Origin of the sequence: Promicromonospora sp. NPDC050880, assembly GCF_044456525.1 — a bacterium.
Classification (GTDB): Bacteria; Actinomycetota; Actinomycetes; order Actinomycetales; family Cellulomonadaceae; genus Promicromonospora.
On sequence record NZ_JBITFV010000003.1, the window covers coordinates 395,699 to 508,344 of the forward strand.

General features: G+C 72.5%; 107 protein-coding genes and 1 other RNA gene (2 of these 108 running past the window's edge). 63 read left to right on the top strand and 45 right to left on the bottom strand.

The window, feature by feature from the left end:
• Positions 1-696, top strand: partial view of a hypothetical protein gene (locus ACIBBF_RS08480; protein ID WP_397412438.1) — the end only. 1,356 nt of this gene lie to the left of the window's left edge; the window shows 696 of its 2,052 coding nt (coding positions 1,357-2,052); the start codon falls outside the window, past its left edge; its stop codon occupies positions 694-696.
• Positions 697-834: 138 nt separating this feature from the next.
• Here ACIBBF_RS08480 and ACIBBF_RS08485 read toward each other — a convergent pair whose 3' ends face one another.
• Positions 835-1,542, bottom strand: a complete 708-nt coding sequence (locus ACIBBF_RS08485; RefSeq protein ID WP_397412694.1) for a DUF305 domain-containing protein — start codon at positions 1,540-1,542, stop codon at positions 835-837.
• Positions 1,543-1,794: 252 nt separating this feature from the next.
• On the opposite strand from ACIBBF_RS08485, the gene ACIBBF_RS08490 reads away from it, so the two are divergent.
• Both ACIBBF_RS08490 and ACIBBF_RS08495 read left to right on the top strand, forming a co-directional pair.
• The gene (locus ACIBBF_RS08490) at positions 1,795-3,207 is read left to right on the top strand and encodes an LVIVD repeat-containing protein (RefSeq protein WP_397412440.1); all 1,413 of its coding nucleotides are present in this window, start codon (positions 1,795-1,797) and stop codon (positions 3,205-3,207) included.
• A gap of 139 nt (positions 3,208-3,346) precedes the next feature.
• Positions 3,347-4,123 carry a DUF305 domain-containing protein gene (locus ACIBBF_RS08495; protein WP_397412442.1) on the top strand — a complete coding sequence of 259 codons (777 nt, stop codon included), beginning with the start codon at positions 3,347-3,349 and terminating at the stop codon, positions 4,121-4,123.
• Between the two features lie 11 nt (positions 4,124-4,134).
• Here the strand turns inward: ACIBBF_RS08495 and ACIBBF_RS08500 are convergent, their stop codons facing one another.
• Positions 4,135-4,953 (bottom strand): type II CAAX prenyl endopeptidase Rce1 family protein, encoded by an 819-nt coding sequence (locus tag ACIBBF_RS08500; RefSeq protein WP_397412444.1) that lies wholly within the window; start codon positions 4,951-4,953, stop codon positions 4,135-4,137.
• 190 nt (positions 4,954-5,143) lie between these two features.
• Here ACIBBF_RS08500 and ACIBBF_RS08505 point away from each other — a divergent pair, with 190 nt between their 5' ends.
• Both ACIBBF_RS08505 and ACIBBF_RS08510 read left to right on the top strand, forming a co-directional pair.
• Positions 5,144-7,405, top strand: a complete 2,262-nt coding sequence (locus tag ACIBBF_RS08505; protein WP_397412446.1) for a carbon starvation CstA family protein — start codon at positions 5,144-5,146, stop codon at positions 7,403-7,405.
• On the top strand, positions 7,402-7,638 hold the full coding sequence (locus ACIBBF_RS08510) for a YbdD/YjiX family protein (protein WP_397412448.1): 237 nt from the start codon (positions 7,402-7,404) through the stop codon (positions 7,636-7,638). Before ACIBBF_RS08505 ends, ACIBBF_RS08510 begins: the two co-directional genes overlap by 4 nt.
• A 134-nt stretch (positions 7,639-7,772) precedes the next feature.
• Here the strand turns inward: ACIBBF_RS08510 and ACIBBF_RS08515 are convergent, their stop codons facing one another.
• Complete coding sequence (locus ACIBBF_RS08515; RefSeq protein WP_397412450.1) at positions 7,773-8,588, bottom strand: hydrolase; 816 nt, start codon at positions 8,586-8,588, stop codon at positions 7,773-7,775.
• Between the two features lie 143 nt (positions 8,589-8,731).
• Here ACIBBF_RS08515 and ACIBBF_RS08520 point away from each other — a divergent pair, with 143 nt between their 5' ends.
• On the top strand, positions 8,732-10,252 hold the full coding sequence (locus ACIBBF_RS08520) for a sensor histidine kinase (protein ID WP_397412452.1): 1,521 nt from the start codon (positions 8,732-8,734) through the stop codon (positions 10,250-10,252).
• Positions 10,249-10,995, top strand: a complete 747-nt coding sequence (locus ACIBBF_RS08525; RefSeq protein WP_397412454.1) for a response regulator — start codon at positions 10,249-10,251, stop codon at positions 10,993-10,995. The genes ACIBBF_RS08520 and ACIBBF_RS08525 overlap by 4 nt, the downstream gene beginning before the upstream one ends.
• A gap of 291 nt (positions 10,996-11,286) precedes the next feature.
• Here ACIBBF_RS08525 and ACIBBF_RS08530 read toward each other — a convergent pair whose 3' ends face one another.
• Positions 11,287-12,039 carry a hypothetical protein gene (locus ACIBBF_RS08530; RefSeq protein WP_397412456.1) on the bottom strand — a complete coding sequence of 251 codons (753 nt, stop codon included), beginning with the start codon at positions 12,037-12,039 and terminating at the stop codon, positions 11,287-11,289.
• 345 nt (positions 12,040-12,384) lie between these two features.
• Between ACIBBF_RS08530 and ACIBBF_RS08535 the strand changes: the two genes are divergently transcribed.
• The 8 genes from ACIBBF_RS08535 to ACIBBF_RS08570 are packed head-to-tail and all read left to right on the top strand — an operon-like array spanning position 12,385 to position 23,204.
• Entirely contained in the window at positions 12,385-13,284 is a 900-nt protein-coding gene (locus ACIBBF_RS08535) for an ABC transporter ATP-binding protein (RefSeq protein WP_397412458.1), read from the top strand.
• A complete protein-coding gene (locus tag ACIBBF_RS08540) occupies positions 13,281-14,522 on the top strand; it encodes an ABC transporter permease (protein ID WP_397412460.1) in 1,242 nt (413 codons plus the stop codon). The genes ACIBBF_RS08535 and ACIBBF_RS08540 overlap by 4 nt, the downstream gene beginning before the upstream one ends.
• Positions 14,519-16,300 carry a PQQ-binding-like beta-propeller repeat protein gene (locus tag ACIBBF_RS08545; protein ID WP_397412462.1) on the top strand — a complete coding sequence of 594 codons (1,782 nt, stop codon included), beginning with the start codon at positions 14,519-14,521 and terminating at the stop codon, positions 16,298-16,300. The genes ACIBBF_RS08540 and ACIBBF_RS08545 overlap by 4 nt, the downstream gene beginning before the upstream one ends.
• Positions 16,301-16,330: 30 nt before the next feature.
• A complete protein-coding gene (locus ACIBBF_RS08550) occupies positions 16,331-17,968 on the top strand; it encodes a hypothetical protein (RefSeq protein ID WP_397412464.1) in 1,638 nt (545 codons plus the stop codon).
• A gap of 51 nt (positions 17,969-18,019) precedes the next feature.
• Entirely contained in the window at positions 18,020-19,750 is a 1,731-nt protein-coding gene (locus ACIBBF_RS08555; RefSeq protein WP_397412465.1) for a PQQ-binding-like beta-propeller repeat protein, read from the top strand.
• A 32-nt stretch (positions 19,751-19,782) separates the two neighbouring features.
• Positions 19,783-21,450, top strand: coding sequence for a PQQ-binding-like beta-propeller repeat protein (locus tag ACIBBF_RS08560; protein ID WP_397412467.1), 1,668 nt, complete (start codon positions 19,783-19,785; stop codon positions 21,448-21,450).
• A gap of 47 nt (positions 21,451-21,497) precedes the next feature.
• On the top strand, positions 21,498-22,283 hold the full coding sequence (locus ACIBBF_RS08565; RefSeq protein ID WP_397412468.1) for a deoxyribonuclease IV: 786 nt from the start codon (positions 21,498-21,500) through the stop codon (positions 22,281-22,283).
• 57 nt (positions 22,284-22,340) lie between these two features.
• Positions 22,341-23,204 carry an NAD-dependent epimerase/dehydratase family protein gene (locus ACIBBF_RS08570; RefSeq protein ID WP_397412470.1) on the top strand — a complete coding sequence of 288 codons (864 nt, stop codon included), beginning with the start codon at positions 22,341-22,343 and terminating at the stop codon, positions 23,202-23,204.
• Between the two features lie 7 nt (positions 23,205-23,211).
• Here the strand turns inward: ACIBBF_RS08570 and ACIBBF_RS08575 are convergent, their stop codons facing one another.
• Positions 23,212-23,796, bottom strand: a complete 585-nt coding sequence (locus ACIBBF_RS08575) for a TetR/AcrR family transcriptional regulator (RefSeq protein WP_397412472.1) — start codon at positions 23,794-23,796, stop codon at positions 23,212-23,214.
• 120 nt (positions 23,797-23,916) lie between these two features.
• Here ACIBBF_RS08575 and ACIBBF_RS08580 point away from each other — a divergent pair, with 120 nt between their 5' ends.
• Together ACIBBF_RS08580 and ACIBBF_RS08585 are read left to right on the top strand one after the other, a co-directional pair.
• Complete coding sequence (locus tag ACIBBF_RS08580) at positions 23,917-24,474, top strand: hypothetical protein (protein WP_397412474.1); 558 nt, start codon at positions 23,917-23,919, stop codon at positions 24,472-24,474.
• Position 24,475: 1 nt separating this feature from the next.
• Entirely contained in the window at positions 24,476-25,918 is a 1,443-nt protein-coding gene (locus ACIBBF_RS08585) for a dihydrolipoyl dehydrogenase family protein (RefSeq protein WP_397412476.1), read from the top strand.
• A 21-nt stretch (positions 25,919-25,939) separates the two neighbouring features.
• On the opposite strand, the gene ACIBBF_RS08590 is transcribed toward ACIBBF_RS08585, so the two are convergent.
• Complete coding sequence (locus tag ACIBBF_RS08590) at positions 25,940-26,851, bottom strand: DNA/RNA non-specific endonuclease (protein WP_397412478.1); 912 nt, start codon at positions 26,849-26,851, stop codon at positions 25,940-25,942.
• Positions 26,852-26,907: 56 nt separating this feature from the next.
• On the opposite strand from ACIBBF_RS08590, the gene ACIBBF_RS08595 reads away from it, so the two are divergent.
• The 3 genes from ACIBBF_RS08595 to ACIBBF_RS08605 all read left to right on the top strand — a co-directional run bounded on the left by ACIBBF_RS08595 (position 26,908) and on the right by ACIBBF_RS08605 (position 30,455).
• The gene (locus tag ACIBBF_RS08595) at positions 26,908-29,634 is read left to right on the top strand and encodes a phosphoenolpyruvate carboxylase (protein ID WP_397412480.1); all 2,727 of its coding nucleotides are present in this window, start codon (positions 26,908-26,910) and stop codon (positions 29,632-29,634) included.
• A 12-nt stretch (positions 29,635-29,646) separates the two neighbouring features.
• Positions 29,647-29,841 (top strand): hypothetical protein, encoded by a 195-nt coding sequence (locus tag ACIBBF_RS08600; protein WP_397412482.1) that lies wholly within the window; start codon positions 29,647-29,649, stop codon positions 29,839-29,841.
• 320 nt (positions 29,842-30,161) lie between these two features.
• Entirely contained in the window at positions 30,162-30,455 is a 294-nt protein-coding gene (locus tag ACIBBF_RS08605) for a hypothetical protein (RefSeq protein WP_397412484.1), read from the top strand.
• A gap of 871 nt (positions 30,456-31,326) precedes the next feature.
• Here the strand turns inward: ACIBBF_RS08605 and ACIBBF_RS08610 are convergent.
• Positions 31,327-32,154: a YaaA family protein gene (locus tag ACIBBF_RS08610; protein WP_397412486.1), complete on the bottom strand. Its 828-nt coding sequence runs from the start codon at positions 32,152-32,154 to the stop codon at positions 31,327-31,329.
• 23 nt (positions 32,155-32,177) lie between these two features.
• On the opposite strand from ACIBBF_RS08610, the gene ACIBBF_RS08615 reads away from it, so the two are divergent.
• Both ACIBBF_RS08615 and rnpB read left to right on the top strand, forming a co-directional pair.
• Entirely contained in the window at positions 32,178-32,561 is a 384-nt protein-coding gene (locus tag ACIBBF_RS08615) for a tautomerase family protein (RefSeq protein ID WP_397412488.1), read from the top strand.
• A gap of 110 nt (positions 32,562-32,671) precedes the next feature.
• An RNA gene (gene rnpB / locus ACIBBF_RS08620) (RNase P RNA component class A) lies at positions 32,672-33,068 on the top strand.
• 99 nt (positions 33,069-33,167) lie between these two features.
• Here rnpB and ACIBBF_RS08625 read toward each other — a convergent pair.
• Positions 33,168-35,273: a cytochrome P450 gene (locus ACIBBF_RS08625; protein ID WP_397412490.1), complete on the bottom strand. Its 2,106-nt coding sequence runs from the start codon at positions 35,271-35,273 to the stop codon at positions 33,168-33,170.
• Positions 35,274-35,531: 258 nt separating this feature from the next.
• Here ACIBBF_RS08625 and ACIBBF_RS08630 point away from each other — a divergent pair, with 258 nt between their 5' ends.
• Entirely contained in the window at positions 35,532-35,660 is a 129-nt protein-coding gene (locus ACIBBF_RS08630; RefSeq protein WP_397412492.1) for a hypothetical protein, read from the top strand.
• 194 nt (positions 35,661-35,854) lie between these two features.
• Here ACIBBF_RS08630 and ACIBBF_RS08635 read toward each other — a convergent pair whose 3' ends face one another.
• The 3 genes from ACIBBF_RS08635 to ACIBBF_RS08645 form a co-directional block, all read right to left on the bottom strand.
• Positions 35,855-37,087: a cytochrome P450 gene (locus tag ACIBBF_RS08635; protein WP_397412494.1), complete on the bottom strand. Its 1,233-nt coding sequence runs from the start codon at positions 37,085-37,087 to the stop codon at positions 35,855-35,857.
• A 432-nt stretch (positions 37,088-37,519) separates the two neighbouring features.
• Complete coding sequence (locus ACIBBF_RS08640; protein ID WP_397412496.1) at positions 37,520-38,482, bottom strand: phosphotransferase family protein; 963 nt, start codon at positions 38,480-38,482, stop codon at positions 37,520-37,522.
• A gap of 183 nt (positions 38,483-38,665) precedes the next feature.
• Complete coding sequence (locus tag ACIBBF_RS08645) at positions 38,666-39,562, bottom strand: MerR family transcriptional regulator (RefSeq protein ID WP_397412497.1); 897 nt, start codon at positions 39,560-39,562, stop codon at positions 38,666-38,668.
• A gap of 162 nt (positions 39,563-39,724) precedes the next feature.
• Here ACIBBF_RS08645 and ACIBBF_RS08650 point away from each other — a divergent pair, with 162 nt between their 5' ends.
• Both ACIBBF_RS08650 and ACIBBF_RS08655 read left to right on the top strand, forming a co-directional pair.
• Entirely contained in the window at positions 39,725-40,312 is a 588-nt protein-coding gene (locus tag ACIBBF_RS08650) for an HD family hydrolase (RefSeq protein ID WP_397412499.1), read from the top strand.
• Between the two features lie 41 nt (positions 40,313-40,353).
• Positions 40,354-40,977 (top strand): maleylpyruvate isomerase family mycothiol-dependent enzyme, encoded by a 624-nt coding sequence (locus tag ACIBBF_RS08655; RefSeq protein WP_397412501.1) that lies wholly within the window; start codon positions 40,354-40,356, stop codon positions 40,975-40,977.
• Between the two features lie 2 nt (positions 40,978-40,979).
• Here the strand turns inward: ACIBBF_RS08655 and ACIBBF_RS08660 are convergent, their stop codons facing one another.
• Positions 40,980-41,381 carry a winged helix-turn-helix transcriptional regulator gene (locus tag ACIBBF_RS08660; protein ID WP_397412503.1) on the bottom strand — a complete coding sequence of 134 codons (402 nt, stop codon included), beginning with the start codon at positions 41,379-41,381 and terminating at the stop codon, positions 40,980-40,982.
• A gap of 27 nt (positions 41,382-41,408) precedes the next feature.
• Here ACIBBF_RS08660 and ACIBBF_RS08665 point away from each other — a divergent pair, with 27 nt between their 5' ends.
• Positions 41,409-41,990 (top strand): hypothetical protein, encoded by a 582-nt coding sequence (locus tag ACIBBF_RS08665; RefSeq protein WP_397412505.1) that lies wholly within the window; start codon positions 41,409-41,411, stop codon positions 41,988-41,990.
• 56 nt (positions 41,991-42,046) lie between these two features.
• On the opposite strand, the gene ACIBBF_RS08670 is transcribed toward ACIBBF_RS08665, so the two are convergent.
• The gene (locus tag ACIBBF_RS08670; protein ID WP_397412507.1) at positions 42,047-42,862 is read right to left on the bottom strand and encodes an NAD(P)H-binding protein; all 816 of its coding nucleotides are present in this window, start codon (positions 42,860-42,862) and stop codon (positions 42,047-42,049) included.
• 85 nt (positions 42,863-42,947) lie between these two features.
• On the opposite strand from ACIBBF_RS08670, the gene ACIBBF_RS08675 reads away from it, so the two are divergent.
• A complete protein-coding gene (locus ACIBBF_RS08675) occupies positions 42,948-43,364 on the top strand; it encodes a winged helix-turn-helix transcriptional regulator (protein ID WP_397412509.1) in 417 nt (138 codons plus the stop codon).
• 13 nt (positions 43,365-43,377) lie between these two features.
• On the opposite strand, the gene ACIBBF_RS08680 is transcribed toward ACIBBF_RS08675, so the two are convergent.
• Entirely contained in the window at positions 43,378-43,968 is a 591-nt protein-coding gene (locus ACIBBF_RS08680; protein ID WP_397412511.1) for a DUF1990 family protein, read from the bottom strand.
• Positions 43,969-44,205: 237 nt separating this feature from the next.
• On the opposite strand from ACIBBF_RS08680, the gene ACIBBF_RS08685 reads away from it, so the two are divergent.
• The 4 genes from ACIBBF_RS08685 to ACIBBF_RS08700 all read left to right on the top strand — a co-directional run bounded on the left by ACIBBF_RS08685 (position 44,206) and on the right by ACIBBF_RS08700 (position 46,689).
• A complete protein-coding gene (locus ACIBBF_RS08685; protein ID WP_397412513.1) occupies positions 44,206-44,610 on the top strand; it encodes a pilus assembly protein CpaE in 405 nt (134 codons plus the stop codon).
• A gap of 52 nt (positions 44,611-44,662) precedes the next feature.
• Positions 44,663-45,118, top strand: coding sequence for a hypothetical protein (locus tag ACIBBF_RS08690; RefSeq protein WP_397412515.1), 456 nt, complete (start codon positions 44,663-44,665; stop codon positions 45,116-45,118).
• Positions 45,115-45,969 (top strand): PHP domain-containing protein, encoded by an 855-nt coding sequence (locus ACIBBF_RS08695; RefSeq protein ID WP_397412516.1) that lies wholly within the window; start codon positions 45,115-45,117, stop codon positions 45,967-45,969. Before ACIBBF_RS08690 ends, ACIBBF_RS08695 begins: the two co-directional genes overlap by 4 nt.
• Positions 45,970-46,050: 81 nt before the next feature.
• On the top strand, positions 46,051-46,689 hold the full coding sequence (locus tag ACIBBF_RS08700) for an Atu4866 domain-containing protein (RefSeq protein WP_397412517.1): 639 nt from the start codon (positions 46,051-46,053) through the stop codon (positions 46,687-46,689).
• A 41-nt stretch (positions 46,690-46,730) separates the two neighbouring features.
• On the opposite strand, the gene ACIBBF_RS08705 is transcribed toward ACIBBF_RS08700, so the two are convergent.
• Both ACIBBF_RS08705 and ACIBBF_RS08710 read right to left on the bottom strand, forming a co-directional pair.
• A complete protein-coding gene (locus ACIBBF_RS08705; RefSeq protein WP_397412518.1) occupies positions 46,731-47,165 on the bottom strand; it encodes a dihydrofolate reductase family protein in 435 nt (144 codons plus the stop codon).
• Positions 47,166-47,391: 226 nt separating this feature from the next.
• On the bottom strand, positions 47,392-48,159 hold the full coding sequence (locus ACIBBF_RS08710) for a C40 family peptidase (RefSeq protein WP_397412520.1): 768 nt from the start codon (positions 48,157-48,159) through the stop codon (positions 47,392-47,394).
• Between the two features lie 186 nt (positions 48,160-48,345).
• On the opposite strand from ACIBBF_RS08710, the gene ACIBBF_RS08715 reads away from it, so the two are divergent.
• Positions 48,346-49,008 (top strand): histidine phosphatase family protein, encoded by a 663-nt coding sequence (locus tag ACIBBF_RS08715; RefSeq protein ID WP_397412522.1) that lies wholly within the window; start codon positions 48,346-48,348, stop codon positions 49,006-49,008.
• Positions 49,009-49,019: 11 nt separating this feature from the next.
• Here ACIBBF_RS08715 and ACIBBF_RS08720 read toward each other — a convergent pair whose 3' ends face one another.
• The 3 genes from ACIBBF_RS08720 to ACIBBF_RS08730 all read right to left on the bottom strand — a co-directional run bounded on the left by ACIBBF_RS08720 (position 49,020) and on the right by ACIBBF_RS08730 (position 52,689).
• Positions 49,020-49,748: a GPP34 family phosphoprotein gene (locus tag ACIBBF_RS08720; RefSeq protein ID WP_397412524.1), complete on the bottom strand. Its 729-nt coding sequence runs from the start codon at positions 49,746-49,748 to the stop codon at positions 49,020-49,022.
• Positions 49,745-50,506, bottom strand: coding sequence for a MerR family transcriptional regulator (locus ACIBBF_RS08725; RefSeq protein WP_397412526.1), 762 nt, complete (start codon positions 50,504-50,506; stop codon positions 49,745-49,747). Before ACIBBF_RS08725 ends, ACIBBF_RS08720 begins: the two co-directional genes overlap by 4 nt.
• A gap of 107 nt (positions 50,507-50,613) precedes the next feature.
• A complete protein-coding gene (locus tag ACIBBF_RS08730; protein WP_397412528.1) occupies positions 50,614-52,689 on the bottom strand; it encodes a HelD family protein in 2,076 nt (691 codons plus the stop codon).
• A gap of 185 nt (positions 52,690-52,874) precedes the next feature.
• Here ACIBBF_RS08730 and ACIBBF_RS08735 point away from each other — a divergent pair, with 185 nt between their 5' ends.
• Both ACIBBF_RS08735 and ACIBBF_RS08740 read left to right on the top strand, forming a co-directional pair.
• Positions 52,875-53,231, top strand: a complete 357-nt coding sequence (locus tag ACIBBF_RS08735) for a DUF3467 domain-containing protein (protein WP_397412530.1) — start codon at positions 52,875-52,877, stop codon at positions 53,229-53,231.
• Positions 53,232-53,550: 319 nt separating this feature from the next.
• Positions 53,551-53,865: an STAS domain-containing protein gene (locus ACIBBF_RS08740; protein ID WP_397412532.1), complete on the top strand. Its 315-nt coding sequence runs from the start codon at positions 53,551-53,553 to the stop codon at positions 53,863-53,865.
• Between the two features lie 45 nt (positions 53,866-53,910).
• Here the strand turns inward: ACIBBF_RS08740 and ppgK are convergent, their stop codons facing one another.
• Complete coding sequence (ppgK, locus tag ACIBBF_RS08745; protein WP_397412534.1) at positions 53,911-54,657, bottom strand: polyphosphate--glucose phosphotransferase; 747 nt, start codon at positions 54,655-54,657, stop codon at positions 53,911-53,913.
• Positions 54,658-54,671: 14 nt separating this feature from the next.
• Here ppgK and ACIBBF_RS08750 point away from each other — a divergent pair, with 14 nt between their 5' ends.
• A complete protein-coding gene (locus ACIBBF_RS08750; RefSeq protein WP_397412536.1) occupies positions 54,672-54,857 on the top strand; it encodes an SPOR domain-containing protein in 186 nt (61 codons plus the stop codon).
• Here ACIBBF_RS08750 and panB read toward each other — a convergent pair whose 3' ends face one another.
• Positions 54,858-55,688: a 3-methyl-2-oxobutanoate hydroxymethyltransferase gene (panB, locus tag ACIBBF_RS08755; protein WP_397412538.1), complete on the bottom strand. Its 831-nt coding sequence runs from the start codon at positions 55,686-55,688 to the stop codon at positions 54,858-54,860. It lies immediately after the preceding gene.
• Positions 55,689-55,792: 104 nt separating this feature from the next.
• On the opposite strand from panB, the gene ACIBBF_RS08760 reads away from it, so the two are divergent.
• From ACIBBF_RS08760 to ACIBBF_RS08775, 4 genes are all read left to right on the top strand, one after another.
• Complete coding sequence (locus tag ACIBBF_RS08760) at positions 55,793-57,127, top strand: glutamine synthetase family protein (RefSeq protein ID WP_397412540.1); 1,335 nt, start codon at positions 55,793-55,795, stop codon at positions 57,125-57,127.
• 41 nt (positions 57,128-57,168) lie between these two features.
• Positions 57,169-60,417 (top strand): bifunctional [glutamine synthetase] adenylyltransferase/[glutamine synthetase]-adenylyl-L-tyrosine phosphorylase, encoded by a 3,249-nt coding sequence (locus ACIBBF_RS08765; protein WP_397412542.1) that lies wholly within the window; start codon positions 57,169-57,171, stop codon positions 60,415-60,417.
• 211 nt (positions 60,418-60,628) lie between these two features.
• Positions 60,629-61,330: an SRPBCC family protein gene (locus ACIBBF_RS08770; protein WP_397412544.1), complete on the top strand. Its 702-nt coding sequence runs from the start codon at positions 60,629-60,631 to the stop codon at positions 61,328-61,330.
• Positions 61,331-61,381: 51 nt separating this feature from the next.
• Positions 61,382-61,984, top strand: coding sequence for a thymidine kinase (locus ACIBBF_RS08775; protein WP_397412546.1), 603 nt, complete (start codon positions 61,382-61,384; stop codon positions 61,982-61,984).
• A 78-nt stretch (positions 61,985-62,062) separates the two neighbouring features.
• On the opposite strand, the gene ACIBBF_RS08780 is transcribed toward ACIBBF_RS08775, so the two are convergent.
• On the bottom strand, positions 62,063-62,617 hold the full coding sequence (locus ACIBBF_RS08780) for an AAA family ATPase (protein WP_397412548.1): 555 nt from the start codon (positions 62,615-62,617) through the stop codon (positions 62,063-62,065).
• Between the two features lie 231 nt (positions 62,618-62,848).
• Between ACIBBF_RS08780 and ACIBBF_RS08785 the strand changes: the two genes are divergently transcribed.
• Entirely contained in the window at positions 62,849-64,789 is a 1,941-nt protein-coding gene (locus tag ACIBBF_RS08785) for a GTP-binding protein (RefSeq protein WP_397412550.1), read from the top strand.
• Between the two features lie 209 nt (positions 64,790-64,998).
• Here ACIBBF_RS08785 and ACIBBF_RS08790 read toward each other — a convergent pair whose 3' ends face one another.
• The 6 genes from ACIBBF_RS08790 to ACIBBF_RS08815 form a co-directional block, all read right to left on the bottom strand.
• Positions 64,999-65,349, bottom strand: coding sequence for a hypothetical protein (locus tag ACIBBF_RS08790; protein WP_397412552.1), 351 nt, complete (start codon positions 65,347-65,349; stop codon positions 64,999-65,001).
• A gap of 315 nt (positions 65,350-65,664) precedes the next feature.
• A complete protein-coding gene (glnA, locus tag ACIBBF_RS08795) occupies positions 65,665-67,089 on the bottom strand; it encodes a type I glutamate--ammonia ligase (RefSeq protein WP_397412554.1) in 1,425 nt (474 codons plus the stop codon).
• A gap of 345 nt (positions 67,090-67,434) precedes the next feature.
• A complete protein-coding gene (locus tag ACIBBF_RS08800) occupies positions 67,435-68,172 on the bottom strand; it encodes a DUF4191 domain-containing protein (RefSeq protein WP_397412556.1) in 738 nt (245 codons plus the stop codon).
• 53 nt (positions 68,173-68,225) lie between these two features.
• On the bottom strand, positions 68,226-69,227 hold the full coding sequence (lipA, locus tag ACIBBF_RS08805) for a lipoyl synthase (RefSeq protein ID WP_397412557.1): 1,002 nt from the start codon (positions 69,225-69,227) through the stop codon (positions 68,226-68,228).
• A 91-nt stretch (positions 69,228-69,318) separates the two neighbouring features.
• On the bottom strand, positions 69,319-70,029 hold the full coding sequence (gene lipB / locus ACIBBF_RS08810; protein WP_397412559.1) for a lipoyl(octanoyl) transferase LipB: 711 nt from the start codon (positions 70,027-70,029) through the stop codon (positions 69,319-69,321).
• Positions 70,030-70,185: 156 nt separating this feature from the next.
• Complete coding sequence (locus ACIBBF_RS08815; RefSeq protein WP_397412561.1) at positions 70,186-70,902, bottom strand: HNH endonuclease family protein; 717 nt, start codon at positions 70,900-70,902, stop codon at positions 70,186-70,188.
• A gap of 165 nt (positions 70,903-71,067) precedes the next feature.
• On the opposite strand from ACIBBF_RS08815, the gene ACIBBF_RS08820 reads away from it, so the two are divergent.
• Together ACIBBF_RS08820 and ACIBBF_RS08825 are read left to right on the top strand one after the other, a co-directional pair.
• Positions 71,068-72,168 (top strand): Gfo/Idh/MocA family oxidoreductase, encoded by a 1,101-nt coding sequence (locus ACIBBF_RS08820; protein ID WP_397412563.1) that lies wholly within the window; start codon positions 71,068-71,070, stop codon positions 72,166-72,168.
• 148 nt (positions 72,169-72,316) lie between these two features.
• The gene (locus ACIBBF_RS08825) at positions 72,317-73,774 is read left to right on the top strand and encodes a hypothetical protein (protein ID WP_397412565.1); all 1,458 of its coding nucleotides are present in this window, start codon (positions 72,317-72,319) and stop codon (positions 73,772-73,774) included.
• On the opposite strand, the gene ACIBBF_RS08830 is transcribed toward ACIBBF_RS08825, so the two are convergent.
• The 3 genes from ACIBBF_RS08830 to lpdA all read right to left on the bottom strand — a co-directional run bounded on the left by ACIBBF_RS08830 (position 73,758) and on the right by lpdA (position 78,110).
• Entirely contained in the window at positions 73,758-74,693 is a 936-nt protein-coding gene (locus ACIBBF_RS08830; RefSeq protein WP_397412567.1) for a TIGR01777 family oxidoreductase, read from the bottom strand. The two genes, ACIBBF_RS08825 and ACIBBF_RS08830, sit on opposite strands and share 17 nt — an antisense overlap.
• A 127-nt stretch (positions 74,694-74,820) precedes the next feature.
• Positions 74,821-76,638: a 2-oxoglutarate dehydrogenase, E2 component, dihydrolipoamide succinyltransferase gene (gene sucB, locus ACIBBF_RS08835; protein WP_397412569.1), complete on the bottom strand. Its 1,818-nt coding sequence runs from the start codon at positions 76,636-76,638 to the stop codon at positions 74,821-74,823.
• Between the two features lie 29 nt (positions 76,639-76,667).
• Entirely contained in the window at positions 76,668-78,110 is a 1,443-nt protein-coding gene (lpdA, locus tag ACIBBF_RS08840; protein ID WP_397412571.1) for a dihydrolipoyl dehydrogenase, read from the bottom strand.
• Between the two features lie 232 nt (positions 78,111-78,342).
• Here lpdA and ACIBBF_RS08845 point away from each other — a divergent pair, with 232 nt between their 5' ends.
• The gene (locus ACIBBF_RS08845) at positions 78,343-78,696 is read left to right on the top strand and encodes an oxidoreductase (RefSeq protein ID WP_397412573.1); all 354 of its coding nucleotides are present in this window, start codon (positions 78,343-78,345) and stop codon (positions 78,694-78,696) included.
• Here the strand turns inward: ACIBBF_RS08845 and ACIBBF_RS08850 are convergent, their stop codons facing one another.
• Positions 78,697-80,241, bottom strand: a complete 1,545-nt coding sequence (locus ACIBBF_RS08850) for a leucyl aminopeptidase (RefSeq protein ID WP_397412575.1) — start codon at positions 80,239-80,241, stop codon at positions 78,697-78,699.
• Between the two features lie 132 nt (positions 80,242-80,373).
• Here ACIBBF_RS08850 and ACIBBF_RS08855 point away from each other — a divergent pair, with 132 nt between their 5' ends.
• Genes ACIBBF_RS08855 through ACIBBF_RS08875 form a run of 5 tightly spaced genes read left to right on the top strand, consistent with a single transcriptional unit; the run spans position 80,374 to position 83,355 of the window.
• Positions 80,374-80,733: a hypothetical protein gene (locus tag ACIBBF_RS08855; protein ID WP_397412577.1), complete on the top strand. Its 360-nt coding sequence runs from the start codon at positions 80,374-80,376 to the stop codon at positions 80,731-80,733.
• Positions 80,709-81,185, top strand: a complete 477-nt coding sequence (locus tag ACIBBF_RS08860; protein WP_397412579.1) for a hypothetical protein — start codon at positions 80,709-80,711, stop codon at positions 81,183-81,185. Before ACIBBF_RS08855 ends, ACIBBF_RS08860 begins: the two co-directional genes overlap by 25 nt.
• Positions 81,182-82,273, top strand: a complete 1,092-nt coding sequence (locus ACIBBF_RS08865) for a quinone-dependent dihydroorotate dehydrogenase (protein ID WP_397412581.1) — start codon at positions 81,182-81,184, stop codon at positions 82,271-82,273. Before ACIBBF_RS08860 ends, ACIBBF_RS08865 begins: the two co-directional genes overlap by 4 nt.
• Positions 82,270-82,479: a hypothetical protein gene (locus tag ACIBBF_RS08870; RefSeq protein ID WP_397412583.1), complete on the top strand. Its 210-nt coding sequence runs from the start codon at positions 82,270-82,272 to the stop codon at positions 82,477-82,479. The genes ACIBBF_RS08865 and ACIBBF_RS08870 overlap by 4 nt, the downstream gene beginning before the upstream one ends.
• Before the next feature lie 60 nt (positions 82,480-82,539).
• Positions 82,540-83,355 carry a putative hydro-lyase gene (locus ACIBBF_RS08875; protein ID WP_397412584.1) on the top strand — a complete coding sequence of 272 codons (816 nt, stop codon included), beginning with the start codon at positions 82,540-82,542 and terminating at the stop codon, positions 83,353-83,355.
• 44 nt (positions 83,356-83,399) lie between these two features.
• Here the strand turns inward: ACIBBF_RS08875 and ACIBBF_RS08880 are convergent, their stop codons facing one another.
• Positions 83,400-84,887 (bottom strand): PLP-dependent aminotransferase family protein, encoded by a 1,488-nt coding sequence (locus tag ACIBBF_RS08880; RefSeq protein WP_397412586.1) that lies wholly within the window; start codon positions 84,885-84,887, stop codon positions 83,400-83,402.
• 61 nt (positions 84,888-84,948) lie between these two features.
• Between ACIBBF_RS08880 and ACIBBF_RS08885 the strand changes: the two genes are divergently transcribed.
• Together ACIBBF_RS08885 and ACIBBF_RS08890 are read left to right on the top strand one after the other, a co-directional pair.
• Positions 84,949-85,632, top strand: a complete 684-nt coding sequence (locus ACIBBF_RS08885; protein WP_397412588.1) for a YitT family protein — start codon at positions 84,949-84,951, stop codon at positions 85,630-85,632.
• Positions 85,633-85,730: 98 nt separating this feature from the next.
• Complete coding sequence (locus ACIBBF_RS08890; RefSeq protein WP_397412590.1) at positions 85,731-86,744, top strand: aldo/keto reductase family protein; 1,014 nt, start codon at positions 85,731-85,733, stop codon at positions 86,742-86,744.
• Between the two features lie 80 nt (positions 86,745-86,824).
• Here ACIBBF_RS08890 and ACIBBF_RS08895 read toward each other — a convergent pair whose 3' ends face one another.
• Entirely contained in the window at positions 86,825-87,442 is a 618-nt protein-coding gene (locus ACIBBF_RS08895) for a DUF3043 domain-containing protein (RefSeq protein WP_397412592.1), read from the bottom strand.
• Positions 87,443-87,498: 56 nt separating this feature from the next.
• Between ACIBBF_RS08895 and ACIBBF_RS08900 the strand changes: the two genes are divergently transcribed.
• Positions 87,499-88,878, top strand: a complete 1,380-nt coding sequence (locus ACIBBF_RS08900) for a dipeptidase (protein WP_397412594.1) — start codon at positions 87,499-87,501, stop codon at positions 88,876-88,878.
• 52 nt (positions 88,879-88,930) lie between these two features.
• On the opposite strand, the gene ACIBBF_RS08905 is transcribed toward ACIBBF_RS08900, so the two are convergent.
• The 3 genes from ACIBBF_RS08905 to nadA all read right to left on the bottom strand — a co-directional run bounded on the left by ACIBBF_RS08905 (position 88,931) and on the right by nadA (position 91,372).
• Complete coding sequence (locus ACIBBF_RS08905) at positions 88,931-89,473, bottom strand: acyl-CoA thioesterase (RefSeq protein ID WP_397412596.1); 543 nt, start codon at positions 89,471-89,473, stop codon at positions 88,931-88,933.
• 76 nt (positions 89,474-89,549) lie between these two features.
• Positions 89,550-90,134 (bottom strand): DJ-1/PfpI family protein, encoded by a 585-nt coding sequence (locus ACIBBF_RS08910; protein WP_397412598.1) that lies wholly within the window; start codon positions 90,132-90,134, stop codon positions 89,550-89,552.
• 23 nt (positions 90,135-90,157) lie between these two features.
• Positions 90,158-91,372: a quinolinate synthase NadA gene (gene nadA / locus ACIBBF_RS08915; RefSeq protein ID WP_397412696.1), complete on the bottom strand. Its 1,215-nt coding sequence runs from the start codon at positions 91,370-91,372 to the stop codon at positions 90,158-90,160.
• A gap of 40 nt (positions 91,373-91,412) precedes the next feature.
• Between nadA and ACIBBF_RS08920 the strand changes: the two genes are divergently transcribed.
• Both ACIBBF_RS08920 and erpA read left to right on the top strand, forming a co-directional pair.
• The gene (locus tag ACIBBF_RS08920) at positions 91,413-91,985 is read left to right on the top strand and encodes a hypothetical protein (RefSeq protein WP_397412600.1); all 573 of its coding nucleotides are present in this window, start codon (positions 91,413-91,415) and stop codon (positions 91,983-91,985) included.
• A 171-nt stretch (positions 91,986-92,156) separates the two neighbouring features.
• Positions 92,157-92,510, top strand: coding sequence for an iron-sulfur cluster insertion protein ErpA (erpA, locus tag ACIBBF_RS08925; protein ID WP_119143950.1), 354 nt, complete (start codon positions 92,157-92,159; stop codon positions 92,508-92,510).
• 322 nt (positions 92,511-92,832) lie between these two features.
• On the opposite strand, the gene ACIBBF_RS08930 is transcribed toward erpA, so the two are convergent.
• Together ACIBBF_RS08930 and ACIBBF_RS08935 are read right to left on the bottom strand one after the other, a co-directional pair.
• Positions 92,833-93,135, bottom strand: a complete 303-nt coding sequence (locus ACIBBF_RS08930; RefSeq protein ID WP_397412602.1) for a sulfurtransferase TusA family protein — start codon at positions 93,133-93,135, stop codon at positions 92,833-92,835.
• 38 nt (positions 93,136-93,173) lie between these two features.
• A complete protein-coding gene (locus tag ACIBBF_RS08935; RefSeq protein ID WP_397412604.1) occupies positions 93,174-94,364 on the bottom strand; it encodes a cysteine desulfurase family protein in 1,191 nt (396 codons plus the stop codon).
• 363 nt (positions 94,365-94,727) lie between these two features.
• Between ACIBBF_RS08935 and coxB the strand changes: the two genes are divergently transcribed.
• From coxB to ACIBBF_RS08950, 3 genes are read left to right on the top strand one after another with little or no spacing between them, the layout of a single operon-like run.
• The gene (gene coxB, locus ACIBBF_RS08940) at positions 94,728-95,651 is read left to right on the top strand and encodes a cytochrome c oxidase subunit II (RefSeq protein WP_397412606.1); all 924 of its coding nucleotides are present in this window, start codon (positions 94,728-94,730) and stop codon (positions 95,649-95,651) included.
• Positions 95,651-97,465 carry a cytochrome c oxidase subunit I gene (ctaD, locus tag ACIBBF_RS08945; RefSeq protein ID WP_397412608.1) on the top strand — a complete coding sequence of 605 codons (1,815 nt, stop codon included), beginning with the start codon at positions 95,651-95,653 and terminating at the stop codon, positions 97,463-97,465. The genes coxB and ctaD overlap by 1 nt, the downstream gene beginning before the upstream one ends.
• Positions 97,462-97,863, top strand: coding sequence for a cytochrome c oxidase subunit 4 (locus ACIBBF_RS08950; RefSeq protein WP_397412610.1), 402 nt, complete (start codon positions 97,462-97,464; stop codon positions 97,861-97,863). Before ctaD ends, ACIBBF_RS08950 begins: the two co-directional genes overlap by 4 nt.
• Positions 97,864-97,957: 94 nt before the next feature.
• Here the strand turns inward: ACIBBF_RS08950 and trpD are convergent, their stop codons facing one another.
• Together trpD and ACIBBF_RS08960 are read right to left on the bottom strand one after the other, a co-directional pair.
• Positions 97,958-99,007 carry an anthranilate phosphoribosyltransferase gene (gene trpD / locus ACIBBF_RS08955; protein WP_397412612.1) on the bottom strand — a complete coding sequence of 350 codons (1,050 nt, stop codon included), beginning with the start codon at positions 99,005-99,007 and terminating at the stop codon, positions 97,958-97,960.
• Positions 99,004-99,447 carry a hypothetical protein gene (locus ACIBBF_RS08960; protein ID WP_397412614.1) on the bottom strand — a complete coding sequence of 148 codons (444 nt, stop codon included), beginning with the start codon at positions 99,445-99,447 and terminating at the stop codon, positions 99,004-99,006. The genes trpD and ACIBBF_RS08960 overlap by 4 nt, the downstream gene beginning before the upstream one ends.
• Before the next feature lie 178 nt (positions 99,448-99,625).
• On the opposite strand from ACIBBF_RS08960, the gene ACIBBF_RS08965 reads away from it, so the two are divergent.
• From ACIBBF_RS08965 to ACIBBF_RS08990, 6 genes are all read left to right on the top strand, one after another.
• Positions 99,626-100,279, top strand: a complete 654-nt coding sequence (locus ACIBBF_RS08965) for a heme-copper oxidase subunit III (protein WP_397412616.1) — start codon at positions 99,626-99,628, stop codon at positions 100,277-100,279.
• A 106-nt stretch (positions 100,280-100,385) separates the two neighbouring features.
• A complete protein-coding gene (locus ACIBBF_RS08970; RefSeq protein WP_397412618.1) occupies positions 100,386-101,165 on the top strand; it encodes a c-type cytochrome in 780 nt (259 codons plus the stop codon).
• Entirely contained in the window at positions 101,162-102,232 is a 1,071-nt protein-coding gene (locus ACIBBF_RS08975) for a Rieske 2Fe-2S domain-containing protein (RefSeq protein ID WP_397412620.1), read from the top strand. Before ACIBBF_RS08970 ends, ACIBBF_RS08975 begins: the two co-directional genes overlap by 4 nt.
• A complete protein-coding gene (locus tag ACIBBF_RS08980) occupies positions 102,229-103,941 on the top strand; it encodes a cytochrome bc complex cytochrome b subunit (RefSeq protein WP_397412622.1) in 1,713 nt (570 codons plus the stop codon). Before ACIBBF_RS08975 ends, ACIBBF_RS08980 begins: the two co-directional genes overlap by 4 nt.
• A 165-nt stretch (positions 103,942-104,106) precedes the next feature.
• A complete protein-coding gene (locus ACIBBF_RS08985) occupies positions 104,107-104,736 on the top strand; it encodes a superoxide dismutase (protein WP_397412624.1) in 630 nt (209 codons plus the stop codon).
• Positions 104,737-104,911: 175 nt separating this feature from the next.
• Positions 104,912-106,594, top strand: a complete 1,683-nt coding sequence (locus ACIBBF_RS08990; RefSeq protein ID WP_397412625.1) for a cytochrome bc complex cytochrome b subunit — start codon at positions 104,912-104,914, stop codon at positions 106,592-106,594.
• 33 nt (positions 106,595-106,627) lie between these two features.
• Here the strand turns inward: ACIBBF_RS08990 and ACIBBF_RS08995 are convergent, their stop codons facing one another.
• Both ACIBBF_RS08995 and ACIBBF_RS09000 read right to left on the bottom strand, forming a co-directional pair.
• Entirely contained in the window at positions 106,628-106,909 is a 282-nt protein-coding gene (locus ACIBBF_RS08995; protein ID WP_397412627.1) for an Lrp/AsnC family transcriptional regulator, read from the bottom strand.
• The gene (locus tag ACIBBF_RS09000) at positions 106,903-108,753 is read right to left on the bottom strand and encodes a DEDD exonuclease domain-containing protein (protein WP_397412698.1); all 1,851 of its coding nucleotides are present in this window, start codon (positions 108,751-108,753) and stop codon (positions 106,903-106,905) included. Before ACIBBF_RS09000 ends, ACIBBF_RS08995 begins: the two co-directional genes overlap by 7 nt.
• Positions 108,754-108,872: 119 nt before the next feature.
• On the opposite strand from ACIBBF_RS09000, the gene ACIBBF_RS09005 reads away from it, so the two are divergent.
• Positions 108,873-111,386, top strand: a complete 2,514-nt coding sequence (locus ACIBBF_RS09005; protein ID WP_397412628.1) for a hypothetical protein — start codon at positions 108,873-108,875, stop codon at positions 111,384-111,386.
• A 51-nt stretch (positions 111,387-111,437) separates the two neighbouring features.
• Here the strand turns inward: ACIBBF_RS09005 and ACIBBF_RS09010 are convergent, their stop codons facing one another.
• Positions 111,438-112,394: a phosphoribosylaminoimidazolesuccinocarboxamide synthase gene (locus ACIBBF_RS09010; RefSeq protein WP_397412630.1), complete on the bottom strand. Its 957-nt coding sequence runs from the start codon at positions 112,392-112,394 to the stop codon at positions 111,438-111,440.
• Positions 112,330-112,646, bottom strand: partial view of an alpha-amylase family glycosyl hydrolase gene (locus ACIBBF_RS09015; protein ID WP_397412632.1) — the 3' end only. Its footprint extends 1,297 nt past the window's final position; the window shows 317 of its 1,614 coding nt (coding positions 1,298-1,614); its start codon lies beyond the right edge, outside the window; it ends in the stop codon at positions 112,330-112,332. Before ACIBBF_RS09015 ends, ACIBBF_RS09010 begins: the two co-directional genes overlap by 65 nt.

Below are 112,646 nucleotides of genomic sequence, written 5' to 3' on the forward strand. Positions count from 1 at the left end.
GGCCATCTGGCACCCGGCATCGAGCGGTACGTGGCCGGCGTCGGCAGCGCGTACCAGGGCAGCACCAAGCTCGTTGCAGGCTCGGCGCGGACCGCATCGGGCAGTGCGGAGCTGGCGGCCGGGACCGGTCTCCTGAAGGGCCGCCTGCCTGCGCTGCTCGCCGGCGCCACGAAGGTCGCCGACGGCAACACCAGCCTCGCCGGCAAGACGCCTGGTCTCGTGTCCGGTGTGCAGCAGCTCCACGCCGGATCAGGGCAGCTTGTCGACGGCTCCGGCCGTCTCGTCGACGGCATCATCGAGGTCCGCGACCGCGTCGTCCCCAAGGTCGAGAAGTCCCAGCGCCTGGCCGACGGTTCGGTGACCCTGCGCGACGGGCTGGGGGACGCCCGCAAGGGCACCCGCACGCTGGTCGACGGAGCCAGCGCGCTCGACGAGGGCACCCAGACGCTGGCCACGGGCGCCACGGACCTGGCCGACGGCACCCAGCGGCTCGCGGACGGCTCCGCGCAGCTCGCCTCCGGCACCACCACGGTGGCTGACGGGACGATGCAGCTCTCGGCCGGCACCGGGAAGCTCCGCACCGACGTGGACGCCGCCCCGGCGGGGGCCATCGGCATCGGCGTGATCCTCGCGGCGGCGCTCGGTGTGCTGGCGGCCGTCGCGGGCCTGATCCTGCTGGGCCGCCGTCGGGCCTGACCGGGCGCCGACGGCGGGCCGTCTCGGGGGCTGATCCGACCGGGTGCCTGCCCGGACGCGCGCAGGGCACCGAGTCAGCCGGTTGGTTCTACTAACCGGCTGACTCGGCTTCGCCGCTCAGCCTCGTCGGGTGCCGCCTCACAGCTCGGCGAGCATCTGGTCCAGCCGGTCGATCTCCGCCATCTGGTCGGCGGCGATGTTGTTGGCCAGCTCCAGCACCCGCTCCTCGCTGCCCGAGGCCGCGACCTCCTTGCACATGGCGAGGGCGCCCTCGTGGTGCTTGATCATGCCTTCGAGGTACAGGCGGTCGAACTCCTCGCCCGACGCCCCCTCAAGAGCTGCCATCTCGGCCTCGGTCAGCATCCCGGGCATGGCGGCGTCGTGCCCGTGCTCCGGGGCGCGCGGGCCGGAGCCGTCCCCAGGCTCGGCGGTCACGGGCACGGGATAGTCGTTCTCCTCCAGCCAGCCGGCCATGAGGTCGATCTCGCTGCCCTGCACCACGTCGATGCGGCTCGCGAAGGTCTTCAGCTGCTCCGACTCGGCGCGCTCCGGCGCCAGCACGGACATGTCGATCGCCTGGCCGTGGTGCCAGATCATGTCGGTCAGGAACTGGGCGTCGGCCTTCGAGAAGGGTGCCTGGGCGGGTGCCCCCTCGTAGTCCTCGGGCGCGACGGTCTTCGCGGGCTCTCCCGGCTTGCCCGGCTGCACCACCACGGAGCTCGGGGTCGAGACCGCCTCCGGTTCCTCGTCCGGGCCGCAGGCGGACAGCACGAGGGCGGGCGCGAGCACCGCCAGGCCGATCGCGACCGAGCGGGCGCGCGATCGTCGTCCGGCACCTGTCAGCATCTCCACGGTGGTCCTCTCGTGCGGCAAGCCTGTGTCATCGGCCGGTCATCGACACCCCTGCGCGGGGTCTCGGACCATGCTTGCGCCGGAATCTACCAAGCCGCCATGACCCCGGATACCACTCGGCTCGTGCCCCTTCCGCACCACTCGGTGACGGTTTGTCACCACCATGTTAAAGATCACGAAACTCCTGGTCCTGGGAGGTCCCTGTGAGGAACACTGCCCTCAACCGACCTAGGAGGTGTGACGCCCGTGCGTCGTCCAACCTTTACCCGACCTCGTGCGCGGGGCGCCGCAGGTGTCGCCCTGACCGCGATCTTCGCCGCCGCGGCGGTGGCGCTCGCGGGGCCCGTCGCCTCGGCCTCCGTCGCGGAGCCGGACGTCCCGCCGGGCGAGACCGCGTCCTACAACATGACCCACCTCAGCAACCAGCCCAAGAACGGCGCGCTGCAGGGGACCGGTTCGGACATCGCCTTCCAGGGCAAGTACGCGTACGCCGGCAACTACGACGGCTTCACGGTCTACGACCTGACGGACAAGGAGAACCCGGAGCAGGTCGTCCAGGTCTACTGCCCGGGCTCGCAGAACGACGTCTCGGTCTACAAGAACATCCTGGTGCTCTCCACCGACTCGTCGCGCAGCGACGACTCGTGCGGCTCGACGTCGCTCCCCGCGACCGAGAAGAGCGCGTGGGAGGGCATCAAGATCTGGGACATCTCCAACCCGCTGTCCCCGCGCTACGTGAAGTCGATCGAGACCGAGTGCGGCTCGCACACCCACTCGCTGGCCCCCTCCAAGGACGGCCGCAACCTGTACGCCTACGTCTCGTCGTACTCGCCGAACGCGACGTTCCCGGACTGCCAGCCGCCGCACGACTTCGTCTCGATCGTGAAGATCCCGGTGCAGAAGCCGACGGCGGCCAAGCTGGTCTCCACGCCGGTCCTCTTCCCGGACGGTGGCTACGAGGGTGACCCGAGCCGCAGCGCCTCCACGACCAGCGGCTGCCACGACATCACCACCTACGCCAAGTACGACCTGGCCGCAGGTGCGTGCATGGGTGACGGCATCCTCATGGACATCTCGAACCGTGAGCGTCCGCGCGTGATCAGCCAGGTGCGCGACACGGAGAACTTCGCGTTCTGGCACTCGGCCACGTTCAACAACGACGCCACCAAGGTGGTCTTCACCGACGAGCTCGGCGGCGGCGGTCTCGCGACCTGCACCGGTGAGTTCGCGCCGGAGCTGGGCGCCAACGGCATCTACGACATCGAGCGTGGGCGTCACGGCAAGAAGACACTCGAGTTCGCCTCGTACTACAAGATCCCGCGCATCAACACGGCCGACGAGAACTGCGTGGCGCACAACGGCTCGCTGATCCCGGTCAAGGGCAAGGACCTCATGGTCCAGTCCTGGTACCAGGGCGGCGTCTCGGTGTTCGACTTCACGGACTCCTCCAACCCGCGTGAGGTCGCCTGGTTCGACCGCGGCGAGGGCGTGAGCAGCGGCGGTACCTGGTCGACGTACTACTACAACGGGTACGCCTACTCGAACGACCTCGGCATCGGGTTCGACACGTTCGACATCGACGACTCGATCGACGGTCCGGCCGAGCGGGTGCGGCTGAACAGCCTCAACCCGCAGATGCAGGAGTCGTTCGGCCGCTGACGCCCCGCGCGTCGTCGAACGACGAAGGACCGAGGCCCACCGGCGATCCGCCGGTGGGCCTCGGCGTCTGGGCCGAGCCGCACGGGTGAGGGATTTCCGTGATAGCGCTGCCAGGCCTTTCTGTGGGAACCTCCCGGACATGACACGCCAGGACTCGACGACCGAGGACACCACCCCGCCGTCGGGCACCGGAGCCGACGAGGGCGGGACGGCGTCGTCCCGCTACGACCTGGGGCGACGCCTCCGGATCATGGGGGCCGTGCTCGCGGGCGGCCTGGCCGTGGTGCTGGCGCTGCTCCTGTGGCTCGGCGTGCTGGTGCCGGCGAAGCAGGAGGCCGCCGGGTACTCGGAGGCCGACTCCCGGTACGCCGCACTCTCGATCGAGCACAACGCGCAGGCCGTCCAGCTCGCGGCGCTCGCGCCGGGGCGGTCGGACGACGAGGAGGTGCTCGCCCTGGCCGTCGAGGTCGGCGAGGCGTCGGCGGGGCGGGTGCGCGAGCTCGCCGACTGGTTGGAGGCGCGCGACATCCCCGTGCCCGCCGCGGGACGCGAGGCGCTCGCGCTGGCGGACGCCGGCCTGACCACCGAGCTGCCCGACGACGGCAGCGGCCCCCGGGCGGGCAGCACCGCGCACTCGCACGAGGGCGGCAACCACGGCATGCTCACGGACGCGCAGGTCAACGGCATCGCCGCGCTGCAGTCGACCGACTTCGACATCGCCCTGCTCGCCGCGCTGGTCGAGCACCACTACGGCGGGCTCCAGCCGGCCGACGAGGAGATCGAGGGCGGCGAGGACGCCGAGGCCAAGGCCCTGGCGCAGGCCGAGGCCGACGCGATCCGCGTCGAGGTGGAGGACGTGCGCGACCTGCTGGCCGACGTCGGCGGGCCGGGGTCGACGAACGACCAGACGAGCTGACGGGCGGTGCCTCAGGGCGCCGTCACGAAGATGTCGAACAGCTCCGGGTGGTGCCCGTGCACCAGCACGCCGAACACCACGGCGTCGAACAGCAGGTGCACCGTCACCACGTAGGTCAGCGACTTGAACTTCGCGAAGATCCAGCCCTGGACCAGTGCGAACGGGATCGTCAGCAGCGGCCCCCACTCGCGATAGCCGAGCTCCCACAGGAACGACACGAAGATCATCGACTGCAGCACGTTGGCCTGCCACGTCGGGAAGTGCTTGCAGTACAGGGCGAACACCACGCAGATGAAGAACAGCTCGTCCCAGATGCCCACGGCGTTGACACCCACGAACAGCCGCCAGATGTCCTGCGTCCCGTCCAGGTCGGGCCAGTTGAGGTACGCGCCCGAGCCCAGGAAGTAGAAGGGCAGCACCAGGTAGCCCACCGCCACCACGACCACGAGGTAGGTCCACTGGCCGCGGCCCCAGCGGCGCCCGGTCGCGACCGGGAACTGGATCGTGTCCTGCCGGAGCACGAACCGCGACAGCGCCCACGGCACCAGCACCGCTCCACCGAGCGCCAGCGTGAACCGCAGCATGCCGGCGTCGGACAGGTCGGCCTCCAACGAGATCAGCGAGATGATCCCCATGCCGACGCCGATCAGCGCGAGGTCGCGGCCGAGCGCCCGGTCGGCCCAGAGGCCGAGCGCGATGCCCAGCACCAGCGGCAGGTACGCCACGGGGCGGATGTGGACGGCGAACAACAGGATGGCCGACGCCGACACCAGGAAGGCGGCGGTGAGCCGCGCCGGGCCGGTCAGCGAGGCGGGCAGGGTGAGGGTCACGGGGACGAGGCTCCCACACCCCGCGGGCCGGACGTACAGGTCACACCAGGGTTCTGTGCATCCGACACCCGGTTTCAGGGACGTCGGGGCTGGTCCTTGGTGTTCTTCGCCGTCTAGGGTCGGTGCACGGTAACGATTCATCAAGGATCCGGCCCCCTGACGGGCCGGCCACCCCGGCAAGGAGGCCGTCGTGCGCTCACCCGAGCACGTTGAGCTGGTCCGGAACGATCCGGACCTCCCCCCGGTCGCGGTCATCGACCGCAGACCCATGACCACCGGCAAGAAGCTGGTCTTCGCCGCGATCGGGCTGCTCGCGGCGATCGCGTGGGCGCTCGTCGCGTTCGCGCGCGGCGAGTCGGTCAACGGCGCGTACTTCGTGGTCGCCGCCGTCGGCACCTACGTCATCGCCTACCGTTTCTACGCCCGGCTCATCGAGTACAAGGTGGTGCGGCCGCGCGACGACCGGGCCACCCCCGCCGAGGAGCACGAGAATGGCCGCGACTTCGCGCCCACCGACCGGCGCGTGCTGTTCGGCCACCACTTCGCGGCCATCGCGGGCGCGGGCCCGCTGGTCGGCCCGGTGCTGGCGGCCCAGATGGGCTACCTGCCCGGCACCCTGTGGATCATCATCGGCGCCGTGCTGGCCGGCTGCGTCCAGGACTATCTCGTGCTGTGGCTGTCCACGCGCCGCCGCGGCCGCTCGCTCGGTCAGATGATCCGCGACGAGATGGGCTCGGTCGGCGGTGCCGCCGGCCTGATCGGCGTCTTCGTCATCATGATCATCATCCTGGCGGTCCTCGCCCTCGTGGTGGTGAACGCCCTGGCCGAGTCGCCGTGGGGCGTGTTCTCCGTGGGCATGACCATCCCGATCGCCCTGTTCATGGGTGTGTACCTGCGGTACATCCGGCCCGGCCGGGTGTCCGAGGTCTCCGTCATCGGCGTGGTGCTGCTGGTGCTCGCCATCGTCGCGGGCGGCTGGGTGGCCGACACCCCCTGGGGCGCCGAGACGTTCACGCTGGAGCCGGTCACGGTCGCCTGGCTGATCGTGGGCTACGGGTTCCTCGCGTCCGTGCTGCCCGTGTGGCTGCTGCTCGCCCCGCGCGACTACCTGTCCACGTTCATGAAGGTAGGCACCATCGTCCTGCTCGCCGTGGGCGTGATCGTGGCGCAGCCCGCCGTGCAGGCGCCCGCGATCTCCAGCTTCGCGATCGAGGGCAACGGACCTGCGTTCGCCGGGTCGCTCTTCCCGTTCCTGTTCATCACCATCGCCTGCGGTGCGCTGTCCGGCTTCCACGCGCTCATCTCGTCCGGCACCAGCCCCAAGCTGGTGCAGAAGGAGAGCCAGCTCCGGCTCATCGGCTACGGCGGCATGCTCACCGAGTCGTTCGTGGCGATCATGGCGCTGGTCACGGCCATCTCCATCGACCAGCACCTGTACTTCACGATGAACGCCCCCGCCACGCTCACCGGCGGTGAGCCGGGTACCGCCGCCGACTACGTCAACGGCCTCGGCCTGGCCGGCCCGCCGGTCACGGGCGAGGAGATCCAGGCCGCCGCCGACGGCGTGGGCGAGGAGTCGATCATCTCCCGCACCGGCGGTGCCCCCACGCTCGCGTTCGGCATGTCCCAGATCCTGGGCTCGTTCCTCGGCGGCTCCGCGATGACGGCGTTCTGGTACCACTTCGCGATCATGTTCGAGGCGCTGTTCATCCTCACCACGGTGGACGCCGGTACCCGCGTGGCCCGCTTCATGCTCTCCGACACGCTGGGCAACCTCGGCGGCCCGCTCACGAAGTTCCGCGACCCGTCCTGGCGGGTGGGCGCGTGGATCTGCTCGATCGTGGTCTGCGGCCTGTGGGGCGCGATCCTGCTCATGGGCGTGACCGACCCGCTGGGCGGCATCAACACGCTGTTCCCGCTGTTCGGCATCGCCAACCAGCTCCTCGCCGCCATGGCGCTCGCCCTGGTCACCGTGGTGGTGGTCAAGAAGGGCTACCTCAAGTGGGCGTGGATCCCGGCGGTGCCGCTGGTGTGGGACCTCGCGGTGACCATGACGGCGTCGTTCCAGAAGATCTTCTCGCCCGAGCCGAGCCTGGGGTACTGGGCCCAGCACAACGCGTTCCGCGAGGCGCGGGCCGCGGGCGAGACGTCGTTCGGCACCGCCGCCGACACGACGGCGATGGACGCCGTCATCCGCAACACGTTCCTGCAGGGCACCCTGTCGATCGTGTTCGCGCTGCTCGTGCTGATCGTGGCCGTGGTCGCGCTGTGGGTGTGCGTCACAGCGATCCGGGCGGGCGGCCTGCCGACCACCGAGGAGCCGGACACGCCCTCGTCGACGTTCGCGCCGTCGGGCCTCGTGTCCACCGACGCAGAACGGGAGGTGGCCGCGCAGTGGGCCACCTACTACGACGAGAACCCGGACAAGCTCCGGACCGGGACGCACGCGTGAGTACGCACCCGGCCACCGGCCCGACGGCGGACGGCGGCGTGCTCGCCGTCGTCCGCCGGGGCTGGCGCGCGCTGGCCTGGTACGTCACCGGCGTGCTGGGCGAGAGCGACTACCAGCGGTACGTGACGCACCTGCGCCGTGTGCACCCGGACGCCGCGGTGCCGACGGTCCGGGAGTACTGGCGGGAGCGCTACGCGGCCCAGGACGCGAACCCGGGCGCCCGCTGCTGCTGAGCCGGGCCGACAGCCCGGCGGTCCCGCCGGGGGCGCGTGATCGGTAGAAGGTCAGGTGATCGGCAGCCCGGGCTACCGATCACCTGACCTTCTACCGATCACCCGGACCGGCACCGCCGGCACCCGAGCGCCCGTCACGTCAGGTGGTCGTACGTCCCGCTCGTCCACGCCGCATGCCGGTCCGCCGAGCGCAGCACCACCTCGCGGGCGTCGACCGGGATCACGCCCCGGAAGTTGTTGTAGAGCCGGTCGAACGCGAACCGGCTGACGTGGTGCGCCACCCGCTGCACCACCGGCCCCGACAGCGGGATCCGGTTGGGATAGCTACGCATGAACGACACCGACGTGCGGTCCGGGTTGGCGAAGATCGTGTCCCCGCTCAGCAGCACACCCCGGCCCCCGGCACCGGGAGCCCAGTGCGCCACGGCGGACCCCGGGAAGTGCCCACCCGGCTGACTCAGCGTGACCCCGGGCAGGATCTCCCGGTCCCCCTTCCACAGCTCCACGGCCTCGTCGGTGCGGGCGAGCCAGCTCGCGTCCGCCTCGCTGACCAGCACAGGGACACCGCCCAGGCGCCGGCTCCACTCGACCTGCACCCCGTACATGTGCGGGTGGCTGGCCACGATGTACGCCAGCCCGCCCAGGTCCCGCACCGCGGCCACGGCCTCGTCGTCCAGGTAGCCGGGCACGTCGAACATCAGGTTCCCGCCCGCGGTGCGCACGACCTTCGCCGTCGGGCCGATGCCCACGTCCGGCACCGTCGTCAGACCGAACAGATCCGGCTCCAGCTCCTCCACGGCGATGCTCTGCCCCTGGGCCGCGAGCTCCTCCAGGGTGGTCCAGTGCTGGCCGTCGGCGGGCACCCACTGACGCTCGTCGGCGCAGACGGCGCACACCTCGGGACGGGACTCGTGCTCCACGCCGCAGGTGCGGCAGATCCAGAACGTCATCGGACGGCTCCCCTTCGTCGGGCTGATGGTCGCCACGATGCGGCACCCGGGCGGTGGTGTCCAGCATGTTCGGCGTCGGCCCGTGGCCACTTCTCCGCCTCCAGGCGGAAGCGCCGGCGCTCGCGGGTTCCTAGGCTGGGGCCATGTCCGACGCACCACCGCAGCCCGAGGACGGGCGGTCCGCCGCGCCGCCCGTCGCACCGCGCCCCGACGACGGCGTGGCCGCCCGCGTGCTCGACTGGTTCGGCGTCGACTCCGACTGGGAGCGGCTGCCCGCGGGCCGCGACGCCTACCGGCGGGACCTGCTGCTGGGCGCAGGCTTCGCCGTGCTGGCGGCCGTCTCGGTCGAGCTGGGCCGCAGCATGGGCCTCTTCGACGAGGTGCGGGAGCCGCTGTGGCTGATCTTCCTGCTGGGCGTGGTCAGCATGGTGCCGCTGGCGTGGCGCCGGCGCTATCCGCTGGTGTCGCTCGTGGTCGTGTACGCCTTGTGGTTGGGCATCGGGCTGACGATTCCCCAGATCACGGTGCTCATGCCCATGCAGATCATGTACTTCGTGGCCCTGTTCACCGCGCTCGCGTGGGCGCGCGACCGCCGGGCGATGCTCGTGGTGGTCAGCGCCTGCGTGCTCGCGATGTTCACGTGGCTCATCTGGATGTTCGCCGTGCAGCAGGGCGTCGAGACCATCGTGCAGGACTATCCGACGCGCGCCGACTGGCCGGGCGCGATCGAGCCGTACCTCGCCAACGCTGTCTACCAGATCGTCGTGAACATCGCGTTCTTCGGCGGTGCGGTGGTGGCCGGGCAGATGCAGTGGAACGCGGCCCGGCGGCGCGAGCAGCTCGCCGACCAGGCGGTCACCATCGAGAAGCAGGCGGACGCCCTCACGGACCAGGCCGTCGTGGCCGAGCGGGTGCGCATCGCGCGCGAGCTGCACGACGTCGTGGCGCACCACGTGTCCGTGATCGGGATCCAGGCGGCGGCCGCGCGCCGCGTCCTGGGCCGCGACCCCGAGCTGGCCGCCGAGGCCCTCGTCACCATCGAGCGGGAGTCGCGCGAGGGCGTCGCACAGATGCGCACCCTGGTGGGCACGCTGCGCGCGGTGCCCGACGGCGACACGCACGGCGCCTCGCGGGCCCCCGAACCGGGCCTTGCCGACCTCCCGGCCCTGACGGCAGCAGACCACGACGGCCTCGACACCACGTTCCGCCAGGTCGAGGAGCCGCCGGGTGTCACGGCCGCGGTGCCCGACCCGATGGGGCTGAGCCTGTACCGCACCGCGCAGGAGGCGATGGCGAACGTGCGCAAGCACTCGACGGCGCGGTCCGCGACGGTGACGCTCCGGGTGGTCCGCGACGGCGCCGACGCGTCCGACCAGCGGTTCGCGCACGGTTTCGCCGAGGTGGAGGTGCTCGACGACGGCCGGCCCCGCCGCGGGACGTCGGGGTCGGGGCTCGGGCTGCTCGGGATCCGGGAGCGGGCGGCGACCCACCAGGGCGTGGTGGAGATCGGGCCGCGCGCGACCGGAGGGTTCCGGGTGCGGATGCGGCTGCCGCTGCCGGCGCCCGACACAGCGGGCATGACGGGTGAGGCGGGTGCGGCCGATCAGGAGGGCGCGGTCGGGGGGCCCGGTCTCGCCGGGACCAGGTCGGAGGTGGCGCGATGACGCGCGTGCTGCTGGTCGACGACCAGGCGCTGGTGCGCTCGGGCTTCTCCCTCATCCTCTCGGTGGAGGACGACGTCGAGGTGGTCGGCCAGGCCGGTGACGGCGCCGCCGCGATCGAGCTGGCCCGGGAGCTGCGGCCCGACGTCGTGCTCATGGACGTGCAGATGCCCGTCATGGACGGCATCGAGGCCACCCGCCGGATCGTCGCGGAGGACCTGGCGAAGGTGCTGGTGCTCACGACGTTCGACCACGACGAGTACGTGTTCGACGGGCTCGCCGCAGGGGCCTCGGGGTTCCTGCTGAAGAACTCGGACGCGGAGCACCTCGTGGACGCCGTGCGGACGGTGGCCGCCGGGCACGCGCTCCTCGCCCCGCAGATCACACGGCGCGTGATCGAGCAGATGGTGGCCGGGGAACGTCAGCCGGCGGACGGTTCGGCGGTGCCGGGCGGGAGCCCAGGCGGAGGCCCGGTCGGGACGGCCTACGCCGGAGGACCGGCCCGGCCTGCGGGGAACCGGGGCGCGAGCCCGGCCGCGGTCCCCGCGGGCCTCGCGCTCCTCACCCCGCGCGAGCGGGAGGTGCTGGAGCTCGTGGGCACCGGCCTGTCGAACGGCGAGATCGCGTCGACCCTGTACCTCGGTGAGGCGACGGTGAAGACGCACGTCTCGAACGTGCTGGCCAAGCTGCACCTGCGCGACCGGGTCCAGGCGGTGGTGCTGGCGCACCGGGCGGGCCTGGTGTGAGCGGTCAGCGGATCGCGTAGAACGGATGCCGCCGACCGCCGACATCGGTGCGGATGTCAGCGGTCGACGACACGTGTCCCCGATGCCTGTGCCGATGTGGTCGACGACGGAGCGGCGATCGGTGGCGCGGAAGGTCACGGCGGTATTTCCCGGCCCGGTGAACAGATCACGTCGATCTGACCGATTTGCCTATCTACGCGTGAGCCCTCGACAAAGGGAGGAATGCGCGCTGAAGCGAGAGGCGAGAAACGCCCCTCGCTTCAATTCCGGAGAACCGGACTATTTAGCGCATTACGCCGAAGGGCTCGCCGAGGGTTCCGGCGTGGTGCCCGGCGTGCTCCCGTCCGTGGGCGGGTCCGACGGCTCCGGCGACGGCTCGGTCGACGGCTCCGGGGTGGGCTCCTCGGACGGCTGGGTCGGCTCCGGCGTCGGCTCCTCGGACGGCGGCGTCGTCGGCTCCTCCGACGGCGGGTCCGTGGGCTCCGGCTCTGGCGTCGGGGTCGGCGTCGGCTCCGGAGTGGGCGTCGGGGTCGGCTCCGGCGTCGGCTCGGGAGTCGGCGTCGGGCTCGGCGTGGGCGACGTCGACGGCGGAGGCGTCTGCGTGGGCGGCGGCGTCGTCGGGTGGACGGGCCGCGGCGTGACGGTGGTCGGCGGCGTCGGCCCGGCGGGGGTCGGCGCGGAGCCGTTGCCGAAGTCGATGCCCGGCAGCGGGGCGTGGGTGAACGAGCTGCCCGGGGTGGCGGGCCGGTCGGCCATGTGCCGCGGCACGTACTCCTGGGCGGGCGGGGTGTAGGTGAAGGGGCTCGGCTGCGCGTCCGGCCTGGAGCGCACGTCGACCGTGCCCTTCTCCCCGGGCTGGGCGGCAGGGTCGCGCTTCACCATCATCGGCGGCATGCCCTGCAGCACGTCGGGCAGCGCGGCCGGCGCGGCCGTCGTGTCCCGGTCCTGCGACTGCCCGGACGGCTGCACGGCCACGGCACCAACGATCCCCGCCGTCAGCACCATGGCCGCGGCTGTTCCTGTGACGATCAGACGGTTGCGCACGCTTAGCTCCCCCTGCGGGTTCAATGACTGCGAGACGTCCTCCGGAGAGCGGTGCTCATTCGTCCGTGGACGGGATGTCGAACCATTCAGCGCCGCGCACACTTCTCGCGACGTTCCGCTGGGGACAATACGTGGCAGAACGGCATCGGCAACCGGGGCCTGTAATACCAGGTCAATGCAGGTGCAAGAACTCCGCGCGGCAGAATCGGCGCTGCGAAATGTCGTTCTTCAGGCTTTTCTCCAGCGACTTCGGCCACGCCGCCGGCGGCGGCCCGCCCCGAGGCGGAGACGGGTCCGCCTCGCGGCGGATCCCCTGCCCGCACCAGGCCACCTAGCGTGGCCGCCATGAGCGATCTGGAGGTGCGGGACCTGACCCGCGTGTTCGCCTCGGGCGGCACACCCCGGCGCGCCGTGGACGGCGTCAGCTTCACGGCGGCGTCGGGCCTGCTCACGGGCTTCGTCGGGGGCAACGGCGCGGGCAAGACGACGACCATGCGGATGATCATGGGAGTCCTGGCGATCACCTCGGGCGAGGTGTTGTTCGACGGCGACCCGGTCACCCGGGCGGACCGCCGCCGGTTCGGTTACATGCCCGAGGAGCGGGGCCTCTACCCGAAGCAGCCCGTGCTGGACCAGCTCGTCTACCTCGCACGGCTGCGCGGCATCGCACCCGGGGCCGCCCGGCGGGAGGTGCTGGAGCACCTCGACCGGCTGGGGCTCGCGGACCGCGCCAAGGAGCACGTCGAGAAGCTCTCCCTCGGCAACCAGCAGCGCGTCCAGATCGTCGCGGCGATCATGGGCGAGCCGCAGGCGCTGGTCCTGGACGAGCCGTTCAGCGGTCTCGACCCCGCAGCCGTCGACGCGATGGCCGACCTCTTGCGCGAGCACACCCGCCGCGGTGTGCCCGTCCTGTTCAGCTCGCACCAGCTCGACCTCGTGGAGCGCCTGTGCGAGCGCCTGGTCATCCTCGGCGGGGGCCGGGTGCTCGCGAACGGCACCCCTGACGCGCTGCGCTCCCAGGGCGTGACGCGGCACCGTCTGGTGCTGTCCGGCGACGCGGGCTTCGTCCGGGAGGTGCCGGGAGTGCGCGCCGTCGACGTGGACGGCTCGACCGCGCTCCTCGAGGTGGACGACGACGCCGCCGCGACCCGGCTCCTGGCCGCCGCCCTGGACCGCGGTGCCGTCCAGGAGTTCTCCCCCGTCCGGCCGACGCTGGCCCAGATCTACCGTGAGGTGACCGCATGAGCCGGAGGGACGACGGCGTGCGCAACGCCTGGATGGTCGTGGCCACGCGCGAGATCGTCGTGCGAGCGCTCAACAAGGGCTTCCTGATCGGTCTCCTCGTGACGATCGCGCTGATCGGCGGGCTCATCGGCTTCTCCGCCTACATGGAGAACCGCGCCGAGTCGTTCGACGTCGCGGTCGTGGCCGGGGACGATGACGCCGCCGCTGCCCTCCAGGCCGCGGCCGAGGGGCGTGGCACGACGGACGAGCCGGACCAGGAACCGGACGACACGGTCGGGCTGACCGTGGTGCGCGTGGCCGACGCGGACGCGGCCGAGGCAGCCCTGCAGGACGAGACCGCGGACGCGTGGCTCAGTTCCGGCACGCCCGGCAGCCCCGGCTGGACCCTGTCCGGCTGGCGCGAGCCCGACGGCACCCTCGCCCGGCTCATCGGGACCGCGGTACGCGACCAGGTGCTGACCGACCGGGCCGCCGACGCCGGGACCACCGTGGACGCGCTGACGGCGGGCAGCGAGGTCGAGACCGAGCGCCTCGACGGCAACCCCGTGGACCCCCAGGTCGCCCTCGTGGCCGGGTTCCTGCTCGCGTTCCTGTTCTTCATGGGCGCCGTGGGCTCCGGCTCGATGATCGCGGGCAGCGTGATCGAGGAGAAGCAGTCCCGGCTGGTCGAGATCATCGCGACCGCCGTGCCGCTGCGGCAGCTCCTGGCGGGCAAGATCGTCGGCAGCTCGGTGATCGCGCTCGGGCAGAACCTGGTGCTCGCCGCCGTCGGGCTCGTCGGGGCCTCGTTCACGGACCTGTCGGCGATCCTCCCGTCGATGACCGCCACCATGCTGTGGTTCGTCGTGTTCTTCACCGTCGGGTTCGTCGCGGTGGCGGCCCTCTACGCGGTCGCCGGCTCGCTCGCGTCGCGCACCGAGGACCTCCAGTACACGACCAGCCCCCTGATGATGCTGCTCATGGGCGTGTACGTGGTCACGTTCTCGGCCGACGGCGTGCTGGAGCGCGTGCTGTCCTACATACCGCCCGCGTCGATCGTGTCGATGCCGGTGCGCGTCCTCGACGGCGACGCGCTCTGGTGGGAGCCGCTGGTCTCCCTCGCCATCCTCGTCGTGGCCACGCTCGGCGCGGTGCTGCTCAGCGAGCGTGCCTACCGCGGGGCGCTGATGCAGACCGGCGGCCGGGTCTCCTGGAGGTCGGCCATCGCCGCGGAGCGGGGCACTACCCTCGGGACGTGACCGAACGCACCCAGCACGACGACGCCGCGCCCGGGAGCCCCGACCCGAAGAAGGTGCACACCTTCGACCTGATCGACGAGGTGCCCGGGGTGTCCGCGGGCGCGGCCGGCCCGGACGACGCCGGCGACGAGCCCGTCGCCGAGCCGGACCCGGAGGAGGCCGCGCCGCGCGAGCCGGGCCGGGTGGCCCGGGCGGTCACGGCCGCCCGTGGTGCGGTGGGCCGGACGGCGCGGCGTGGTGCCGCTGCGGTCCGGCGGCGCGTGCCCGCGACCCGGCGCGGCCGCGTGCTGCTGGTGGGCGGCGTGGCGGCCGCCGTCGTGCTGGCGGTCGTGGCGGGGGCGCTGCTGGACGCGCAGCTGCGCCACCGCGACCTGATCGCCGCGCCGGGTGGCGTGCGGAGCCTGGCGGAGCGGCCGGCCGAGCAGTGGTCGATCGACCTCGACAACCCGATCGCCTCGACGCTGGTCGAGATGCCGGGTGTGCTCGCGGTGATCGCCGACGGGACGGTCCAGGGGGTCGACCCGGAGTCCGGTGCGGTGCGGTGGACGGTCGACGTCGGCGAGGGGGCTCGGTGCGGTCCGACGCCGTGGCTCGGCATCGGCGGCCCGGCGACGACGATGCCGGCCGACCCGCTGGTCTGCGTCACGACGTCGGAGGGCGGGCAGGCCGAGCAGGGCGTCACCGTCGTCGACGCGGACGGCGCCGTCACCACGCGGGAGCTGGACCCGGGCACCATCGTGCTGCCCGGTTCCGACGGTGCGCTGATCCGCCTGCAGCTCGCGGGTGACGGGCACGGTCCGGAGCCCGTGGTGGTCGACAAGGTGGGCACACCGCACCTCCCGAAGGGTTTCACCGCGCCGGACCTGACGGTCCGGGTCGAGGACGCCGTCACGGGGACGGAGCGCTGGAGCGCGACCGTCGCGTCCGGCAGGCCCGACCCCAACTACTGCCTCACCTACCACCAGGAGGTCGACGACGACTCCCCGACCCCCGTGCTCGACGTCGAGGGCGTGCTGAACGCGAACCTGCAGCAGGGCATCCTGGAGATCGAGGGCTGCGGTGTCTCGGCGGCCTTCCTGCTCGACGGCACGCGTCTCGACGACCCGGACGACGCCACCGACCTGACCGACGCGACCGCGGCCGGGCAGTTCACGGCCCTGCCCGGCGGCGGCTGGGTGGGGCCCGACCCGGCCGCCGGTCGGGTGGACGAGACCGGCCGGCCGAGCCAGGTGGTGCACCTGCCGGACGGTCGCACCGTCCCGCTCGACGGCCGGGTGCTCGTCCCGTGGTCCACCGACGGCCGCGACCCGGGGCTGCTGCTCGTCCGCGCCGGCGTGCACACCGAGGCGGTGTCCACCGACGAGCGCGACGCCGGGAGCAGGCTCTGGACGTCGTCGCCCCGGCTCCGGGCCACGGACCTGCTCGCGAGCGTCGGGGGTACCGCCGTGGTCGTGGACGAGCTCGGGCCGGTGCGCGCCGTCGACCTGGGCACGGGAGCGGTGCGCTGGACGCTCGACCCGGAGGTGCTGGGTTTCGAGGAGGGCGTGTGGGACGCGGCGTCGACCATCTTCGGGGCCTACACCGACGGTGACGTGCTGCTGCTGCCCGTGACCGCCGACCCGCAGGGCGGCGCGTCGGGGCTGCGCCTGGTCGCCGTCGACCTGCGCGACGGTTCGGTGCGCTGGGAGATCGAGCAGGAGACGCCCTACACCCAGATCGTCAGCGTGGACGGCTACCTGGCGCAGATCACGCAGCACGGCGTGGTGGGCCTCGGCTGACCGGGGGTGCGGCCCGGGTAGGCTCCCGGCATGTCGCGGCCGGACGAGCGGGAGCCTGTTGTCTTCGACCTGGTCGGGGGTGGTCCGGACGACGACGGTCCGGAGGGCTCGGGTGCACCGGCGGATGACGGTTCTGCCGTCGGCCGTCCGGCCGGCGGTGAGGGCGCGGACGCCGTCGGCGGATCCCCGGCCCGCCGCCGCCTCCCGCACCTGTCCCGGCGGACGTGGCTCCTCGCGGTGGCGGCGGCGGCCGTGGTGGCCGTCGCGCTGACCGCGGTCGACCTCGTGCGCGACCACCGGCGCGAGGACCTGATGCGGACGTCCGCGGTCGGTGTGGCATCCCTGGCAGACCCGCCGGAGGAGACCTGGACGGTCCCGTACGACGTGCCTTTCGGCAGCGCGGCCTTCGTGCACCAGCCGGTGGTTGTCATGGACGGCTTGCTGGTGCTGCTGCCGAGCGCCCTGCGGGACGTGTACCTCCAGGACCCCGCGACGGGTGAGACAGGCCCCGCCCCCGCAGGGTTCAGCGACGTGACCGCCGTGGACCCCGCCTCGGGAGCCGTGGCGTGGCGCGTGCCCCTGGGCGAGGACGCGGTGTGCGGGCCCACGGGGTACGACGCATCGGTCACGACGGACCGGCTGACCTGCCTCCAGGGTCCGGAAGACGCCCGGGAGGTGCTGACCGTGGAGCGCGACGGCGGCACGGGGGTGCGGTCCGCGGAGCTGGCCGGTGACGAGCGGGTGTTCCCGGGGCCGGAGGGCATGGTCGTCCGGGTGCGGCCGATCGAGGAGCCTGCCGGGTCCGAGGAGTGCGACGACCCGGCGGGCTGCGGGAACGGGACGCCCACCGCACGCCACGAGGTCCGGGTGGTCGCGGAGGACGCCGTGACCGGTGCCGAGCGCTGGACCGAGGACGTCGACCTGACCGCCCCGGACGGGGTGATCTGCAGGGACGCGAGCGATCCCGGGTCGGCACCCGTCGGGGACACCGAGGCGCTGCACGTCGCCGCGGGCACCGAGAGCGTCGTCGTGCAGGGGTGCGGCACCGACGCGACGCTGTCGACGGACGGGACCCGCCTGGACCTGGTGGCCGCGGAGGGCTCGGGGTCGCCGGCCTGGGTCACGGAGCTGGGTTCGGGGCGCTTCGCCGTGCAGACCGGTCCCGCGGGGATGACCGTCGTGGACGGCGCCGGACACGTGCTCGGCACCCTGGAGGGGCTGGTGCAGCCTGTCGCCGTCGCCCCGGACGCCCCCGACGACCTGTGGTTCGCCGGGCGCACGGGTGGCACCGGGTTCGACGCGGTCCGCGAGGACGGCTCGACGGCCTGGACCGAGCGCTCCGGGACGCGCGTACTGCTCGCGGCGCGGGACGTGGTGGTCATGGAGCGCGGGAGCCGGCTGATCGGTCTGGACCGCGACACCGGTGCGGAGCTCTGGGAGCGGGCCGGCGACGACACGTCGGGCCTGGCGAACTTCCGCACCGTGACGGACGGCGAGACGGTGGCCGGGGTGTACCTGCCCCCGGAGGGCGGCGGTGCGGGGGTGCTCGTCGCGGTCGGGCTCGCCACCGGCGCCGAGCGGTGGACCGTGCCGGTCACGGGCATGGTCGTCGCCGTCGGCGGCCACCTCGTCGAGGTCACCGCGGACGGGCTGCGCGGGCTGGGGTGACCTTCCGCGGAGGGGCTGTCCCGTGCGGCGGCCCGCACTACGCTCGGCCGCATGGCGCGCGACCCGGCGGAGGACGACGCGTTCGTCTTCGACCTGGTCGGGGACGACGCGCCAGCTGACGACGCGTCTGCCACGCCGGCCACCGGGGCACCCGGCACCGTCCACCCGGGATCCGGCACCGAGGACCCCGCAGCGCCGTCGGCGCCGGACGAGGCGGCCACCGACGCCGGCGTGCCCCCACCGTCGGACGGCCGCGGGCGCCGCCGTCGCCTGGCGGCCCAGCTCGCCGCGGCGCTGGCGATCGTGCTCGGCACGGGGCTCGCCGTCGACGGAGTGCGGGACCACGCGCGGATGGAGCGGATGCGGGACGTGCCGGGCGGGGTCGCGGACCTGTCGCAGCCGCTGACGCAGGCCTGGGCGTGGAGCGGGACGGTCGGGCCGGGCGAGAGCAGCGCCGACGTGGCGGTGCTCGGCGACGTGCTGGTCGTCGAGTCCGACGACGGCCTGGTCGCCCTGGACCCGGCGACGGGCGCGGTGGCCTGGACCGTCCCGCTCCGGGCCGACGCCGACTGCGGCCCGGTGGTGCCGCCGACCTCGACGGACCCGTCCACGCCGGCGCTGGTGTGCCTCCAGGGCACGGGCGCCGACCGGGAGGTGGTCGCCGTGGGGCCCGGCGGTGCGACGTCCGCCTCCCGGCCCCTGCCTGCCGCGGACGCCCGGCGCCACGGACTGCCCCACACCGGCCCCGACGGGACGCTGCTGCGCGCGCTCCGCGTGGGTCCGCCGTCGGCGGTGGACCCGGGCGACGCCCGGTGCACCGCGGCGGGCGAGTGCGCCGGGACCGTGGAGGCAGGGCGCGACCTGGTGCTCCGGGCGGAGGACGCGGCGACCGGAGCGGAGCGCTGGCGCGTGACTGTTCCGTTCCGGCCGGTGGACGCCACGCAGTGCACGCGCACCTTCGCCGCGTCCTGGGGCAGCTCGGAGACCCGGCTGGTCATCAGCGGTCAGCTCGCGCCCGACGCGTTCGGCGCGGGCGTCACGGCGGATCTCGTGGCAGTGCAGGGCTGCGGCATCCAGGCCGCCGTCACGCCGCACGGCACCGTGCTGGGGCCGTGGATCGAGCCGGGCCGGGGCGGTGTGACGGCCCTCGGCACCGGCTACGCCGTGACGAGGTTCGACGGCCTGCCCCGCTCCGTGCTGCTCACCGCGGACGGCGACGTGGCCGGCGAGATCACCGGGTACCCCCTGGCTCCCCGGGTGGCCGACGGGTCGCGACCCGCGACTGTGCTGGGGGTGGACGAGCCCGGCCGGCGCCTGCGCGCGTACGACGGCGACGGCACGCCGCGCTGGGACATCGCGCTGCAGTCGGGCGGACAGCAGTTCCTGGCGCAGGTCGGCGACACGGCGGTGGTCTCGACCGGGGCCGGCACGGTGCGCGGCCTGGACCTCGTCACCGGTGCGGAGCGCTGGTCGTGGGACGGCGCGGCGGAGCCGTCGGCCGCCGACGGCGGGTACTTCGGTACGGCCCACGTGTTCCAGGCCCTCACCGACGGCGAGACGGTGCTCCTGCTCACCGAGGGCGACTCGGGCGGCACGCACGGCCTCGTGGCCCTCGACGCGGGCACCGGTGCCGTGGTCTGGCAGCGCGTGGGCGGGGCGGCGGTCACCACGTTCGACCCGGCCGTCGGCGGCTCCGGCGAGCGGGGTGTGGTCGGCGGGCTGGTGGCGGTGGACGGCGTCCTGCTGGAGGTGACGCCGCGTGGCGTGCGGGGTTTCCAGTGAAACCGTGACCAGCCCGACATACCCTCGGTCGCATGGCACGTGATCCGGACCAGGGCGGCGCGTTCGTCTTCGACCTGGTGGACGACGGCGCGGACGACCCCCAGGTCTCGTTCGCCGGATCCGGCGCGGGCGGCGGACCGGGCGCGGAGCCCGAGCCGGACGGTTGCCCGGCAGGCGATGCGCCGCTCCGGGACCGGGAGCGGTACCTGCGGGTGCTCGGTCCGGTGGCAGCGGTGCTGGCCGTGGTGCTGGGTACCGGGCTCGCGGTCGAGGGCGTCCGCGACGGCGCCCGGATGGAGCGGATGCGCGACGTGCCCGGCGGTGTGGCGGACGTGTCCCGCCCGCTCGACGAGGCGTGGACGTGGGACGGCCCGGTCGGCTGGGCCGGCGCCACCGGGGACGACGTGTGGGGGACCGAGGCGGTGGTGCTCGGCGACCGGCTCGTGGTCCCGTCCGGGAACGACCTGGTGGCGCTGGACCCGGCGTCGGGCGACGTGGCCTGGACGGCGCGGCTCGGTGCGGACCCGGAGTGCGGGCCGCTGGGCTCGGCGGGCTGGGGTGCGGCGGTGGCCCGGCGGCTCGTGTGCCTGACGGGCGACGCGGCGGACCGGGTCGCCGTCGTCGTGGGCCCGGACGGGACGGTGTCGGCGGAGCGTGTGCTGGACCCCGCGGACACGGAACGGTACGGCCGTCCTCGGCCCGGTCCCGACGGGACGGTCCTGCGCGCCCAGCGGGTGGGGCCCGCGCCCGGTCCGCTGCCGGACGGCGCCGGGTGCGACGACATGGGGGAGTGCACCGGCACCGTCGAGGAGGGGCGCGACGTCGTGCTCCGCGCCGAGGACGCCGTCACCGGTGACGAGCGCTGGAACGTCACGATCCCCTTCCGGGCCACGCGCGCCGACCAGTGCGCGAACTGGGGCGGCGACTCCTGGGACGGGACGGTCAGCACCGGCCAGCTGAACGTCGAGGACTTCGGTGCCCAGGTCCAGGACCAGCTCGTCCAGGTGTACGGCTGCGGCGTCCAGTCCGCCGTGACGCCGGACGGGCTGGTGCTCGGCACCCGGATGGATCCGGGCTCGGGCGGCGTCGAGCGGCTGCGCAGCGGCGGGTACGCCGAGTACACGTTCGAGGGGGACCTGCGGACCGTGCTCCTCGACGCGGACGGCGAGCGGGTCGGCGAGGTCGAGGGATACGTGCTCGAGCCCCTCACCGTGACCGGGCCGGAGGCCCCGACGCTGATGTCCGCGGGCGGGCTGGGCACCCGGCTGGCGTCGTACGCGCTGGACGGCACCCCGCGCTGGGACGTGCCCGCGAGGGAGGGCGTGCAGCAGTTCCTGGCGCAGGTGGAGGGTACGGCGGTCATGCTGGCCGTGCCGGGCTCCGTGCTCGGGGTGGACCTCGCGACGGGGGCGGAGCGATGGACGTGGGACGGCGGCGATCCCGAGGGCTCGTCCACCGGCACCCTGTTCGTCTCGCGGGCCTTCACCGACGGGCGCTCGGTACTGCTGGTCGTCGAGGACGGCTCGGGGGCAGCGGGCCTGACGGCGCTCGACGCGGAGACCGGCGAGGTGGTGTGGGAGCGGCCCCCGGCGGCGGAGGACCTGACGGGCGACGTCTGGTCGGGCCCGGTCAGCGGGCTGCTGGCCGTGGACGGCAGCCTGGTCGAGGTCGTCTCGAGCGGCGCCCGTGGCCTGGGCTGACGCCGTCGCCCGCCGTCGTGTGGGTGAGCCGTTCTAGGGTGGGGGCCATGGTGAAGATCGGCGCGCACGTGGACCTGACCGACGCGATCGGGGCGGCGAAGGCGCTCGGCGCGGACACGGTGCAGGTGTTCCTGAGCGACCCGCAGGCATGGAAGGTCCCCGACCTGCCCTACGAGGGTGGCGCGGAGGCGCTCAAGGCCGACGCCGCCGCCGCGGGACTCGACCTGTACGTGCACGCGCCGTACGTGATCAACGTGGCCTCGACCAACAACCGGATCCGTATCCCGAGCCGCAAGCTGCTGCAGCAGATCATGGACGGTGCCGCCGCGGTGGGCGCCCGGGGCGTCGTGGTGCACGGAGGGCACGTCACCGCGAACGACGAGCCGGCCAAGGGCTTCGACAACTGGCGCAAGGCGATCGACGCGCTGGAGACCGACGTGCCGGTGCTCATCGAGAACACGGCGGGCGGCGACTACTCGATGGCGCGCCGCCTGGAGCGCATCGAGCAGCTCTGGGCTGCCGTGACCGCGGCGAACGGCGGGGACGACGTCGGGTTCACGCTCGACACCTGTCACGCGTGGGCCGGCGGCATCGACCTCGCGACGGCGGCCGACCAGATCCGTGCGATCACGGGCCGGATCGACCTGGTGCACGCCAACGACTCGCGCGACGTGGCGGGGTCCGGGGCCGACCGGCACATCAACTTCGGCCAGGGCCTCATCCCGGAGGACCTGCTGGTGGGCGTGATCGCGGCGGCGGGCGCACCCGTCATCTGCGAGACCAAGGGCGACATGGCCCCGGACATCGCCTGGCTCCGGGAACGCCTGGCTTGACCCGGCCCCGGCCCCCGGGCGTTGGTCGAGCCACGGAAGCCTGGCAGGATCGGACGCATGGCGACGGCGCAGCGGGTAGTGGTCACGGGCGCGAGCGGGAAGCTCGGCCGGTTCGTGGTGGAGCACCTGGCGGAGGCGGGGTACGCGGTGGCCGCGACCGACCGTGTGGCGCCCCCGCCGGGCAGCCCCGGCGACTTCACGGTGGCCGACCTGACGGACCTCGGCCAGGTCGTGGAGCTGCTGTCGGGCGTGGACGAACGGCGCCCGGCCGACGCCGTCGTGCACCTGTCGGCGATCCCCGCGCCCGGGCTGGCGACCAACGCCGCGACGTTCGGCAACAACGTGCCCAGCACCTACAACGTGCTGCGCGCCGCGCAGGTGGTGGGGATCCGGAACATCGTGACGGCCTCCTCCGAGACCGTGCTCGGCCTGCCGTTCGACGTACCGCCGCCGTACCTGCCGGTCGACGAGGAGTACGACGTGCTGCCGCAGTCCACCTACTCCCTCGGCAAGTCCCTGGAGGAGGAGATGGCCAGGCACTTCGCCCGCTGGGACCCGGAGCTCAAGGTCGCCGCGCTCCGGTTCTCCAACGTGATGACCCCGCAGGACTACGCCCGCTTCCCGTCCTGGCAGGACGACGCCCAGGCCCGGCGCTGGAACCTGTGGGGCTACATCGACGGCCGGGACGGTGCCCAGGCGGTGCGCCGTGCGCTGGAGGCGGAGTTCACGGGGTTCGAGGCGTTCGTGATCGCGAACGCCGACACGGTGATGGAGCGGGACTCGGCCGACCTCGCGGCCGAGGTCTTCCCGGACGTGCCGCACCGGCGCCCGATCGAGGGCCGGGAGACGCTCCTGGGCATCGACAAGGCCCGCCGCGTGCTCGGCTACGCGCCGGAGCACTCCTGGCGCTCGGAGCTCTGACCCGGCCCTAGCCGGCCGCGCGCTCCGCCGAGCCGATGACGGCCTGGCAGCTCCGCAGGAACGAGTCGGCGACCCGGCTGGGGTCGCCGAGGTAGCCGGCGACCATGATGCCGTCGCGCAGCAGCATGAGGTCCTCCGCGACGGCGGGCGGGTCGGCGAGCCCGAGCGGGGCGACGAGCCGTTCGAACGCGCCCGCCCACCAGGCCCGGTGGTCGTCCACGACCTTGCGCACCGGGGTGCCGGGGTCCGGGTACTCGGCGGCGGCGTTGATGAACGGGCACCCGCGGAAGCCGGGTTCGCACGCCATCGCGCCCGTGTGGCCGGCCATGAGGCGCAGCGTCGCGTCGACGTCGCCCGCCCCGTGCGTGATGGCCGCGTCGACGCCTGCGCGCTCCTGTGCCGCGCGGTGCTCCAGGTAGGCGACCACGAGGTCGTCCTTGGTCCGGAAGTGCCGGTAGAAGGTCACCTTCGTGGTGCCGGCGCGCTCGATGACCTTGTCGACGCTCACCGCGCGCAGCCCGTGCGCGTAGAACAGCTCGTTCGCCGCCTCGATCAGGCGGTCCCGGATGGACCCGTGCACGGTCGCGATCATACGTGGCTCCTCTCGTGGCCCCTTGCGCAGCGGGGGCGGGATGTGTACCGTCGGTCTCGGTAGAGTAACTAGTAAGTCTACCTAGACAGGCCGACAGCGGCCACCATCGAAGGGAAAGCCATGACGACCACCGCGGAATCCTCCGCAGCCACCGCGACCGCACTGCGGAACCTGTACTTCGTACGGTTCGGGTTCGCCATCGTCTGGGCGGTGCTGCTGTTCCTCACCGGGGCCTCGCTCGGACCGGTCAGCATCGCGCTGCTCGTGCTGTACCCGCTGTTCGACGTCGGCGCCGCCGTCGTCGACTTCCGCTCCTCGAAGGCCGCGCGGCCCACCGTCGGCCTGTACTTCAACATGGCGCTCAGCCTGCTCACGGCGATCGGCCTGGTCGTCGCGGTGACCTCGGGCATCCCCGCCGTGCTGCGCGTCTGGGGCGTCTGGGCGATCACCGCCGGCCTGGTGCAGCTCATCGTCGCGATCGCCCGGTACCGGCTCGGCGGTCAGTGGGCCATGATCCTCAGCGGCGGCATCTCCGTGTTCGCGGGCGCCGGCTTCTTCATGATGGCCGGCGGGCCGAACGCGATGCTGACGTCGCTGGCCGGGTACGCCACGCTCGGCGGCATCTTCTTCCTCGTCTCCGCGCTGCGCCTGAACCGCGTCGCCACGAAGGAGAGCTGAGATGACCGAGAACACCTTCGACGTCGTCGTCATCGGTGCCGGTCCCGTGGGCGAGAACGTGGCCGACCGGATCGTGCAGGGCGGCCTCACCGCCGCGATCGTGGAGAGCGAGCTCGTGGGTGGGGAGTGCTCGTACTGGGCCTGCATGCCCACCAAGGCCCTCCTGCGGGACGCCGCCGCGCTGCGCGCGGTCCGGGCACTGCCCGGCGCACGCGCCGCGGTGACCGGCGGGCTGGACGCGTCCGCCGTCCTGGCCCGCCGCGACGCGTTCGCCGCGCACTGGCACGACGACGGTCAGGTCGGCTGGCTCGAGGGCGCCGGGATCTCGCTGTTCCGGGGCGTGGGACGGATCAGCGCCGCGCGCACCGTCGAGGTGACCGGCGCCGACGGGGCCACGACGGTGCTCCGCGCGCGGCACGCCGTCGTCGTCGCGACCGGGACCAGTGCCCGCCTGCCCGAGATCCCCGGCCTGGCCGACGCCGCACCGTGGACCAGCCGTGAGGCCGCGTCCGCCCACGCTGTCCCCGGGCGCCTGGCCGTCATCGGCGGTGGTGTCGTGGGGGCCGAGATGGCCACCGCGTACGCGGCGCTGGGCGCGCAGGTCACGGTGATCGCCCGCGACGGCCTGCTGCCCGCCGCCGAGCCGTTCGCCCGTGACCTGGTGGCCGAGGAGCTCAAGGCGCAGGGTGTCGCCCTGCACCTGTTCGTCGGGCCGCAGCGGGTCGACCGGGACGACGCCGGGACGGTCCGCGTCACGCTGGCCGACGGCACCGTGCTGGAGGCCGACGAGGTGCTGGTCGCGACCGGTCGCACGCCGAACACGGCCACGGTCGGCCTGGACCACGTCGGGCTGACCCCGGGCGACTGGCTGCGCGTGGACGACTCGCTCCGGGTGCTCGACGGCGAGGGCGAGCCGGTCGGCGACGGCTGGCTCTACGCCGCGGGCGACGTGAACCGGCGGGTGCTGCTGACGCACCAGGGCAAGTACCAGGCCCGCGCGGTGGGCGACACGATCGTGGCCCGTGCCACGGGGAACCCCGTCGACCTCGCTCCGTGGGGCCGGCACGCGGCCACCGCCGACGAGCGCGCCGTACCGCAGGTGATCTTCACCGACCCGGAGATCGCGAGCGTGGGTCACACCGCTGCGTCCGCCAAGGCCGCCGGGCTGCGCATCCGCGCGGTCGAGTACGACCTCGGCGCCGTGGCCGGCGCCTCCCTGCACGCCGACGGGTACACGGGCCGGGCCGGCATGATCGTCGACGAGGACCGGAAGGTGCTGGTCGGCTTCACCGCCGTGGGCCCCGACGTGGCCGAGCTGCTCCACGCCGCCACGATCGCCGTCGCCGCGGAGGTGCCGATCGACCGCCTGTGGCACGCCGTCCCGGCGTACCCGACGGTGAGCGAGATCTGGCTCCGCCTGCTGGAGGCGTACGGCCGCTCGTGAGGCGCTCGTGCGTGGCCCGGGTCAGGGCAGGACGATCTGGTCCCGGGTCCGGATCTCCGACCACGCCCGGGCCCGGGGGAGCCGGTGGATCGTGATGTCGGTGGGCCGGGCGCCGGCCGGCGTCGGCGGCGGGACGGCGAGCACGTCGGCCCCGGGCAGCGGTCCCAGGTCGAGCCCGGTCAGGGCCGCGACGTCCCGCACCGGGACCTGGTAGGTCCGGAACGGGCCCAGCGGCGGGATGTCGTCCCGGGCCAGGGCCTGTGCCGTGATCTCGGAGAGGCGGGCGTCGTCGAGCTGGGGCGTCTGGTCCAGCACGAACGCGGTGGACAGCAGGGTGCGGCGCCCGGCGTCGTCCGGGCTGCCCGCCGCGTCGTGGGCGGGCCGGGGAGCCGGGCCGGCCCAGGCGACGACCTTCCAGAAGAGCCGCGGGATACGGACGCCGCGGTAGGGCGGGTCGTCGGCCGCGAACACCGGACCCGTCTGCACGGCGAGGCGGTGGTCGTGGGCGGCCGCGTAGGCCAGCACGTGGTCCTCCAGGCCGTTCCACAGCTCCTTGGACTGGTTGAACCTGTTCACCTGCGGCGCCGCGTTCGGGTAGGTGAAGGTGTCGTGGTTGGCGCGCGCGGCCGTCTCGGCGTCACCCCAGACGGGGTCGAGGCGGCGCACCAGGTGCCCGCGGTCCAGGGGGTTGCCCGCGTACAGCTCGCTGCCGGCCTGCTCGCCGGTCGGCACACGCCGGTCCAGGCGCCACCGGCCGGTGCGGCGCAGGGCCAGGAGGGCCGCGCCGTCGACCACGCAGGCGGTGGCCGCCGCGAGGCGGCGTGCCGGGTCCAGGAGCACGGAGAAGTGGGTGTAGTGCAGGACACGCAGGTCGGCGGGCGAGACGGGGAGCGGCACACGGAACCCGAGAAAATCTGCGTCGTAGCCGGTCACAGGCAGACAGCCAACCAGAGTCCGGTAGGTCATGACCAGACCAACAATCGGACACGATGAACGGGCATTGGCAATCTCGGCCTAGGCTCTGGCCCGTGAGTGAATCAACTCAGACCGTCCGTGGCAACGCCCGGCACGAGGTACCCGACCCGCTGCGCGAGGACGTGCGTCTGCTCGGCGGGCTGCTCGGCAGGATCCTCCGCGAGGACGGGGGCCAGGATCTCCTGGACGACGTCGAGCGGCTCCGCGAGCTGACCATCCGCGCCTACGGCGATCCGTCGCCGCACGCCCTCGACGAGGCCGCCGCCGTCGTGGCGTCCTTCTCCGTGGAGCGCGCCGAACAGGTCGCCCGCGCGTTCACCTGCTACTTCCACCTCGCGAACCTCGCCGAGGAGTACCACCGCGTCCGCGTGCTGCGCTCCCGCGAGGCCGAGACACGCACCGGCCCGGCGGTCCTGGAGGACACCATCCCCGCGGCGTTCGCGCGGCTCACCGAGGAGGTGGGCCGGGACGAGGCGCTGCGGCGGCTCGACGAGCTGGAGTTCCGGCCGGTCCTGACGGCGCACCCGACCGAGGCACGGCGCCGGGCGATCAGCGGGACCATCCGCCGGCTCTCGGACTTGCTCGCCGAGCGGGACACCCGCCGGCTGGGCGGGGTGACCCTCGCCGAGAACGAGCGGCGCATCCTCGCCGAGATCGACACCATGTGGCGCACCGCGCCCGTGCGGACCAGCAAGCCGTCGGTGATCGACGAGGTCAAGACCGTGATGGGCGTGTTCGACGCCGTCCTCGCGGACGTCTTCGGCGACGTCTACCGGCGGCTCGACGACTGGCTGCTGGCCGACGAGGCCGGCCGTGCGACGCCTGTCGCGAAGCCGTTCGTCAAGCTCGGCACCTGGATCGGCGGCGACCGCGACGGCAACCCGAACGTCACCGCCGAGATCACGCGCCAGGCGGCCACCCTCGCCTCGGACCACGCGCTCGCGGCGCTGGAGCGGCTCGCCGTCGAGACCGGCCGCAAGCTCACGCTCGACGCCGAGGGCACCACGCCGTCGTCGGGCCTGAACGCCCTGTGGCAGCGGATCCGCCAGATGTCGGAAGACGTCGCGCGGCGGGCCCAGGAGGCCTCGCCCAACGAGCCGCACCGGGCCGTCATGCTCGCGCTCGCCGAGCGTCTCGCCGCCACCCGGACGCGCAACGCCGACCTCGCCTACGCGAACGCCGAGCAGTTCGAGGCGGACCTGCTCGTGGTGCAGGCCTCCCTCGTGGCGGCGGGCGCGGCCCGTGCGGCCTACGGGGACCTGCAGCGGCTCGTCTGGCAGGTGCAGACCTTCGGGTTCCACCTCGCGGAGCTCGAGGTGCGGCAGCACTCGCAGGTGCACGCCGCAGCGCTCGACGAGATCCGCGAGCTCGGCGTCGACGGCGCGCTGAGCGACCGCACCCGCGAGGTGCTGGACACCTACCGCGCGCTCGGGGCCATCCAGCGCCGATTCGGGGAGCGGGCCGCGCGGCGCTACATCGTGTCGTTCACGCAGGCGCCCGAGCACCTCGCCGCCGTCTACGAGCTGGCCGCCCACGCCTTCGCGGACGACCCCGGCAGCGCACCCGTGATCGACGCGATCCCGCTGTTCGAGACCTTCGCGGACCTGCAGAACTCGGTGTCGATCCTGGACTCGATGCTCACGCTCCCCGCCGTGCAGAAGCGCCTGGCGGAGAACGGCCGGCGCGTCGAGGTCATGCTCGGCTACTCCGACTCGTCCAAGGACGTCGGACCGGTCGCGGCGACGCTCGCGCTGCACGACGCCCAGTCGCGCATCGCCGAGTGGGCGCGGTCCAACAACCTCACGCTCACGCTGTTCCACGGCCGCGGCGGCGCCCTCGGGCGCGGCGGCGGCCCGGCCAACCGCGCGGTGCTGGCCCAGCCGCCGCACTCCGTGGACGGCCGGTTCAAGCTGACCGAGCAGGGCGAGGTCATCCTGGCCCGGTACGGCGACCCGGTCATCGCGTCCCGGCACATCGAGCAGGTGGCCGCCGCGACGCTGCTCGCGTCCGCGCCGTCGGTCGAGGCCGTCAACGAGAGCGCGACGGCGAAGTACGCCGACCTGGCGGCGTCGCTCGACGCGGCCTCCCGGACCCGTTTCCACGAGCTCGTGAAGGCCGACAGGTTCCCGCAGTGGTTCGCGCAGGTCACGCCCCTGGAGGAGGTCGGCCTGCTGCCCATCGGGTCCCGTCCCGCCAAGCGCGGCCTCTCGGTGAACTCCCTCGACGACCTCCGCGCCATCCCGTGGGTGTTCTCCTGGTCGCAGGCCCGCATCAACCTCGCCGGCTGGTACGGCCTGGGCACGGCGCTCGCCGCGTGCGGTGACGTCGAGCTCCTGCAGTCGGCACGCACCGAGTGGCCGCTGTTCGCGACGCTCCTCGACAACGTGGAGATGTCGCTCGCCAAGACCGACGAGCGCATCGCCGCGCAGTACCTGGCGCTGGGCTCGCGCGACGACCTGGCCGAGATGGTGCTCGACGAGCTGCGCCTCACGCGCGAGTGGGTGCTGAAGATCAGCGGCAACGCCTTCCCCCTGGAGAGCAAGCGCGTGCTGGGGCGGGCCGTGCAGCTCCGCTCGCCGTACGTCGACGCCCTCTCGCTGCTCCAGGTCCGCGCCCTGCGCGGCCTGCGCACCGGGTCGGACGGCGGCTCCGCGGTGGACGGCGACTACGCCGGACGGCTGCAGCACCTGCTGCTGCTCACCGTGAACGGGGTCTCGGCGGGGTTGCAGAACACGGGGTGACGCCCTGGCCGGGTGGGGCTGGGCTGGACCGGGTGGGGCTGGACCGGGTGGGGCTGGACCGGGTGGGGCTGGGCTGGGTGGGGCTGGGCTGGGCTGGGTGGGGCTGGGCTGGGCTGGACCGGGCTGGGCTGGGCTGGGCTGGGCTGGACCGGGCTGGGCTGGACCGGGCTGGGCTGGACCGGGCTGGGCTGGACCGGGCTGGGCTGAACTGGGCCGGTCTGAACTGGGCCGGTCTGAACTGGGCCGGTCTGAGCTGGGCGGGTCTGAGCCGAACCCGAGATCGGCCCCTTGCCCGGCCCCGCTCACCATGTTCGGTGGGGGGGGCCCCGCGGGGGGGGGGGGGGCCCCCCGCGGGGGGGGCCCCCCCCCCCCAACGTCGCCGAGGGGGGGGGCGCCGCGCGGCCCCGGGCGGCCCGGCCCCCCCCCCCCCGGGGTTTCCCGGGGGGGGGGGGGGGGGGGGGGGGGGGGGGGGGGCGCGGGGGGGGGCCCCCCCCACGCCACCCGCGGTCGGTGCTCCGGCGGGTGTCGTGGCGCCGCCCGCCGCGATCCGCCCCGCGGCCGAGAAGCTGAGCGGTGCCACCAGCGCCACGGCGGCACCGAGCACGGTGAAGCCCGCGACGGCCACCTGCCACGTGGGCGCGAGCACCACGAGCGCGAGCGCGGCGAACGCGACCACGGCCCCGACCCGGAGCAGCACGGTGACCCCGAACCGGGTGACCAGCGCCCCGCCGGTCAGCCGGACCACGATGGACGTGACCAGGTACGGGAACGTGGCGAGCGCGACGAGGTTGCCCGGCGCGTCGAACGCCCGCGCCAGGTAGACGGGTCCCCAGGCCGATGCGGCGGTGTCGACCATGTAGAACACGACCAGCCCCGCGCCCACCAGCCAGATGGGACGCCAGGGCACGGGCTCGGCCGGGGTGGTGGTCCCGGCGGGGGCGGACGTCGTGCCGGTCCGCCTGGAGCCTGCCGGCCCGGTCAGTCCCGGCACCGGCCCGGCGGCCTCCGCGCCCCAGGAGGGCCCGGCGCGGCGCCCGGCGTCGTCGTCGGCCCGCTGGTGCGGTAGATACGGTGCGAACGCCGCCACGAGCGGGACCACCACGACGAACACCCCGGCCGCGGGGGAGAGGTGCCCGGTGGCGAGCGACACGGCGGCGGCGAGGATGCCGCCGGTGGTCCACCAGCCGTGCGACGACGGCAGGATGGGCCGGTCGTACCGGTGCTCCAGGTCCACGGCCTGCATGTTCGAGGCGGCGTCGACGAGACCGAGCGCGATGCCGTAGGCGGCCACGCCGCCCACGAAGAAGGCCATGGCGGGTGCCAGCACCAGGGTCGGGACGGCCACCACCATGAGCACGAACGCGATCCGCAGCAGCGCCGCGCTGCCCACGCGCCGCGCGGTGTGCTCGGCCACCAGGGAGCCGGCGCCGGCGAGCAGCACCATCATCAGCAGGAGCAGGGAGAGGGCCACCTCGTCCAGCCCCCAGCGCTCCAGGAACCGCGGCAGCCGGGTGGTGAGGCTGATGAAGACGAATCCCTGCGCGAAGAACGCCGCGGCCACGGCGACGCGGACGCCCGTCAGGCTGTAGGTCATGACGGCACATCCAACCGGTCGCGGCCTGCGGGCGCCAGGGGTGCGGCGCGGTCGTTACCGGAGCGTCGCCGGGCGGGGTGCGGGGGCGGCCGGGCCGCTCAGGCGAGGACGAGCTCCAGGGTGCGCGGGCCGCGCGTTCTGCCGTCGAGCAGGTTGGCCTCGATCAGGGTCTGGTCCTTGCCGGAACCGATCTCGGTGAGCACCACCGAGCCGACCAGCTCCTGCGCCGCCTTGAGCACGTCCTCGCTGGTGCGTGCCTCGTGCTCGCGGCGCAGCAGGTGCCCGGCCAGCACGCCGCGCGTGTGCTTCGCGTTGTGCGAGACGACGGTCCGCTTCCCGCCGGTCTCGCGCAGCACGCGCACCTCGACCCACTCGGCGGCGTCCGCGCCCGTGGTCCGCGGCTTCCAGGCCGCCACGTACGTGGCCGACCGGCAGTCCACGACGACGTCGCCCGCGGCCCGCGCGTCGAGCACCTCGGCCAGGGCGGGCTTCCAGTACGCGGCGAGCCGGCCGACGTCGGGCAGGCTCACGCCCATGCCCAGCCGGTAGGCGGGGATGCGGTCTCCGGGCGCGACCACGCCCCACAGCCCGGAGAAGGTGAGCACGCTCGCGTGGGCGCGCCGGGCGGCGGCGTCGGGCAGACCGGCCAGGCCGGCGGCCGCGTACAGGACCCCCGTGTAGACCTCGGCGGCGCGGGCCGTAGGTGCCTCGCGCAGTGTCGTGTTGCGCGCCACCTCGTCCGCGAGCCCGTCGCCGACGCCGAGCACGGCCGTCGCATCGGGCCGCGCGCTGGTCCGCGCCAGGTGGGTCAGCATCTCCTCGCGGCGCTCGGTGAGCTCCGGGTGGGCCAGGGTGGACAGGTCGAGGGGCGCGGCGCCGTCGGGCGCGGGCGTCTTGCCCTCGGAGGGCGGCAGGAGCAGGAGCACCCGCCTAGCGTAAGTTGCCGCGCATGGCGCAGCTCAAGGTGTACGGCAGGCGGTCGGTGTGGGGCGAGCGACGCACGGAGATCTCCGACGCCCTGCACGACGTGCTGGTGCGCACGTGGCAGCTCCCGCCCGACAAGCGCTTCCACCGCTTCCTCCTCCTGGACGACGGCGACCTGGTCGCCCCGCGCTCGGACGCCTACCTGGTCGTGGAGATCGTCTGCTTCACGGGCCGCAGCCGAGAGGCCAAGCGCGCGCTGATCGGGGCCGTGTACGACACGGTGGCACCTCGTCTGGGCCTGTCGGCCGACGACCTGGAGCTGGTGATCCTGGAGAGCCCCCGGGAGAACTGGGGCATCCGCGGCGTCTCGGGCGACGAGCTGGCCCTGGGCTACCGCGTGGAGGTGTGACGCTGCGCCTGCCCCCGGGTGAGTGCGGGAGTAGTGGCGTTCTGGCCGGTCAGAACGCAACTACTCCCGCACTCACCCGGCGACGTGCTCAGGTACGATTCATCCGCGGACGAGTCGGTCGGGCGGTCGCGTCGGGTGCCTTCGGGCGCCCGCCGAGGAACGTCCGGGCTCCACAGGGCAAGGTGGTGGCCAACAGCCACCCGGGGTGACCCGCGGGACAGTGCCACAGAAAACAGACCGCCCTCGGCCTCGGCCGGGGGTAAGGGTGAAACGGTGGTGTAAGAGACCACCAGCGCTGCCGGTGACGGCAGCGGCTCGGTAAACCCCACCTGGAGCAAGGTCAGACAGACTGTGTTTGAGGGCTGCTCGCCCGATTCTCTTGCGAGAAGCACAGTCGGGTAGACCGCTCGAGCCCTGCGGCAACGCAGGGCCTAGATGGATGACCGTCGCCCGCGCCGGGGTAACCGGGCGCGGGAACAGAACCCGGCGTACAGGCCGGCTCGTCCGCTCTTAAGGCCCTGACCTGCATCGGAGCATCCGTCCGAGGCTCCTTCCCGGGGCCAGCATGGTCGCTGGCCCCGCCGGCCTTTCGTCGACGAGGAGTCGCTACCTCGCGTTGCCAAGGGCGATCCGGCGCCGCAGGGCCTGGGCCAGTGGTGCCTCCCACGCGTCGGTGCCCTCCGTCGGATCGGGACCGTCGTGCGGAAGCCGGGCCATCGTCTGCTTGGTGACGCGGATGGCTTCCCGGTCGCGCCGGGCGATGCGCCGGGCCAGGCGCTTGGCCTCGGCCCACACGTTCTCGGTCGGGACGACGGATTGCACGAGCCCGCACTCCAGCGCCTCCTGGGCGTTGACGGCATCGCCGAGCAGCAGCATCGCGCGGGTCCAGCCGGAACCGATCTCGGCGACCAGGCGGTCCAGCACCTCGCTCGGACCCACCGGGATGCTGACGACCGTCTCGGGCGCGCGGAACCGTGCGTCCTCGGCGGCCACGCGCAGGTCGCTCGCGACCGCCAGCCCGAGCCCTGTTCCGGCGACGTTGCCGTGCAGCGCCGCGACTGTCACCGCCGGGCAGGTGCGCCAGGCGCGCAGCACCTCGTCGCCGAGCTCGACGAGGTTCCGGTAGCCGTCGGGGTCGTTGGTGGCGAGCTGGCCGAGCTCGTCCAGGTCGCCGCCTATGCAGAAGTGGTGCCCTTCGGCGCGCAGCACGACGGCGGCGATGTCGTCGGGCAGCGTCGTGAGCACGTCGCCCAGGGCGGTCAGGGTCGCTCGGTCGAGCCGGTTGTGGCCGTCGGGCCGCGTGAGGGTCACCACCAGCACGGCGTCCTCGCGGTCGACCACGACGGGTCCGGCGGCGGACGCGCTCTCACCAGCACCCACCGCCGCACCAGCACCCACCGCCGCACCAGCACTCGCGGTCGCGGCTCGACGGGGTCGCCGCCGTACCGGCACCGAACGTGTTCCGCGGAAGGCGAGGGTCTCGTCGTAGCCCACTGGCCCGGCGAACTCGAGATCGAACCGCTGCAGCACCTCGGGGAACAGGGTCGTCGCTTCCAGACGGGCCAGCGGCGCGCCCAGGCAGTAGTGCATGCCGACGCCGAAGGCGAGGTTGCGGCGAGGCGGGCGCGAGAGGTTCAGGTCGTGCGGCGAGTCGTAGGCGTCGGGGTCGTGGTTGGCCGCGGCGACCACGGCGTGCACGATCTGCCCGGCCGGCACCGGGATGCCGCCCGGCAGCTCCGTGTCCTGCGCCGCGTACCGGGTCATGAGCTGTACGGGCGATACGAAGCGGACCAGCTCCTCGACGGCGCCGTGCACGGCTTCCGGGTGCTCGAGCATCCACGTGGCCTGGTCGGGCCGGCGCAGGAGCTGCACCACGCCGTCGGACAGCAGGGACGTCGTCGTCTCGAGGCCCGCCTCGATCATGACGTTGAGCTGGGAGCCGGCCACCGCGCGCACCGCGGGGTCGGTCTCTGTGTCGAGCCACTCTCCCAGCGGGGAGTCCTCCGGGAGCCGGGGTCTGGGCTGGGCTACGAGCTGTTCCCAGTACGCGTTCCACAGCTTGCCCGCGCGGTCGGCCTGCGCCATCCGCGCCTTGCTCGGCGCGAGGTCGTGCACGTTCGAGAGCATACGGCTCATCTCGCACAGCAGCGGGATGTCCTCACGCGGCAGCCCGAGAACGATGCAGAGCACCGCCATGGGCAGCCGGTCGCCGACCAGGGCCCCGAAGTCCGCCTCGCCGTCGGCGCGCAGCGCCGCATCGAACCGGTCGAGGTACTCGTGGACGGTCTGGACGATCTGCGGTGTGAGGTCAGCGACCGACCGCGGCGAGACGAACGAGCCAAGGCTGCGGCGCAGCCCGGCGTGCCCGGGCGGGTTGGTGCCGAGCGCGGAGTCGTGCAGGAACTTCAGGCCCGGGTGCCGCACCCACGTCGGCTGGCGCGCGGTGCGCCAGGCTGCGTCCACGGTGCGCCAGCCGGATCCGCTGAGCACCTCGTGGCTCGCGCCGTGCGAGGTGACCATCCAGGCTCCCCACGGCATGCGTACCGCCGGGCCCATGGCCCGCAGCTCGTCGTAGACGGCGTGGGGGTCGGCGCGCCCTTCGGGCGTGCTCAGGTGCCGGATCAGCTTGGTCACGCGGCGGCGGGACTCGCGGTCCGAGCCGGCTGCGGCGGCGTCTGCCGTCTTCCGGGATCTGCCGGTGTGGTCAGGCACTGGGGGCTCCTTCTTCAGCCAAGACACCATCTCGTCTGCCGATGGACAACGTTAAACATAACGTGCATACCGGGCAGAACATATGGCCCTTGCGAGTCGCCGTGTGACTATTGCGTAAACAAGTGACTATGAGGAAGTCATGTGACGGTGCGGTTGGTCTTGTGCGTCGTTGGCGCAACCTGGCAGCCTCGGCAACCGCCTGCCACGCCGCCCCCGGCGTCGAGGACCCCCTGTCGGTTCGTCACGAACGACACCGTCATGGCCGGGTTGGTCGGCGGAGAGGTGCGACGCCTCGGGGAGGCTGCGGTGGACGAGGTCGAGTCCTGGGTGCGCACCGGGACGTTCCGTACGCCGGTGCAGCCGGGGACCCTCACCAGCACGGCCTGAGTCCCCCAGTCGCTGGTGCTCGTCCCGGGCATCGGTAGATCAAGTCGCCAACATCCTCGACGAGGCACGCTGGAACCTCGAGCTCATGCTCACGATGCAGGTCCCCGACGGCGAACCCCGCGCGGGCACGGCGCGCGAAGACCTGCGTGAACGGCAAGGCGCACGTCGATGCCGTCTGACGCTCCAGGGGCAGGTCAGATGCGGGCAGGCGTGCGGGCGGCCTGGCGCTCGGGAGTGAACGTCACCGGCAGCGTGGACGGGTAGCGCGACCACGGCGATGGCGCCCACTTCACCACCGGGTCGGTGAGCCTCAGGTCGAGCCGCTCCATGAGGCTCTCCACCGCGATCTTGACCACGAGCCGCCCGGGGCGCTTGGCGGGGCACGCGTGCGGCCCGACGCCGAACGACAGGTGCGACCGGTTGCCCGCCTCGAACAGGTCGTCGCTGGTGCGCACCCGCGGGTCGTTGTTCGCGGCAGCCACGCCCATCACTATCGCGTCACCGGCGCGGATCCGGGCGGTGCCGAGGGTGCAGTCGGTCACGGCGTACCGGGCGGGCAGGTTCGCCACGGGCGGCTCGCTCCACAGCGTCTCGTCCATCGCGTCGTCCAGGCCGCGGCGCACGCCGGTGAGGCGGCCGGTGTACCGGGGGTCGGTGAGCATGCGGCGAAGCGTGGCCGCGATCCAGGTCACGAGCATCTCGTTGGCCGCGCAGATCGCGACCACCATCGTGTGCACGATCTCGGTGTCGTCCTCGAAGCTCGGGTGCTCGATGAAGCTGGTGGTCAGGTTCGGGCCTGGCTCCGCCCGGGTCGCGATGACGTGGTCCATCACGATCTGGTCCATCCGGACCAGGGCTGACACGGGATCGCCGCCGTGCCCGAAGATCTCGCTCGCGCAGCGCAGCAGGTCGACCCCCTGCCGCTCGTCGAACCCGAACATGGCCGACACTGCCAGGAACGACACCGCCGCCGCATACTCGCCCATCAGGTCCGCACTGCCCTTGGCGGCGAACGAGTCGATGAGCCGGGCGCAGACGACGCGCACGAGCGCTGCCGTCCGGACCTCGTCCATGTCGGCGAACGCCTCGTCCACCGGGAGCCGCAGCCGCCGGTGCTCTGCGCCGTCCGCGAAGTACAGGTTCCGCCGTCCGGTCGGGGACAGGATGGCGTGCAGGTTCGACTGCGGTGGTAGCTGCTCTCTCCAGTGCCGTGGGTTCCGGGCGAAGACGCTCTCCGTGCGCATCACCTCCATCACCTCGGCGTGCCCCAGCACGAGCCAGCCCGGTACGCCTGGCTCCAGGTCCACGGGGGCCACCGGCCCCCACTGGTCCTGCAGCTCGCGCAGTGCCGCAGTCATGTCCTCTGCGCCGGTCAGGTCCACCAGCGCGACCCGGCCCTCGCTCGGCTGCGGTTCCAGGTCAGGCATGCCACTCCACCCGTCGACATCCATCTGAATTATCCACCGAAATCTGGGGCGACCTGCGTAGACGCCCGATCAGGCGTTTCTATCACGGGCAGCAGAGAACACGAAACACGCGGCGTTCTTCCCCACGGCGGCCAGGTCCGGCTCATCGTCGTCGCGAACGCCAGCGCCTGGAACGCCTCTCGCGAGACCCACGCTCCGCTCATGACCGCTCAGGGCCAGCTCGACCCCATCCTGTGATGACCTGCTGTCTGTTCCGGTAGAACGATCGCCATGAGCTGGGTGGCGAACGTCATGATCTCGGACGACATGGACGACGTGGAGAACGCGGAGGCGCTGAGCGAGTGGCTGCGGACGGAGGCTCCCCTCCGGTCGAGTCCTGAGCGTGGCGGAGCACCCGCCGCCGGCACCCCTTGCCGCGTCCGTGCCTGGTCGTCATCGCCAGGCCCGCGATGAGCGAAGCGCCCTCAGCTCGTCGAGGGCGCGATGCCCACGCTCGACCACCCCCGGAACGCCGTCGCGGCGTCCTTCACGGACGGGAACCTCGAGCATGTGGAGCACGTGAGCCGCTGTGAGCACGGCCGCTCCTTCCCCGCCGACCAGATCGAGCACCTTCGTCCACAGTCGCCTTCGGACGTCGTCCAGCAGCGGGTCCTGGAACGAGTACCACACGAGCGTGGTGAGATCGATGGCCCGCGTGCCGCTACCCGCGTTCCCGATATCGACGACCGCCACCACCGCCCCGTCGCGGACCAGAACGTTGCCGGGTGTCGAGAGGTCGGCGTGCACCATGTCCGGTGCCTCTCGTGGTGCCGGGACGTCGGCGCACGCGAGCCGCAAGCGCTCGACCAGGGTCGATACGGCGTCGGAGTATCCCGAGAGCCTGGCGATGGACCGGCGGAGGCGCGCCTGCTCCGGCGTCTCGCTGAACTCCGGCCCGGCGACAGCCGGTTCCACGCCGGTGGCGGCCCGCCAGGCGTACGACCAGTGGTCGTAGGGCTCGGAGCCTTGGCCGGCCTGGAGCTCGACGATCTCCATCAGCTGCTCGACGAGGGACGGCGTGAGCTCGGCCGCGGGTGCCGCGTCGACGAAGTCCGTCAGATGCCACACATGAGTGGCCGTGGCCCCAGCCCCGAGCCACGCCGGGGTCGGATAGCCGCGGCCACGCATGTGCTCGACCACCCTCTGGGCGCGCAACGTCTCGTCCAGGTGCCCGGGGTGAGCGCGGGGAACTGCTTTGAGAACCGCGTCGGTACTGCCGGCAAGCTGCACGCGCACGGCACCACCGTTGGCGCCCCCGGGCAGGCGGCCGAGAAGAGTGACCTCTGCCCCGACCGCACCGGCCACATCATCCAGCAGTTCGGTCGATGGCTCTTCGGGAGGGCTGCTCTGGTTCATCGGCTCGTGGTCGCAACGGCGGGAGCACAGCACATGCGCACCACCCTACGGTCGGACCCGGCCCCGGCGGCCGGTCGCCGTCCGCTCGCGAGGCTCTGGCGGCTGACGCGAGCCGGTCTTGCTCGCGACGCCGACGCTGGCCGCGTGTCCGAGCGCGATGAATAACGGATGGAGCACCATTCTTTACGCATCGTCCAGCAGCTCGCTCCGTGACGCAGCCGTCCCGTGGGTGTCGAGCTCGGCGGCCAGCTCCATGCAGCGCAGACGAGCCGGGGAGACGTCGTAGGGGATCTTCCCGAAGGCTTCGAAGGCGCTCATGGCCTTCTGCCCACCGCCGGCAGCCTCGTCCAGAGCGGGATCCCAGGACTCGAACAACGCCTCGTCACCCTGAGCCAGACCGGACTCCTCGATCACGGCGTGCAGTCTCGCTTCGAAGGAGTGCCGTTCGGCAGCAACCCTGGCCACACGGGGGTCGTCGACGGCGACCGTGTCGTCGAGCGCCTCCTCGGCGGCATCCACCCGGTCGGACTCCTCGCGCAGGTCCCGGTGAGTGGCCAGGGCGATGAACCGGGAGGCCCGGACAGCCGCGCCGAGCGGGCCGAGGACCCGCTCGGTGACCAGCAGGTCGTCCAGGTCCGCCTGCCGCAGCGAGCCCTCGGGCAGGTCCTTGAGGCGGCTGGTGACGACGTCGGAGAGCAGGCCTATCCTGCTGCCTTCGGTGCGCATGCGCTGCACGGCAGCCCGCTGGCGCCGCAGCTCTGCCTCCCGGGCGTCGATGGTCCGCTCCAGCCGGTCCAGGATCTCCACCACGCCGTCGTCTGCCGAGGGCCCGGCAGGATCAGTGTCGGCGAAGGCGTCGCGGATGTCGTCCAGAGCGATCCCGGCGTCGGCCATCGTGCGGATCCACAAGAGTCGGATCATGTCGTCGTAGCCGTAACGACGGCGGTCGTCGCCGCCGCGCTCGGGCTCCGGGAGCAGGCCGATCTCGTGGTAGTGCCGGATCGCTCGCGGCGTGGTGCCGACGAAGGCCGCCGCGTCACCGATCTTGACCTGGCGCGGCGGGATGAAGGACGGATGCATGAGCGGGCCTTCCTGGGAGGGACGTGAGACCAGCGGAACACATGCCGCTACGTGAGGTGCAACTCCAGACGGCCCAGCACCCGGTCGCCGGGTCCACCAGTAGATCGGCCGGCGGCTAGCCTGCATGCGTCGCAGAAGCCTGACAACCAAGGAGGCACCCGCATGGCCGACGACGTCACCGACCCCGCCGCGGCGGGCGTCGCGAACTTCGCGCACGAGATGGGCGTGCTCAAGCGGCTGCGCCGGTCCGGGTGGTGGCAGGTGGGCGTACGCGACCCCGAGTCCGTGGCCGAGCACAGCCTGCGCGTCGCCCAGATCGCCGCGCTGATCGCTGCCGAGGAGGGCGCCGACCCGGCCCGGGCGGCGTACCTGGGCCTGTGGCACGACTCCCAGGAGACCCGGATCACGGACCTTCCCCACTCGTCCCGCGCCTACCTGGCACGGACCGGCGACAACGAGACCATCACCCGGGACCAGGCGTCCCACCTGCCTGACGCGGCGGCGAAGACCGTGACCGACGCCGTGATCGAGTACGAGGCCCAGGCGACCCCGGAATCTCGCTGTGCCAAGGACGCCGACAAGCTGGAGTGCCTGCTCCAGGCCCTGGAGTACCGGGCGGCCGGCCACCAGCACGTCCAGAAGTGGATCGACAGCTCCCGCGCCGGGATCAGGACGGCGTTCGCCGCCCGCGTGGCCGACGCGGCACTGGCGGGAAGCACCATGGCGTGGCACGACCAGGCCGGGTCCTGAGTCCGGGCAGCACCGAGCATCCTGGTCCATACACTGCCCGCATGCCCCACCCTTCCCAGGTCCAGGTACGAGAGCACGCCGCCCTGGTCGACGACCTCCGCACCCTCACCCCGGCCCAGTGGCGCTCGCGGTCGCTCTGTGGCGACTGGACCGTCGAGGATGTCGTCGCGCACCTGGGCGCCGCCTCCACGTCGACCTTCTGGGGTTGGCTGCGCAGCATGGCCGGCGCTCGTTTCGACGCGGACCTGCACAACCAGCGTCGCCTCGAGGAGTTCCGTGCGGACTCGGCGGAGCAGACGCTGGAGCGGTACGCCGCCGTCGGCCCGATCGCGCTGCCGCGCACGGAGAGCGTGGCCGGGCTGGGCGAGCTGCTCGTGCACGCCGAGGACATCCGTCGGCCGCTGGGCCTGGCGCACCGGCCGGACGCCGAGGGGCTGCTCATGGTCGCCCGGTTCTTCGCGACCAGGGACTTTGCCGTGAACAGCAGGTCACTGGTCAAGGGGCTCCGCCTGATCGCCACCGACGCGGACTTCCGGACGGGTGACGGCCCCACGGCGAGCGGTCCGCTGCTCTCCCTGGTGATGGCGATGGCAGGACGGCGCGAGGTGCTGGCCGACCTGGCCGGCGACGGGGTCCCCGTGCTGGACGCACGACTGACTGCGTGACCCTAGCCGACCATGTCGCCGCAGCTCAGCGCCCCCTCCGGCGCGACCGCGCCGTCGGTGCGCCGCAGGTGGGCCTCGCCCCAGACCCGCACGCCCTCGACCACGGGCAGCACCGTGGTCCCGTACGGCGTGAGCCGGTAGATCACGGGCGCCGGGACGGGGCCCGTCACCACACGTTCGACGAGCCCGTCGGCCTCGAGCTCACGGAGCTGCTCGGCGAGCACCTTGGCCGTGATGGGTGCGCCGCGGCGGCGGAGGCCGGCGAAGTGGGACTCGCCGTGGGCGAGCCAGTAGATCAGGGTCAGCTTCCACTTGCCGCCGATCGCGGTGAACGCGGCGGCCATCGGGCAGCCCGGGAGCGGGTTGGGACGAGAGGGGTTACCCGCAGGTGCCTTCTTGTTCATGACCATGCTCCGCTCAATAGTCGAACCATGACGATTCCATACCGACGAATCCTGACTGTAGGCCTGTCCGCCGCCCTGTTGTTCGTGACGGCGGTATCGGGCGACGCCGCGCCGGCCTCCGTGTCATCGACGACCACCGACCCGCAGCGCGACTTCGACTGGGAGATCGGCACCTGGCGCTCGTCCGTGCGGGTGCTCGCCGACCCGCTCTCGGAGTCCCCGGACGAGTGGCTCCGGTTCTCCGGCACCAGCACCGTGCGCCCGCTCTCCGAGGGGCGGGCCAACGTGGTCGAGCTCGCGGTCTCGGGACCGGCCGGCAGCATCGACGCACTCAACCTGAGGCTGTACGAACCGCAGGCGCAGCGGTGGAGCCTCACCTTCGTGAACATGCGCGACGGCCTGCTGACCCCGGCCGTGTACGGCGGCTTCCACGACGGCGTCGGCGAGTTCTACGGCGACGACCGCCTCGGTGACCGACCCATCAAGGTGCGCTTCCTCATCACCCGCGTGAGCCAGGACGAGGCGCGGTTCGAGCAGGCGTTCTCGGCCGACGGCGGCGCGACGTGGGAGACGAACTGGGTCGTGGTGGACCGCCGGGTCCGGCACTGAGGTTGCACCCGCTGCGCCCGTCTCGGCCGTGGAGAGCGACCGAGACGGGCGACGGCCTAGCTGAAGGCGCCGACGTGACGCGCGACCCAGTCGTCGAACGTCCGCGGGCTACGGCCCAGTGCCAGCGCCGTGTCGGGTGACGGCGTCCGCTCGTCCTCGGTCGGGGTACCGAGCGCGTCCAAGGTCCTGTCGACGACCGCCGGGGGCCAGAACTGGGAGAGCTCGGCGAAGGCTTCCTCGCGGGTCTGCTCCACGAACCGGACGTCCTCGCCGAGTGCCGCCGCGATGGCGGCCGTCTGGGCGCGTGGGGTGAGGGCCTCGGGACCGTTGAGCGTGTAGTGCCGGCCCAGGTGAGCGTCCTCCAGCAGAGCCGCCGCGGCGGCCGCGGCGATGTCGGCGGGGTCGATCGGCGGGAGCGGGACGTCGCCGAACGGGGCGCGGACCGTCCGCGCCGAACGGACCGACTCCGCCCACAACAGGGCGTTGGACGCGAAGCCGCCCGGACGCAGGACGGTCCACTCGGGTGCCTCGGTGGTCACGGTCCGTTCCAGGCCGGCCAGGAACGGGTCGTCGCCCCGCGACGTGGCGCGCTGGGAGGAGAGCAGCACGATCCGTTCGACCCCGGCGGATCGAGCGGTCCGGACGAGCTCGGCCACCGGCAGGGTCGGGTCGGGAGCCATCAGGAACATCCGGTCGGCGCCCTCGAGGGCGGGCGCGAGGCCGGCCGGGTCGGCGAGGTCGCCGGATGCGTGCCGGGCGCCGTCCGGCAGGGTCGTCGGACGGCGTGACACGGCGGTCACCTCCTGTCCTGCGGCGACGAGTGACTCGATGAGCGGGCGACCGATGTTGCCCGTCCCGGTGACGACGATCATGACTGTCCTTTCGACGTGGGTACCGGGCGACGCTAAGCAGCAGGCTTACCGAAAGAAAGGGCATACCTCGGGGTAAGGTCCACACGTGGAGAACGGAAAGACGGAGGCGTCCGCAGAGCCTGACGGCCTGCATGACGTGTTTCACACGGACTGCGCGGCCCGGCAGGTGCTCGATCACGTCACCAGCCGCTGGGGCGTGTGGGTGCTGATCAGGCTGGGGGAGCGGCCGCTACGGTTCTACGAGCTGCGCGACCGCATCGAGGGCATCAGCGAGAAGATGCTGTCGCAGACCCTGCGGAACCTCGTACAGGACGACCTGGTCTGGCGCACGGTCGAGCCGACCGCCCCGCCGACCGTCACCTACGGGCTGACGCCATCCGGCACCGGTCTCGGCGAGCGCCTCGCCGCGCTGCTCGACTGGATCGAGTCCACGTTCGACGAGTCCGGTGAGGCCGCCGAACCGTCGTCGGTGGCGGACGCCGTGTCCGCCGTCGGCGCCTGACCGTACCGTCTCGTCACGCGCCTCCGGCGCCGTCGTGCCGGAGAGCCCGGAGATAGCGGCGTCGATAGACCTGCTGCGCGACCAGGATCAACGGGAAGAGCGCACGCCACCGGCCGCGTCCGGCACGCGTCAGGGAGCGGAGCGTGAGGGACACGGTCCCGGCGTCGTCCCGGTGCACGACGAACGCCTCCTCGCCGGAGACCGGATGGCCCTGCAAGGTGCCGTAGGCGAGCGCGGCGCGATGATCGGTCGCCACCGTGGCGACCACCTCGACCGGCTCGCGCACGCGGAGGGGCCCGATCCGCGCCACGAGCCAGTAGCGCCCACCCTGCCGGACGTCGCGCCCCGCCCCGGGCGACGGCTCGACGGCGAACCCGCTGCGGGTCTTGACGCCCCAGGCGAGGACCGCCGCCGAGACCTCCTCCCAGAGATCCGCGCCGGAGCCGAGGGTGACGGTGCGCTCGTAGGCCCGCCATCCGTCGGGCGGCGACCACGCCTCCGACGCCGGGGTCGTCCGGCTCACGACGTCGTAGCTGAGGGCGCGCCTGTCGAGCCGGTTCCCGCCGGCAGCCGCCGGTGCGGCGTCCTTCGCTGTGCTGCCCACGCCGCACATCCTGCCGCACGCGTGCCCGCGGGAGTCTCGCCGCGGGTCCCGGACTGTCGTCGTGACGCGGCACGATGACAGTCCGGGACCCGTCCCCGGCGGCCCCTCACCCGGATCGGCTACGACGACGCACTGCCGTGGTCACGATGCGTGCGTTCCTCGGAGATCCGGCACGGTTCGTGCACCGTCTCCGGAGCAACTGACCCACGGGCCGGTCGCTCGTCCCACAATGGACCGATGATCTCCACCGACCTTGCCGTCCGGCTCCGCGATGCAGGCCTGGTCTGGACCCCGGCCGACGGTGACCAGTTCCAGGTCCGGGCGCCCGACCTCGCCGGAGACGTCTTCACCGTCAGCACCATGACCATCGAGGCGCACGAGTACCCCACGGGCACCATCCTCGGCTTCAACGGCACCACCGAGTGGGCGCTGGACGCCGTGGCGATCGAGGACGCGCTGTGGCTGCCCCGCGAGGACCAGCTCCGTGGCCTCCTGCGCTCGACGTTCCGGGCGCTGCGGCGTCAGGGCGACGGTTACGAGGTGGAGGTCGAGCTGCTCGGGCAGACCCGCGTGTTCGCGGACTCAGATCCCGCGCAGGCGTACGGTGAGGCGCTGCTGGCGCTGATGGACCTCAGCCGCTGAGCCGGACCACCAGGTCAGGACTGATGTCAGTGGCGCCGTGTTCAATGGCCGTATGACATCTCCGGGGAGTGCGACACGCTGGGCGATCGACGCCGTCACCGCACTGCGGATCGTCCGGGACGACGTCGGTGTCGGCACCCGCCGGACGCTCGTCGGCCCCGCCGTGCTGCGCAGCCACGTGCTGTCCATGCTCTACCGGCAGGTGCGGGCCGGTCTGCTGGACGACGAGACGGCGCGGGCGGAGCTCAACGGCCTCGCGACCCTCAAGATCCGGTTGCTGGGCGACCGGGTCTCCCGTGCGACCGCGTGGACGATCGCTCGCCGGCTGGACTGGGACGACACCATGCCGGCCGAGTACCTCGCCGTCGCCACGCTGCAGGCCGACGTGCTCGTGGCCGGCGACGAGCGCATCGCCACCGCGGCAGGGGACCTGATCCCCGTGGCGGACTACGACGACCTGATCGGCGCACCGGCCACGCTGCCCGCACCCGGCGGCGGCACGCCATGACCCTCCCCGCCGACAGCCACGTGCACAGCGAGTGGTCCTGGGACACCGGCGGCCCACGTTCCCACGCCGTCGGGCGCATGCGCGCCACGTGCGCCCGCGCGGTGCGGATCGGGCTGCCGGCCCTGTTCTTCACCGAGCACCTGGACATCCCGCGGAGCTGGCGTGCCGAGCCCGACGACCTGATGCCGCACCAGCGTCACCTCGTCGACGACGCCGGCCTGGTCGACATCGAGCCGCTCGACACGGCCGGCTACCTCGACGCCGTCGACCGGATGCGGCACGAGTTCCCCGGGCTGCGCATCGGGACGGGCGTCGAGTTCGGGCAGCCGCACCTGAACGACGCCCGGGCGGCCCGGGTCATCGACCTGGACCTGGTCGACCGGGTGCTCGGGTCGCTGCACACCGTCGATCTCGGCGGCGGCCACGCCGAACCGAGCCGGCTCTTCCAGGAACACGACCCGGCCGTGGTCATGCACCGGTACCTGGAGGAGGTGCCTGTCATGGTGCGCGGCGCGGACACCTTCGAGGTTTTCACCCACATCGACTACGCGGTCCGGTCCTGGCCCGCCGAGGCGCACGGGCCGTTCGACCCGCTGGCCTTCGAGGAGCCCTTCCGGGTGGCGATGCGGTCGATCGCCGCCGGCGGCCGCGCCCTGGAGATGAACACCCGGCGGCTCTGGCCGTGGATCCCGCAGTGGTGGGCCGAGGAGGGCGGCCGGACCGTCAGCATCGGGAGCGACGCGCACACCCCCGATGCGCTCGCGGCGAACTTCCCCGAGGCCGCCGCGATGCTGGAGTACCTCGGATTCCGGCCGGGCCGCGCTCCCGAGGACCTGTGGGTGCGGGCCTGACACGCCTGCGTGCCTGGGTGCGGCACTCCCAGGAGAGCCGCTGCCTCGTGCGGAGGCGTCTGACACGGCAGTGTGGACGACATGCCCGCACCCGCAGAGCCTCAACCACGCATCGTCGTCACGGGCGCCCTCGTCCACCGCACGCCCACCCGGACCGTCCAGGAGAACCTGGCCACCGACGGCCCGCTGATCGGCGCGTCCACGGACGGGGCCGCCGAACCCCTGGTGATCGACGGCCGCGGAGCCTCCGTCGTGCCGCTCCTCGTCGAGAGCGTCTTCGCCGCGCCCAGCCCGCCCGCCCCCGACGCCTTCGACCTCGGCCCGGGACGGCCGGCCACGTTCGCGGTGGTCGACGGCACGGTCGCCCCGCACCGGATCACCCGCATGCTCGTCGTCGACCCCCGCGCCCTGCGCGCCGTCGTCGTCGACGGACGGGTCGTGGTGCGTGACGGCGTGGCCACCCGACGCCGCGGCACCGGCCACGCGCCGGACGACGCGCGGCTCGGCGCGTGGACCGACCCGCGGCGCGACATGACCCAGTACCTGACGGCCGACGGCCGGTACAGCGAGACGCGGGGCACGACCCGTGACGCCTACACCGGGAGCTTCTGGCTCGACGGCGACCGGATCACCTACCTCGACGACACCGGCTTCTGGGCCTTCGGCCAGTACCACGACGGCGTCCTGCACCACGCCGGATTCGTCCTGCACAGGGCCTGAGGGCGGCGCGGCCCGGCCGACCGCCGGCACGGCTCAGCGTGTCAGCCGTGCAGCGTGGGCCGGTAGACCAGCTCCTGGATGTGACCGTCGAGCGTCCGCTGCTCGAGCAGCTCCAGGTCGAAGTCCGCGGCACCCCGGAAGATCGGGTCGTCCCCGGTCCGCCCGGTGACCACGGGAAAAAGGGTCACCTGGAGCCGGTCCACGAGGCCCGCCGCCATCAGTGCCCGGTTCAGCGAGAGGCTGCCGTGCGAACGCAGTGGCACGTCGGACTCCTCCTTGAGCCGGGCCACGACGTCGACGGCGTCGCCGCGGGCCACCGTCGCGCGCCGGTCGAGCGGGTCCTCCAGCGTGCTCGACACGACCGTGGCCGGCAGGTCGAGCATCCGGGTGACCCAGGGGTCGCCGACCTCGGGCTGGTCGGCGATGGCGGCCACCATCTCCCCGAACATCCGGTAGGTGGTGGCCCCGAACACCATGCGCTGCTCCGGCTCGTACAGCGCGAGGCGGTGGCCGAGCAGCTCGGGCCCCTGCTTGCCTCAGTACCCGGTCCAGTCACCCCCGGCGCTGCCGAAACCGTCCAGGCTGGAAAACACGTCGAACGTGTAGGTGGCGGTCATGATTCCCTCCGAGCACGATGAAGTGCGGTCGAAGGGGGAGACCGGTCGGGCGGCCGGAACTGATCGGCGAACGGCGCCCGTCGGCTCAGGCGACGCGGATGAACGTGGGGCCGGACTGCCAGATGCTCGTGTAGCGCACGCTCTTGCCCGGCACCGGCGCCTCGATCTGCATGCCGTCGCCCGCGTAGATCGCGATGTGGCCCGGGGTCCAGATGAGGTCGCCCGGCAGCGCGTCGGCCCAGGACACCACGGTCCCGGCGTACCGCTGCGACGAGGACGTCCGGGGCAGGTCGATGCCGACCTGCGCGAAGACGTAGGAGGTGAACCCGGAGCAGTCGAACCCGGCGGGCGTCGTCCCGCCCCACACGTACGGCACACCGAGGTACCGCATGGCGATCGAGACCACCGAGGCGCGACGCTGCGCGGCCTCCTCCTCGGCGCGCTGTGCGGCGATCTCCGCCTGGTACTCCGCGTTCTCGCTCGCGGAGACCACCGAGACAGCCGTCTTCTCGACCTTCAGCTCCGCGGTGGGCGCGACGGCGACGACGTTCGCCGCGGCGACCGCCTCCCGGGCCTGCGTCGTCAGGGCGTTGAGGTCGGACGAGTTGAGGGTGCCCTGCATGGGGCTGCCGGTCAGCGTGGCCCCGAGCTCCGTGGCCGGTGCGGCCTGCGCGGGCGGTGCGATCAGCGACAGCAGCACCCCGGAACCTGCGGCGGCGATCACGGCACCGCGTCCGGCGACGGCGGCGGTCTGCCCGGTGGCGGCGCGGGTGAGGGTGGGCAGTGCCGGGCGACGTGCTGCCCGGTGGCGACCGCGGGCACGCAGGGCCGTCGTGGAGGACTGGGGATCCATGAAGGCGGGGACCTTTCAGATCGACGGGGGGACTACACCAGCGCGGCGAGGTGTCTGTCGGGTCCACGTCCCGCGCATAGCGCCCAAGAGTAACGGAACGGACACGATGCGGGAACCACCGTCCGGAAAATCGTCGTACCCCCTCGGGCTCCCCGGCGGCGCGGGTCGTCGGGGAGAATGCACCCCATGCGACTCCTGCTGCTGCGCCACGGACAGACACCCTCGAACGTGGACGGGCTCCTCGACACCGCGAGCCCGGGCCCGGGTCTGACACCGCTCGGTGAGCGGCAGGCCGCGGCCGTCCCGCACGCGTTCCGCGACCGGCAGGTCGACGCGATCGCCGTCTCGTCGCTGGTCCGCACGTCGCTGACGGCCGAGCCCCTGGCCCGGGAGCGGGGCATCGAGCCGGTGTCGCTGGCGGGGCTGCGCGAGATCGAGGCGGGCGGCCTGGAGATGGCGAGCACCCACGAGGCCCACATGCGCTACCTCGACACCGTCTTCGGGTGGGCGCGGGGCGACGTCGACCGGGCCATGCCCGGTGGTCCCGACGGGCGGGCGTTCCTCGCCCGCTACGACGAGGCGGTGGCCAAGATCGCGGCGGGCGGCTGGGACAGCGTGGTCGTGGTCTCGCACGGCGCCGCGATCCGCGCGTGGGTCGCCGCGCGCGTGGCGGGCGTCGACATCGACCACGCGGAGCGGACGGCGCTGGCCAACACCGGCCTGGTGGAGATCGAGGGCGACCTCGACGGCGGGTGGCGGCTGACGGCCTGGTCCGCGGAGCCGGTCGGCGGTCCGGGCGTCGACGCGCTGTTGGCCGACGACCCGACCGGTGAGCCCCTCGACGACTGACGCCCCGGGGTTCAGCCGTTCGCCGTGCTGCCCGCGACGAACACCCCGACGAACAGGTTCGTGGCGATGAGCGCCGCCATGGTGCGGCGCACGGACTCGCCCACGGCCTCCGCGCCCCAGTCCCCGCGCTGGAGCTCCCGGCCGCGGGTGTAGACCGCGCCCGACCACGGGATGTCCTTGTACAGCGCGGGCAGCCCGCCGCTCGCCGCCAGGAGCGCCGCCAGGGCGCCGACGCGTGGTTCGGGGTCCACGCCGTCCACGAGGGCCGCCCGGATGGGGGCCAGCAGCTCCGCGCGGCGGCCCGTGCCGCCGTCGACCAGGGCCGTGGTGGTGATCAGGCCCAGGGCCTTGCGCTTCTCGCGGCCGAGGTGCCCGCGCTCGACGACGCGGTCGATCACCTCCTGGCGCAGGCGCGGGCCGATCTCCAGGATCAGCGAGTGGACGTCCGTGGGCTTGCGGGCGATCCGGTCCCACGTGCCGCGCAGCAGCGGGTCGGACGGCGCCGCGCCGTCGAGCACGCGGACCTCGCGACCGCGCAGCGTGGTGCGCGCGTCGATGTCGACGTACCCGCCCGACGCGAGCTCGACGAGCACCGCACCGGCCAGGGTGTGGAACAGGTTGTTGCCCTCGCCCGCGATCGTGCCCGACCGGGGGTCGAAGAGCAGGAGCAGCACGTCCTCCGCGAGCAGCGGCTCCCGGGACATCTCCTCGTTCGTCGGCGTGGCCTCGTGCTCGGTCATCGGTCCGTCTCCTCGTCGGCGGCTTCCAGCCGGTCGTCGGTCATGCCCTTGATGATCAGGTCAGCCCGGTACAGCACATCGAGCTGGGCGAGGTTGTAGACCTCCCGCAGTGCCGCCACCATCGTCTGCTCGAGCGTCGCGGCCCCCTTCGTCGACCTCGGACCGGGGTCGGTGAGCCAGGGGTACTTGTCGAGGTGCTGCCGGATCTGCGGTGCGAAGTACTCGGCCAGCCGCTGCTTCGTGGCGGCGTCGGCGTCCGCGGGAAGGTTGTCGAACTCGTCGTCCGCCTCCGTGCGCGGGTTCTCGTCGAGCATCTCGCGCAGGTCGCTGAGCGCGCTCTCGTCGTAGAGCTGCGAGTAGATGGTCACGAGGGACCGGTCCTGCTCCGACAGGTGGCGGGACACGGAGCCGAACGTCGCGGGAAGGTCGATGGGCGCCCGGTCCCGCAGGATCAGGGCCAGCTCCGACCGGGCGCGCTGCAGCCGTTCGATGGTGGCCTCGAGCTCGGCGTCGAGCACCCGGAGCGCCTCCGCCGGGTCCTTGTCGGCGCGGCCCATCGCCTCGATCTCGGCGAGCGGCACGCCCAGCTCGCGCAGGCGGCGGATCTGCAGCAGCCGCACCAGGTGCGGCACCCCGTACTGCTTGTACCCGTTGGACCGGCGCTCGGGCTCCTCCAGCAGGCCGGCCTCGTGGTAGTGGCGCACGGCATTGACGGTCGTCCCCGCGAGGTCGGCGATCTGCCGGGTGCTCCACGCCACGGTTCGCTCCTGGTTCCGGTCGGTCAGGTCGGCCGCGGTGCGCGGCGACAGGTCCAGTGGAAACTATGTTCCGGGAACAGGGTCAAGCGCAGCCCGAAACGCGCGGGTCAGAGCCCGAGCTCCGGCGGCAGGTCCCCGTCGTGCCGCACGACGAGGGACGTGACGGCGCGCGTGAGGCAGACGTAGAGCCGGCGCAGTCCCGTCGCCCGGTCCGGCTCGGCGGCCACGACGGCGGCCGGGTCGTGCAGCACGACGTGGTCGAACTCGAGGCCCTTGGCGAGCGAGGCGGGCACCAGCTCCAGGTGCGCGTCGAACTCGGAGGATCCGGAGTCGTCGGCCGTGCCGTCGTCCGGGGCGTCGTCCTGCTCGCCGACGACGGCGAACGTCAGCCCCGCGGCCGTCAGCACCGTCCGGGCGTGCGGCATGCCGGCGTCGGGCACGATCAGGCCGACCGAGCCCTCGCGGGCCACGACGTCGGCCAGCACCTCGCCGAGCGGCGTCGTCGTCACGGCGAGCCGTCCGCGGGTGCGGCGGACGGCGGTCGGCGGCTCCAGGCCGGGCGCGATGCGCGGCAGGAGCCGGGCGGCGAGCTCGATCACGTCGGCCGGCACACGGAACCCGGCGGTGAGCTGCTCCACGTGGCCGTCCGGCTTGTCGAGATGGCGCAGCACGTCCGCCCAGTCGGCCGACGCCCACGGGGTGGTCGCCTGGGCGAGGTCGCCGAGCACGGTCAGCGAGCCGTTCGCGGCACGCCGCCCGAGCGCACGCAGCATCATCGCGGACAGGTCCTGCGCCTCGTCGACGACGATGTGCGCCACGGACTCGGTCCGGTCCAGCAGGTCGGCGACCTCGTCGAGCAGCACGAGGTCCGCCGTGGTCCAGCGCGCGGCGCCGGGGGAGCGGGGCGGCCGGTCCCAGGCCAGGAGCCGCTGCTCGGCGTCGGACAGGACGTCCTGTGCGCACGCCGCGAGGAACTCCGGGTCGGACAGCAGGCGGAACAGCAGCTTGCGCGGCTCGACCGCGGGCCACACGGCCGCCGCGTAGTCCCGGACCGGCTTGGTGCGGGCCAGGACGTCCCACGCCTTGTCGTCGAGGGCGTCGCCGGACTCCTCGATCTGCACCAGCACCCGGTGCGCGAGCGCGTGCCGGAGCTGGGCGGCGCCGAGCGAGTAGCGCACGTCCCGTGCCCTGACCTGTTCGACCGCCTCCCGCGCCGCGTACGCCGGCACGCGCCAGCGAAAGGATCCGCGCGGCAGCACCAGCGTCTCCTGCGGCGTCCCGACGTGCGACCAGACGGCGGCGCGCAGCACCCGGGCCATCCGGCCGTCGCCCTTGAGGGTCGCGACGTCGGCAGCTTCGGTGGCCCGCACCGGGGCGTGCGTGCCGACCACCTCCTCGATGGTGGCCTGCGTCGCGTGGATCTCGCCCAGGGCGGGCAGCACGTCGCGGATGTACCGCAGGAAGCTCTTGTTCGGCCCGACGACGAGCACGCCGCGCCGGGTGAGCTGCTCGCGGTGGGCGTAGAGAAGGTAGGCCGCGCGGTGCAGGCCGACCGCCGTCTTGCCGGTGCCGGGTGCGCCCTGCACCACGAGCGTGCGGTCCAGCGGCATGCGGACGATGACGTCCTGCTCGGGCTGGATGGTGGCCACGATGTCGCGCATCGGCCCGGTGCGGGGGCGCTCGATCTCGGCCTCGAGGATCTCCGAGCGGGTGCCGGCGCCGCCGTCGGGCCCGGCCTCGTCGGGGTGTGTCAGGGTCTCGTCCTCGAAACCGGTCAGGTGGCCGCGGGCGAAGCCGTAGCGGCGCCGGGCCGTGATGCCCATCGGCTCCTTCGGCGTGGCCCGGTAGAAGGGGGTGCTGACGGGGGCGCGCCAGTCGACGACCATGGGCTCACCGTCGGGGTCCGAGACGTGGCGCCGGCCGATGTGGAAGATCTCGCCGCCGTGCCCGGTGGTGACGTCCGCGCCCACGGTGATGCGACCGAAGAAGAGCGGGATCTCCGGGTCGTCGCTGAGCTGCTCCATCCGGCGGGCGAGGGCGGCCTCCAGCGCGTCGGCGCTCACCGGGTCGCCGGCGTAGCGCCCGTCGAGCGCGGCGACGCGTTCGCGCATCCGGCCGAGCTGGGTACGGGCCTCGGCGAGGAACTCGCGCTCCTGGGCGAGCTCGGGCACGTCGGCAGGCACGGGAGGACCTCCAAGGGGGGAAGGGGAACGCGCGATTCTAGTGCCCGGGGCGACCGTGAGGCGCCCTGTTTTCCGCTGGCGGTGCGACACGCCGGACACATATGTCCTCGGAGTCCGTTTCCACTGTCGTCGCCTCCGGCCCCACGGTACGGTCGGGGAACCGCCCGGCCAATCGAGGAGCCCCAGTGTCGTCCGACGAGCTGCCCCAGGAGTTCCAGATCGACGTCCCCGACGAGATGGAGACCGGTGTCCCCGCCGACTTCGCGTCCGTCTGGCACACGCCGACCTCGTTCATCCTGGACTTCATCGCCGTGAAGCAGCCGCCGAGCCCCGTCTCGGACCCCGACTCGGGTGAGGTCACGTCGATTACCGTGCCGGGCCGGGTCGTGTCCCGGGTGCGCATTCCTCCGCAGCAGGTGTTCGAGCTCGCCAAGGCGCTCACTATGCAGCTCGATGCATGGGAGAAGGAAAGCGCGCCGACGATGCGCAATCCGCGCGCCGCGGAGGGTCCGGACGGCCCAAATCGGTCGTCAGACAATTGAATCTGGTGAATCTTTTTCTTGAACGATTGTCCAACTGGGCGGGTATATGTCCGGTCTGCCCGGTGGAAATGTTCCGGTTTGGATGGAGAAGCTCCAACTTATACCAGTCCTGAGGGGGAAATGTAACCCAGCGTGACTGTTCCACTTGCGATCTTCACGGATGTAGGCTTCCCGTGATCGCGACGAAGGCGTTGCAATCTCCCAGAGTTGCCCGGGGGGTCGGGCGACCCGTTCCGGCGGCCATGTCGGGGAGCAATGAACAGGGGCGATGCAAGTGAGCAACACGGAATTCGATAACAGGGGGCGCACGGGCGGGATCATGTTCGAAGAACAGTCCCGCGCGAGTGTCGTGAGCATGTGGGGGGAGATCGACGTCTCCCTGCGTGGCGAGTCGAGTGCCGCGATAGCCAACGCCATCGAGCGGGCGAAGGCCGTCGTGATCGACACGTCGCGCGTCACGTTCATGGACTCGACCGGCGTGGCGTTCCTCATGCAGATGTACACCTACGGCACGCGAGAGGGCCTGACGGTCAGTCTCCCGGAGCCGCCGCCGGTGGTCCGGAGCGTCATCGAGATGCTCGGCGTCGACGTGCTCTTCGCGCAGCAGGCGCACCCGGCCGTGCGGGAGGCCTGAGCGGCACCGCCCGCGACGGACCGACCGTCGGTGACGGCCGGGACGTCAGCGACCCGCGGCCAGGGCCGCGGCCCCGACGATGCCCGCCGCGTTCCGGAGCTGGGCCGGCACGATCGGCGCACGCAGGTGCAGGTGCGGCAGGTACTTCTCGTGATGCTTGCTCACTCCGCCGCCCACGACGATGAGGTCGGGCGACAGGAGATCCTCGACCACGCCGAAGTAGCGCTGCAGGCGCTCGGCCCACTGCTCCCACGACAGGTCCTCGCGCTCGCGTGCGGAGTCCGCCGCGCGGGACTCGGCGTCGTGCCCGTCGATCTCCAGGTGGCCCAGCTCGGTGTTCGGCACGAGGACGCCGTCGACCACCAGCGCCGAGCCGATCCCCGTGCCCAGGGTCGCCACCAGCACCACGCCGTCGGCGTCGCGGGCCGCGCCGTAGCGCACCTCCCCGATGCCGGCCGCGTCGGCGTCGTTCACGGCCACGACCTCCCGGCCGGTCGCCCGGTGCACCAGCGCCGGCAGGTCCACGCCCGTCCACGACTGGTCCAGGTTGGCCATGGAGCGCACCACGCCGTGCTGCATCGGGGCGGGGAACGCCACGCCGATCGGCACGTCCTGGGGCAGGTGGTAGGCGTCGACGAGCTCCGCGAGCACGCTGGCGACCGCCTGCGGGGTGGACGGCCGCGGGGTCGGGATCCGGGTCCGCTTGTCGGCGTACTCGCCGGCCGCCAGGTCGACGGGTGCCCCCTTGATCCCCGAACCGCCGATGTCGATGCCGAACGCCAGGTCGCTCATGTCAGGATCGTCTCATGAGCAACCACGAGCAGTACTGGTACAACACGGAGACGGGTGAGGTCGAGGAGGGTCGGCGCTCCTCCTGGACCCACCTCATGGGCCCGTACGCCACCCGGGCCGAGGCCGAGCGGGCGCTGGAGAGCGCACGCTCGCGCAACGAGTCGTGGGAGCAGGACGACGAGAACTGGGGCAAGAAGTAGCTACTTGTCGAACGAGTGCTCCGCGTCCGGGAAGGACGCGTCCTTGACCTCCGCGACGTAGTCCTCCGCGGCCCGCTGCAGCACCGCGCCCAGCTCGGCGTACCGCCGGGCGAAGCGGGGCGACCAGGCCGTCATGCCCGCCATGTCGGTCCACACCAGCACCTGCCCGTCGCAGTGCGGCCCGGCGCCGATGCCGATGGTCGGGATGCGCACGATCTCGGTGATCCGCGCGGCCACGTCGGTGGGCACCATCTCCAGGACGACGGCGACGGCGCCGGCGTCCTCGACGGCCTGCGCGTCGGTGGCCAGCCGCTCGACGGCCTCCTCGCCGCGGCCCTGCACGCGCGGCCCGCCCAGCAGGTTCTCCGACTGCGGCGTGTACCCGAGATGCGCGACGACGGGGATGCCGGCGTCGGTCAGCGCGCGGATCTGCGCCGCCGAGCGCACGCCGCCCTCCAGCTTGACCGCGTCCGCGCCGGTCTCCTTGAACACGCGCACCGCGGTCTCCAGCGCCTGCTGCGGACCGGCCTCGTACGAGCCGAACGGCAGGTCGACCACCACGAACGCGCGCTTGGCGGCGCGGGCCACGGCACGCGCGGCCGGGATCATGTCGTCGACCGTCACCGGGATGGTGGACGTGTGGCCGTGCATGACGTTCCCGATCGAGTCGCCCACCAGCAGCATGTCCGTGCCGGCGGCGTCGAGGATCGTGGCGGTCACGGCGTCGTACGCGGTGAGCATCGCGATCTTCTCGCCGCGGGCCTTGGCCTCCGCCAGGTGGTGCACCCGGACCCTCTTGGGGCCCGGAGTGGGTGAGGTGTGGGCGGACATGGTCCTCCTGTGGTTCGGGCGGCATCTGTGCCGAGCGAAAGCCTACGACCGGTCGTCCATGCCCGGTACACGCGCCTGTAACAGGTTTAGTGCAAGATGGGCCCATGGACAGGCAGCAGGAGTTCGTGCTCCGCACGGTCGAGGAGCGCGACATCCGCTTCATCCGGCTCTGGTTCACCGACGTGCTGGGTGTGCTGAAGTCGGTAGCCGTGGCCCCCGCCGAGCTGGAGTCGGCGTTCAGCGAGGGCATCGGGTTCGACGGCAGCGCCATCGAGGGGCTCACCCGGGTCTTCGAGGCCGACATGGTCGCCAAGCCCGACCCCACCACGTTCCAGGTGCTCCCGTGGCGCGGCGAACGGCACGGCACAGGGCGCATGTTCTGCGACATCCTGACGCCGGACGGCGAGCCGTCGCTCGCCGACTCCCGGAACGTGCTCAAGCGCACCCTCGCCAAGGCGAGCGACCGCGGGTTCACCTTCTACACGCACCCCGAGGTCGAGTTCTACCTGTTCAACCAGCTCACCAAGGCCGACCCGAAGCTGGAGCCGGTGGACCAGGGCGGGTACTTCGACCACCTGGCCCGCGGATCGACACACGACTTCCGCCGTGCCGCGATCACCATGCTGGAGTCCATGGGCATCTCGGTCGAGTTCTCCCACCACGAGGCCGGCCCCGGCCAGAACGAGATCGACCTGCGGTACGCCGACGCGCTGACCACCGCGGACAACCTCATGACGTTCCGCACCGTGGTCAAGGAGGTGGCGCTCGAGCAGGGCGTGTTCGCCTCCTTCATGCCCAAGCCGCTGGCCGACCAGCCCGGCTCCGGCATGCACACCCACGTGTCGCTCTTCGAGGACGACCGCAACGCGTTCTACGAGCCCGGCGCCCAGTTCGAGCTGTCCAAGACGGCGCGCCAGTTCATCGCGGGCCTCATGGTGCACGCCGGCGAGATCACCGCCGTCACCAACCAGTACGTCAACAGCTACAAGCGGCTCTGGGGCGGGCAGGAGGCCCCGAGCTACGTGAGCTGGGGCCACAACAACCGCTCCGCGCTGGTCCGCGTGCCCATGTACAAGCCGGGCAAGGGCAACTCCGCGCGCATCGAGTACCGCGCGCTCGACTCGGCGGCCAACCCGTACCTGGCGTTCGCCGTGATCCTGGCGGCCGGCCTCAAGGGCATCGAGGAGGGCTACGACCTCCTGGACCACACCGAGGACGACGTCTGGGAGCTCACCCCGGCCGAGCGCCGCGCCCTGGGCATCGCCCCGCTGCCGCGCGACCTCGACGAGGCCATCCAGTTCATGGAGAAGTCCGAGCTCGTGGCCGAGACGCTCGGCGAGCACGTCTTCGACTACTTCCTGCGCAACAAGCGCGAGGAGTGGGAGACGTACAGCGCCCAGGTCACGCCCTTCGAGCTCAAGCGCTTCCTGCAGCTCTGACAGGGGTGCTGCACCCCCCGCTCGCGTCGTAGGGTCGGGGGGTGCAGAGCCGCCGACCCGAGACCCTCACGACCCACCTGATCCGGGCCGGGTTCGCCGACCTCACCCGGTCCGCCGCGCTGTGGCGCGACCCGGACCTGGTCACCGTCCTGGACAGCCGGCCCCGGGCAGCCGCCGACCGCGCCGCCGGCCCCGACCGCGGCGCCGTCGAGCTCGACCCGGCCGACGCCGTCCTGCTGCGCTCGCTCGCCGCCGTCGCCGACCCCGACCTCGCGCTCCTCCAGCTCGTCCGCCTCGCGGCCGCCGCACCCGACCGGCTGCGACGGCTGCTGGACCAGCCCGGCGACCCGGCCGACGACGACGCCCCGCCCCGGCCGGCCCCCCGCGACCGGCTGGTGCGCGTGCTCGGCGCGTCCTCGGCGCTCGGTGACGAGCTGGTCCGGCACCCGGCCCTGCTCGACCTCCTCGCCGACCCGGCACCCGGCACCGGGGTACCAGCCCGGGAGGTGCGCGCCGAGCTGCTCCGCGCCGTCGACGCGGACCCCGACAGCCCGGATCCCGTCGCGGGCACCCACCCGGAGGCGACGGCGACGACAGGCACCGACACGCCGCCGTCGTACACGGACCGCCTGCGGCGCGCCTACCGGGCGTGGTTGCTGCGCATCGCCGCCACCGATGTGACCGCGCCCGAGCCGACGGCCGTCATGCCCGCCGTGGCCGCGGCGCTCGCGGATCTCGCGGCCGCGGCCCTGGAGGGCGCGCTGGCCGTGGCCCGCTCCGAGGAGGAGGACCACGCCGCCGGAGTCCGCCTGGTCGTGCTCGGCATGGGCAAGACCGGCGGCCGGGAGCTGAACTACATCTCCGACGTGGACGTCGTGTACGTGGCCGAGCCGGGCACGCTGCCCGACGGCACGCCCGCGTGCGACGAGGACCACGCCCTGCGCGTCGCGACCCGGCTGGCCACGCGGCTGGCCCAGGTCTGCTCCGGGGCGTCGGCGGAGCCGGCCCTGTGGCAGGTCGACGCCGCGCTGCGCCCCGAGGGCAAGCAGGGCCCGCTCGTGCGGACGCTGGCCAGCCACGTCGCGTACTACGAGCGGTGGGCCGTGACGTGGGAGTTCCAGGCGCTGCTCAAGGCGCGCCCCGTGGCGGGTGACCTGGCGCTCGGGGAGGCGTACACGGCCGCCGTCGGGCCGCTGGTGTGGCAGGCCGTGGAGCGCCCGAACTTCGTCGAGGACGCCCGCGCCATGCGCAAGCGCGTCGAGGACAACGTGCCCGTGGCCGAGGCGGACCGGCAGATCAAGCTCGGCAAGGGCGGCCTGCGCGACGTCGAGTTCACGGTGCAGCTCCTGCAGCTCGTGCACGGGCGCGCGGACGAGGACATCCGGTCGCGCACCACGCTCGACGCGCTCGAGGCGTTGTCGAAGGGCGGTTACGTGGGGCGCGAGCACGCGCGCCGGATGGGGGAGTGCTACCGGTTCCTGCGGGCGCTGGAGCACCGGGTCCAGCTCTTCCGGCTGCGCCGGACGCACCTCATGCCGACGGCGGAGGCGGACCTGCGCCGGCTTGCCCGGGGGCTCGGCGTCGGCGGTGCGGACGACCTGGTCAAGACGTGGCGGGCCGTGCGGCGCGAGGTGCGCGACCTGCACGAGGCCGTCTACTACCGCCCGCTCCTGCCGGCCACCGCGCTGCTGTCCACGGGCGAGGCGTCGCTCGCGCCGAAGGCCGCCATGGCCCGGTTCGCGGCGATCGGCTACCGCGACCCGGCCGGGGCCATGCGGCACGTCCAGGCCCTGACCGACGGCGTCTCACGGCGCGCGTCGATCCAGCGCCAGCTCCTGCCCGTGCTGCTGGGCTGGTTCGCCGAGGGCGCCGACCCGGACGAGGGGCTGCTCGCGTTCCGCAAGCTGTCGGACACGCTGGGTTCCACGCACTGGTACCTGCGGCTGCTGCGCGACTCGGCGGAGGCGGCGTCCCGGCTGGCCCAGGTGCTGTCCTCGTCGCGGTACCTCGCGGACGCGATCGGGCGCTCCCCGGAGTCGGTGCGGTGGCTCGCCGAGACGGAGTCGCTGGCGCCGCGCGGGGTGCGGCGGCTCGCGTCCGAGGCGGACGCGCTGCTCGGGCGCGCCCAGGAGGTGGAGGCGGCCACGGTCGCGCTGCGCGCGCTGCGGCGGCGCGAGCTGGCCCGCACCGGCGTGGCCGAGGTGCTCGGGGCGCTCGGCCCGGTCGGCGCGGCGAAGGCCATCTCGGACGCCGCCGACGTGGTGCTCGCAGGCGGGCTGCGCATCGCCGAGCACGAGGCGCGCGGAGCCCGGCACATCGCGCGCGGGGACGAGCCCGCCCGTCTGCTGATCGTGGCGATGGGCCGGCTCGGCGGGCAGGAGCTCGGGTACGGGTCGGACGCCGACGTCATGTTCGTCTACGAGGCCGTGGGCGGCGCACCGGACAAGGAGGCGAACGACTACGCCCTCACCGTGGCGAAGAACCTGCGCCGCATCCTGTCCGCCGTGGGGCCCGAACCGGGCCTGCCCGTGGACGCCGACCTGCGCCCCGAGGGGCGCAACGGCCCCCTGGTGCGGTCCTTCGACTCCTACGTGGAGTACTACGGACGCTGGTCCTCCCCGTGGGAGGCGCAGGCGCTCCTGCGGGCGCGGGCACTGTCGGGCACGCTGAGCGTGGTCGCGGCGGGCGGCCCCGAGGAGGGCGCCGTGGCGGCGGCGCTGGACCTGGGGCCGGGCGCCGAGGGCGGGCGCTCGCTCGGGGAACGGTTCACGGCGCTGATCGATCCGCTGCGCTACCCGGACGGCGGACCCGGTGAGGCCGTCCTGCGCGAGGTGCGCCGCATCAAGGCCCGGGTCGAGTCGGAGCGCCTGCCGCGTGGCGCCGACCCCGCCCGGCACCTCAAGCTGGGTCGCGGCGGGGTGTCCGACGTCGAGTGGACCGTCCAGCTCCTGCAGCTCCAGCACGCGTTCGAGGTGCCCGGGCTGCGCACCACGGGCACCGTGGCCGCCCTGGAGGCCGCCCGCGACGCGGACCTCCTGACCGACGACGACGCCGAGGTGCTCCTGGAGGCCTGGCGGCTCGCGTCGCGGCTGCGGTCGGCGATCGTGCTGTGGTCGGGGCGCACCACGGGCGCCGGCGTGGACATGCTGCCGCACGACAGCCACGCCCTGACGGGGATCGCCCGCCTGCTGGGCGACGTCGGGACGGGGCCGGAGCTGGAGGAGCTGTACCTCCGCGTCGCCCGGCGCGCGCGTGCGGTGATGGAGCGGGTCTTCTACGGCGCGGACTAGCCCGTCCCGGGCCGGGGGCTGACGACCATGCATCTGCTGCCAGGCGGCGGGGATTCCTGGCAGCAGGTGCATGGTCAGCTTGGCTGTGGTCGTCCCGGCGGTCTCGCTATGGTCACTGGGACGACGACGAGGCTCAGCACGAGGCGTTGTACCCGCGAGGCGGTGACCTTGGGCCCTGCCGACGCCGGACGGCACGGGCGAGGCTCGGCACATGAGCAGCTGCACGAGCCGGCCGGTCCGGCAGCAGCGGCGCGGGCGGCGTGTGGTGGCGTCTGCCGTGGCCGCCGGTGTGGTCGCGTACGCGTGGTGGGTCGAGCGGGGGCACGACCGCTGGGGTGCGACCGACGCGGAGGTCGCGGCGGTGCTGCCGGGGGACGACCTCGTCCCGGGACCGGCGATGCAGGTCACCCGGGCGATCACGATCGACGCCCCGCCGGGGGACGTGTGGCCGTGGGTGGTGCAGATCGGTGCGGACCGGGGCGGCTTCTACAGCTACGCGTGGCTCGAGAACCTGTTCGGCCTGGGGATCCGTAACGCCCAGGAGGTGGTCGAGGAGTGGCAGGACCTGCGGGTCGGTGACGTCGTCCGGGCCACCAGGGCGCGCGGCGGGGGCTGGTACGTGGTCGGTCTCGTGCCCGGCGTGGCGCTCGTGCTGCAGATCGCCGACCTGGACGCGGGCCGGCCCGTGCGGCGCACCGACCCGGCCGGGTGGGAGTTCCTCTGGACGTTCGCGCTGCGGGAGACGAAGGACGGCCGCACGCGGCTGCTCCTGCGCGAACGTGTCGCCTTCGGCAGGCCGCTCGTGCGGTGGCTGACGGCGCCGCTGGGCGAGGTCAGCTACCTGATGTCGCGGCGCACGCTGCACGGCATCAAGGAGCGGGTCGAGGGCCACGCCCGTCGGCCGGAGAGCTAGGGTGCTGTGCGGCAGGGAACGTCCTGCCCTGAACGGCGGGGAGTCGCATCGGTGGAGCTGTCGCTGGTACTCGGCCCCATGAAGTCCGGCAAGTCGCTGGATCTCATCGCGCAGATGGCGCCGCTGGCGTACTCGCGGCTGAGCTGCGCCGTCGTGCAGTCGGCCCGGCACGTCCGGGACGCGCGCATCGTCTCCCGGACGGGGGCCTCCGTCCCGACGGTCAAGCTCGACACCCTCGAACCGCTGCTGCACACCACGGAGGACGTCGTCGCGATCGACGAGGTGCACATGTTCACCGCCGCCGACGTCCGGGTGGTCGAGGAGCTGGTGCTGCGCGGTACGCGGGTGCTGGCCTGCGGCATCGATCTCGACCACCGTGGCGAGCTGTTCGCCACCGTGCGCGCGCTGCTGGAGCTGGGGCCGACCGACGTGCGCTACCGGCGGGCCGTGTGCGACCGCTGCCAGGACCTGCATGCCGCGTTCACCCAGGTGCTGCGCGACGGCGTGCCGTTCCTGGAGCCCCTGGGCGCCTCGGAGCCGCTGCCCGACGACGGCACGTTCACGTACGAGGCGCTGTGCCGGCGCTGCTTCGTCCTGCCCGGCACGGCGATCGTGACCGGCAAGTCCACGGTGCCGCGGCCGCACGCCACGTGACGGATGCGCTCCGCGGGTAGCCCAGATGACCATGCACCTGCTGCCAGTTGACTGAGGTTCTTGGCAGCAGGTGCATGGTCATCCTGCGAGCAGACGCCCCGCGATCTCCTTGGCGACTTCCGGCGGGCGCAGCGCGGTCGTGTCGATGACCTCCGTGCGGGTGCGTAGCCAGGGCAGGGCGGCGCGGTAGTCGGGGGCGCGGTGGCGTCGCCAGCCGACGCCGCCGTCCTGGATCTTGATGTCCTGGAGCGTCGCCACATTCACGTGGTCGTTCGCGATGCGGCGCTCGTGCTCGTCCGGGGTGCAGTCCAGGGTGAACGCGCGCACCTCCACGCCCGCGGCCGCCAGGCCGGCGGTGATCTCGTCCCAGTACTGCTCCACGACCACGGTCTGCGGGGCCACGACGGTGCGGCCGGCGTAGCGGTCAATCGACGCCAGCGCGGCCACGACGAGCTCGCGCCACGGCCGCCAGTCCTGGAAGTCGCGCACCGTCTCGACGGCGGACAGCGCGGGCACGATCGCCTCGCCGATCTTCTCCGGGTCGAGCACGACGACCTCCGGCAGGAGGGCGTCGAGCTCGGCCGCCGTGGTGGTCTTGCCGCCGCCGAAGGGTCCGTTGAGCCAGATGATCATGTCCGGGAGGCTAGCGGCCGGGTGGGCGGGTGATGTGGGGCCGTGGTCAGCGTGTCGTGTGCGACACCGCCGTCGTGCGTGGCCGTGCGCCGGGGCCGCCCGAAAAAGCGTTGATCCTCCGCGGGCTCCGGGCGCATGGTGGGCGCGACCGAGAGACCCGTAGGAGAGGAACCCCGATGACGGCTGTCACGCCCCGTGCCCTGACCCACCTGACCACGGACGTGACTGCCTTTGTCGTACCTCAACCTCGGGATCGTCGCTCATGTCGACGCCGGTAAGACCAGCCTGACCGAACGCCTGCTGCACCACGCGGGCGTCATCGACCGCCTCGGCTCCGTCGACGGCGGCGACACCCTCACCGACTCGCTCGCGCTGGAGCGCGAGCGGGGGATCACCATCCGCGCGTCCGTGGCATCCTTCCCTGCCGCCGACGTGACCGTGAACGTGCTGGACACCCCCGGCCACCCCGACTTCATCGCGGAGGTGGACCGAAGCCTCGCGGTGCTTGACGGCGCGGTGCTCGTCCTGTCCGCCGTCGAGGGCGTGCAGGCGCAGACGCTGGTGCTGATGCGCGCGCTGCAACGGCTGCGGCTGCCCGTGATCGTGTTCGTGAACAAGATCGACCGGCGTGGCGCCCGCCCGGACGAGGTGGTGGACGCCGTCGTGCGTCGCCTCAGCCCGGACGTGCTACCCGTGCAGCGGGTGCTGGGCGCGGGAACCTCGTCCGCGCGCGTGGAGGCGCTGCCCGGCGACGGACTGCGCGAGTGGCTCGCGGACGAGTCGCGGCGGGGGCGGGCACACCCGGTGCTGTTCGGGTCGGCCGTGACCGGCGTGGGGGTGCCGGAGCTGGTCGCCGCCCTGGGGGAGTTCCTGCCGGTGGCCGACGTCGCGGCGGCGCCCGACGCGGGGGCGGCGAACGCGGCGGCGCCCGACGCGGGGGCGGCGAACGCGGCGGCGCCCGACGCGGGGGCGGCGAACGCGGCGGCGCCCGACGCGGGGGCGGCGAACGCGTCGGCGTCCGACGCGGGCCCGTCCGGCGTGGTCTTCGCGATCGACCGCGAGGGCGGCCGCAAGCGCGCGTTCGTCCGGATGCGGTCGGGAGTCCTGCACCTGCGCGACCGGATCGACCTGGGCCACGGGCGCGCCGAACGGATCACCGGGCTGCGCGTTGCGCACCGCGGGTCGCTGGCGGCGCGGCCGACGGCGGGGGCAGGCCAGATCGCCGTCGTGCAGGGGCTGGCGACGGCGCGGGTCGGCGACGTGGTCGGGCCGAGGCTGCCCGGGGACGAGCGGGCGAGCCAGTTCCCGCCGCCGTCGTACGAGACGGTCGTGGACGCGGCGCCGGAGGCGCGCGGACGGCTGTACTCCGCGCTGTCGGAGCTGGCCGAGCAGGACCCGCTCATCCGGGTGCGGCGCCGCGACGAGGAGATCACGGTCTCGCTCTACGGCGAGGTGCAGCGCGAGGTGCTGGCCGCGATCCTCCAGCGGGAGCACGGCGTCGAGGCCCGGTTCGGCGAGGTGCGGACGGCGCGCACCGAGCGGCTGACCGGCGTCGGGCACGCGCTGGAGGTGAAGAAGCAGGACGGGAACGAGTTCCTGGCCACGATCGGGCTGCGGGTGGAGCCCGCGCCGGTCGGCTCGGGGGTGACGTTCGAGCTGGAGTGCGAGCGCGGGTCGATGCCGCCGGCGTTCTTCGACGCGACGGAGGACACGGTGCGCCGTTCGCTCGCGGGCGGGCCGCTGCGTTACCCGGTGCCCGACGCGCGGGTGGTCATGACCCACTCGGGGTACGCGCCACGGCAGAGCCACATGCACCAGAAGTTCAACAAGGCGATGTCCAGCACGGGGGCCGACTTCCGCGGGCTGGCGCCGCGCGTGCTCGCGGCCGCCGTACGGCGCGCCGGGACGGTGGTGTGCGAGCCGGTGCACCGGTTCGTGATCGAGCTGCCGGACGACGCCGTCGGCGCCGTGACCTCGCTAGTGGGGCGGCTGGGCGGGGTCCCGTCGGAGTCGGGGGTCGCCGGCGCAGGCGTCGCCGTCCTGCGGGGCGAGATCCCTGCCGGGGCGGTCGCCACGCTGCAGCGGGACCTGCCCGGGCTGACCCACGGGGAGGGCGTGTGCCAGACGGAGCACGACCGGTTCGAGCCGGTGCGGGAGGTGGTTCGGCAGTGACCCGCCTGATCGACGCGATCGGCCCTGCGGTTCACCACGCGTCTGCTGCCAGGATGGCCCCGTTCCTGGCAGCAGACGCGTGGTGAACGGCGGGTGGGCTTCGAGGGACAGGGACCCCACGGGCGTTTCCCCGCCCCTCTGGAGTTCGGTTGGTGCCCGCCGGAGGCACTGGCGCCGGCATTGCTGAGAGCCGGAGAAGATGGCCTTTGTCAGAGTGCTCTCAGTACATCGGCCGCCATCGAGCGGATCCGATCCCACTCCCGATCGTGCCTAAGCGAGTTCAGGCTCCAGAAGTCTTTGGTGTCGGCACGGCTCTTGACCGCAAGGAACGAATCCAGCGCTGCGACCGCGCTCCCAACCTCCGGTTCTATCCAACCAGCGCGGACAAATTGTCCGGCGAGCAGCGCCCCGTCTTCGAGTTCCATGGCGAGTTCGTCCGCGAAGCCTGGTTCGCCCATCCCGAGAGACGACAGCCATGCAATCTGGCCATCTGCGGGTAGCGCCAGCACTGCTACGGCTCGCACGAGCTTGGCCAGTTCGGCCGGACTGATTTCAGTCATTGGATGTGGTGTCCCGCCGTTCCTTGTGGGGCTCGCGCCGGAGGTGGGGTGCGGTGGGGGTGGCGCAAAGGGCCGCCAGGCGCGCCGCGCGGGGGTCCCCATCGCGGGGCCCGCCGTAGGCGCGGGCCCGCGCGCCGCAGGCGCGCCTTGATCTTGTAGAAGCCGAGACACAGGCCCGCACGGACCACCTGGGAATTACACGAGAGTTACACGGGAGCACGAGAAACGGCGGCCAACGCTGCGCAGCGTCGCAAGACGTAAGTGCAGGTCAGCCGCCGTTTCGGCGCATCTCAGCAGGTCCCGGGGGACCGACCGTCAGATGTCGTAGTAGAGCTCGAACTCGTGCGGGTGCGGCCGCAGGCGGATCGGGTCGATCTCGTTCTCGCGCTTGTACGCGATCCAGGTCTCGATCAGGTCCTCCGTGAACACGTCACCGGCGGTGAGGTACTCGTGGTCGGCCTCGAGCGCGTCGAGCACGCCACCGAGCGACGTCGGGACCTGGGCGATCTGCGCGTGCTCCTCGGGCGGCAGCTCGTAGAGGTCCTTGTCGACCGGGGCCGGGGGCTCGATGCGGTTCTTGATGCCGTCCAGGCCGGCCATCAGCATCGCGGAGAACGCCAGGTACGGGTTCGACGACGGGTCCGGCGCGCGGAACTCGATGCGCTTCGCCTTCGGGGAGGTACCCGTGATCGGGATACGGATCGAGGCGGAACGGTTGCGGGCCGAGTAGACGAGGTTCACGGGAGCCTCGAAGCCGGGCACCAGGCGGTGGTAGGAGTTCACCGACGGGTTGGTGAACGCCAGCAGCGACGGGGCGTGCTTGAGCAGGCCACCGATGTACCAGCGAGCCAGGTCGGACAGGCCGCCGTAGCCCTTCTCGTCGTAGAACAGCGGCTCGCCGTTCTTCCAGAGCGACTGGTGCGAGTGCATGCCCGAGCCGTTGTCGCCGAAGATCGGCTTCGGCATGAAGGTGGCCGACTTGCCGGCCTCGAACGCGACGTTCTTGATGACGTACTTGAACTTCATCAGGTCGTCGGCGGCGTGCAGCAGGGTGTTGAACTTGTAGTTGATCTCCTGCTGGCCGGCGGTGCCCACCTCGTGGTGCGCGCGCTCGACGGAGAGGCCCACCTGACCGAGGATCTTGACCATGTCGTCGCGCAGGTCGGCGAAGCGGTCGCTCGGCGACGTGGGGAAGTAGCCACCCTTGTACCGGGTCTTGTACCCGAGGTTGCCACCCTCCTCCTCGCGGCCGGTGTTCCACGCGGCCTCGACGGAGTCGATGGAGTAGTAGCTCTCGTTCGACGCGGTCTTGAAGCGCACGTCGTCGAAGATGTAGAACTCGGCCTCGGGGCCGAAGAAGACGGTGTCGGCGATGCCGGTCGACTTCAGGTAGGCCTCGGCCTTGGCCGCGATGTTGCGGGGGTCGCGAGCGTAGGCGTCACCCGTGAACGGGTCCACGATCGAGAAGTTGACGATCAGCGTCTTGGCCTTGCGGAACGGGTCGATGAACGCCGTCGTGACGTCCGGCACGAGCTTCATGTCGGACTCGTGGATCGCCTGGAAACCGCGGATCGACGAGCCGTCGAACATGAGGCCCTCGCTGAAGGCGTCCTCGTCGAACTGCTCGACCGGGATGTTGAAGTGCTGCGTGACGCCCGGCAGGTCGATAAACCGGACGTCGACGAACTCCACCCCCTCGTTGCGGGTGAAGGCGATCGCCTCCTCGGCGTTCTTGAACATCTGCGCTCCTTGCTCGCTCGATAAGTTCAGGGGGAGTCCGTCGGACCGCGCGCCGGACGAGCCGGGAACGATCGCTCGCGGATCGCCATGAACCTATGGGCAGGTGGTTTCTCTCTGGTTACTGATTGTTGCGGGAATGTTTCTCGGGCCTCTCGGCCGTGTAACCCCGGGGAGACCTGCAGGTCGAGACACCGGCGGCGATCCCCAGAGTGCCAGAACTCACAGGGCCCGGCCTGGCGGCGTCCGTCCCTCGGACGGGTGATCTGCGGCGGCGGGAGCACGCGAGAGGGGCGCCCTCGATGACGAGGACGCCCCTCTCGTGAGGCGGTTCCGGTGCCGGCCGGGTCAGCGGCCGCGCATGCCCTTGCGGTCGGGGCGGGCGCGGGTGGGGTCGATGCCCTTGGGGATCGGCAGCTTCATGCCGCCGATGGCCTTGAGCCGCTTGCTGACCTCGCTGACCTCGGCGCGCGTGAGGGTCGACTTGAGCCGGGAGACGGAGCGCGCCACCTTGGTGAGCGGCACCTGGCCCTCGGCGTCGCCGCACTGGATCAGGGTGACCGGCACGTTGGACAGGATGCGGCTGACCTTCTTGCGCTCCTGCTCCAGGAGACGCCCCACGCGGTGCGGCGGCCCCTCCGAGACGAGGACGACGCCGGCCCGCCCGACGCCGCGGAACACGAAGTCCTGGTTGCGGGCGTCGACCGCGACGGGCTCGTCCTCGAAGGTCCAGCCGCCGCGCACCGTGCCGAGCGCCGCGCGGGCAGCCCCGGGCTGGCCGGCGATCTGCGTGTACGCGGCCTTCTCCGCACTGCGCGACAGGATGAACATCGCCGCGAGCACGGCGAAGGGAACACCGATGACCAGCGCGTAGATCCAGGGACCCGTCAGCACGCCGATGAGCAGCGCCACCGCCACCACGCCGACGAACGCGGCGAGCATCCACCAGGTGACCAGCGGGTTCTGCTTGCGGGTCATCTGGTAGACGTCCCACAGCTGGTGATACCAGCGGCGCTTCTTGGGCTTCTTCTGCTTGACGGCGGGCGCGTCGTTGCGCGCGTCGCCGCCGGACGAGGTTCTGGCCATGGTCATCGATTCTAGTGCTCTTCGCGTGTACTGAGAGCAGGAGGAGCGCCGGCTCAGCGGGCCAGCAGGCTCGCCGCCTCCTGACGGGAGGTCGTGGGCTGGGCCAGGTGCGACAGCGCCTCGGGGATCGCGCGGCCGTGCTTGGTCATCGCCTGTCCCCACAGACGGCCCGCACGGTACGACGAACGCACCAGCGGCCCCGCCATGACGCCGAGGAAGCCGATCTGCTCCGCCGCCTCGGACAGCTCCACGAACTCCTCCGGCCGCACCCAGCGGTCCACCGGGTGGTGGCGCAGCGACGGGCGCAGGTACTGGGTGATCGTGATGATGTCGCAACCGGCGTCGTGCAGGTCCTGCAGCGCCTGCTTGACCTCGTCGATGGTCTCGCCCATGCCGAGGATCAGGTTCGACTTGGTCACGAGGCCGGCGTCGCGGGCCCGGGTGATGACCGAGAGCGACCGCTCGTAGGTGAACGCCGGGCGGATCTGCTTGAAGATGCGCGGCACGGTCTCGACGTTGTGCGCGAGCACCTCGGGGCGCGACTCGTTGACGGCGTCCAGCAGCTCGGGGATGGCGTTGAAGTCCGGGATCAGCAGCTCGACGCCGGTGCCCGGGTTCAGCGCGTGGATCTGGCGCACGGTCTCGGCGTAGAGCCAGGCGCCGCCGTCGGCCAGGTCGTCACGGGCGACGCCGGTGACGGTCGAGTACTTCAGGCCCATGGTCCGCACGGACTCGGCGACGCGGCGCGGCTCGTCCTTGTCGAAGTCGGCGGGCTTGCCGGTGTCGATCTGGCAGAAGTCGCAGCGGCGCGTGCACTGGTCACCGCCGATGAGGAACGTGGCCTCGCGGTCCTCCCAGCACTCGAAGATGTTGGGACAGCCGGCCTCCTCGCACACCGTGTGCAGGCCCTCGCCCTTGACGAGCGATTTCATGTCGCGGTACTCGGGGCCCATCACCGCCCGGGTCTTGATCCACTCGGGCTTCTTCTCGATGGGCGTGGCCGCGTTGCGCGCTTCGATGCGCAACATGCGTCGGCCTTCAGGTGCGATGGTCACGCAGATCCCTCCCAGGTCAGCGGGTTCGCCCAGCCTATGCCTCGGCTGACCGACGGCGAGCGGTCGCCCGGGGGGCGGGCAGTGGCGTTCGTCACGCGGTGGCGGCGACGGCCACGGACGACGTCGCCACCACCGCGTCCTCCCGCGCGAGCAGCGGTGCGAGGCGTTCCACGAGGGCCGCCTCCAGCAGCGGGCGCACCTCGTCGACGGTCACCCGGCGGCCGAGCTCGGCGGTCAGCGAGGTGACGTCGGCGTCGTCGATCCCGCACGGCACGATGTGGTCGAACGCGGCCAGGTCGGCGTCGCAGTTCAGGGCCAGGCCGTGCATGGTGACGCCCTTGGCGACGCGCGCCCCGATGGCGCACACCTTGCGCTCCCGCCGTGCGTGCGGGACGTCGGGGGAGTCGGCGGCGACCCAGACACCGGACCGGCCCTCGACGCGGATGGTCTCCACGCCGAGCGTCGCACAGACGTCCATCACGGCCTGCTCCAGCGTGCGCACGTACTCGACGACGTCGAACGGCTTGGCGAGCTTGATGATCGGGTAGGCCACGATCTGCCCCGGCCCGTGCCAGGTGATCTTGCCGCCCCGGTCCACCTTGACCACCTCGGTGCCGTCGGTCGGGAACTCGTCGCGGTGCGTGCGGGCGCCGGCGGTGTAGACGGACGCGTGCTCCAGGAGGAAGAGCGTGTCGCCCTGCTCGTCGGTACGGACGGACTCGTGGGTGCGCCGCTGGAGCTCCCAGCCCTCGTGGTAGTCGACGTGACCGGACAGGTGCTCGATGCCGATGGGCGTGTCCATGGCCGCCAGCCTACGTCCACGGAGGGCGGACGGCTGCACCGTTCACCGACCTGGGTTCAGCGGGCGGCCGGCGGCCGGAACGGGCCCGGTTATGGTTCGCGGTGGCCTGCTGGACCAAGCTCGGCAGTGGTGTGCCGGGAGGCGGCAAGAGGTCGGTCAGGATGCCGGGAGCGGCTCCGCCGGGCAGCTCGTCAGGACGTCCGCCATGGCGTCGTGCTCCGCGGGCGTGACCCACAGGCCGTACTTGGCCTTGACGGCGATCTGCCGGGCCACGTACTCGCAGCGGTAGGCCTGGTTCTCGGGGAGCCACTCGGACGCGTCCCGGGCGCCCTTGCCCATGTTCGCCGGGCCGTCCGAGGCCACCAGGTTGAGCGGGTCGTTGGCGATCTGGACCCGCTTCTCCTTGTCCCAGTCCGCCGCGCCGGTGGTCCAGGCGTTCATCAGCGCCACCACGTGGTCGATCTGCACGTCGCCGGAGTTCTCGCCGCGCTCGAACGCGATGGTCTCGCCCGTGTACGGGTCGTCCAGCGTGCCGGACGCGACCTCGCACGTGTCGCCGGAGCTGAACTCGATGTCCTCCAGGTCACGCTGCAACATGTCGTTGCGCGTGTCGCACCCGTTGTCGTCCACGTCCTGCCATGCTGTCCCGAAGTCGGACTCGCGGTCGTAGCCGGCCTCGCTGGCGGCGTCCTGGACCGTGAGGTCCTCGAGCGTCGCGAGCGCCGAACCCTCGGCGCCCTCGGCGGGGGCGACGTCGTCGCCCAGGGACTTGACGACGAAGTTCCCGGCGAGCACGAGCGCGGCGACGGCGATGAGCACGAGCTGCAGGGTCTTGCGCTTCTGGCTGGACTTCTTCCTGGCGGTGGCGGACACGAGCCCCTCATTCTGTCGGCCGGTGAGTCTAGGGCGATGCCCTGACAAAGACTGAGAAAGTATGAAACGCACTGCTTGCTCAAGTCTGCCAGAGTTGTGTTACGCCTGTTTACGCGCTGACCAGTAATCTCGCGTCGCCGGGCGGCGCGGGGCACCATGGGGGCCATGGCACTTCGGATCGGGATCGTCGGCTACGGGGGTGCGGGCAGGCAGATCCACGCCCGCCTGGCACGAGCAGCGGGAATGTCGGTGACCGCGGTCGTCGCCCGGGACTCGGGCCGGAGGGTCCAGGCGGCCGGTGACTGGCCCGGCGCCCGCCTGTTCAACGACCTGCCCGCGATGCTCGCCGAATCCGGCCTGTACGACCTCGTGGTCGTCGCCAGCCCGTCGGGCCTGCACGCGGAGCACGCCGCCGCCGTCTCCCTGGCGGGCAAGCCCTTCGTGCTCGACAAGCCGATCGCGACGACGGCGGCCGAGGCACGGCGCGTGGTCGCGGCGGCATCGGCGGCGGGCACGCCGTTCACGGTGTTCCACAACCGGCGCTGGGACCCCGAGCAGCTCACCCTCGCCGCGCTGCTGCGCCGGGGCGACCTCGGCACGGTGCACACCTTCGAGCGGCACTGGGAACGCTGGCGGCCCAAGCCCCAGCAGCGCTGGAAGGAGAACGACGTCGTGGGCGGCGGGCTCCTGCTCGACCTGGGCCCGCACCTGGTGGACTCCGCGACCCAGCTCTTCGGCCCGGTCGTGGCCGTCTACGCCGAGACCCGCGCCCTGTCCACGCCCACCGAGGACGACGTCTTCCTCGTGCTGCATCACGCGGCCCCCGGCACCGAGCCCGGCAACCGGCTCGGCGCCGTGCCCGGGCGGGCCACCGGCGCCGACGTCCTGTTCGGGGCGGAGCCGCCGGCCAAGGGAGTGGTCTCCCGGCTGTGGGCCGGATCCCTGGTCGGGGCCCCGGGCCCGCGCACCCGGGTGCTCGGCGACGGCGGGGCCTACCTCGTGAACTCGTTCGAGGGCGACGCGTCCCCCTTCGACGTGCTCGACGCCGAGCAGCCCGACGGCACCCACGGCTGGCTCGTGCGGGGCCGGGAGCGCACACCGGTGCCCCGGCCGCGCGGCGGGCACGAGGACTTCTACACCGCGGTGGCGGACTGGCTGGCCGGCGAGGCCGAGGCGCCCGTCGACCCCGCGGACGCCGTCCGCACCGCCGAGGTCCTGGACGCCGCCCGCCTGTCCGCCCGGGAAGGCCGGCTCGTCGACGTCTGATACCGGCGTGAGCAGGCTCTTTGTCCGGTCGCATACCGCAGAGCCAACCCGTGGTCAAGGCATTCGGTCAGTTCACCCACAGGGTGACCGATTCGGCAAATCCTGTGGATAAAGGGCGCGTTCCGACCGCCGGAGTTCTCATGAACGAGTGCACTACATCGAATCTGCGGAACTGGTCCGCGTAGCCGTCCCCACGGACGCCGCGGCGCGCGCCCTGCTGGTGCGCCGACTGGACACACTCGCGACACTGGACCACCCCCATCTGGTGCCGCTCATCGCGATCTCCCCGAACGGGCCGGACAACCTCGACGTGCGGCTCTCGCGCACGGGAGCGGTCGACCTGCCCACCGCCGTCGGCTCGCGGGGTCCCCTGACACCCGCGGAGGGATCCGGTGTCACCGTCGCGATCGCCCAGGCCCTCGCGGCCCTGCACAGCGTGGGCCTCGTCCACGGCGGGGTCCGGCCCACCGACGTGCTGCTCCGCTCCGACGGCACCGCGGTCCTGCGCCCCCGCGTGACGCTCCCGGAGCACAGCGACGACCCGGTCGACGTCACGTCCCTGGCGACGCTCATCGAGTCGGTGCTCGGCTTCCCCGGTCCGAGCATGCACTCCGAGGCGGACGAGGCACTGCGCTCCGTGCTCGCCCGCGCCCGCGCCGAGGACCCCCGCGACCGCCCCGAGCCGGGCACCCTCGCCTCCCTGGTGCACGACGCCGTGCCGCCGGAGCCGGTGCGCCTCCCCGACGGCTCCGCGCTGGTGTCGGCCGCGCTCAGCGGTCCGGTGCCCCTCACGGGCCACGTGCCGCTCGGCGCGCACACCCCGTCGGCGTGGCGGTCCGCCGCGCGGACGCTGACCGGCTCGCTCGCCGCCGTGGACGGCCGGGCCTGGGCGGCCAAGGCGCGCCGCCGGGCGACGATGCCCCTGAGCGGCAGCGCGGGCGCGGCGGCGGTGAGCGGCACCACCCAGCCGCGGACGACGGCGGTCTCCCTGGTCGCCACGGGCATGATCGCGGCGGGTGTCATCGCGGGCGTCACCGCCGGCGTCATGGCGCTGCCCAACATGTTCGGCAGCGAGGAGCCCGCGGTCGCCGCGCCCACGCCGGAGGCGTCCGCGCCCCGCTGGGGCGGCATCAGCCCGGTCGCGAACGCCAAGGACCCGGCCGGCGCCGCGGTCGAGCTCACCGAGCGTCGCCTGGCGCTGCTGGCGGGGGCCGTGTCGGACATCAAGACCGTCAACGTGGAGGGCTCGCCCGCCTACCAGGCGGACGAGAAGATCATCGACGAGCTCCGGCAGTCCGGGGCGCAGGTGGTCGGGGCGTCGGCGGAGGTGGAGTCGACGGAGCTGGTGACCATGGGACCGGGCGCCGCGTCCGCCCTGGAGGACGTCGCCCCCGCGTCGCTGACGACGTCCGAGAGCTCCGACGCGCCCGCGGCGGAGCAGGGCTCGAAGGCCCCCATCGAGGCGGTCGTCCGGATCCAGTACACGATCAGCGCGCACCTGCAGGTGTCGACCGACGGCGAGACGGCGGTGCCGGCGTCCAAGGAGTCGGCCGACCTGATCCTCGTGTGGACGCCGGGCGGCTGGCGCGTCAGCGAGGTGCGCTGACCTCGTCCACCACCCAGCGGGCCGCCTCCTGAGGGCTGGTGTGCGCCCAGGCGAAGCCGGTCCGGGCGAGCACTCCGGGGACGACCCGCTGGGAGGAGACGAGGTCGCCCGCGAACTCGCCGACCGCGACCCGCAGCGCGAACCGTGGCACCGGCAGCACCGCCGGGCGGTGCAGCGCCTGCGCCAGGGCCTGGGTCACGGACCGGTTCGTGGTGGGCTCCGGGGCGACGGCGTTCACGGGCCCCCGGACGTCCTGCGCCCCGATGACGTGGCGGATCGCGGCCACCTCGTCGGCGAGGGTGATCCAGCTCCACCACTGGCGGCCGCTGCCGAGCGGCCCGCCGACGCCGAGACGCAGGAGCGGCAGCAGCCTGCCCAGTGCGCCGCCGCTCGGCGCCAGGACCAGGCCCGTGCGCAGCCAGACGACGCGCCCGCCCGCCTCCGCGGCGGGGGCGGTGGCGTTCTCCCACGCCTCGACCAGCCCGGCCAGGAAGTCCTCGCCCCGTCCCGAGGCTTCCGTGAGCACCTCGTCCCCGCGGTCGCCGTAGGCGCCGATCGCGGAGCCGTTGACCAGCACGGGCGGGGTGTCCAGGCGGGCTATGGTCCGGGCGAGCAGGCTCGTGGTCGTGGTCCGGGAGCCGACGAGCGTCTGCTTGTAGGCCGCGGTCCAGCGATGGTCGCCGATCCCGGCGCCGGCCAGGTTGACGACGGCGTCCGCCCCCTCCAGCGTGGCAGGGTCGAGCTCGCCCGTGCGCGGGTCCCACTCCAGGTCCCGGACGCCCGGCGCCGTGTCCGTGGTGTCCGCGGACGGGGCAGCGCCCCGGCGCACCAGCCGTCGCACACCGTCCCCGCGCGCCACGAGGTCCGCGACGAGCGCGGAGCCGATGAGTCCGTGCGATCCGGCGACCACCACATCCATCCCGCGAATGTAGCGCGGCGACCGCGGCCACGGAGCGACGACGACGGCCGGCCCCGGAGTCGGGACCGGCCGTCGTCGAGTGCTGGCCGTCAGGCGCGCGTCCAGGACGTGCGCGGGCGGCTGTGCGTCAGAGGCCGACCTCGGCCTCGAACGCGCCCTCCTCGATGCGGTTCTTGATCGCGGTGAGGAAGCGGGCGGCATCCGCGCCGTCGACCAGACGGTGGTCGTAGGACAGGAAGATGTACGCCATCGAGCGCACCGCGATGCTCTCGTTGCCCAGCGGGTCCGTCACGACGACCGGGCGCTTGGTGATGGTGCCCGTGCCCAGGATGGCGGCGTGGCCCAGCGGCACGATCGGGGTGTCGATGAGCGACCCGCCCGACCCGGTGTTGGTGATGTTGAACGTGCCGCCCGACAGCTCGTCCGGCGTCACCTTGTTCGCCCGGGTACGTGCGCCCAGGTCCTGGATCTGGCGCGCGATGCCCGCCAGGTTCAGGTCGCCGGCGTTCTTGATGACCGGGACCACCAGGCCGCGCTCGGTGTCGACCGCGATGCCCACGTTCTCCGACGGGTGGTAGGCGATCTCGCCCTTCTCGGTGTCGATCGTGGCGTTGATCTTCGGGTACGCCTTGAGCGCCTCGACGGCGGCCAGCGTGAAGAACGGCAGGAAGGTCAGCTTGGCGCCCTCGCGAGCGGCGAACGACTCCTTGGCCTTGGCCCGCAGCTGTGCGACGCGGGTGACGTCGACCTCCATGACGGTGGTGAGCTGGGCCTGGGTCTGCACCGCCTCGAGCATCCGCTCGGCGACGATCTTGCGCAGCCGCGACATCTTCTCGGTGGTACCGCGCAGCGGCGAGACCTCGAGCTTGGTCGGGGCCGACGGCGCGGCCGTGGCCGCGGGTGCGGCGGCAGGCGCGGCGGCGGGGGCGGCCTTGGCCTCGGCAGCCGCCAGCACGTCCTCCTTGCGGATGCGGCCACCGACACCGGTGCCCTTGACCTCGGCGACGTCGACACCCTTCTCCGCCGCGAGCTTGCGCACGAGCGGGGTCAGGTACGAGCCGATGGTGCGGCCCGTCGACGCCGCGGCGGGAGCGGCGGGTGCCGGGGCCGCGGGTGCGGCCGCCGGTGCGGGCGCGGGCGCGGGGGCGGCGGGCGCGGGCGTCGGGGCGGGAGCCGCGGGAGCGGGCGCGGCGGCGGGAGCCGGTGCGGGCGCAGGAGCCGGGGCGGCGGCCGCGGCCGGCTCGGGGGAGTCGGCGGCCGGGTCCGGGACGGCGGGGGCCGGCGAGGCGGCCGGGGCGGCCGCGCCGGAGCCGACCAGCGCCAGGACGGCGCCGACCTCGACGGTCTCGTCCTCCTGCACCAGGATCTTCTGGAGCGTGCCGGCGACCGGCGACGGGATCTCGGTGTCGACCTTGTCGGTGGAGACCTCGAGCAGCGGCTCGTCGACGGCGACGTCGTCACCGACCTCCTTGAGCCAGCGCGTCACGGTGCCCTCGGTGACCGACTCGCCCAGCGCGGGCAGCGGGACCTCGGTGGCGTCGCCGGACGGCGCGGCGGCCGGAGCCGGGGCCTCGGCGGGCGCGGGCGCCTCGGCGGCAGGCGCAGGCTCCGGTGCGGGGGCGGCGGGCTCCGGCGTCGGCTCGGGGGCGGGCGCCTCGGCGGCCGCGGGCTCGGCGGCCGGAGCCGCGGGAGCGGCACCCGAACCGGAACCGTCGCCGATGACGGCGAGGGTGGCGCCGACCTCGACGGTGTCGTCCTCCTGGACGAGGATCTGCTCGAGCACGCCGGCGATCGGCGACGGGATCTCGGTGTCGACCTTGTCGGTCGACACCTCGAGCAGCGGCTCGTCGACGGCGACCTCGTCGCCGACAGCCTTGAGCCAGCGGGTGACAGTGCCCTCGGTGACGGACTCGCCGAGGGCCGGCAGCTGCACGTTCTCAGACATGACCTGTGGGGTCTCCTTTGTCGTTATGGTCAGTTGTGGGCGTGCAGAGGCTTGCCGGCCAGTGCCATGTGTGCCTCTCCGAGTGCCTCGTTCTGGGTGGGATGTGCGTGGACGAGCGAGGCGACGTCCTCAGGGAACGCCTCCCAGCCCACGATGAGCTGGCCCTCGCCGATCAGCTCGCCCACACGCGAGCCGATCAGGTGCATACCGACCACGGGTCCGTCCTTGCGGCGCACCAGCTTGGCGAAGCCCTGGGTACCCAGGATCTTGCTCTTGCCGTTGCCCGCGAGGTTGTACTCGATGGTCTCCACCTGGTCCGGACCGTACAGCTCCGCGGCCTTCGCCTCGGTGACGCCGACCGACGCCACCTCCGGCTCGCAGTAGGTGACGCGCGGGATCGCCGCCTCGTCGATCGGCGCGGGCGACTGGCCCGCGATCTGCTCGGCCACGTGGATGCCCTGCGCGAACCCGCGGTGGGCGAGCTGCAGGCCCGGCACGATGTCGCCGACCGCCCAGACCTGCCCGCCGGCCGGCGTGGTGACGCCGGTGCGGAGCAGCTCGTCGGTCAGCACGAACCCGCGGTCGACACGGACGCCGGCCGCCTCGTAGCCGAGGTCGGCGGTCCGCGGACCGCGCCCGACGGCGACCAGCAGCAGGTCGGCGTCGAACGTCGTGCCCGACTCCAGCTCGACCTGCACGCCGTCGTCGGACTGCTTGACCTGGGCGAACCGGTCGCCCAGGGAGAACTTGATGCCGCGCTTGCGGAACGCGCGCTCCAGCGCCTTCGAGAGCGCGAGGTCCTCGTTCGGGACGAGGTGCGGCAGCGCCTCGACGATCTGCACGTCGGCGCCGAAGGACTTCCAGACGGAGGCGAACTCGACGCCGATCACACCGCCGCCGAGCACCACGACGGACTTCGGCACGGTGTCGAGCGTGAGGGCCTGGTCGGAGGTGATGACGCGGCCGCCGAGCTCCAGGCCGGGCAGGGTGCGGGCGTACGAGCCGGTCGCGAGCACCACGTGGGTGCCCGTGCAGCGCGACGTGGCGCCGTCCGCGGCGGTGACCTCGACGACGCCGGGGGCCGCGAGCGTGCCGTGCCCCTCGACGACGGTGATCTTCCGCGAGGCGATCAGGCCCTGCAGGCCCTTGTACAGGCCCGCGACCACGGAGTCCTTGTAGGCGAGCACGCCCGGCATGTCGATGCCGTCCAGCGAGGTGCGGACGCCGAACTGCGCGCCGTGGGTGGCCGCGTCGGCCACCTCGGCCGCGTGCAGGAGCGCCTTGGTGGGGACGCAGCCGACGTGCAGGCATGTGCCGCCGAGCTTGTCCTTCTCGACCAGGGCGACGTTCAGGCCCAGCTGCGCGGCCCGGAGCGCGGTGGCGTAGCCTCCGCTGCCCCCGCCGAGCACGACGACGTCGAACGTGTCCGGGTTGTCAGGCGATGGCACGTGCTGGCTCCTCGTCGAAGGCATGGGCTCGGGGGCGAACCGTGCACGCGTCCTGCCTGTGGGCGAACCGTGCGCGGATCATGAGCACCGCATGCCATCTTGACACTTCAGCGGGCGTGGCCCCAATCGTGAACCAGCCTCGACGGGTGTGACCGTGGCGACATTCTGTGACAAGAGTGTGGCTTTCCCTGGGACTGCGTCTGGATCTGCGTCGAGTTGCCTAGGCCGGTACGGGTCTCGCTAGTACCCTCGTTCCATGCCCCGCCAGTCCCGTAGCTCGCTCGCGCGATTCTTCCAGCGACGGTCGTCGTCCGGCAGCGGTCCGCGCCCCGGAGGTGGCGACGCGCGCCGTCAGACGATGGCCCACCTCGGTGAGTTCATCAGCACGCGGGTCGGCGTGGAGGCGTACGTGGAGCCCCCGACCACCGACATCCCCAGCACCGTCCTGCTCGTGGCGAGCACGGGGGAGTGGACGCGCCGCCGGGTGCCGGACGAGCGCACCGCGTTCGACATCGCCAACCAGCTGGGGGTGCCGGTGTACAACGTCCGGTTCACCGGCTACCCCCAGCGGATGCGCGACTGGAACAGCGCCCAGCGCCGCGCCAAGTAGCTACTTCGCCCGGCCCTCGAGGAACGTCAGGAGGGTGCGGACGCCCACGCCCGTGCCGCCGCCCGGCGTGTAGTCGTGCGCGCCGCCGTCGTTGAAGGCGGGGCCGGCGATGTCCAGGTGGGCCCACGGGTGGTCGCCCACGAAGGTCTGCAGGAACAGGCCGGCGTTCAGCATGCCGCCCCAGCGCGGGCCGGAGTTGGCGACGTCGGCCACCTTGGACTTGATGTTCGCCTTGAGCTCCTCCGGCAGCGGCATCGGCCAGAACAGCTCGCCCGCGGCGTCGGCAGCGGCCTTGACCTCGTCGCGGACCTCGTCGGTGCCCATGACGGCGGACGTGCGGTTGCCGAGCGCCACCATCTGCGCGCCCGTCAGCGTGGCGATGTCGAGCACCACGTCGTGGCCGTCCTCGACCGCGGAGACCAGGCCGTCGGCCATGACGATGCGGCCCTCGGCGTCGGTGTTGAGCACCTCGACGGTCTTGCCGCCGTAGATGGTGATGACGTCGGCCGGGCGCTGCGCGTTGCCGCCCGGCATGTTCTCGGCGAGGCACAGGTAGCCCGTGACGGCGACCGGCAGGTTCAGCTTCGCGGCGGCGACCACCGTGCTCAGGACGGCGGCGGCACCGGCCATGTCGGACTTCATGGCCTCCATGCCGGCGGCCGGCTTGATCGAGATGCCGCCGGAGTCGAACGTGATGCCCTTGCCCACCAGGGCGACCTTCGCGGTCGGCTTGGCCGGCGTGTAGGCGACCTTGACGAGACGCGGGCCGCGCGACGAGCCCTGGCCGACGGCGGTGAGGCCGCCGTAGCCGCCCGAGGCGAGCTGCTTGTCGTCCAGCACGGTCACCCGGACGTGCTTGACGTCCTTGGCGGCGGCCTTCGCGGCGTCGGCGAACGTGGCGGGGTAGAGCTCGTTGGGTGCGGTGTTGACCAGGTCGCGCGTGGCGTGCACGGCCGCGGCGAGGATCTCGGCGCGCTCGGCGGCGAGCTTGGCCTTCGCGTTCTTGTGCAGCGGGGTGAGGATCTCGATCGCGGCGACCGGGTCCTTGCCGTTCCTGCCGGCGCTCTTCGAGCCCTTGGCGGCGTCCTTCGCGGCGTCCTTGCCGGTCTCCTTGCCCGCGCTGCGGTACCGGTTGAAGGCGTAGGCGCCGAGCAGTGCGCCCTCCGTCACCGCGGTGATCTCGTCGTCGTCGGAAGCGGGCAGCGCGATCGCGGCGGAGGCGAGCCCGGCGAGCTCGCGCGTCGCCGCGCCGGCCGCGCGGCGCAGGGTCTCGGCGGAGAACGTGCCGTCCTCGGCGCGCTCGCCGAGGCCCGTCAGGACCAGCACCTCGGCGGCGAGCTGCGGGCCGGCCGGGATCTTGCGCACCTCGTCACGCGCACCCGTCACGCCGAGCTGCGGGGCGAGCGTCTCGAGCTGGGTCAGCAGGTCGGTGGGGAGCTGGTCGGACACGACGGCAACGCCGTCCGACGTCTGGGCGGTCGCCACCACGAGCGCTTCGGCCTTCACGGCGGTGGGATTCTTGCTGGAGAGGGTCACGTCGGTCACGAGGCCGATGGTAACCCGGGGCCCTGACACCCTCCCCGAGCCGCACGGCGCGCGGCCGGGCCGCTCGACAGAGGCGCAGGTCACGTCGGTTCCGATTGCCGCCCCGCAGGTGCGGCCCGGTAGTCTGCGGGCGTGATCCTCGCCCTCCTGCTCCTCGTGGTCGCGCTCTGCGTGGCCCTGGCCGGGTGGGCCGGCTGGTTCGTGGCCCGCGACCGTGCGGTGATCCTGAACCAGCTCTGGGGCGGGGCGGTGATCGAGGGCCTGGTGCTGGTCCAGGGCGTCGTGGCGATCGTCCAGGGCGCCACCGGCGCCGGCGCGGGCGACCCGCTGCTGTTCTGGGGCTACTACGCGACCACCCTGGTGATCCTGCCGATCGCCGCTGCGTGGGCGTTCGCCGAGCGGACCAGGTGGAGCTCGGTGGTGCTGCTGGTGGCGTCGCTGACGGTCGCCTTCCTGGAGTGGCGGCTGTGGCAGATCTGGACGGGAGCATGATGGAGCAGACCACCGGGCGGGGTGGCGCGGGACGACCGGCCGGCCGCCGGACCGGACGCGGCTTCGGTCGCGTCCTGGTGACCGTCTACGGCATCCTGGCGTTCGCGGCACTGGGCCGCTCGTCCTACGAGCTGGTCGTGAAGTTCGGCGAGGCGCCGGTGGCGTACTCGCTGTCGACGCTCGCCGCCGTCGTGTACGTCGTGGCGACGTTCGCCCTCGCGATCGGCACCCCCGCGTGGCGGCTGACGGCCTGGGTCACCGTCGGGATCGAGGCTGTCGGCGTGGTGACGGTCGGCGCGCTGTCGCTCGCCGACCCCGAGGCGTTCGGCGAGTCGACCGTGTGGTCCGGGTTCGGCCAGGGCTACGGTTACGTGCCGCTCGTCCTGCCCTTCGTGGGTCTGTGGTGGCTGTGGCGGACGTCGCGCAGCCCGTCCGAGGAGAGGACCGCATGAGCTGGCCGTACTCGTTGTTGTTCAACGGCGTCTTCCGCGGCATGGACCCGGAGCGGGCGCACGAGCTCGCGTTCTCGCTGATCGAGCGCGCCGGGAAGGTGCCGGTGCTGCGCGACGTGGTGCAGGGCGCCGTCGCCCCCTACCTCGGTCAGCGCGCCGGGGGGCCGGGCAGCGTCCGGCTCTTCGGCCGGGTGGTGCCCGCGCCGTTCGGCCTGGCGGGCGGCTTCGACAAGAACGCACGTGCGGTGCGCGGCCTGACGATGCTCGGGTTCGGGTTCGTCGAGATCGGCACCGTGACCGCCCACCCGCAGCCCGGCAACGAGAAGCCGCGCATGTGGCGCGAGCTCGACGTGCGCGGCGTGCGCAACCGGATGGGCTTCAACAACGAGGGTGCGGCGGCCGCCGCGCAGCGGCTGCGCGAGCTGCGGAGCACGGCCGCGGGCCGCGCGATCGTCGTGGGCGCCAACATCGGCAAGACCAAGGTCACGCCGCCGGAGGAGGCCCCCGCCGACTACGCCACGTCGGCCCGGCTGCTGGCACCCTGGGCGGACTACCTCGTGGTCAACGTCTCCTCCCCGAACACGCCCGGCTTGCGGGACCTGCAGGCGACCGAGTCGCTGCGGCCCATCCTCCAGGCCGTGCGGGCCGCCGCCGACGACGCCACCGGCGCGGGGTCGGCGGGCGACGGGCGCCGGGTCCCCCTCCTGGTGAAGATCGCTCCCGACCTGGCGGGCGAGGACATCGACGCCGTCGCCGACCTGGTGCTCGAGCTCGGCCTCGACGGCGTGGTCGCCGTCAACACGACGATCAGCCACGAGCGCGGTCCGGGCGGGCTGTCCGGTCCGCCGCTGCTGGGCCGGGGCCTGGAGGTCGTGGCCCGCCTGCGCGAGCGCCTCGGCACGGGACCGGTCATCATCGGCGTGGGCGGCATCACACGGGCCGACGACGTCCGCGCGTACCTGCGCGCGGGAGCCGACCTGACCCAGGGCTACACGTCGTTCGTCTACGAGGGCCCGCTCTGGGCGTCGGAGATCAACCGTGCGCTGACCCGATCGGCGGGTTCGACGGCAAGTGGGAGGTACGAGTGATCCGTCCGCAGTGGGAGTGGGCCCTGGACGACGCCGAGGGGCGCCGCCTGGACGAGCCCGTGACACCCGTCTTCACCGCGCAGTACGACGCCGAGCAGTGGCTCGGCGAGCACTGGCGCGAGCTGGCCGCCGTGGGCGCGGTGCGGGTGCGGCTGCTGCACGACGGCACCCAGGCCACGCCGGCCGTGGAGCTGCGCACCCCCTGACCGGTGCCGGCAGTCCGCGCCGGCCGTCCGCCCGCGATGCGCGGGCGGCATGATGGTCCGATGGACGCCGACACCACATCCCTGACGCCGGACCGGCGCACGCCCGACCAGCACACCCCCGACCAGGCCAGGGCGCGTTTCCGGGCCGGTCTGCGTGTGCCGACGTCGGGCTGGTCCGCGGGGTGGACCCAGGCCAACCTGATCGCGCTGCCACGGGCCGACGCGTACGACTTCCTGCTGTTCGCACAGCGCAACCCGCAGCCCTGCCCGGTGCTGGACGTCACCGAGCCGGGCGCGGTGTCGGCGTCGATCTTCCGCGGCGACCTCCGTACCGACCTGCCCGCCTACCGCGTGTACCGCGACGGCGAGCTGGTCGAGGAGCTCACCGACGTGACGCACCTGTGGCGGGACGACCTCGTCGCCTTCCTGGTGGGCTGCAGCTTCACCTTCGAGTCGGCGCTCCTCGACGCGGGCGTTCCCGTGCGCCACGTCGAGGCCGGGTCCAACGTGCCCATGTACCGCACCAACCGTGAGTGCCGGCCCGCGGGCGCCCTGAGCGGACCGCTCGTGGTGTCGATGCGCCCGGTGCCCGCGAGCCAGGTGGCCGACGCCGTCCGCATCACCTCGCGGTACCCCGCCGTGCACGGCGCGCCCGTGCACGTGGGCGACCCCGGGGCGCTGGGCATCGCCGACCTCGCCACCCCCGACTTCGGGGACCCGGTCGAGGTCCGTCCCGGCGAGATCCCCGTCTTCTGGGCCTGCGGCGTGACGCCCCAGGCGGCGGTCATGCGGTCCCGGCCGGCGTTCGCGATCGGTCACGCGCCCGGGCACATGGCGATCACGGACGCACGGGACTCGCGGTACGTGGTGCCGTGAGGTGATGGCGGGCGGCTCGCGTGGCCCGGACCGGCGGGCGGCGGCTACCTGCGCGGGCGGCCGTCGCGGGGTGACACCCGCTCCCAGGCACGGACCAGCCGGGGTACGGCGTCGGCCAGCTCCGCGGGTGACCGGGTGAAGGTGAGCCGCACGTGCGTGGCGGCGCCCGCGCCGTCCGGCGTGAACAGCGGCCCGGCCGCGACGCGCGCGCCCTCGGCCGCCGCGGCGGCGGCGAAGGCCTGGGCGACTGGACGACCCAGGTCCACCCAGCAGAACAGCCCGCCCGGCGGTACGGGCACGTCCCACGGCAGCGCGTCGCGCAGCCGGCCGACGAGCAGGTCGCGACGCTCGCGCAGCAGCTGCCGCCGGCCCGGCAGCACCTCGGCCCGGCGGCGCAGCAGGTCGGCCACGGCGAGCTGGTCCAGCACCGCCGTCGCGATGTCCGCCGACTGCCGGGCCCGGGCCAGATGGTCGATCACCCGCGGGTGCGCTCGGATCCAGCCCACGCGCAGACCGCCCCAGAACACCTTCGAGGCCGAGCCGACCGACACCACGTGCGGCGAGGTGCCGTCGCCGGCGAAGGGCGCCGGAGTGCCGTCGCCGGACAGGCCGAGCTCGACGAGCGTCTCGTCGCCCACGACGGTGACGCCGTGCCGGTCGGCGATCTCGCGCACCGCCGCCCGATCGTCGGCCGAGAGCACGGAGCCCGTGGGGTTCTGGTAGTCGGGGACCAGGTAGACCAGCCGCGGGTGCGCGCGCCGCACGGCCGAGTCGAGCTGGTCGACGTCGAGCGGGCCGGTGGGCACGCCCAGCAGGCGCCCGCCCGCCTCGCGCATCGCCTCCATCGCGTGGAAGTACGTGGGCGACTCCACCACCGCCCGGTCGCCCGGGTGCAGGTGGGTCCGGGCCAGCAGGGCGATCGCCTGCTGCGCCCCGGTGGTCACCAGGATCTCGTCGGCCGTGGTAGGCACGCCCCGCTCCCGGTACCGCGCGGCGACCGCCTCGCGCAGCGGCGTGAGCCCGTACGGCTCGTACCCGCCCGAGTCCAGGTAGGCGGGCAGGCCCTCCAGGGCCCGCGTGAACGCGTCGTGCAGCTCGGGCGGCGCCGGGGGAGTCGCCTGCCAGAGGTCCAGGTAGCCGGCGGCGGGATGGATGCCGGTGATCCCGTCGGCGGACAGCGCGTCGTCCGCGACCGGGGCGTCGCCGCCCGCGGCCCGGCCCGGCCCAGGGTCCACGGGGCGCTGCGGCAGGGTGGTGACGGTGCCGGAACCGACCCGGCTCACCGCGAAGCCGAGCTCCCGCAGCCGCGCGTACGCGCCCGACGTCGTGGTGCGGGAGACGCGCAGCGTCGCGGCCAGCTCACGCTCGCTCGGGAGCCGGGTGTGCGGGGCCAGCGTGCCGGACAGGACGGCGGCCCGCAGGGCGTCGGCCAGCGCCACGTAGGCCGGTCCGCCCGCGTGCCAGGTGCCGAGCAGCCGGGCGGTGGACGCGGGGGAGAGATGGCGCAGCACGGTCGGGGTCGCGGTGGACATGGGGCCACTCTTGCGCGATTGGCCCTGGAAGACAAGGCCAATGATGCGCACCCTGGATGTCATGACCACGACCACCGGCCCCACGGCCGAGCACGACCTGGACCCCGCCGCCGAGTCCGCCGGGCCGGCGCCCGTCCTGATGTCCCCCGCGCGCCGCACCGTCCAGCTCCTCCTGGGCCTGGTCGGCTTCGGCCTCGCCACGGCACTGATGCTCCACTCGGGGCAGGGCGCCATGCCGTGGGCCGTGCTGGACCAGGGCCTCGTGGACCGCACGGGCCTGGCCTACGGCTGGGTGGTGCTCGGCGTGGGGCTGCTGGTGATGCTCGCCTGGATCCCGCTGCGCCAGCGGCCCGGGATCGGCACGGTCGCGAACATCATCGTGATCAGCCTGGTCATCGACCCGGCGCTGTGGGTGCTGGAGCGGCTGCTGCCCGCCCCCGCGCTCGCGGCCGGTGTGGGGCTGGCCCTGGCCGGCATCGTCCTGCTCGGGGTGAGCACCGCCGCCTACGTGGGCGCCCGGCTCGGGCCGGGGCCGCGCGACGGGCTGATGACGGGCCTCGTGCAGGTCACGGGCTGGCCGGTGTGGCTGGTGAAGACCGCGATCGAGGTGTCGGTCGTGCTGCTCGGGGTGCTGCTCGGCGGCACGTTCGGCTGGGCGACGGTGGTGTTCGCCTTCGGCGTGGGCCCGGTGGTGCAGGTGGCCGCACGGTGGCTCGCGCCGTCGGGCCTGACGGGGCGTCACTGACGGCGAAGAGGCCCTCACGCAACCGTAGGGCGCCCTTTCCCCAACCGGGTCCATCACCGGGGTCGATTCGATTCGAAGGTTTGTCATAGGGTGCGGTCATGGTCAACTACCGGTACCTCGGCAACAGCGGTCTGAAGATCTCGGAGATCACCTACGGCAACTGGCTCACCCACGCCTCGCAGGTGGAGAACGACGTCGCCACGGCGTGCGTGCGCGCCGCGCTCGACGCCGGCATCAGCACCTTCGACACGGCGGACGCGTACGCGAACACCGCTGCCGAGCAGGTGCTCGGCGACGCGCTGAAGGGCGAGCGCCGCGAGTCGCTGGAGATCTTCACGAAGGTCTACTGGGCCACCGGCCCCAAGGGTCCCAACGACGCCGGCCTGTCGCGCAAGCACGTCATGGAGTCGATCAACGGCTCGCTGAAGCGCCTCGGCACCGACTACGTGGACCTCTACCAGGCGCACCGCTACGACGTGGAGACGCCCCTGGAGGAGACGATGCAGGCGTTCGCCGACATCGTCCGCCAGGGCAAGGCCCTCTACATCGGCGTCTCGGAGTGGACCGCCGACCAGATCCGCGCCGGTGCCGCGCTCGCCAAGGAGCTGGGCTTCCAGCTCATCTCCTCGCAGCCGCAGTACTCGATGCTCTGGCGCGTCATCGAGGACGAGGTCGTCCCCGCTTCGAAGGAGGTCGGTGTCTCGCAGATCGTGTGGTCGCCCATGGCGCAGGGCGTGCTCTCGGGCAAGTACCTGCCGGGCCGGCCGGCGCCCGCGGGCTCGCGTGCCACGGACGAGAAGGGCGGCGCGCAGACGATCAGCCGCTTCATGAACGACGAGACCCTGGCGGCCGTGCAGAACCTCAAGCCGGTCGCCGACGAGCTCGGCCTGTCGATGGCCCAGCTCGCCGTCGCGTGGGTGCTCCAGAACGACAACGTGGCCGCCGCGCTCGTGGGCGCCTCCCGCCCCGAGCAGGTCGCGGAGAACGTCAAGGCCTCGGGCGTGACCATCCCGGCCGAGCTCCTGCAGCAGATCGACGACGCGCTGGCCGGCGTGGTCGTGCGTGACCCGGCCAAGACCCTCGAGGGCATGCCGAAGAAGCGCCCGGCCTGACCTCCTGGCCGGAACGACAGCGAGGTAGAACCCGTCACCGGGTTCTACCTCGCTGTCGTTCTACCTCGGCAGGTGGAGGGTCACTCCGGGTAGTTGCCGCGCTTCTTGCTCATCGGCTTGGGCAGGCGCGACCGGCGCAGCTGGTAGGCCCGCGTGATCGTGTACATCAGCAGGCCGCGCGGCACCTCGCCGAACTTCGCCGTCAGCCGCTTCTTCAGCGACCGCCACAGGAGCCAGACGTCGATGATCGTCAGGAACAGGAACCCGTACAGGCCGAGCATCACGAAGATGCTGAGCTCCGGGTACTGCTGCGTGAAGAACGTCGCGAACAGGAACACGAACGCGACCGGGAGGAAGAACTCGCCGAGGTTCCAGCGCGCGTCCACGTAGTCGCGCACGTACCGGCGCACCGGGCCCTTGTCCTTGGCGGGCATGTACCGCTCGTCGCCGGTCTGCATCGCCTGGTAGGCGCGCTCCCGGTCGACACGCGACTTCTCGCGCTGGGCCTTGCGCGCGGCCTTGCGGTCGTCCGGGACCAGCGGGCGCTTGTTGGCCGCCTGCGCGACGTTGCGCTTGGGCGTGGGCCGTCCCTTGCCGGCGGTGCCCGACGTCGCGTCGGACGGCGGCGTCACCTCGTCAGGGGAGTCGCCCACCGGGGTCACGCCGTCGGGTGTCGAGGTCTTGCTGCGGGAAAACACCCTCCTAGCCTAGTCGCTCGCGGCGGTGCCCTGCTGCCAGCCGTTACCGTGGGCCGGTGACCACCGATACCACCGCGGCCCTCCGGGCCCGCGTCACCGAGCTGTTCCCCGCCCTGCAGGCCGACCTGGAGGCGCTCGTGCGCATCCCCAGCGTCTCCGCGGCGGCCTTCGACCAGGCGCACGTCGCCGCCAGCGCCACGGCCACGGCGCAGCTCCTGCGCGACGCGGGCCTGCCCGAGGTGCAGATCCTCTCCGCGCCCCGGCCGGACGGTACCCCGGGCGCTCCCGCGGTCGTCGCCCGCCGGCCCGCCCCCGCCGGCGCGCCCACGGTCCTGCTGTACGCCCACCACGACGTGCAGCCGCCGGGCGACCCCGCCACGTGGGACACCGACCCGTTCGAGCCCACGCAGGTGGGGGAGCGGCTCTTCGGCCGTGGCGCCGCGGACGACAAGGCGGGCATCGTGGCCCACCTCGGCGCGCTGCGGGCCCTCGGCCTGCCGGACGGTGCGGACCTGCCCGTGGGGGTCACCGTGTTCCTGGAGGGCGAGGAGGAGTCGGGCTCGCCGTCGTTCCGCGCGTTCCTGGAGACCCACCGCGACCTGCTCGCCGCGGACGTCATCGTCGTGGCGGACTCCACCAACTGGAAGGTGGGCGTCCCCGCCCTGACGACCTCGCTGCGCGGTCTGGTCGACGGCGAGATCGACCTGCGCGTGCTCGATCACGCGGTGCACTCCGGCATGTTCGGCGGGGCCGTCCTGGACGCCGTCACCCTCATGTCCCGCCTCGTGGCCACCTTCCACGACGAGGCCGGCGACGTCGCGGTCGAGGGCCTGGTCACCGCGCCGGAGCCCGAGGTCGACTACGCCGAGGCCGAGTTCCGCGCCGACTCCTCGCTGCTGGACGGGGTCCAGCTCGCCGGCACCGGCACGCTCTCCGGGCGGCTGTGGGCCAAGCCCGCGCTGTCGGTCATCGGGATGGACGTGACCTCGGTGGCGGCTGCCTCCAACACCATCGCGCCGCGCTGCACCGCGAAGATCTCGCTGCGGCTCGCGCCGGGTCAGGACCCGGCGGCGGCCGACGCGGCCCTGGCCGCGCACGTGGCGAAGCACGCGCCGTTCGGCGCTCAGGTCACGTGGCGCTCGGGCGAGCAGGGCAAGCCGTTCCTCGCGCCGGGCGACACGGCCGCCATGCGGGCGGCGCGCGCCGCCTTCACCGAGGCGTGGGGCACGGCGCCGGTCGACGTCGGCGTGGGCGGGTCCATCCCGTTCATCGCGGACCTGCTGGAGGTCTTCCCCTCCGCGGCGATCCTGGTGACCGGCGTCGAGGACCCGGACTCGCGCGCGCACGGCGCGAACGAGTCGGTCCACCTGGGCGAGCTGCAGAAGGTCGTCCTGGCGGAGGCGCTCCTCCTGACGAAGGTCGCCGAGGGGCTCTGACCCGGCCATCCGGGCGGCGCGCCCCCGGGCGGCGGGGCTCCGGCTCCCGCCGTCAGGGGCGCGCCGGCTCCCGGGGTGCCACGTCCAGCGCGCGCGCCCACGCCGCGACGTCGGCGGGCAGCTCCGGTGAGGGCAGGTCCTCGCCGGTGGCGTCACGGACCACCTCGAACGGTGAGATCCGGTTGCCCTTGCGGTCGAGGAACCGGCTGGCGACGATGCCGCGGGCGTACAGCTTGTCGCCGCGGGTGAACACCTGCTCCAGGTAGAAGACGCGCTCGTCCCAGCCGAGGATCCGGGTGGTGATCTCGAACCGGTCGAACGGCTGCAGGGACCGGCGGTACTTCATGGTCGAGGCCGCGACCACGGGGGCCCAGCCCTTCTGCCGGGCGACCGGGAACATGCCGAGGTCGGCGATCTGGTTGTTCCGTGCGACGTCCATCATCTGCAGGTACGTGCCGTTGTTGACGTGCAGGTACGAGTCGAGGTCGAGGGGGCCGACGCGCATCCGGGTGACCGACGGGTCGAGCAGCGTCTGCCCGGGGCGGGCCTTGCGGGGGAAGAGTCCGGACCACGTGAGCTGAAGCATGCGAGCCATGTGCCGAAGGTTATACCGGGAACCCGGAGTATCGGATACCTGTTCACGGAGCCGTCACGGGGTGTTCGGCCGCCGCTCAGCCCGCCTGGATCTCGAACCGCACGGCCCGCGCGACCCCCGGCGTCTCCAGCCGCTCGACCAGGTGCAGCGCCATGTCGATGCCCGCCGACACCCCCGCGGAGGTGACCACGTCGCCGTCGTCCACGTACCGGGCCTCGGTGTCCACGAGGATGCTCGGGTCGAGCGCGGCGAGCTCGTCGTAGTGGCCGTGGTGCGTGGTGGCGGGCCGCCCGGCCAGCAGGCCGGCGGCCGCCAGCGGCAGGGCGCCCGTGCAGACGCTCGCCAGGATCGGCGTCTGCTTGCGGATCTGCCGCAGCCACTCCAGGTGGCCGGGCTCGGCCAGCAGAGGTCGCGTGCCCAGCCCGCCCGGGTAGACCAGCACGTGCAGCGGGCCGACGTCGTCCGCCCCGTGCGCCGGCAGGATCCGCAGCCCCTTCGCGAGCCGCACCCCGGCGCCGTCCCACGAGAACGTGCTCACCGTGGGACGGAGCTGCGAGTGCGAGCCCCACTCGGCGAACACCTCGAACGGCCCGACGACGTCGAGCTCCTCCGCCCCGTCGAAGACGAAGATCCCGATGCGCAGCCCGCCGTTGCCGCTCACTGGTGGGTCCTCGGCCGGTCCGGTCAGATCCCCGGGAGGGCCAGCATCTGGTCGAGCGCCACACGGGCCCAGTGGGCGTCGTCGGCGTCCACGACGATCCGGTTCACCATGCGTCCCTCCGCGAGCGACTCCATGGCCCACACCAGGTGGGGCAGGTCGATCCGGTTCATGGTCGAGCAGAAGCACACCGTCGAGTCGAGGTAGTGCACCTGCTTGTCCGGGTGCGCCTTGGCGATGCGGCGGACCAGGTTGAGCTCGGTGCCGACGGCCCAGGCGGACCCGGGCTCCGCAGCCTCGAGCTGCTTGATGATGTACTCGGTCGAGCCGACGTGGTCCGCGGCCGTGACCACCTCGTGCTTGCACTCGGGGTGCACCATCACGTTGATGCCGGGGACGGCGGCGCGGATGTCGGTGACATTCTGCTCCGAGAAGCGGCCGTGCACCGAGCAGTGGCCGCGCCACAGGATCATCCGCGCGTCGCGCAGCTCCTGGTCGGTCAGGCCACCGTTCGGCTTGCGCGGGTCGAAGACCACGCACTCGTCCAGCGACATGCCGAGCTGCAGGACCGCGGTGTTGCGGCCCAGGTGCTGGTCGGGCAGGAAGAGCACCTTGCCGGTGCCGTCGACGCCCCCCACCTGGTCGAAGGCCCAGCGCAGCGCGACCTCGGCGTTCGAGGAGGTGCAGACCGTGCCGCCGTGCCGCCCGGTGAACGCCTTGATCGCTGCCGACGAGTTCATGTACGTGACGGGGAGGGTGGAGTCCGCGACGCCGGCGTCCTGCAGCACCGCCCAGGCCTCCTCGACCTGGTTGATCGCCGCCATGTCGGCCATCGAGCAGCCCGCCGCGAGGTCGGGCAGCACGACCTGCTGCCGGTCGGAGGTCAGGATGTCCGCGCTCTCGGCCATGAAGTGGACGCCGCAGAACAGGATGAACTCGGCCTCGGGCCGGGCGGCCGCCTCGCGCGCGAGCTTGAACGAGTCGCCCGTGACGTCGGCGAAGTCGATGACCTCGTCGCGCTGGTAGTGGTGCCCCAGGACGAACGCGCGATCGCCCAGCGCGGCACGCGCGGCGCGGGCCCGGTCGACGAGGTCGGGGTCGCTCGCGGCGGGAAGGTCGCCCGGACACTCCACGCCACGTTCGGACGCCAGGTCACGACCCTGGCCGAGCAGCAGCAGCGGAGAGGGGGCGGGCTCGGAGAAGCCGGTGGGATCAGCCAGCAGGGTGCTCACAGTGAACATCATGACACGCGGTGGTGACACGCAGTCAGGACGTGCCACGATGCCTGACGTGCACGTGCTGCTGCTTGCCGAGACCCTGCCCGACGCCGAGCGACTCGCCTCCGGCTGGCGCGCCGCCGCGCCGCACGCCGGCACCGAGACGCGGGCGGTCCGGGTACCGGGGGCGGACGCCGTCCCGTCGCCCGCCGCCGCACCGGGGCACGGCCCGGCGGGCGGGAGCGTGCTGCTCGCCGGGTCGGCGATCCCCGTGGGCCGGCCGGCCGCCGTCGGGCCGCAGGACGCCGGACCCGCGCACCCCGGCCCCAGCGCGCCCGGCCCGGCGCCGTCCGTGCTGGCTCCTGCCGAGGGAGCGGCGCTCGCCCGTGCGGCCGGGGACGCCGACGTGGTCGTGGCGTACGTCACGCGGCTGGACGGCGAGGCGCTCCGGCGCGGGGTGGTCGTGGAGGCGGCGGCAGCGGCCGCGCCGCACGCCGTGCCCGTCGTGGTCCTCACGGAGCGCAGCGAGGTGACCAGGCGGGAGTGGTCCACCGCGGGCCTGAGCGGCGTGCACGAGCTCGCCGGCGGCGACGTGGGCCGCGTCGCCCGGACCTGGACGCCCGCCTGGACCCGGTGAGCCCACGACACACCGTGCGGACACGCGCGACCACGGACGCATGGTGGCCCGGGCGGCCCGGAGGCGTACGATCCAAGGGAACAACCGGTAGCGGGAACAGACGGACGATCCGATGGGTTGGCACCGCTGAAAGATCGACTACGGGTATGTCGAACACGATCGGGAGATGACATGACCGACACCACCACGGACATCGCAACCCACGGCGTCAACGTCACCGACGTCGCCGCGGGCAAGGTCCGTAGCCTGCTCGAGCAGGAGGGCCGCGACGACCTGCGCCTTCGCGTCGCGGTGCAGCCGGGTGGCTGCTCCGGGCTGATCTACCAGCTCTACTTCGACGAGCGCCTGCTCGACGGGGACGCGCTGCGGGACTACGACGGCGTCGAGGTCGTCGTGGACAAGATGAGCGTGCCGTACCTCGAGGGCGCCACGATCGACTTCAAGGACACGATCGAGCAGCAGGGCTTCACGATCGACAACCCGAACGCGGGCAGCGCATGCGCCTGCGGCGGGTCGTTCTCCTGATCGAGGCTCCCTGCATCGCAGTTCTTCGTACGGCATCGGGCCGGTCACCGTCGCGGTGACCGGCCCGACGTCGTCAGGGGGTGCTGGCCGGGTGTCGGGTCGTCTGCCGGACTGAGGTCGGTCGCTTGACGGGGCCCGGACCGGGTCTTCGGTCGGTCGCCTCCGGATCGGTCCATCGACGGACCGATCCGGAGGCAACCGACCGAAGACGAGGCGTCAGCGCGTGCAGCTGACCGAACTCGGGATGGGCTCGGGATGGGTGGACCGGCAGGATGTTCCGGCGGGTCGGCGCACCGGGCCTGCGACAGGAGCGCCGGCCGGCTCAGCCGAGGCGGACCGTGACGGCCCAGCCCGTCCACGCCTCGTCGCCGGAGGCCGAGCCGTCACCCGCAACATCCCCGGAGCCGGGGATGTCGCGGTCGGTACCCTCGGCCCGGTGCTCCACCGTGGCGACGTGCTCGTGACCGCGCATGCGGCACCAGGCAGGGACGTCGAGCCTCGCGGCAGGATCGGTCGACAGCACCGTGAGCTCGGTGCCCGCGGGCAGCCCCCGCGCGGCCGCGGCGAGCCGGATCACGGGCAGCGGGCAGCGCAGCCCGCGAGCGTCCACCAGCGTGTCAGACACACCGGCCACTCTAATGACCCCCGGGTCCGGCACGGGTCTCACAGGCCGCCGACGCCGAGCATCTCCCGCACCCGCGCCACCGCACCCGGCAGCACGGCGCAGAACCGGTCCACGTCGTCCTCGGTCGTGGACCGGTCCAGGGCGATCCGGACGTTGCCGTGGGTGAGCACCCCCATGGCCGCCAGCACGTGCGACGGCTCCAGGGTGCTCGCGGTGCACGCCGAGCCCGAACCCACCGCGAAACCCTGCCGGTCCAGCTCCGTGACGAGCGCCTCGCCGTCCACGTAGAGGAACGAGAACGTGGCGACGTGGGGGAGCCGGTCCGCCGGGTCGCCCACCACCTCGACGTCGGGGATGCGGGCCACCTGCGCCCGCACGCGCTCCACCAGCGCCCGGCGGCGGGCCTCCTGCGCCACGCGGTCGGACTCGACCGCCTGGAGCGCCACGGCCGCGGCGAACGCGAGCGGGACGCTCACGCCACCGGGCGCCCACGGGTCCTCGTCCTCCGGGCCCACCGCCGCCGTCCGGACCCGCTGCCGCACCGCGAGCACGCCCACGCCGGCCGGACCACCCCAGTCGGCGGGGTCCGCGGCGAGCAGGTCCCAGGTGCCGGGCACCGCCACGTGGCCGACGCTCGCGCCGGCGTCGACCAGGAGGGGGACGCCGGCCGCGCGCGCGGCCTCGTGCACCGCCTCGACGGGCTGGAGCGTGCCCACCTCGCCGTTCGCGTGCTGCAGGGCGGCCAGTGCGACGCCGGGTCCGTGGACGGCCTCGGCCATCGCACCGGCGTCGACCCGCCCGAGCCGGTCGACCGGTACGACGAGGGGCCCGCCCGCGGGAGCCGAGGTCCGCGCGCCGCCCCCGGCGGTACCGCCGGCGTGCTCCGCCGCGTGCAGCACCGCGGCCCGCTCGACGGCGCTCGCGACGACCGTGCTCCCCACGCGGTGCCGTGCGGCGGCGGCCGCGGCGACGGCCGCGTGGAGCGAGGCCGTGTGGCTCGGGGTGAGGTGGACCTCCTGCGTGCGCGCGCCGAGCACCGCGGCGATCGCCTCGCGGGCGCCGTCCAGCAGCCGTGCGGCGCGCCGGCCCTCGGCGTGCAGACGGCGCGGGTCGGCCCACCCGTCGCCCAGGGCCTGCTCGAACGCCTGCCGCGCGAGCGGGTGCCACGGGGCGCGCCCGCCGTTGTCGAGGTGCACCCGGCCGGGGGTGCCCGGGGTGGCGTGGCTCACATGTCCTCCTGCTCCTGGTCCCGGGCCGCGCAGTGCCTGGCCCGCGGCCCGGTGACGCGTTCCGGCGCCCGGATGTCGTTGGGACGACGGCGGGACGTGGTCCGTCACCGCCACCGACACCTGATCCTCGCACCCGGCCCCGTCCGCCCGCCGCCGCCATCGTTCTGACACGACCTGGGTGCGTGTCCTGAACAGCGCCGATGGGCGCCCCGGGTGCGGAGTGCGTCACGTCCGGGAGGGGGCCTTCCGGGCATCATCAGGCCCCGGAGCGCGCTAGGCTGCATCTCATCGAGGACGAAGGTTCTGCGTGGAGCTCGGGAGGATACCGGTGCGACGCGCCGGACGAGACGTGAAAGGCCTCCCTTGCACTCGAAGCCACCTACCCGCACCCGGCGGGCCATCCTGCGCGCGTCGGCACTCGCCGTCGCCGTCGCAGTGCTGGCCACGGGCTGCGCCAGTGAATCCGTCCAGCGCGGATACCTGCCCGGCTACAGCGACGGGGAGGTGACTAACCAGACCGGACGCATCACCGACCTGTGGGTGGGCTCGTGGATCGCCGCCCTCGCGGTGGGCATCGTGACGTGGGGCCTGATGCTGTGGTGCATCGCGGCCTACCGCAAGCGCAAGGACGACCACCAGCTCCCGGTGCAGACGCGCTACCACCTGCCGCTCGAGCTCATGTACACGGCCGTGCCGCTGATCATGGTGCTGGTGCTGTTCTGGTACACCGACCGGGACATGACGGAGATCCAGACCGTCGACGGCACCGCGACCGAGCACATCCAGGTGGTCGGCAAGCAGTGGAGCTGGGACTTCAACTACCTCGACGCCGACGTCTACGACTACGGCGAGCACGAGGCGGATCCCGGCAGCCTCACCGCCGAGGACCAGGTCGACGGCGCGGTCGGGACCTCGACGTCCTTCCCGACGCTGTACCTGCCGGTGAACGAGACCGTGGAGTTCACGCTGGAGTCGCGTGACGTCATCCACTCGTTCTGGATCCCTGCCTTCCTGTACAAGCAGGACATGATCCCGAACCGGACCAACACCTTCCAGGTGACGCCGACCCGCGAGGGCACCTACGCCGGCAAGTGCGCCGAGCTCTGCGGTGAGTTCCACTCGGGCATGCTGTTCAACGTGAAGGTCGTGTCGGCCGAGGAGTACGACGCCCACATGGCCGAGCTCGCCGCCAAGGGACAGACCGGCTCGCTGGGCATAGACCTCGCCCGCACCGCCGGCCCGGTGGACACCCCGGCGGCAACCGAAGAAGAGGAGGCTGGGCACTGATGGCCGCAGCGACCACGACCGAGCTGGTCCCGGGCCTGGCGCCCGGGCGACAGTCGCTCGGCCGGACCATCGTCAAGTGGATCACCTCCACTGACCACAAGACGATCGGGTACCTCTACCTGATCACGTCGTTCATCTTCTTCTGCATCGGCGGCCTGATGGCGCTGCTGATCCGCGCCGAGCTCTTCGAGCCGGGCATCCAGCTCGTGCAGAGCAAGGAGCAGTACAACCAGCTCTTCACGATGCACGGCACCGTGATGCTGCTGCTGTTCGCCACCCCGCTGTTCGCGGGCTTCGCGAACGTGATCATGCCGCTCCAGATCGGCGCGCCCGACGTCGCCTTCCCGCGACTGAACATGTTCGCCTACTGGCTGTTCCTGTTCGGCGGCCTCATCACGACGGCCGGCTTCCTCACCCCGCAGGGTGCCGCCTCGTTCGGGTGGTTCGCCTACGCGCCGTTGTCGACCACCACCTACAGTCCAGGGTTGGGTGGAGACCTCTGGGTGTTCGGCCTGGCGCTGGCCGGTTTCGGCACGATCCTCGGTGGCGTCAACTTCATCACCACGATCATCACGATGCGCGCGCCGGGCATGACCATGTTCCGGATGCCGATCTTCACGTGGAACACGCTGATCACCAGCCTGCTGATCCTGATGGCGTTCCCGCCGCTGGCCGCGGCCCTGTTCGCACTCGGTGCGGACCGGCGCCTGGACGCGCAGATCTTCAACCCGGAGAACGGCGGCGCCATCCTCTGGCAGCACCTGTTCTGGTTCTTCGGGCACCCTGAGGTGTACATCATCGCGCTGCCGTTCTTCGGCATCGTCTCGGAGATCCTGCCGGTGTTCAGCCGCAAGCCGATCTTCGGCTACACGGGCCTCGTGTACGCGACCATCGCCATCGCCGCCCTGTCGGTGACGGTGTGGGCGCACCACATGTACGTGACCGGCGCCGTCATGCTGCCGTTCTTCGCGTTCATGACGATGCTCATCGCCGTGCCGACCGGCGTGAAGTTCTTCAACTGGATCGGCACGATGTGGCGAGGGAAGCTCACCTTCGAGACGCCGATGCTCTGGTCCATCGGCTTCCTGGTGACGTTCCTCTTCGGTGGCCTGACGGGCATCATCCTGTCGAGCCCGGCCCTGGACTTCCAGCTCTCCGACTCGTACTTCGTGGTGGCGCACTTCCACTACGTGGTCTTCGGCACCGTGGTGTTCGCGATGTTCGCCGGCTTCTACTTCTGGTGGCCCAAGTTCACCGGCAAGATGCTGAGCGAGCGGCTGGGCAAGCTGCACTTCTGGCTGCTCTTCGTGGGCTTCCACACGACCTTCCTGATCCAGCACTGGCTGGGTGTCGAGGGCATGCCGCGCCGTTACGCCGACTACATGCCCGAGGAGGGCTTCACCTGGGAGAACCAGGTGTCGACGATCGGTGCGTTCATCCTCGCCGCCTCGACGCTGCCGTTCCTCTGGAACGTCTACGTCACCGCGCGCAAGGCGCCGAAGGTCACCGTGGACGACCCGTGGGGCTACGGCCGCTCCCTGGAGTGGGCCACGTCCTGCCCGCCGCCGCGGCACAACTTCGCCTCGCTGCCCCGCATCCGCTCGGAGTCGCCGGCGTTCGACCTGCACCACCCCGAGGTGGTCGCCATGGAGCGCCCCGAGTACGACCGCGGTGTGCTCGACAACATCTACGGCGAGGCCGACCGGCGGGGCCAGGACACCCAGGCCCAGCAGCGCACCGCGGACGGCGGCGGCGAGTCGGGTCAGAGCAGCACGACGATCGTTGACACGCCGGACGAGGGGACCAGCAAGTGAAGATCGAGACCCGGCTGTTCCTCTGGGGGACACCCATCTTCGTCGGGGCCGGCATCGTCTACGGCTTCATGACGGACTGGACCGAGCCGGTCGGCTTCCTCGGCATGCCGCTCGTGGGCGGCCTGGTGGCGATGATCGGTGCGTACCTGGCCCTCACGGCCCGCCGTATCGACGCCCGCCCGGAGGACGACCCGAACGGCAACATCGAGGACGCCGCGGGCGACCAGGGCGTGTACGCGCCGTGGAGCTGGTGGCCGCTGGCCATCGCGGGATCGGCCGCGATCTGCTTTCTCGGCCTGGCCGTGGGCTGGTGGGTGCTCTACATCGGCTTCTGCGTGGCCGTGATCGCGCTGGTGGGCTGGGTGTTCGAGTTCTCGCGAGGCATCCACTCGCACTGATCGCACTCCCGCCGAGACGGAACGGGGGCCCGAGCGCTGGTCAGCGCTCGGGCCCCCGTTCCGTCTCGGCGCCGTTCTCCGTCGGCGGTCTCGGCTAGCGGCTCGCCGCCACCCACCGGTCCAGCGTGGCCTGTGCTGCACCCGAGTCCACGGCCTGCGCCGCGAGGTTGATGCCGGCCCGCAGACGCTCCACGAGCGACCCGGTGCCCGTGCCGGGCAGGGAGCCGTCGGCCACGAGGCCGGCGGCCGCGTTGAGCAGCACGGTCTCGCGGACCGGACCCGCCTCGCCGGCGAGGAGGGCACGGGCGACGCCCGCGTTGTAGGCCGCGTCCTGCCCGCGCAGGTCCTCGACCTTGATGCGCGTGAGACCGAGGTCGGACGCGGGGTCGATCCGGTGGGAGGTGACCGCGCCGTCCGACACCTCCCACACCGTGGCGCCTGCCGTGGCCGCGAGCTCGTCCAGGCCCTCGTCGCCGCGGAACACGAGCGCCGACTTGCCGCGCTCGGCGAACACGCCCGCCATCAGCGGCGCCATCCGCGCGTCGGCGCACCCCACGGCGGCCGCGCGCGGCTGGGCGGGGTTGGTCAGCGGGCCGAGGAAGTTGAAGGCCGTCGGCACACCCAGCTCCTTGCGGGCCACGCCCGCGTGCCGCATGGACGGGTGGAACACCATGGCGAAGCAGAAGGTGATGCCCGCCTCGCGCGCGATCTGCGCGACGCGCTCCGGCGTGTGGTCCAGCCGGATCCCGAGCTCTTCCAGCACGTCCGCGCTGCCCGACGACGACGACGCCGCGCGGTTGCCGTGCTTCACCACGCGCAGCCCGGCGCCCGCGATGACGATGGAGGCCATCGTGGAGATGTTCACGGTGTGGGCGCGGTCGCCGCCGGTGCCGACGATGTCCACGGACGGGCCGGGCACCTCGATGTGGGTGGCGTGCCGCACCATCGAGTCGGTCAGGCCCGCGAGCTCGTCGACGGTCTCGCCCTTGGCCCGCAGCGCCACGAGGAAGCCCGCGAGCTGGACGGGGGAGACCTCACCGGTCATCACCCGGTCCATCGCCCAGGTGGCCTCCGCCTGGCTCAGGTCGGTGCCGGTCATCAGCCCGGCGAGGAGACCGGACCAGGTGGGTGCCTCGAGATTCACGCGCCGGTCCCCGGGGCGAGCAGCTTCGCGACGGCCGCCTGGACCGTGATGGCGTCCAGCGGACGGGACACGACGCCGTCGGCCAGGGACCACGTGGCGAGCCACGCGTCCTGGGGGCGCCCGGTGAGGACGAGCACCGGCGGGCACTCGTAGATCTCGTTCTTGAGCTGGCGGCACAGGCCCATGCCGCCGGCCTGGTCGGCCTCGCCGTCGAGGACGAGCAGGTCCCACGTCTCGTGGTCGGCGCGGTCCACCACGGCGGCGGGGGTCGCGGCCTCGCTCCACTCGATGTCGGGCGCGCCTGCGCGCAGGCGCGGGCCGACGGCGAGGCGCACCTGCTCGCGCACCGTGCGGTCGTCGCTGTACAGGAGGATGCGCGGGCTCGACGCCGTCACGCCGTTCGCCGCTGCGCTGGTCACATCCGTCGTCATGCCGGTCATGCGTCGATCGTGGCACAGTCGCCGCCTCGGCGGCAGTTCTGTCCGAGGCCTTTTCATGGCACTCTGCTGGATCGCGTCAGCAAGAGACGCCGCAGGTAGGGCGTTGGAAGGACTTTGTGAGATTCGACGCGAGCGTCTGTGACGGTTCGGCGTTCGGGACACCCGAACGTCGGCCATAATGGCTGTCGTGTCGACCGCAACGGCTGCAGCCACCCCCACGCACCAGCACGTGACAGTCAATCGTCCGAACCCGGTCTCGGTCGGGACGATCGTCTGGCTCGCGAGTGAGCTCATGTTCTTCGCAGCGCTCTTCGCGATGTACTTCACCGTCCGGCAGACCATGCCGGCCGAGGAGTGGGCGGCGCAGGCGGACAAGCTGAACATCACCTTCTCGACGATCAACACGATCGTGCTGGTGCTGTCCTCGTTCACCTGCCAGTGGGCGGTCTTCAAGGCGGAGGAGTTCAAGCCGTCGCGCTCCGGCAACATCTTCCAGTTCTGGAAGTGGGGCATGCACGAGTGGCTGACGATGACCTACCTGATGGGCGCGTTCTTCATCGGGGGCCAGATCTTCGAGTACACGGAGCTGGTCCACGAGGGGCTGACCATCTCCTCCAGCGCGTACGGCTCGGTCTTCTACATGACCACCGGCTTCCACGGCCTGCACGTGACCGGCGGCCTGATCGCGTTCCTCTTCGTGCTCGGCCGCTCGTTCGCCGCCAAGCGCTTCGGTCACCACGAGGCCACCACCACGATCGTCACGTCCTACTACTGGCACTTCGTCGACGTGGTGTGGATCGCGCTGTTCGCGGTGATCTACCTGCTGCAGTGACCCGCGCTGCGGACGCCCTGCGGGGTGCCGCGTGCGCCAGGGCCCGTGCGGTGGCATAGGTTCAAGACAGAGAAGCTCAATCACTCAGCGAGACGAGGACATTTTCGTGAAGGCACTCGCCGCCCGCAGGCACCACCGGCTGGCGCCGGTCGTGCTCCTGCTGCTGGCGCTGCTGACCACGGGTGGCATCTACGCCGCCCTGGCTCCGAGCACGGCCAAGGCCGAGACCGTCAGCACCGCGGACATCGAGACCGGTAAGAAGCTGTTCCAGGCCAACTGCGCGACCTGCCACGGCGCGAACGCGGAGGGTACCGACGGCGTGCCCTCCCTGGTGGGCGTCGGCGCCGCCGCCGTCGACTTCCAGGTGTCGACCGGCCGCATGCCGATGCAGATGAACGGTCCCCAGGCGCGCGCCAAGCCGGCGCAGTTCGACGAGGAGCAGACCGCGGCCCTGGCGGCGTACGTCGCCTCGCTGGGCGCCGGGCCGGCGATCCCCACGGACGACCAGGTCGACGCCGCGCAGGGTGACCCCTCCAACGGCATGGCCCTGTTCCGCACGAACTGCGCCATGTGCCACAACGCGGTGGGCGCGGGTGGCGCGCTCTCGGAGGGCAAGTTCGCCCCCGCGCTGTGGGAGACCTCGGAGCGGAACATCTACCAGGCCATGCAGACCGGCCCGCAGTCGATGCCGGTGTTCAACGACGCGAACATCACGCCGGACGAGAAGCGCGACATCGTCGCCTTCCTCGTCGAGCAGCGCGAGGGTTCGGCGGGCGGTAACGCGCTCGGCGCCCTCGGCCCGGTGTCCGAGGGCCTCTGGGCCTTCGCGATCGGCCTCGGCCTGCTCATCGGCGCCGCAGTGTGGATCGGAGCGAAGTCCTCGTGAGCGAGAACCAGAACCCCCCGGCCGACGCCTCGCACGAGGTGACGGCCACCCCGCAGGCCGGCAACGCCGTGGTGCCCGCCGACCGGTTCGCCGACCCGGGCGTGCCGGAGCACAAGCACCGCCTCACCGACACCGACCCGCGGGCCGCCAAGCGTGCCGAGCGGACGGTCACCCTCCTGTTCACCCTCTCGGTGCTCGGCACGATCGGCTCGATCGTCGCCTACGTGATGGTGCCGCCGGACGGCACGACGGCGGGCGTCCGCCTGTCGACGCTGCTGATCGGCCTCGGCCTGGCGGTGTCCCTGCTCGGCATCGGCATCGCCGGCATCCACTGGGCCAAGACCCTCATGGGCGACCGTGAGCTGGTCCAGGAGCGCCACACGCTCGCCACGCAGGGCGAGGCCCGCGAGGCGGCCATCCGGGACATGAACGAGGGCCTCGAGGACTCGGGCGTCATCGGCCGCCGTGGTGTGCTCAAGGGTGCGTTCTTCGGTGCCCTGGCCCTGTTCCCGCTGGCGATCGCGGTGCCGCTGATCGGCTCCGTGGGTGGCGACTGGAACATCTCGAAGTTCAAGCACACGATGTGGACGCGCGGCACCCGCCTCGCGATCGACCCCTCGGGTCGGCCCATCAAGGCCGCCGACGTCACGGTCGGTTCCGTGTTCCACGTGATCCCGGAGACCACCGAGGAGTTCCGCGCGACGCACGAGTGGATCACCGAGAAGTCCAAGGCCGTCGTGCTGATGGTGCGCCTCAACCCGGAGGACCTCCGGACCGACCAGTCGCCCGAGGGCGAGACCTGGTCGCACGAGGGCATCGTCGCCTACTCGAAGATCTGCACGCACGTGGGCTGCCCGGTGGCGCTCTACGAGCAGCAGACCCACCACCTCCTGTGCCCGTGCCACCAGTCGACGTTCGACATCGCCGACAGCGCGAAGGTGGTCTTCGGCCCGGCCAACCGCCGGCTGCCGCAGCTGCCGATCACGGTCGACGACGAGGGCTACCTCGTGGCGCAGGACGACTTCGCCGAGCCCATCGGCCCGAGCTTCTGGGAGCGCCTGAAGTGAGCACCGCGACCCACGACACCCAGCGCGAGGCACCGGCCAAGCCGACGACGACCGTCGGCAAGGCGGCCGACTACCTGGACCAGCGCACCTCCATCGGCGTGGCCGTCAAGGAGTTCGCGCGGAAGGTCTTCCCGGACCACTGGTCCTTCATGCTGGGCGAGATCGCCCTGTTCTCGTTCGTCGTCCTGATCGCCTCCGGGTTCTTCCTGACGATGTTCTTCGAGCCGTCGATGGCGCTGACCACCTACGAGGGTGAGCACCCGGCGAACATGCACGGGCAGCTCATGTCCGTCGCGTTCGCGTCGACCCTCGACATGTCGTTCGAGGTGCGCGGCGGCCTGCTGATGCGGCAGATCCACCACTGGTCGGCCCTGATCTTCATGGCCTCGATCGTGGTGCACATGATGCGCGTGTTCTTCACGGGCGCGTTCCGCAAGCCGCGCGAGATCAACTGGATCGTCGGCCTGCTGCTGATGATCCTGGGCCTGGCCGCCGGATTCTCCGGCTACTCGCTGCCCGACGACGTGCTGTCCGGCAACGGCCTGCGCATCACCGACGGCGTGGTCAAGTCGATCCCGCTCATCGGCTCGTTCCTGTCGTACCTGATCTTCGGCGGCGAGTTCCCGGGCCACCACATCGTGCCGCGCCTGTTCACGCTGCACATCTTCGTGATCCCGGGCATCCTCCTGGCGCTGATCGCGCTGCACCTGTTCCTGATGGTGCTGCAGAAGCACACCCAGTTCCCGGGTGGCGGCCGCACGGACAAGAACGTCGTGGGCTACCCGGCGCTGCCGGTGTACGTCGGCAAGATGACCGGCAACTTCTTCATCGTGGCGGGCGTGCTCACCCTCATGGGCGCCACCATGGCGATCAACAACGTCTGGAACTACGGCCCGTACGACCCGTCACCGGTGTCCGCGGGTGCCCAGCCGGACTGGTACATGCTGTTCCTGGAGGGCTCGCTGCGCCTGATGCCGGGACAAGGCACGGAGTGGGTCATCGGCGGGTTCACGCTGCCGTTGAACGTCCTGGTCCCCGCAGTGGTCGTCCCGGGCATCCTGTTCACGTTCCTGTTCGTCTACCCGTTCGTCGAGGCGAAGGTGACGGGCGACGACCGTGAGCACCACGTGCTCGACCGCCCCCGCAACCGTCCGGCCCGCACCGGCCTGGGCGTCGCGTTCCTGACGGCGTTCATCATCCTGGCCCTGGCCGGGTCGAACGACCTCATCGCGACGCACTTCGGGATGTCGATCAACGCGATCACCTGGGCGTTCCGGATCCTGTTCTTCGTGGGGCCGGTGTTCGCGTACTACGTCACCCGGCGCATCTGCCTCGGCCTGCAGCGCAAGGACCGCGAGCTGGTGCTGCACGGCCACGAGTCGGGCCGCATCGTGCGGTTCGCCAACGGCGAGTACATCGAGGTGCACACCCCGCTCGACGAGCAGGAGCGCTGGCTGCGCGTCAACTACGACGCACCCGCGCCGCTGACCATCGAGCCGAAGACCGATGCCCGTGGCGTCAAGCGCAAGGGGTACGCGTCCGACAAGCGGTGGCAGGGTCTGTCCCGGTTCTTCTACGAGGACCGCGTCGAGCCCGTCACGCCCGCCGAGCTGGAGGCCGCGCACTCGCACGGTAAGCACGACGAGCTGGGCGAGTCCGAGCGCCCGTCCGTCGAGGCTGGCGCCGGCAGCTCCTCGCGGGAGCACTGAGCGACCTGCGACACCAAGCGATGGCCTGTGTCTCCCGGTCCGCGTCTGCGGCCGGGGACACGGGCCATTGCCGTCCCGCCGGGCACCACTGCGGCGCACGGCCAGGACGGCGGCATGACCCGCGCTCCGTCCGGTGCGCGGACCGATCCTGGAGGTACCTCAGCAATGGCTGTCTACACGCTCCCTGACCTGACCTACGACTACGCCGCGCTCGAGCCGCACATCTCGGGCAAGATCATGGAGCTGCACCACTCCAAGCACCACGCGACGTACGTCAAGGGCGCGAACACTGCCCTGGAGCAGCTCGAGGAGGCCCGCGAGTCGGGCAACCTGGCAAACGTCAACAAGATCGAGAAGGACCTCGCGTTCAACCTCGGTGGTCACATCAACCACTCGATCTTCTGGACGAACATGGCGCCCGAGGCCGGCGGCGAGCCGACCGGTGACATCGCCGCGGCGATCGACGAGCACTTCGGCTCGTTCGAGAAGTTCAAGGCGCACTTCACCGCCGTCGCCGCGGGTGTGCAGGGTTCCGGCTGGGCCGTCCTGGCCTGGGACTCGGTGGGTCAGAAGCTGGTCGTGGTGCAGCTCTTCGACCAGCAGGGGAACATCCCCTTCGCGCTCACCCCGGTGCTCATGCTGGACTGCTGGGAGCACGCGTACTACATCGACTACCTGAACGTGCGCCCGGACTACATCAAGGCCTGGTGGAACCTGGTGTCGTGGAGCAACGTCTCCGAGCGCCTGGCGCGGGCCAAGACGCAGACGGCGGGCCTGGTCGTCCCGTCCGCCTGACCTCCTGACCAGATCCGGCGCACCCGCGGGGACTCCCGACCGGGCGCGCCGGATCTGTCATGTCACGGACCGGCGGGTGGAATCGTCGTCCTGGGTGGAAAGCAGTGCCTGACGAGGTGTCTACTGGAGAGGCATGTACGGGCAGGCACGTGTCTCCTACCTCAGGGGTGATGACGTGGCACAGCAGCAGCGTCCGACGACGGGCGTCGGCAAGGCGGCCGACTACCTGGACCAGCGCACGAGCATCGGTGCACTGGTCAACCAGCTCGCGCGGAAGGTCTTCCCGGACCACTGGTCCTTCATGCTGGGCGAGATCGCCCTGTTCTCGTTCGTCGTCCTGATCGCCTCCGGGTTCTTCCTGACGATGTTCTTCGAGCCGTCCATGGCGCTGGTGCGCTACGAGGGCGAGCACCCGGCCACCCTGCACGGACAGCTCATGTCGGCGGCGTTCCGCTCCACGGTCGAGATGTCGTTCGAGGTGCGCGGCGGACTGCTGATGCGGCAGATCCACCACTGGGCCGCCCTGATCTTCGTGGGCTCGATCGTGCTGCACATGTTCCGGATCTTCTTCACCGGCGCGTTCCGCAAGCCGCGCGAGATCAACTGGATCATCGGCGCCACCATGCTGGTCCTCGCGCTGGCCGCCGGCTTCTCGGGTTACTCGCTCCCGGACGACGTGCTGTCCGGCAACGGCCTGCGCATCATCGACGGCGTGGTGAAGTCGATCCCGCTGATCGGCTCGTTCGTCTCGTTCCTGGTCTTCGGCGGCGAGTTCCCGGGGCAGCACATCATCCCGCGGCTGTTCACGCTGCACATCTTCGTGATCCCGGGACTGCTGATCGCGCTCATCGCGCTGCACCTGTTCATCATGGTGCTGCAGAAGCACACCCAGTACCCGGGTGGCGGGCGCACCGACCGGAACGTCGTGGGCTATCCCGCACTGCCGGTCTACGTGGCCAAGATGACCGGCAACTTCTTCATCATCGCCGGTGTGCTCACCCTCATGGGCGCCACCATGGCGATCAACAACGTCTGGAACTACGGCCCCTACGACCCGTCCCCGGTCTCGGCGGGCACGCAGCCGGACTGGTACATCCTGTTCGTCGACGGCGCGCTACGGCTGATGCCCGGTCCGGGCTGGGAGTGGGTCATCGGCGGGTACACGCTCAGCATGAACCTGCTGATCCCCGCCATCGTGGTGCCGGGCATCCTGTTCACGCTGCTGTTCGGGTGGCCGTTCCTCGAGGCCCGGGTCACGGGCGACCGGGGCGAGCACCACGTGCTGGACCGGCCGCGCAACCGGCCGGTGCGGACGGCCACGGGCGTGGCCCTGTTCGTCGCGTTCATGGTCTGTGCGCTGGCCGCGACGAACGACCTGATCGCGACCCACTTCTCGCTGTCCATCTTCGCGATCACCTGGGTGCTGCGCGTGCTGCTCTTCGTCGGGCCGGTGCTCGCGTTCTGGGTGACCAAACGGGTGTGCCTGGGCCTGCAGCGCAAGGACCGCGAGCTGGTGCTGCACGGCCACGAGTCGGGCCGCATCGTGCGGTTCGCGAACGGTGAGTACGTCGAGGTGCACGCCCCGCTCGACGAGCAGGAGCGGTGGCTGCGGGTCAACTACGACTCGCCCGCCCCGCTGGAGATCGCGCCCCTCACCGACTCGCGGGGCGTGCGGCGCAAGGGCTACCGGTCGGACCGGCGGTGGCAGCGGGTGTCCCGGTTCTTCTACGAGGACCGGGTGGAGCCCGTCACCCCGGCGGAAGTGGCCGCAGTGCACGGGCACGGGCACGGCAGGCACGCCGCGATCGAGCCCGCGGCACCGGCGGGGAGCGGGGCGCCTGCCGGCAAGGGGGAGTGAGGGGCGGCCGGGGTTCGCCGGTTCAGTCGTGGTTCAGTCGTCGAGGCCCAGGGCGAAGGCCTGCTCCAGGTCCGCCTTCGAGTACGCCCGGAACGCGATGAGCGTCTCGGTGTTCTGCACGCCGGGCACCTTGTTCACGCTGTCGGACACCACGCCGGCGAGCTGCTCGTGCTCGGGCACGCGCACGATCGCGACGAGGTCGGTCTTGCCGGTCACGGAGAAGACCTCGCTCACTCCGTCGATGTTCGCGACCTCCTGCGCGATCTCGGGGATGCGGGACGTCTCGGCGTCGATGAGGACGATCGCGGTCAGCATGCCGTCATCGTATCCACCTGGCGTCCGTTCCCGGGCGCCGGGCGCGCGCCGTCGTCGTCATGCTCGGTGGCCGGGTGCGTGGCGTCGATCTCCGTGCGGACCCGGTCGGACGCCCACGTCAGGTCGGCGTGCGCGCCCGCGGCGCGCACGGGGCAGGCCCAGGCGTCGCTGACGTGCACCAGGCGCACGCCGGGGGAGTCGAGCCACGCGAGCAGCAGGTCGGTCTCCTCGGGATGCGCGGCCGGTGCCGGTGCGACGGGCGGTTCCACGTGCTCGGCGGTCGTACGCAGCGCCGTCACCAGGGGCAACGGGTCGGCGCCCGGTGCGGAGACGTCGGTCGCCGCCAGCCGCCCGTGCTTGATCACGACGATCTCCCAGCCGCCCGGGCGCCCGGGGGCGTCGCCGATCCCCGACGGGCGGGCCGCCACGAGCTCGGCGCACCGGGCCAGCGGGTCCAGCCGCTGCGCGCGGTGCGCGCCCGACACGAAGGCGCGCAGCCGCCGCGTGACCTCACCGGCCTCCTCGTACCGTTCCTGGTGCGCGAGCGCGGCGATCCGGTCCGACAGCGCCCGCACCACGGGAGCCGGGTCGCCGGTGAGGGCCGCGCGTGCGGCGTCGGCGACGTCGGCGTAGGAGGCATCGGGCGCCTCGGTGGCGACGCACGGTGCGGAGCAGCGGCCCATGCCGGCCAGGGCGCACGGGCTGCCGGGCGTGCGGGAGACCAGCGGGATGCGGGCCGTGCACTGGCGCAGGTTCAGGGCGTCGTGCAGGGCGTGCACCGCCTCCTGGGCGGTGCGCCGGGACGCGAACGGGCCGATGTGCGCCGCCCCGGCCACCACACCGCCCACGACCGACAGGCGCGGGTAGGCCTCGTCGGTCAGCCGCACCCACGAGTGCCGTTCCGGGAACTTGGAGCGCCGGTTGTAGCGAGGGGCGTGCTCGGTGATCAGCCGCAGCTCGCGCACCTGGGCCTCCAGCGGGGTGGCGCACGCGACCGGCGTGACCCGCTCGGCGATGCGGACCATCTCGGTGATCCGCCGCCGCTTCTCGGCCGCGGTGAAGTACGAGCGCACCCGCTTGCGGATGTTCACCGACGTGCCCACGTACAGCACCTCGTCGCCCGGCCCGCGGAACAGGTAGACACCCGGCGCCTCGGGCAGGTCGTCGGCGAGGTGGCGCTTGCGGCGCACCTCCGGCGGCACCGGGTCCGCGGCGGTGGCGAGGTCCTCCAGGTGCGTGACGCCCATCGGCGCCAGCCGTTCGAAGAGGGCGTGCAGCACGTCGACGGTCGCGCGCGCGTCCGCCAGTGCGCGGTGGTCGGGCGAGACGGTGGCGTGGAAGAGGTTCGCCAGGGTGGAGAGCTTGTGGTTGGGCGCCTCGTCGCGCGTGACCAGGCGCCGGGCCAGGGGCACGGTGTCGACCACCGTGAACCCCGGCCACGGGTAGTCCAGCCGCGAGCACATCGCCTTGAGGAAGCCGATGTCGAACGGGGCGTTGTGGGCCACCAGCACGGTGTTGCGCGCGAACTCCAGGAAGCTCGGGAGCACCAGCGCGATGTCGGGTGCCGTGGCGACCATGGCGTTGGTGATGCCGGTCAGCCGCGCCACGAACGCCGGGACCGGCTGGCCCGGGTTCACCAGCGACTGGAACTCGCCCAGCACCTCGCCGCCGCGCACCTTGACCGCGCCGATCTCGGTGATGCCGCCTTCCTTGGCGTTGGTGCCGGTGGTCTCGAGGTCCACCACGACGAAGGTCACGTCCCGTAGCGGCGTGCCGAGATCCTCGAAGGATGCCTGGTACGGCGCCCGGGCACCGACGGACGCGGAGCTGTTCACGGCCTGCACGCTATCCGGAGTCACTGACACGCCTGCCCGGCCCGGCTCCCGGCTGGGCCCGAGGACCCATCGGTGGCTGGGACCTGAGCCTCTGGCCTCGGCACACACCGCTTCCTAGAGTCTTCGGGATGACGTGCCGGCCCAGGAGACCTGACCCCCGCACGACACGTGGCGCCCCGGGCCGCCGGTGGCCTCCTGCCTCCGACGAGCGTGGCCAGGCGCTCCTGGAGTACGTCGCCGTCGTCGGCTTGCTGCTCCTGGTGGTGGCCGTGGTCGTCGCAGCGGCGACGCCGGTGGGACGGAACCTGAGCGACCAGCTCCTGTGCGCGGTCCAGTCGATCGGGCAGCCCGGGCAGACCGAGGACTGCGTCCCGGGACCGGAGGACGGGCCGGGCGACGGCGAGCACCGGGAGGGCGAGCACCGGGAGGGCGAGCACCGGGACAGCGGGGACGGCGAGGACGACGACCGGCCGGGCGACGCCTCGTGCGAGGACGAGCTCACGCTGTCCCGGGTCGCCCAGGAGGATCACGACACCGCCATGGTCGTGATCCAGGTCGACTGCGTCTGGTACCCGATCCCGGCGACCTGCCTGTTCACCGTCTCGGAGACCGAGCTCGACGACGTCTGGAAGACGGTGGTCTCGGGCGGGCGGGACGAGAGCCTGGAGCGCGAGGGCAACGACAAGATCGTCGACTGCGTGACCGCCGGCTGGGGCGACGAGAGCGACGACCCGGACGACGAGGAGTGCAACCGCACGATGCCCACCAGCGAGGACGTCGGCCTCGACCCGCCGAAGGTCCGCATCGGCTGCAAGTGGCTCCCCGTTCCCGAGGACGTGTGCGACGCGGAGTGGGCGGCGTACAAGGACTCCAGGCCCGGCCGGGAGCGCGCCGCGACGTCAGGGTGGCTCTACGAGTGCGTCACGACGGCGTACTACAACATGGAGCCCGACTGCTACGTCCAGGTCAACACCCACATCGAGGACCACACGACGTCGTTCCTGTTCTTCCGGTTCAGCACGACGGAGGCCGTGATGATCGAGCGGCTCGGCGACGGCCGCGTCCGGGTGCACATGCTCACGGGCAGCGGGTTCGGCGGCGGGGTGTCCGGTGACGACATCTTCGGCTCGCCCATCTCCTTCGGCGTGTCCGCGATCGACGGGGTCACGAGCGACACGGCGTACGAGTTCACGAGCGTCGAGGACGCGCAGGAGTGGATCTCGTGGCAGTCGGCCACGGACCGGCTGAGGTCCGGCATGGAGAGCGCCTGCGGGGCCTTCGGCGGTCAGTTCCAGGCCGGCTGCGAGCCCGCGAAGACGCGCTACGACGAGCATCTCGAGGACGAGCCGGACCACCACGTCGTCAACGACGCGGACACCGAGACCAAGAAGGTCACGGTCAACGTCGGGATCGACGGGCAGAAGGGCGGCAAGAGCAAGGACAAGAAGGGCGTGGGTGCCGGTGGCAGTGCCGAGGGCAGCTACGAGGGCGAGGTCATGGTCGAGGACCGGCTCTGGGACAACGGCCTCTACGAGGTGAGCTACACGTCCACGGACATCGGCGGCTTCCTGGTCTCCGGCGCGCTCGGGCCGGGCGGGCCGTGGGGCAAGAGCGACAAGCTCGGCAAGCTGATGGGCAAGGGCGGGGTCGGCGCCACGTGGAAGGGCTCGACGAAGACCACCGTGTACTTCGACGAGAACGGCGACCTGGTGCAGATGTACCTCACCATCGACGACCAGGCGCTCGCGACGCTCTACGAGGCCGGGTTCGAGGTGGAGACGGACCTGCCGTACGGCTTCGAGGCGGGCGGCAGCTACAGCAGGAACGAGCAGGAGGGCACCTCGTCCGTCCAGGAGTTCATCCTCGACTTCAACCAGTACCCGGACCTGCGGGAGAAGTTCACCCCGATGGTCGACGAGCTGTTCCCGCGCGACGCCGAGGGCATGCTGATGAAGGGCGACATCGAGATCGACCGGGACGACCAGGAGGACGGCGGTGAGCTGCGTGCGGAGCTGGAGGAGCACGGCAACGTGCGCGAGCTGACGTACGACGACACCAAGACCGAGGAGAAGGTCGAGACCAGCGTGCGCTGGCAGGGGATCGACCTGCTCAAGGGCGAGTGGATCACCACGGACGAGGAACGGGTGCTCAAGGAGTCGTCGTTCGAGATCACCGACGTCGACGGCAACAAGGTCACGGTCGAGCCCGCCCCCCGGTGCAAGCACGAGAGGTTCGAGCCGGACGACGACTACTACACCAACGGCAAGGAGAAGCAGGGGCTGGGCGGCGACTGGCGCAACCCCCTGTACGACAAGGACGAGGGCACGTACCCGGGCACCGGCTTCGACGGCGAGGTGCCGGGCGGTCGGGGTGAGAAGAGCAGGTCGCTGGCCGACGAGTACGCGAAGGCGTTCCCGGACAAGAACATCATCGTCCGGCACCGGGACATCGACCTCGAGTTCGGGCCCGACGTCTCGGGGAAGGTGCATCTCGCCACGGTGGGGGAGTTCTACGTGGTCGGTCTCGACTCGGGGACGGTCACGCGCAAGGGCGACGGCGGGTACATCAACTGGGCCTTCACGGGCAGCTTCAACCGCCCCGGCGACAACAAGGTCGTCAAGTTCAAGCCTCGCGGGGAATGACGAGGGTGGGTGAGGCGGCTGCCTCACCCACCCCGTTCAGCCTGTGTCGCCTCAGCCCCAGGTCTCGCCGGTGAGCTGCTCGTAGATCTCCACGTATCGGGCGCGGGTCTCGGCCACGACGTCGTCCGGGATCTCCGGACCGGGATAGGTGCGGTCCCAGCCGGTCAGGGTGCTCGACCAGTCGCGGACGAACTGCTTGTCGTAGGACCACTGCCCGCGGCCGGGCTCGTACTCGCTCGCCTTCCAGAAGCGCGAGGAGTCGGGCGTGAGCACCTCGTCGGCGAGGGTCAGCACGCCGTCGGCGTCGAACCCGAACTCGAGCTTGGTGTCGGCGATGATGACGCCGCGCTCGCGCGCGATCTCGGCACCGCGCTCGTAGATGGCCAGGGTGAGCTCGCGGAGCCGGTCCGTGGTCTCGGCGCCCAGCTCCTTGGCGATCTCCTCGACGGAGATGTACTCGTCGTGTCCCTCGTCCGCCTTGGTCGACGGCGTGAACACGGGCTCGGGCAGCCGGTCGGCCTCGACCAGGCCCGGGGGGAACGTCACGCCGGACACGGTGCCGGTGGCGTTGTAGGAGTCCAGACCGCCGCCCGCGAGGTACCCGCGGGCGATGCACTCGACCGGCACGATCGACAGCTTCTTGCAGCGGATGGCGCGGCCGGCCCACTCCTCGGGCACGTCCTCGCTGATCACGTGGTTGGGCACCAGGTCGGCGAACTGCCGGAACCACCACAGCGAGAGCTGGGTCAGGATCGCGCCCTTGTCGGGTACGGCCGTGGGCAGCACGACGTCGTACACCGACACGCGGTCGGAGGCCACCAGGATCACATCGTCGCCGTCCGCGTAGACCTCGCGAACCTTGCCCTTCCGGATCAGTTCCACGGGGCCAAGGCTAACCCGGTACGCGCACCGGGCCGGTGCGCGTACCAGGTAGCGTCGGGCGCTACACGACCGCGAGGTCGAGGACGGCGTAGCCGTGGCCGTCGAGGTGCACGACCTCCGCTCCACCGTCGTCCGCCTCCGCCCGGAACCCCCGGGCGAGCACCTGCCGTCCGCCGGTGGCGCCGGCCAGCGGGAACCGCACCGCCGCACTCCCCGGGTTGAGCAGCACGGCGAGCGTGCCGCCGCGCACGTACGCCAAGGGGTACCCCGTGGCCAGCACCTCGACGGGCGCCGCCGCGTCCAGGCGCGGGTCGTCGTGCCGCAGCGCGACGAGGTCGCGGACCAGGCGCAGCAGCGAGCCGGCGTCGTCCATCTGGG

Coding starts and splice junctions, on each gene's coding strand:
- ACIBBF_RS08485 (WP_397412694.1), bottom strand. CDS start 1,542: ATGCTGACAGGTGCCGGACGACGATCGCGCGCCCGCTCGGTCGCGATC.
- ACIBBF_RS08495 (WP_397412442.1), top strand. CDS start 3,347: ATGACACGCCAGGACTCGACGACCGAGGACACCACCCCGCCGTCGGGC.
- ACIBBF_RS08515 (WP_397412450.1), bottom strand. CDS start 8,588: ATGACGTTCTGGATCTGCCGCACCTGCGGCGTGGAGCACGAGTCCCGT.
- ACIBBF_RS08520 (WP_397412452.1), top strand. CDS start 8,732: ATGTCCGACGCACCACCGCAGCCCGAGGACGGGCGGTCCGCCGCGCCG.
- ACIBBF_RS08525 (WP_397412454.1), top strand. CDS start 10,249: ATGACGCGCGTGCTGCTGGTCGACGACCAGGCGCTGGTGCGCTCGGGC.
- ACIBBF_RS08535 (WP_397412458.1), top strand. CDS start 12,385: ATGAGCGATCTGGAGGTGCGGGACCTGACCCGCGTGTTCGCCTCGGGC.
- ACIBBF_RS08540 (WP_397412460.1), top strand. CDS start 13,281: ATGAGCCGGAGGGACGACGGCGTGCGCAACGCCTGGATGGTCGTGGCC.
- ACIBBF_RS08550 (WP_397412464.1), top strand. CDS start 16,331: ATGTCGCGGCCGGACGAGCGGGAGCCTGTTGTCTTCGACCTGGTCGGG.
- ACIBBF_RS08555 (WP_397412465.1), top strand. CDS start 18,020: ATGGCGCGCGACCCGGCGGAGGACGACGCGTTCGTCTTCGACCTGGTC.
- ACIBBF_RS08560 (WP_397412467.1), top strand. CDS start 19,783: ATGGCACGTGATCCGGACCAGGGCGGCGCGTTCGTCTTCGACCTGGTG.
- ACIBBF_RS08565 (WP_397412468.1), top strand. CDS start 21,498: ATGGTGAAGATCGGCGCGCACGTGGACCTGACCGACGCGATCGGGGCG.
- ACIBBF_RS08570 (WP_397412470.1), top strand. CDS start 22,341: ATGGCGACGGCGCAGCGGGTAGTGGTCACGGGCGCGAGCGGGAAGCTC.
- ACIBBF_RS08575 (WP_397412472.1), bottom strand. CDS start 23,796: ATGATCGCGACCGTGCACGGGTCCATCCGGGACCGCCTGATCGAGGCG.
- ACIBBF_RS08580 (WP_397412474.1), top strand. CDS start 23,917: ATGACGACCACCGCGGAATCCTCCGCAGCCACCGCGACCGCACTGCGG.
- ACIBBF_RS08585 (WP_397412476.1), top strand. CDS start 24,476: ATGACCGAGAACACCTTCGACGTCGTCGTCATCGGTGCCGGTCCCGTG.
- ACIBBF_RS08595 (WP_397412480.1), top strand. CDS start 26,908: ATGAACGGGCATTGGCAATCTCGGCCTAGGCTCTGGCCCGTGAGTGAA.
- ACIBBF_RS08615 (WP_397412488.1), top strand. CDS start 32,178: ATGGCGCAGCTCAAGGTGTACGGCAGGCGGTCGGTGTGGGGCGAGCGA.
- ACIBBF_RS08630 (WP_397412492.1), top strand. CDS start 35,532: ATGGCCGGGTTGGTCGGCGGAGAGGTGCGACGCCTCGGGGAGGCTGCG.
- ACIBBF_RS08635 (WP_397412494.1), bottom strand. CDS start 37,087: ATGCCTGACCTGGAACCGCAGCCGAGCGAGGGCCGGGTCGCGCTGGTG.
- ACIBBF_RS08640 (WP_397412496.1), bottom strand. CDS start 38,482: ATGAACCAGAGCAGCCCTCCCGAAGAGCCATCGACCGAACTGCTGGAT.
- ACIBBF_RS08645 (WP_397412497.1), bottom strand. CDS start 39,562: ATGCATCCGTCCTTCATCCCGCCGCGCCAGGTCAAGATCGGTGACGCG.
- ACIBBF_RS08650 (WP_397412499.1), top strand. CDS start 39,725: ATGGCCGACGACGTCACCGACCCCGCCGCGGCGGGCGTCGCGAACTTC.
- ACIBBF_RS08655 (WP_397412501.1), top strand. CDS start 40,354: ATGCCCCACCCTTCCCAGGTCCAGGTACGAGAGCACGCCGCCCTGGTC.
- ACIBBF_RS08660 (WP_397412503.1), bottom strand. CDS start 41,381: ATGAACAAGAAGGCACCTGCGGGTAACCCCTCTCGTCCCAACCCGCTC.
- ACIBBF_RS08665 (WP_397412505.1), top strand. CDS start 41,409: ATGACGATTCCATACCGACGAATCCTGACTGTAGGCCTGTCCGCCGCC.
- ACIBBF_RS08670 (WP_397412507.1), bottom strand. CDS start 42,862: ATGATCGTCGTCACCGGGACGGGCAACATCGGTCGCCCGCTCATCGAG.
- ACIBBF_RS08685 (WP_397412513.1), top strand. CDS start 44,206: ATGATCTCCACCGACCTTGCCGTCCGGCTCCGCGATGCAGGCCTGGTC.
- ACIBBF_RS08690 (WP_397412515.1), top strand. CDS start 44,663: ATGACATCTCCGGGGAGTGCGACACGCTGGGCGATCGACGCCGTCACC.
- ACIBBF_RS08695 (WP_397412516.1), top strand. CDS start 45,115: ATGACCCTCCCCGCCGACAGCCACGTGCACAGCGAGTGGTCCTGGGAC.
- ACIBBF_RS08700 (WP_397412517.1), top strand. CDS start 46,051: ATGCCCGCACCCGCAGAGCCTCAACCACGCATCGTCGTCACGGGCGCC.
- ACIBBF_RS08705 (WP_397412518.1), bottom strand. CDS start 47,165: ATGGTGTTCGGGGCCACCACCTACCGGATGTTCGGGGAGATGGTGGCC.
- ACIBBF_RS08710 (WP_397412520.1), bottom strand. CDS start 48,159: ATGGATCCCCAGTCCTCCACGACGGCCCTGCGTGCCCGCGGTCGCCAC.
- ACIBBF_RS08715 (WP_397412522.1), top strand. CDS start 48,346: ATGCGACTCCTGCTGCTGCGCCACGGACAGACACCCTCGAACGTGGAC.
- ACIBBF_RS08720 (WP_397412524.1), bottom strand. CDS start 49,748: ATGACCGAGCACGAGGCCACGCCGACGAACGAGGAGATGTCCCGGGAG.
- ACIBBF_RS08740 (WP_397412532.1), top strand. CDS start 53,551: ATGTTCGAAGAACAGTCCCGCGCGAGTGTCGTGAGCATGTGGGGGGAG.
- ppgK (WP_397412534.1), bottom strand. CDS start 54,657: ATGAGCGACCTGGCGTTCGGCATCGACATCGGCGGTTCGGGGATCAAG.
- ACIBBF_RS08750 (WP_397412536.1), top strand. CDS start 54,672: ATGAGCAACCACGAGCAGTACTGGTACAACACGGAGACGGGTGAGGTC.
- panB (WP_397412538.1), bottom strand. CDS start 55,688: ATGTCCGCCCACACCTCACCCACTCCGGGCCCCAAGAGGGTCCGGGTG.
- ACIBBF_RS08760 (WP_397412540.1), top strand. CDS start 55,793: ATGGACAGGCAGCAGGAGTTCGTGCTCCGCACGGTCGAGGAGCGCGAC.
- ACIBBF_RS08770 (WP_397412544.1), top strand. CDS start 60,629: ATGAGCAGCTGCACGAGCCGGCCGGTCCGGCAGCAGCGGCGCGGGCGG.
- ACIBBF_RS08780 (WP_397412548.1), bottom strand. CDS start 62,617: ATGATCATCTGGCTCAACGGACCCTTCGGCGGCGGCAAGACCACCACG.
- ACIBBF_RS08790 (WP_397412552.1), bottom strand. CDS start 65,349: ATGACTGAAATCAGTCCGGCCGAACTGGCCAAGCTCGTGCGAGCCGTA.
- glnA (WP_397412554.1), bottom strand. CDS start 67,089: ATGTTCAAGAACGCCGAGGAGGCGATCGCCTTCACCCGCAACGAGGGG.
- ACIBBF_RS08800 (WP_397412556.1), bottom strand. CDS start 68,172: ATGGCCAGAACCTCGTCCGGCGGCGACGCGCGCAACGACGCGCCCGCC.
- lipB (WP_397412559.1), bottom strand. CDS start 70,029: ATGGACACGCCCATCGGCATCGAGCACCTGTCCGGTCACGTCGACTAC.
- ACIBBF_RS08820 (WP_397412563.1), top strand. CDS start 71,068: ATGGCACTTCGGATCGGGATCGTCGGCTACGGGGGTGCGGGCAGGCAG.
- ACIBBF_RS08830 (WP_397412567.1), bottom strand. CDS start 74,693: ATGGATGTGGTGGTCGCCGGATCGCACGGACTCATCGGCTCCGCGCTC.
- sucB (WP_397412569.1), bottom strand. CDS start 76,638: ATGTCTGAGAACGTGCAGCTGCCGGCCCTCGGCGAGTCCGTCACCGAG.
- lpdA (WP_397412571.1), bottom strand. CDS start 78,110: ATGCCTTCGACGAGGAGCCAGCACGTGCCATCGCCTGACAACCCGGAC.
- ACIBBF_RS08845 (WP_397412573.1), top strand. CDS start 78,343: ATGCCCCGCCAGTCCCGTAGCTCGCTCGCGCGATTCTTCCAGCGACGG.
- ACIBBF_RS08865 (WP_397412581.1), top strand. CDS start 81,182: ATGAGCTGGCCGTACTCGTTGTTGTTCAACGGCGTCTTCCGCGGCATG.
- ACIBBF_RS08875 (WP_397412584.1), top strand. CDS start 82,540: ATGGACGCCGACACCACATCCCTGACGCCGGACCGGCGCACGCCCGAC.
- ACIBBF_RS08880 (WP_397412586.1), bottom strand. CDS start 84,887: ATGTCCACCGCGACCCCGACCGTGCTGCGCCATCTCTCCCCCGCGTCC.
- ACIBBF_RS08885 (WP_397412588.1), top strand. CDS start 84,949: ATGACCACGACCACCGGCCCCACGGCCGAGCACGACCTGGACCCCGCC.
- ACIBBF_RS08890 (WP_397412590.1), top strand. CDS start 85,731: ATGGTCAACTACCGGTACCTCGGCAACAGCGGTCTGAAGATCTCGGAG.
- ACIBBF_RS08905 (WP_397412596.1), bottom strand. CDS start 89,473: ATGGCTCGCATGCTTCAGCTCACGTGGTCCGGACTCTTCCCCCGCAAG.
- nadA (WP_397412696.1), bottom strand. CDS start 91,372: ATGTTCACTGTGAGCACCCTGCTGGCTGATCCCACCGGCTTCTCCGAG.
- ACIBBF_RS08920 (WP_397412600.1), top strand. CDS start 91,413: ATGCCTGACGTGCACGTGCTGCTGCTTGCCGAGACCCTGCCCGACGCC.
- erpA (WP_119143950.1), top strand. CDS start 92,157: ATGACCGACACCACCACGGACATCGCAACCCACGGCGTCAACGTCACC.
- ctaD (WP_397412608.1), top strand. CDS start 95,651: ATGGCCGCAGCGACCACGACCGAGCTGGTCCCGGGCCTGGCGCCCGGG.
- ACIBBF_RS08960 (WP_397412614.1), bottom strand. CDS start 99,447: ATGACCGGCATGACGACGGATGTGACCAGCGCAGCGGCGAACGGCGTG.
- ACIBBF_RS08965 (WP_397412616.1), top strand. CDS start 99,626: ATGGCTGTCGTGTCGACCGCAACGGCTGCAGCCACCCCCACGCACCAG.
- ACIBBF_RS08985 (WP_397412624.1), top strand. CDS start 104,107: ATGGCTGTCTACACGCTCCCTGACCTGACCTACGACTACGCCGCGCTC.
- ACIBBF_RS08995 (WP_397412627.1), bottom strand. CDS start 106,909: ATGCTGACCGCGATCGTCCTCATCGACGCCGAGACGTCCCGCATCCCC.
- ACIBBF_RS09005 (WP_397412628.1), top strand. CDS start 108,873: ATGACGTGCCGGCCCAGGAGACCTGACCCCCGCACGACACGTGGCGCC.